This is a genomic window from Alkalibacterium putridalgicola, from assembly GCF_040959045.1.
Taxonomy (GTDB): domain Bacteria; phylum Bacillota; class Bacilli; order Lactobacillales; family Carnobacteriaceae_A; genus Alkalibacterium; species Alkalibacterium putridalgicola.
In genome coordinates this window covers 749729-865071 of sequence record NZ_CP162615.1, presented here as the reverse complement: position 1 = coordinate 865071, position 115343 = coordinate 749729, and the positions used below count along the sequence as shown (strand labels likewise).

Below are 115343 nucleotides of genomic sequence, written 5' to 3'. Positions count from 1 at the left end.
CGTCACCGACTTTGGTTCCGTCAGTCACAGCACCGTCTCCGCCTGATTCTTTATTAGCCGCGATCAGTAAGGGAATGTCACTCTTAGTCTGAAGGATCTTGTTCTGATCATAAACTTCTGATGCTTTCCCTTTATTATAACGTACGGCTGCGATGTGATACTCATCCATAACACCCGTCAAGTATTCTTCAGAACGGTCCGCGCCCATGTTTACAAACAACTGTCCGATTTTTTCATCCAAAGACATGTTTGAAATCGTCTCTTCTACCCACTTGACACCTTTATCATCCAGGTTAAATGGTTTCGCTCTCAAATCTACCACTCATATTCCTCCATTCAAAATTTGTTATCTCGGTTACTCATATACTAGTATATCAGATAACTCAGGTATAAACAAAGCTTTCTGGAGAAATTTCTGTGACTTTTTTATTCCGTCAGCCACTTCTTGATATAGGTATAAAACTCTTCCTGCTGCCCATCTCTGCCGGCCCATCCGATATAGCCATCTGGGCGGACAAGCAGCCTCTGATCCTTTTTATACCCCTTGTCTCTCGTCTGGTTCGTCCATTTTCTCATGACCCATTTGATTCCCTGCTGGTCACAGAATGCTTTCAGCTCTGGATCCAGAGGCTGAAAGGTATGCAGCTGCCAGCCCGATTCACGTATGAACTCGAACGGTTCGCTGTCCACATAAGGGAGCCTCTGTCCCGGACTTATTTCTGAGCGCTCTCCCTGACTCAGGGAACTTTTCTCGTATCCAATATATAGCTGTGATAATAGTGTATACACGCGGTCTTGGATCGGACCGAACGCATCAGCTAAGCGGGCAATGACGGGGATAAGCAGCTGGCGCGTCATCAGACTTCTGGTTTTATCTCCAACGATAAGGCTGAACAGACGGTCTGTGGTTGCCACGACAAATTTTGCGATCTCTTGCCGCTCTTCTTCATAAGTGTCCAGCAGCTCTACAGGGCCTTTTCGGTTGACTACTTCAGCCAGCTTCCAGCCTAAGTTGACCGCATCACCGATCCCCAGGTTCATTCCCTGGCCGCCGATCGGGCTGTGGATATGGGCAGCGTCCCCGGCCAGGAACAGATTATCTTTTCTAAAATGCGTGGCCGTTCTCGCATGGATCTTGTAATCCGAGAACCAGTTCATTTCAAGGATCCTGATTTTAAAGGCTGCTTCCAGTCTCGGCTTCAGACTTTCATAACTCAAATCGCCTTCTCTGGATAAGTCGGGTGGGAACATGCCGATGATCCGTGTCGTTTCTTTGTTTCGTAACGGGAAGAACAAGGCAAAATAATCTTTGATAAAGGAAAAGCTGCCGGCATCATCTTCTACGATTTTTCCATCCACTTGTGCATCCAGGACATAAAAGACCTGTTCATAAGTCTCGCCTTCGAACTCGATCCCGCTCTGTTTGCGGACCTGACTCGATGCGCCGTCACAGCCGACGACATAGTCGAACGTTTCTGTTTGATATGCGTCATTTTTCCTGATGGTCACCTCTGAGTGTTCTTTGACCTGCTTCAAGCCGACCAGTTCACTTTCCCATTCCACCGTGACCCCGAATTCATTCAGCTTATCCAGCAGGACCTGTTCATGTTCATCCTGTGGAAAGGTGACCAGATAGGAGTAAAGGCTCTGGCCCTTGCCCATGATGCCTAAGGGTAAGGAAGCGATGCGTGTGTTGTTGCTGTGAAAATGAGCAAATTCCGGTATGATCCCCTCTTGTGTCACCGTTTGAGCCAGACCATACTTCTGGTAGCTTTCCAGCACATTAGGTACCACCAGCATAGCCCGGGACGTTTCTCCTGGACCTTTAGCTTTATCGATGATCTTAAAAGGAACGTTGTGGTAAGCAAGTTCTAAAGCCAGCACCAGTCCAGTCGGTCCGGCACCAGTAATGAGTACGGGGGTTTTCGTCATTTTATCTGCTCCTTACTCTATAACTATAGACAGTCGAGGTCAGTTTTCTTTACCTTAAGTATACGTATCGCCCGTCGCTTCACCAAAACATAACCTCTTAAACAAGAAAAAACACCGGTGATCCAGATTCGGATCACCGGTGTTTTCGTATAGTAGTAGAGCTAGCCGGAATCAAACCGGCAGCCTTTTCCTTAGGAGGGAAATGCTCTATTCAATTGAGCTATAGCTCTATATTCGTTCTTTTTTATTATACTACAAGTCCTCTTCTTTGACTAACATAAATTTTTACCGGTAGACATACGATAGTCCGAGTACTCTTTTGTGGTTTTCAGGGGCTAATATTGACCTTGATCACTAATGATAATCTGGCTCTGCCAGATTTTTCCTCATTAGAAGCCCTCAGATTTAGTTCGGAAGTCGTTTCAACGGCTGAACTTCATTTTACGGCTGTTTTGTTAAGTTTAGATAGAATTTGAAACACTGAGCTTCACTTTTCAGACTTTTTGTTGAGTTCAGAAGACACTTGAGATGCTGAACTTCATTTTACGGCTGTTTTGTCAAGTTCAGATATGGTTCGGAACGCTATACTTCACTTTTCAGCCGTTTTGTTAAGTTTAGACAAAATTTGGAATGCTGTACTGCATTTAGCAGATTCATAACTGTTGTCAGACTTCACCTGTATTCATCCTCCTCCACCAGGTGCCTCAGCTGTGTCAATAATATACCAAATCCCCTTCAAATGAGGTTTGTTTTCTTAGATTTCTCTCTTTTAAATTGACTTTATCTTTCTTTACCCGTAAGATGATTAGTGGACAAAATTTTTATAAATGAGGTATATATATATATGAAAAAAACTAAAATTACTTATTCCCTGATTGGAACGATCTTCATCGCCCTGGCGGTCACGACTTTCCGTCTGGCCAGTCTGGGAACCGATCCTTATACGACCTTTAACTTAGGTTTCACTATATTATTGAATATGGAATATGGTCTCTTCCTGATGTATTCGGGTCTTCTGATGCTCATCTATGTTTTCTTTGCGAACAGAGCTCTTATCGGAATTGGAACGATTTTTAATATCTTTATCGTCGGTAACCTTTCTGATGTCTTTGTTGAATTGATCATCACTAATTTCGGTACACTGGAAAACTTGCCCATCCGTCTGTTCATATCAGCCCTGGGTATTCTTTTCTTATCGATGGGGGCCGCTTTATATATCGAAGCCAAAGAAGGGGTCGCACCGTATGATGCGATGCCGATCATCTTAGCTGAAAAAGCCGGCTTATCCTACCGTCTTTCCCGTGTCATTATCGATGTGTCCCTGACTGCCATCGGCTTTTTCTTAGGAGCAAGCTTGGGTATCAATACAGTCATTACTGCTTTCTTCCTGGGCCCCTTCATCCAGTTCTTCCGCGATATTTTCAAGAAAGATCTGGATACCAGAGAATTGAAATATTCATCAAAAAAATAAGTCAGCACAAAAGCCATTGTCCCCTATCATGTGGACAATGGCTTTTTATTATGCAGGAATAATTTGGCCTTTCTTCTGCATTTCATACATTTCTGAATAAGCGCCTCGTTCGCTGAGCAATTCGTCGTGTCTGCCGCGCTCAATGATTTGTCCTTGATCCAGGACTAAAATCTGGTCGGCATGCTGGATCGTTGACAAGCGGTGAGCGATGATAAAGGTCGTCCGTCCTTCTTTCAGGACATTCATGGCGTGCTGAATGATCTCTTCCGTTTCTGTATCGATGGATGATGTTGCTTCGTCCAGAATAAGGATTTTCGGGTTGAAGGCCAGCGCTCTTGCAAAGGAAATCAGCTGCCGCTGTCCGGAACTCAAGGTGCTGCCTTTTTCCACGACGGGTTCATCGATGCCTTTTTCAAATTTCTCCAGAAGGTCTTCTCCTCCGACATCGATAAGCGCCTGAGTGGCCGTTTCTCTTGAGATAGATGGATTGTCCATCGTGATATTGGTATAAATGGTTCCGGTAAAGAGGAACGGATCCTGGAGCACGATCCCCATATCATGACGTACAGATTGTCTTGAATAGGTTTTGGTATCCTGACCATCGATGGTAATTTTTCCGGTCTGCGGATCGTAAAAGCGGAATAAAAGGTTCATGATGGAACTTTTTCCGGATCCAGTATGACCCACGAGTGCCACTGTCTCTCCAGGTTCGGCCGTGAAGTCGATATCGGACAGGACTTCCTTGTCTTCTGTGTAACTGAAGTGAACGTTGCTGAATGCAACCCGTCCTTCAGAGACTTCAAGCGACTCAGCAGGGTTGTCTTCGGCATCCATGTCCATCAGCTCAAATACCCGGTCGCCGGCCGCAATAGCCTGCTGGACAAAGGCTATCTGCTGGATGGTCCCTTTGATTGGCTCATACAACCGGCTGACGTAATCCCCGAACAGATACAGCATCCCGACAGATATCCCCAGCACGCCGTTGATGTACTGGGTACTGAAGTAAACCATCAAGAGAAGCAGCGAGAAGCGTCTCAGAAAATCCGCGAAGGTCCACTGAAAGGCGGAATCCAATATGACGTACTTGCGCATCACGTCGTACCATTTCTCGTTGATCTCTTCGAACTCGCCCTGGATTTTTTCTTCCTGGCCGAAAGCCTGCACGATCTGCATCCCCTGGATCGACTCGTTCAGCTTGCCGTTGATGTCTGAGTTAAGGTCGCGTTCTTTCCTGTGAAAGACACGGGCGTACTTCGTATAATACTTGTTCCATAAATACATGACCGGAATCAGGATCAGTAAAGTCAGTGCCAGCCCCTGATGGAAAAAGGCGATGGCCAGATAAGCCCCGATAATATAGAAGACATTGATCAGGATCTGACCAACAGTTGCAACATAAAACTGCTGTCTTAAACTTTCGGTATCATTGGTGATCCGGGCCACGATACTCCCTGCTGGCTGCTTGTCAAAGTAATTGATCGGCAGCTCCTGAACGTGCGTATATAACTGATCACGCAGGACCTTGATGACTCCGTTGGCCGCACGCATCCGATAAATGGAAGAGACGTATCGCAGAATAACGGTCGACACCATCAGACCGAAATAAATGGCGATCAGTTCGATCAGAGTATCCGTAACGGCTTCACCTTCCTGAGCGGCAGGTGTGATGACGTTATCGATGACGCGCTGGGCAATGATCGGTGCGCCTAGATCTGTGATGGTCGATAAGATCACCAGACCGATCCCGATAGCAAAGTAGCCTTTATAATATTTCATATACATCAAAAGTCGCTTCACTGTATTCATCTGGCGTCACCCCTTCCATTCTCGTATCCCGGTCGCAGCCCTTCCGAATAATCTTCTTCGCTGGACTCGGTCGATTCTTTGATCTCCTGTTTCATGAACTGGTCATAGTACCAGCCTTTTTCTGCTATCAGTTCATCATGTGTCCCACGCTCGACGATCTTGCCGTTATCCAGTACAACGATTTCATCTGCTCCCTTGACGGCTGAAAGACGATGCGTGGATATGATCGTGGTCTTGCCTTTTCTCACATCCTGGATATTGGCGATGATATTCTGTTCGGTCATGGCATCCACAGCTGAAAGGGAATCATCCAGTATCAGTATCTCAGGATCTTTGATGAGTGCCCGCGCGATGGAGATCCGCTGTTTCTGTCCACCGGAAATGGAGACCCCTTTCTCCCCGATCATCGTATCCAGACCGCGTTCCATATTTTTTAGATCATCTTCAAAGGAAGCCAGCTGGATACTTCTTAGAATATCCTGGTCCGAAGCTTCTTCTTTGCCGAATGCGATATTGTCTCTCACACTCCGGCTGAAGAGGACGTGATCCTGCGGCACATAACCGATCAGTTGTCTGACCGACGGATCCTGATAGTCACTGTAAGATCGCTGACCCATATTGAATGTCCCGGTACCTGAAGGGAACTGGTTCAGAAGTTGACGGATAAGGGTCGTCTTGCCTGAACCGGTCTTCCCGACGATCCCTAATGTCTTCCCTTTAGGCAGAGTCAAGTCGATCGTATCCAGATTGATTGTCTCGCTCGAAGTGTATCGGAATGTGAAGTCTTTGAACTCGAAATCGTCGACTGTCAGGACGTCTACTTTTCCGGCGAAATTCAGTCCGTCTGTGGCTTGCGTGATTTCTTCCACCCGGCGCATGGAGGCACTGCCCTGTCTCAGGATCAGAATAAGCTCGGACACGGAAATGATCGGCCAGATCATCATCCCCAGATACATCTGAAAGGCAATGATGTCTCCCACCGTCAGAATGCCTTGTGACACGAGTATGGCACCATAGCTCAACGCGATCATCGTACTGATGCCTGCAAAGGCCTTGACGGTCGGTGCAAAGATAGCTGAGATCTCGCTGACCCGGTTATTCTTTTTCAGCAGGCCGCTCGTCTGATCCTTGAATTTAGAGATGAAGTCGTCTTCTTTGACATAGGCACGGATAACGCGCATGCCGTCGATCATTTCTAGAACATCGTCATTGACCGATGAGAAGGACTTTTGAGCGATTTCATAAGCTTCATCCACCTGGGCCCCTTTGACTTTGATGACATAAGCCATCGGAAGAAGCGGGAGAACCGTCGCAAAAGTCAGTGACCAGCTGACGGTGATGCCCATCATGATGACTAACGTAGCGGTAAAGCCTGTGGCACTCATCAGGACCAGCATGCCATATCCGGCGGTATCCGCCAGTGCCCTTATGTCCTGTGTGCCACGAGCCATCAAGTCTCCCGTCCGGAACTTTTCAAAATAGGGTGCCCGCATGCGCAGGAAGTGGCGCATCAAGGTACTGCGCATCTGCCGCTGCAGTTTATAGGCACCCGCGAACAGGCCGTATCCCCAGATGAAGTCCAGACCATAGGTGATAAAGACTAGAGCGGCAAATTGAAGTGAATAAATACGGAGCAGTTCGGCATTCATCTCCCCCGTGACAATCGCATCGACGAATCGGCCGATGATAAAGGGAATAATCACTGCAAAAACGTTCGACAGTGCCAGTGTGATAAACGATATGATGTACTGCCATTTGTGTTCTTTGAAGAAAAACTTTAACTTGATCAAAACGTCAAACATGGATCCATCCTCCTTTATTAAAGAAGCGCTTCTCATTGAAGGAAGTCGTCTGCTTTAATAATCCTTGATTTTAATACTCAGACAAAAAAAGACAGTCTACCCCCTTTTAGAGAATAGACTGAATCACCCGCAACGGGTTTATACGTATCGTTTGTATATCAAACTGATTCTAGTGTATCTTCCAGGAGGAGCGCACATGACTCGTTTTGTGTTCAATTGGTATAGCCGTCATTCTTAAACGGGCGTTTACTGTAATCGTCATTGGTGATCCTCCTTCCTGATATATGTATTGATTGTGAATACTCTTTTCGCTTTCAACTATACACTGAAACGTTTTCAAATACAATAACTAGTCGGACATTTTTAACATTATTTCAGAATCAGAAGTGGAATGATCTGGGCATAGTGCCCAGATCGACCCCTGTGAAGGTCATTATTAAGTAGAGGTTGAACGTTCCCGTTCAACTTCAATAGCAAGGGGCTTTTTGGTGGACGGTAAAAGTCCTTTATTGACTGATTTGGGGGCTCTTGACCGAGCCGAAACTGAAATTTGCTGATTTGAGCCAGCTGTTCACTCGTCAGCCTGATATATTGCGGGCCGACACTATATTGGACTGAATGTCGCACTCGGAGCTCACGAAATCGATGAGTGAACACTTTTTCCTGCAGGATGTCGTACTCACCGGTCCACTGCTCGATGAGTGTACAGTTTCTTGACCAATATGTCGTACTCGCGGCATACCTTACCGCTGAGCCGTCATTTTTTTGTATAGAATGTCGTGCTCGCTGCTCTCACAGTGCCCCAGTGAACACTTTTTCCTCCAGGATGTCGCACTCGCCGGTCCACTGGTCGATGGGTGAACAGTTTCTTGACCAATATGTCGTACTCGCGGCATACCTTACCGCTGAGCAGTCATTTTTTTATATAAGATGTCGTGCTTGCAACCCACCTGATCACTGAGTCGACCATTTCCGTCTGTCCCTTCCCACATAGCTGACACCTCACACCGAATGAGTCGGCTCACTCTCTCATCACAGCCCCCTAAAAAAGCTCTTTACAAAATAAAGAACCTGAATCCCTAAATGAGGCAGTCGCTCGCTCGAGTGACTGCTTCCTTTCAAGGACTCAGGCTTTTCAGTTTATCCGTTTATATAACTCGATCATTTCTTCGGCCAGATCCCGGTACGTCATGGCGTTCATCAAATGATCCTCGGCGTGGACCAGGAGTAAATTGATTTCCACGTTCTCTCCGGACGCTTCTTTAGCCAGCATATCTGATTGTACTTTGTGCGCTTGACTGATCGATTCATCTGCGCCGTCAAGCTTTTTTTGAGCGCGCTCAAAGTCATCGTCCTTAGCCGCATGGATGGCTTCCATCGCACTGCTTCGTGCATCTCCCCCGTGCATGATAAGTGTCATGACAACTTCCATGATTTCTTCTCTACGTTCAGGCATGTCTTGTCCTCCTTAAATGAATAGGCTATTCAGCTAATTTCAGTGCAGTATTCAATACCTTTTCACCATTCATTGTCCCGTAGTCACGCATATCGATGACAGAGATGACGATATTATTTTTTTCGGCCAGCTCTTCAAACTTCGGTTTCAAGTACCGCACTTGCGGCCCAAGCATCATGACATCCACGGGCTTGTCTTTCAGTTTATGTTCCGCTTCAGTTCCTGATACTGCAAAAATATGGACATCAAGATTTCTTTCTTCCGCGATTTCCTGCATATTAGTTACTAATATACTGGTGCTCATCCCTGCCGCACAGACAAGCATAATATTTTTTGCCACATCGACCACTCCCACAATGAATCATTACTTTGTATCAGACACATTTAAAGCGTTTTCTTTAGGTTAATCATACACCTCAGAACTTTTTGTGTCTAGCAAAGTGCGGTGGGAATACCTGTCTCTCGACTCAGCTCTGTTGTCTGATCTGATCCAGCACTTCATGTACATTATATGAAAGGGTCAGCCACTCGTCTAAGGCTTCTTTGTTTCCGGAAGTATCAGGATGCTGCATCACGTCCGCAAAAGCTTTGGCTTCCCATATCAAAGGATTGTCCGCAGATTTATCCAGTTCGACAGGCGTGCGTTCGCGTGTTTTGGCATCAACCAGTTCTGCCTGTTCGACCCCGGTGATGGCGTCCAGAACGAGGGTTTGATCGAGACTATATACTTCTGAAGGCACCGTCGCTGTTAAGATTTTACCGTAATGCAGGGTGACATCGAAATCAGGATAACGCAGGATCGCTGTACCAGAACCGTCAACGCCTGTCTGAACTTTCTTGGAAAAGGCATGGACAGATTCAGGTCGGCCAAACCAGCGCAGCGCAGCATAAACGGTGTAGATGCCCAGATCATTGACTGCTCCTCCGGCAAACTTCGGTGAAAAAATAGGCGGCTCTTCTCCGGCTAAAACATTGTCGTAACGGGAAGAGTATTTGGCGTAAGTCAGGGTCGCTCCGTAAATGCCTTCAAAATCCTTGATCATCTGAGTCAGCTTGACAAAATTCGGTTCAAAGATATGACGGGCCGCTTCAACAACGACGACTCCTTTTGCCTTCGCCAATTCAGTTAATTCTGTCCACTGGTCAAGAGACGTGACCATCGGTTTCTCCACGATCGCATGCTTGCCATGCTCAATGACAGCTTTTGCTTGACTGAAGTGAAGGCTGTTTGGTGACGCAACATAAACGACATCGATGTCCGGGTCACTCAGGAAGTCTTCAAAATCATCGTAAGCTGATTCAGCCTGATAACGCCCCTTGAAGATCTCCGCTTTGTCCATATGTCGGGAATAAACAGCCTGATAAGCGTATGCCTCACTCGCCTGGGCTGCTTCGATAAACTGTTCGGTGATCATGCTTGTTCCGATGGTGCCTAGTCCTAATTTTGTCATATTGAATCTCTCCTTTACTTCATTGTAAACAATCGACCTTGCAAATGAAACAGATATTCATTTCAACTGATGGTACTTTCTGACAATCAGTTCAATGTGATCGTGATGATCTCCGGACGGTTATTGATGCGGATGGGAAAAGATGAATTTCCTAACCCGCGTGAGATGATCATACGTTTAGACGGCTCTTCTTCATTATTAAAGAGCCCATAATCATATTTAGGGAACAGGCCTTGTCCGGGGGCAAAGACACCGCCGATGATCGGCAGACGAAACTGACCGGCATGGGTATGACCGCTCAATACCAGATCAGGTGTCTTGGTTTTGTCCAGCATATAATGAACAAAATATTCCGGTCTGTGTGCCAGCAGGATTTTTGGACGTCGGACCATTTCATCTGTCAGCCCGATCGGTCCAAGTATCGGCTGCGGCAAGTTGGCCTGATTCTGTCTTTCTGCCAGTCCCATCAACGTGATCCCTTCCGATGACTGTTCCGGTAAGATCACCGCTTCATCCAGGAGCAGTTTCACCTCGGCAGTTTCAAGGATGAATTTGAAATCGCTGAACGATGCACTCATGATGTCATGATTCCCTGTGACGGCATAGGTCGGCGCGATTTTAGCGCACTCTTCGGCAAAGTGGCGCAGTGGTGTATCCACAAAATCATCAAGTCCCGCCTGAACAAGATCCCCGGTAATGAAAATATAATCCGGTTCCTGTTTTTCAGTCGTATCCAGAATCGTTTCAATGAAACTCTTATTTGTTTTGGGATTCAAGTGCAGATCACTTAAATGTACGATTTTCTTTCCCTGCATCGTCTCGCCTAACTTCGGGATCGTTAAAGTGTAGTGTGAGACGTCTATCATATAATTTTGTATGTAGATATATACGAGCGCTGCTATAGCAAGCACTAAAAAAATCCAAGCCATTGTCGTTCCTCCAATATATTGATCTTTGCTGAAAAATCTAATCCTATTGTAACACAGAATGCGTCGTGTAAGCGTTCTTTATTCATCTATGTTAAACTATGACTAGTTAAACCAATTATGAGTATGGAGGGTTCACTATGCAAAACGATCCGAGTCTGCACCATGACCAGCAGAATCAGTCCGATTATTTCATCCAGGAACAAGGTGCTGAAAAAGGGGCAGAATTTGCCAATGATGCAGAAGAAAATGGTATGGAGGGTGGAGCTGAAACAGCAGGCCAGACAGAGCCAAAAGACTTTGAACCCTTCAACCTTGATGCTTTGGATAAAATGAATAAAGGAGAGGAATAAATTGTCAAACAAAGATAAAGATAAAAACAATGAACCAAGTGCAAATCTTGTGGATAGATTTGTAAGGGATGACAATACTGATGATAACCAGTTTATACACAGGCCTGGTGAGAAGGTCAATGAAACGAAGACAAACGAAGCTGAAAAAGCGGAAGATACAAAAGCTAAAGATTTCAGGAAGTTTGATGTGAATAAAGCGGAAGATTTAAAAGAAGTTAAAGATGAGGATAAGTAAATGATATAGTGGAAGAAAGCGAACCGCTATATGAAATGATAGGATAAGCGATAGTGCAGGTGATCCTGTAGCTGATCGCTTATTTTTCTTGGAAGTAGTAGAGATTTTCGAACGAGATGGAGCGGATGACTTTTCTTTCATAGAAGTCTTCCTGCATGAGTGAGACGGTTGCGGCTTTCATCTGAAAGAGGTCTCCCCATTCCATATGGTAGCGATGCAAAATCAGATCCAGTGGGCAATCGAGTTCCCCATCGGCATTTTCGATCAGTTCGTGATCTCTGACTAACAGTTCTTTTGATTCAGTTGGTGTGTCGATGACATAGACAAAACGTTTTTTCATGAGTACCCCTGCTCTCTGACAAGTTATACGACCTATAAGTATTCGTTATTTGTCCCAATTATACTAGAGATGTATGGGAGTGTCTGTGTCTAAATTAAGGCATTTGTGACGCATGCCTCCCGATTCATTACCCAATTTTTTCTTCTCACTATCATGCAAAATCCTTTGTACATACTTAATGTATCACCGTGTTAAATGATTCGGACTCTCTCATTACATCTATCAGCTTTCTCAATAAATCATGGATAAAGTGTGAACAGTTTTTATTTTTTTCAAATAGTTGGTGCTGGTCGCCAGGACATCTCCCTTCTTTCTTCCATTGATTGATCTACTAAAAATAACGCTTATCCAGATTTTCAAACAAAACTGGATAAGCGGGATAAACGGGATACACTCCAGCTTTAACGACTGTGTGTTTTTGATTTTTCTGATAAGTATAAACGAGACTAAAAAGCTGGATCGTCAGTATCGGCATCATGGCGACAAGAGCGATCATACAAAAACCGTCGATAAGCACCGATGCCCTTCATAAGTCTGAGTTACAAAACAAAGCACATCCATATCTCCCTGCATTTTAATTTTCTCCTTAATCCATGGTTCAAATATGCCCACTTTCCCTAATTTTTGCACCCTCCCCTCATATTATTCCAAGAAAGCCTTTTCTTTGTACCTAAGCGATTTTATTTCAAAATAACACTTGTAAAATAATCGGTAATAATATAGAATGAGAAACATCATTAAATTCTCATTATTTTTTAATGTGACAAAAACAAGGAGTGATATCATGGAACAAAAAAGAGAACAATGGGGATCCCGGTGGGGGTTCATCTTAGCAACGATGGGATCGGCAGTCGGTCTTGGTAATATCTGGCGCTTTTCATACGCAATGGGATCTAACGGTGGTTCAGCATTCTTAATTATTTATTTACTCAGCGTTATTCTGATAGGTTTCCCAGTTATGCTTATTGAATTCTCGATCGGTCGACGCGGCCAGGATGATGCTGTTCAGTCATTCAAGAAAATCGCGCCGAACACTTACTGGTACATTGCCGGTGGTTTGGGTGTCCTGGCAGCCTTCCTGATTTTATCTTTCTACGGTATCATCGGCGGCTGGTCCCTGCGTTACACCTTCCAGTACCTCATGGGTGGTGTAAGTGGAGATTCAGCAGAATTTTTCACTAACTTTATTGCTCAGCCGGTGTCACCTGTATTCTGGTCCTTCATATTCATGGGTATCACCGTTGCCATCGTGCTACTAGGTGTGCAAAAAGGGATCGAGAAGTCAAGCAAGTTCATGATGCCCCTTCTCAGTCTGCTGGTTATTGGTCTGGCTATTTACAGCCTGACTTTAGGTGGAACAGCTGAAGCCTTCGCTTTTATGTTCCAGCCCGAATGGTCAGCCTTTACTGATCCAAGTGTTTACATCGCTGCAATGGGACAAGCTTTCTTCACGTTAAGTTTGGGTATGGGAATCATGCTCACTTACGGCAGTTACCTGAAACCTGAAGAACGTCTGACTTCTTCAGCGGCCGTTATCATTCTTCTGGATACAGGTTTCGCTCTGGTTTCCGGTCTGATGATCTTCCCGGCTCTCTTTGCTTTCGGCTTAGATCCGACTGAGGGTGCAGGTCTTGTCTTTATCGTCCTGCCAGTTATTTTTGAAGCTTTAGGCGGTATCGGTGTCTTCGTCGGTCTGCTGTTCTTCGTTCTTCTTTCGATCGCAGCCTTGTCATCAAGTATTTCATTGCTTGAAGTATCAGTTGCCTTCCTGATGGATCGAGTGAAATTATCTCGAAAAGGCATTACTTTACTATTAGGAACGATCATCTTCTTATTAGGTATCCCTTCTTCTCTTAGTCAGGGTGCCATGGAGATCACTATCTTAGGCAGCAGCTTCCTGGACTTTATGGATCTGTTGACAGCGAATGTCCTGCTTCCATCGAGTGCTCTGCTGTCTGTCTTGTTCGTCGCCTGGACTTGGACCAAGGATGACGTGTTCAAGCACACGGATCTGGATAAAAGTTCCATGCGTAACTCTTTCTATGGTCTGTCACGTTTCTTCGCACCAGTAGCCATTACACTCGTGTTAGGCTTTGGTATTTTCAACTGGCTTTTCGTTTAAACTACTTTTGAAGTAGTATAGTCAACAAACAAGCACTTCTGTAGCGATCTCACGATCCTTACAGAAGTGTTTTTCTGTCTGATTGATTCAGACCTGGCTGTTTCATCATATGAAGACTGAAGTCCAGTCTTTCAGCATTGTCGAGGGTGCCATTCGACAGGTAGGTTCCTTGACAGTTTTTCTAAGTGTCGAAGTCAGGGTACTTCGGTAATTAGGCAAGCATAGACTGCATGTAATAGCCGAAGTTGCCTGCCATTCGACACTTACAGTTGATCGTATCGTTCCTAACTACCGAACGAGAGCTTTTTCGGTAAGTAGGTTCTCATCCTCTGCTCCAAAGTGTCGAACCAGGGTCATATTCGGTAAGTAGCTTCCTTCGTTATCCATCTAATTACCGAACCTGACGAACTTCGGTAATTAGGTGTTTATAGTTGCTGTCTAACTACCGAATGCCTTATTATCGCCTTTAAAAGTAATCCCTGTACACAAAGAAAAATCCGGTAGAGCTTAAAGGCTCCACCGGATTTTTTCATTTATCATGTTCTTTTATTGCTTATAGATTGGGTTTGTCGCTTGACGGGCTGCTTGGTTTTGAACTTTCTTTATCGATTTTCTGGTCAGCACGCTCCAGCTGTTTTCTGGCAAAGTCGCGGCCGCCGAGACCGAATGAGAGAGCGAATGCTACAGCTAACCCACCGATAATGAATAAGAAAGCAATGTTTACAATGTTAGAACCGAAGTTCAGCTGGTCTAATGCCATGAATAAGGCAAAGACGATAACAATGTATTTCACCAGTTCTCCGGCAAACGTGCTGCCTGTGGAGCTCTTAATAGCGGATGCAAGCATTTTTCCTCCAATAAATGCAAGTCCGATAATGATCGCTGCGAATAAGATGTTCGGCAAGTAAGCAATGACTGCTGAAACGATATTATTCAGCATTTCCAGGTTAAGTGCATTCAATGCTTCAACCAGGAAGAAGAGGCCGATCAACGCAGCAACTGTGTTCCCAATGATTTTAGCTAAGTCAAGGTTCATGTTTCCTGATTTATTCAGGTAAGAAGAATATTTATTGAAGCCTGTTCCTCTTAGCAAGTCAGTCAGCATATCTCCAGTAAACTTGGCTATAACCACACCAACAGCAAGAAGGATGATCGCTACCAGTATATTTGGAATAGCATTCAGGATGGAATTGAGTACTTCACTGATCGGTTCAGCGATCGTATCGATATTAAGAACATCCAATGCCATCAGGATGATCGGAATGAGGATCAGTACATAAACGGTGTTAGCCAATACTGAAGCTAGAGTCTGTTTATTATCTTTCACCTTATCTGCATCCGTATCCGCATCATTATCTGAGCCAGTGAACTTGCTCATCATTCTATCGACATTGGCTGCAACACCCAGGTTGTAGACTAAGTTCTTAACGAATTTAGCTACGTAGAAACCTAGCACAAGAATGATAAGTGCTGCTAAGATGTTAGGCAGGAATGCCAGGGCCGTATCGATCATGTTGGTCACCGGTTCGCCGATCGCCTCTAATCCAAAGGCGGCAAAGATTCCAGGTAAGAATAATACCCAAACTAAGAAATACCCCACTTTACCTAGCGCTCTCACCATCGAATTACCCTGTTCGTCTGTGTCTGCAGCACCCCATCTTGCCAGCTTGCCAGACAGTCCGGTCGCATCCAGCCCTTTGACAATGGCCTTTTTAACTAAAGTAGCCACGATCCAGGCAACGATTATCAGCAATATCCCCATCAACAACTGAGGCAAATAATTGATAAAATTCGCCAGAGCGTTTTCGAACGAATTAGCTATGTTATTCATTAATAACCTACTCCTTTTCCTATGATTTTTGTTCTTATCTGAACAGTTTAAGTATATCGCTTACTGTATACTTCAACAAATAATATGCATTGATGCAAAAAAACATCCCTGCATCTAAGCAAGGATGTCAAATCTATTATTCTTCTATATACATGTAGTGTTCCGGTTTTTCGTCTAAGTAGAAGACGCCGGCGCCTCCGATACCTAAATGGGACGCAAGCACTGCCCCGATGTCGAAAATCTGGACCGAGGCTTCAGGTAAAGCTTCCTTGACCATGGCTTCCAGTTTAAGGGCCGTTCCATAATCGTTGACATGGCTGACGGTGATCAACTGATCGGTAAAGGACCCGACCCCTTTTTTCATGTCTTTAATGAGCCGTTTATAGATCCGGTCCTGTCCACGCACCAGTTTCTTTAAATAAATGCCTGTTTCGTTCACCGACAGATACGGCTTGATGCTGAGGGCATCTCCGGCAGAACCGGCCACTTTCGGAAGGCGCCCGCCTTTGACGAGCCACATGAGATTATTCAGTGTGAAATGATACTGGATATGCTCCGTGTTCCATATCGTTTGCTGGACAACGGTATCAAAGTCCAGCTCATTCCTAACCATTTCCATAGCCTGAAGAGCCAGAAGTGCGCCGCCTCCGGATCCGCCTTTTGAATCGATGACAGCAATATTCATATCAGGATGCATCCTGCGATACTCTTCCATCACTGCCTGGGCCACTTGGTACGTCCCTGAGAACTGGCTGTATATGGTAATGTAGATCACATCGTCACCTTGTTCGCGACCTTTGTCCAGCATATCCAGTATCGTCTTCGGTGCTACCTGTGACGTCTTTGGCAGGATACCCTGCGCCATTTTTTCATGGACCTCTTCAAGTGAGATCTCCACCTGATCCAGATGATCCTTTTCATCGATGATGACGCTCAATGGCAGGAAGTCATATTCGTACGTTTCTTTCATATAATCATTCTGGTCGATCCCTGAGTCAATAACTATTCTTATCATTCGTTTTCTCCTTGGTCATACTTAATTAAGTAATTTTTTAATTTCTTCTAGAGTCACCGGTTCATCGAAATAGTGATTCCACGTCTTTTGAAGGTGTTCCATTGAGACCGTGCCATATATGGTCATCGCTTTATCTCTCCAACTTTTCAGCAGTTCGGCTTGTCTTGTCTTTTCAGAAGATGATTCGCCCGTTTCCTCATTAAGAATGGCAGTCGTCTCAGCGGACAGATCCATGCGGTCCTTGACGCTGAACAAAACTTCTTCGGGGATCAGCAGCAGGATGCTGTCTCCATCACGGGTCACGAAGAAGAACCCTTTCTCTATAAGCGGGATAAAGCCTTCGATTTCACTCAAGTCTTTGATCCGATAGGCGTTCGTCTCCAGATCAGGCAGACGCAGCAGGACATCTTCCAGAACAGGATGGTAGATCGTTTCGGCCAGCTCTGTGATTTTTTCGGTTAGGATGGCAGCGGTCTTCGTTTTATTCCAGCTTTTTCTGACAGAAACAGAATGCGTATCGGCCAGTTCCAGCAGGTCCGTTTTCTTATGACCTTTCAGTAGATCGATCAGTTCAGTCTCTTCATTTTTCCATTTGATAAACGACACATTTTCGGATGTATTTTTCATGATGACGTCCTTTCATCTAAACGTTTTTTCTGCAGTATTGGTTCCTGATCAGGCTTCGATCCAGTTAAAGTCCAAAATCTCCACTTCATAGTTTTCTTCCACTTCCTTGAGTGCCGCATCCAGTCTTTTACGGCAGAGCACGCGGTCATTCCCGACGATACCAAAACCGATCACGGCTTTATTTTGCAAGTCCATATCATCCACTTCGGCTGCGGACAAGTGATGACGATTTTCTGACCGTCTTAAAATGCTTTTTATGACACTGCGCTTCTCTTTCAATGAATAGGAATCAAAGATCAAGAGAGTAACTTCCACGCCCATCAGGACCATTTATACCGCCTCCTTGTGTAGATTAGTATTGTATTTTTCCAGTTGTTTTTCAGTAGCTTTTTCAATTATAACATATTCCATTTTGGCATAAACAGTTCACTATGTGTTCATTCTTCGGAAAATATCAGGTGAAACCTTGTTTTATATAGGACCAATACTTTAGAATAAGACTTAGTATACAAAAAAGCTGGAGGGTATTATGAATTCAATCCGTTTACTGGACTGGTCAAAAATCAAATATGTATCAAAAGGCGTCCTGGTCGGTGCTGTGACTGGAATCGTCATCAGCCTGCTACGTGCTGCTGTTGAACTGCTTTTGGAAACCACGATCGAAGTTTATCATTTTCTGAACGAACGTCCTGTCTGGATCATCGGCTGGACAGCTCTTATGCTGCTCTTTGCCTTTATCGTGGCCTTGCTTGTCAAGCATGAACCGGATATCCGCGGATCAGGTATCCAGGATATCGAGGGCCAGCTGCATGGATCGATGGATCTCAACTGGTCTTCGATCCTCTGGCGTAAATTCGTGGGCGGAACGCTGGCCATCGGTTCGGGACTGGCACTTGGTCGTGAAGGTCCGTCCATTCAACTTGGCGGTGCTTTGGGTCAGGGGATCAATCACTACCTTAAAGGAAATCGTTCTCAGCAGAGTGTTCTTATCTCGGCCGGGGCCAGTGCAGGATTGTCTGCCGCCTTTAATGCTCCCGTATCAGGCGTTTTATTCGTGTTAGAAGAAATCCACCGTAAATTTTCCGGGATCCTGCTACTCACTGCCTTTTCTGCGTCGATCACTGCTAATTTCGTGGCCTACCAGATTTTCGGTGTGGAACCGCCCATGCACTTGGGTGAAATGGTACAGTTCCCTCTTGAACATTATGGTCAACTGGCATTAATGGGCGCGACCCTGGCTGTCGGCGGCTGGATATACCAGGAAGTTCTCCTCTATATGCCAAAATTATACAGGATGCTTCCTATCCCGGCTTATTTGAATGGCTTTATTCCTTTTCTCCTGGTCATTCCAGTTGGTTTATTTTTCCCGTCAATGCTTGGGGGCGGGACAGAAGTGATCAATATGCTGAATGAAAGTTCTCTGACACTCTGGGTCCTTATCGGGATTTTTGTTTTCCGGTTTATCTTCACCCACCTCTCCTATGGATCTGGTCTTCCAGGCGGTATTTTTGTTCCAGTCTTGAGCCTGGGTGCTTTGATCGGAGCTATTTATGGTAACAGCGCCTTGATCCTGACCGGGATTGACGAAGTTTTTCTGAGAAGTTTCATTATTTATGCCATGGGCGGTTTTTTAACATCCGTGACAAAAGCGCCTTTGACCTCCGTCATGCTGATTACAGAAATGACGGGTTCTGTCACTCATCTTATGCCGCTGGCCATTGTGTGTATGAGTGCCTACATCGTAGCAGACTTCATCGGGTCAGAACCTATTTACGAGGAACTGCTTCACCGTAAGCTCGACCGTAAACCGAGTGTCTTTCAAGGGGAGGTCACAGAAATCGAAATGCATGTCGAAGTGGATACAGCACTGGACGGCATGATGGTCAAACATCTGCTTATGCCTAAAGGAGCAAACTTAATCAAGATCCGCCGTCATGACAAAGAGTTTATCCCTCATCTGGATACGATCTTTTCCCCTGGTGATGAACTTATCATCACCACCGATAGAGGATATGTTTCTGATGTTAGAACACAGCTATACAAACTGAATTAATCTTTTCTTTATAAATGTGACTATTGATTAAGTAAAAACTGAATCAATTAGTCACATTTTTTTCAGCAAATCCAGCGATTAATATGTTAAACTATAAAACAGTTAGATTATCACTTTTTTTAAGGAGACTCATATGCATTATTTATGGTTAGTTATTAAAGGTTCATTTATCGGTATTTCGAATATTATTCCAGGTGTTTCAGGCGGAACGATGGCGGTATCTTTTGGTATTTACGACGATGTCATCCACGCTTTCACACACGTCAGAAAAGAATTCAAAGCAAGCATGCATATTCTGCTGCCGCTGGTCGCAGGTGCTCTGATCGGTGTAGCCGGCTTTTCAATGATCATCGAATGGCTTTTAGCCGAACATACTTTATATACGGCTTTTGCTTTCGTCGGTCTGATCCTGGGCGGTCTGCCGATCTTATCCCAGTCGTTTAAAGAGAGCTTGTTTGAAACGAAACGAAAAGCAACGCCCGTTCACCTGGTCCTTTTTGCAGTCTTTTTCATCATCGTATCCTGGATGGGTGTGGCAGACATTTCCGGCAGCGGTCCGGAAACGATCAGCTTAGGCTTTGGTCCTCTCGTTGCTCTGTTCTTAGTGGGACTGGTATCTGCAGCAGCGATGGTCGTCCCCGGCATCAGCGGTTCTCTCCTGATGCTCATCATGGGATATTACTATGCAGTCGTTTACACCATCAACGGCTTCACATCAAACCTGGCAGCGTATAATCTCGCCGAAATGATGCCCTTCACTATTCTTCTTATGGCTTTTGCTTTAGGTATGCTGGTCGGGATCATTCTGATAAGTAAAGCGATCGACTATTTCTTCGTCAACTATCCGAGCTTCACTTACGCTTCGATCCTTGGACTTGTCATGGCTTCTCCTGTGGCCGTTATCGCGAATACGGATGCTTTGACCGATTTAACGACCGGCAATGCCCTTGTTAAACTTGTCGTTGCCCTGTTGATTACTTTAGCCTGCTACGTCTTGACGTTTGCTTTAGGCAATACAAAAGATGCCACAGAAGAGATCCCCGAAGAAACGCGTGCTTAACTTATAAACTACTCCTTTGTTTAAGTCCATAGACATTAAATAAAGGCGTAGTTTTTTTATACTTATTTTCATTTAAATAGAAAGGAAGCGTACCATGAATAACCGGATCACACAGTTAAAAGAAATGCCACCGACTGATAAACCCTACGTCATCTACTGGATGCAGGCCAGCCAACGTACCGAATATAACCATGCGCTGGAATATGCGATAAAGAAGGCGAACGAACTGAGCAAGCCGCTGCTCGTTTATTTCGGATTGACCGCTGATTTCCCTGAAGCCAACGCCAGACACTATGCTTTCATGCTCCAGGGCCTAAAGGAGGTTGAAAAGGAACTGGGTAAGCGCAATATCGCCTTCATTCTGCAGAAAACTTCTCCGGAAAAGGGTGCTCTTTCGCTTTCAGAAGAAGCGGCCTTGATGGTCGTCGACCGCGGCTACCTGCGCATCGAACGGGACTGGCGCAAAGATATAGCTGATCAGATTTCCTGTCCGCTCGTTCAGATCGAGACGAACGTCATTGTGCCTGTGGAAGTTGCTTCAGATAAAGAAGAATATGCGGCGCGCACGATACGGAGCAAGATCCACAAGCAGATTGATGTGTATACCGAACCTTTTTCAGAAAACAAAGTCGATCGGCCATCCACTGATCTGGATCTTCCCTTTGAAAAAATCGACCTGGCCGATATCCCCTCACTGCTTGATGACTTAGGCTGTGACGAGAGCGTGCCTCCCGTCGACTGGATCACTGGAGGGACTTCTAAAGCCAAAAAACGGCTGGCAGATTTTATTGAGCAAAATCTTGAAGATTACGCTGAGAAGAGAAACGAGCCGGGCCTTTCGATCACTTCTGACATGAGTCCTTACTTGCATTTCGGTCAGATATCACCGTTGTACATCTACCACCAGCTGGAAGACGTCCCTGCCTCAGAAAATAAGAAGGCCTTCATCGAGGAAGTCGTTGTGCGACGTGAACTGAGTATGAATTTTGTTTTCTATAATAATGCCTATGACACCTATGACTGCCTGCCGGACTGGGCCAGAGAAACGCTGGCCGATCATGCCGATGATGAACGCGAAACAGCCTATAGCCTTTTAGAACTCGAAACGGCGGACACGGGTGACCCCTACTGGAATGCCGCCCAGTCGGAAATGGTCAAGACCGGTAAAATGCACGGCTACATGCGTATGTATTGGGGAAAAAAGATCATCGAATGGACAAAGACACCTGAAGATGCCTTTCTAAGGGCGCTTTATCTGAACAACAAGTATCATCTCGACGGCCGGGATCCAAACAGTTTCACCGGGATCGCCTGGGTTTTCGGCAAACACGACCACGGCTGGAAAGAACGCCCCGTGTTCGGTAAAGTCCGCTATATGAATGCCAAAGGCCTTGAACGGAAGTTTGACATGTCCGCTTATCTGGAGCGTGTGGGAAAGATGGCATCGACCGATTAGCTGATCAATTGTGCTGATTTTATTATTGTGAACAAGTTGTTTGGGTATCTGCGACAGATCACCGAAACGAACTGTTGACTACCGGGTTGAATATAATGACATTTGACTCCTGTTTATGAGTTCAGCGGACATTTCATTCTCTGTTTAACTGTCAGCATCAAAAGCCGTCTGTCCTTTTATGAACTGGCCCCACTTCCCTTCTGTGCTTTATAAAAGCAGGCAAAACTTCTATCAACTTTATGATGTCAGTGTATGAAGTTGATAGAAGTTTCGTCATGTTTTATCAACCCGTTTCTATTATTTCATATGAGTTGATAGAAGATAGTCGTTCTTTTTGTAACTAAAACGTGCCTTTCGCTGGAGTTACTAAAAGAAGCCCCTCCTTTTAGTAACTCGTCATCATTTCCAAAAAATGTTGATAAAAGATCGCCCTTCTTTTATTAACTGGCGCAAAATGTTCGACATGAGTTGATACAAGTAAGGTCATTTTTTATGAACTCCTTTTCAACGGATCACTGAGTTGATGAAACTTTCCCTTGAATCCCTAAAGAACTCTTCCCTAGTTGAATCTCTGTTACAAACAATAGCCGTGGCCATTCAAATATAAAAATAAAAAATCCGGAGGGGACGTGGTTTACACATCTCCCTCTGGATTTTTTCAACTTACTTGTAATGATGAGACATACTCATCATTTGCTGCCTAGTTTCCTCTTAATTCATCTAAAGGTTGTAATTCTTCGTCGTCTCCGTCTTCTAATTCTTCTATATATTGAGTCATTATGGCAATTTCTTCTCGCTGAGCCTTAATGATGTCATCAGCCAAAGCCCGTACTTCAGGATTACTGATTTCTGCTCGTGTACTCGTTAAAATAGCTATAGAGTGATGTGGAATCATTGCTTTCATGTAACTGACATCCTGAACGGTCGTCTGGCTTCTTTCCAGATACAGCCCTAAACTGAATACGAGGACCGCCGTTCCTAAAATAGCATAATTCACTTTTTTATTCTCATACATTTTCCACATGAACAGCAGCATAATGACCGCCATCCAGGCTCCCATGAATAGTGCCATATAGAATTTGGATTCACTGTACCAGAAATGATCGATCTCAAGAATATTGAAGTACATTAAAAAGTACATCCCGACTGTTGAGGTTAATATCATAAGTCCAAAGCGTATATAATTTTTCATTTAATCATTTTCCTCTCTATATAATTTTTCTAATTTGTCACTTAAAACAGACTCTGTCTTATCGTCAAAGGCAACGAACAGGACTTTATCGATCGTGTTATCGTCCTTTGTGAGTTCATAAACCGTACGGGTGGCGATTTCACTGGCTTCTTCAATCGGATAGCCGTAAATGCCGGTACTGATGGCTGGAAAGGCGATGGACCGTATGCCATTTTCTTTAGCGACTTTGATACTGTTCCGGTAGCAGTCTTTCAGTTTTTCCGGTTCGCCGTGTTTACCGTCCCGATAAACCGGACCCACCGTATGGATGACATAATCAGCTGGCAGATCGAAGCCTCCAGTCAACTTGGCTTCGCCGGTCTCTGCTCCACCCAGCTTTCTGCATGCCTCTTTAAACTCTGGCCCGGCCGCGCGGTGAATGGCTCCGTCAACACCTCCGCCTCCCAGCAATGATTTGTTGGCGGCGTTGACGATCGCGTCGACTTCCAACCCTGTGATGTCGCCTCTAAATACTTCCCACTTCATACCTGTCCTCCTTCACTTAAGCATCATCAAACCACTTTACAATTACAGGTCAACTAAAAAGAAAGGAAATATCCTGTCTATATGATCTGTGACTATAGACCTATTCAATTTCTTTGTGACCCTCTTATCAATATGGTATACCTCAGATTAATTTCAGGCAAATAAAAAGCTTAGTCCCTATAGCAGTGTGTCTGAAGCCGGAAATCAGCATTCACACATTACTACAGGACTAAGCCATGTTAAAGGTTAATCATTTTCTGTGATATGGTCTGTGGTATCGATTTTCTTGCCAAAGATGAAGATGACAGCAACGACGGCTATCAAGGCTATCGGCAAGACAAGCATGACGGACATGCCGAATGCAGACGGAATATAGCCAAAGAGGATGGAGATCCCCGCCACAACAAGGGCATATGGCAACTGTGTTTTAACATGATCCAACAGGTTGGACCCGGCTCCCATCGATGACAGGATCGTTGTATCAGAGATCGGAGAGGAGTGATCTCCGAAAATGGCTCCGGTTAAAACGGCTCCGGCTGACATGACGACAAAGTTCGCATCCCCTGGCTGTAAAGCTGTGGCCAAAGGAATCGCGAGCGGCATCAGGATACCCATCGTTCCATAAGAGGTCCCTGTTGCAAAGGAGATGATCGCGCCGAGCAGGAAGATGACGGTCGGAAGCAGGAATGCCGGCATCGTGTCACTCAGTAAAGAGACAAGGTAATCGGCTGTTCCCAGTTCGCCCATGACACCTGAAAGTGACCAGGCAAGCAGCAGAACGACCCCTGTGATCATCAGCGTCTTCATGCCGTTGACCCAGATATCGATCCCCTTGCTGAAACTGAAGTGTCCCTGCAAAACACCCATGATCAGGGCAATGATGCTGGCGATCAGCGCAGCCTGGAACAAAACGACTGAGGCATCTGACGCACCAAAGACTTCTCTTAATGTCACGAAGGAAAAAGGCGAATTCTCGATTGTCTGGATAAGTGATGGATTATCTGAGCCTAGAATCGCTGAACGGCCATTGGTATAAAAGCCGATAAAGCTGAACAGGATAAGTGAACCGATCGGTATCAAGGCATTCCAAATCGACGGTTTTCCTTTAGCAACAACTTCCAGCTCTTCCTCATCGTTGTCCAGATGTGACCCTTTGGCAATAAGTTCATGTTTATCACGAGAACGTTCCTGTGCTTTTCTCATCGGACCGAACTCTCTAAGGGTCATGGATGTCACCAGCACAAAGACCAGCATCAAAATGTTATAGAAACGGTAGGGGATCGTCTGAAGGAAGACCCCGTAAGCATTGACATTCTGACCGATCGACTGGTAGGCATCGTTGATGAGCCCGACTTCGTAACCGATCCAGGTCGAAATCAAGGCGATCCCGGCGATCGGTGCCGCAGTCGCATCGATGACAAAGGCCAGACGTTCACGAGACAATTTCACTTTATCTGAAACGGGACGCATGATCGGTCCGACGATCAATGCATTTGCGTAGTCGTCAAAGAAAATCAGCAGACCGAGGAACCAGGTAATGACCTGCGTGCTGACGGGCCCTTGAGCTCGTTTAGCCAGACTTTCAGCAATCGCACGTGCTCCACCAGAAGACGTGATAAGGGCGATCAGTCCACCGATAACAAGGACTTGTAAAATGATCCCGGCATTCCAGGGGTCAGCCAGAGAAGACAGGAGGTAATCGACGATATCTGTAAAGCCATATAATAAACCGATAAGGATGGACGCTCCTCCTGCATACTGAATGATGACCGTCCCCGCAAAGATTCCCAGGAATAGTGACAGGACCACGTTCTTGGTGACGAAAGCCAGAATGATGGCGATGATGGGCGGGATCAAAGTTAAAGGTCCCATGGATTGTGCCAGACTGGCTTCAGCTTCTGCAGCGAATACGGGTAGCGGTATGAGCCACATAAGTCCTGCAACGGCCACCAGCGTGCTCAGTTGCTTGAAATGTTTTTGCATTGTTATTTCTCCTATCTGTCTTTTTTTATTTTGTATAGAAAAAAGCACCCAAGGGCACAATTCCTCAGATGCTTTAGATTCGCATATTCAAGGATAGTGCTCCACGCAAGCGTGACAGTCATACGCTTATTCAACGTATGCCCAGGACAAGCAAGTTGACGCTCACTTTCCTTCGGCAAAGAACCCTTTCCTGTCGTTCGCAGGCAGTCAAACCTCCGGACAGTACTCTTATTCTTTGCGCCTCTATCTTATCTTCTATTTTCAATGTCTTTTAGTTTACCTTATTTATATAAATGTTTCAAGGATGAATTTTAAGTTCTGCTTGATTATTCACTTGAAAACATCCTGGAGTGGCTCTTTAAAACGCGATGCCTCAGCCCTTTAAGCAAAGAAGCACTCAAACAGAACGTTGGCTTCTATTGGACTTTTCTGTTTTTTTCAGATGCAATGATCGGTTGGAACTGCTCATCCGTATTGTCATATCGCTCTACTTTTCCTGATCCGATATCGTAACGCCAGCCCTCTAATTCCAATCTTCCGTCAGCTATCCGTTCATTTATGAAGTCATACTCTTTCAAATGTTTCAGCTGTTCCAGAACATTCAATTCTTCCATCAGTTTAGCCTTTCCCTTATAGGGTTCGTCTGCCGCACAGGCCTCTACTTCTTCACATAACCCTTCCAAGGGCTGCAGATAATGTTGAGTATACGGCAGCTCTGATAATCCCTGTTTGCCTGAAAGAGCTGCGGCACAACCTCCACAGTTGGAGTGACCACAAACGATGATCGTTTTCACATTCAGGACTAAAACGGCATATTCGATCCCAGACAGGGTCGTTGTATCGTAGACCTCCGCATGTATTGACGGCACGCTGTTTGCAATGTTTCGCAGGACGAAGATGTCGCCCGGAGCGGCATTCAGAAGTCTTTCTGGACTCACCCGTGAATCAGAACAGCCGATAAAAAGTGTGTCGGGGTGCTGCTGTGTTTCCAGTTTCTGGTAAAGTGTTTCAAATTCTTTATATGTATGCCTCTGGAAAGACTCCAGACCTCGCTTGATTCTTTCTTTCATTTTCATTCCCTTTCGTTAATTGCTCATTAAAATACCGCGTGAAAAGAATCTTCACGCAGCTGTGAGTATACACCTTTTTGATGTGAAATGTAAGTCCCTTAAGTGGACCTGAACCGGTCAACCAGCTCAGTCAATTATTATACTCTTCATTATCCTGCTTTTGTTTCGGCGAATATGCCTCATCTATTTTTTTTCCTATCACAAAGAATGTAAGAAACAGACCGGATATAGAAGCAGCCAGACTCGCTGTGATCGAAATTGCTGCGATGATGATTTTTTTCGTTCTACTCATTTTTTAGCCTCCTATGATTTAATAGCGCAAAATCCTTATCAGAAAAATATGTACACATATTTTTTCATTTTAGCTTTTTCCTTTGTTTGATGTTTCTCCTCATATCCCTCGTACCCCTCAAGTTCCACATAAATCTGTGTGTGTCTTCTACTCTTTTATATTAACAAAAATCATAGAAAAGTACTATTTATAGAAACTGCCGGTCAGCTTCCTTTGTAGTTCCTGTAGCCTGCAGCCAGCTCAATCGTTCCTTTGTCATGAGCTTGTCGTTTTATGCCGGGACTGACAGACTCAATAGTCAGATGTCGATGGGCTTGTCATTTTTCGAATAAGGCGGCAATGTCAGCTTATATTTTTCGGTGAGCTGGTCGTATTGGAAGGAGAATGACATGCTCAAAATCTTGCCTCCGATGGGCTTGTCATTTCGCAGGAAAAATGACACGGTCGGGATTTTTTTCTTTGTGAGCTTGTCACTTTATAAAGAAAATGACTGACCCGCGTTTAATCAACACACGAGTCAGTCATTCAATCAAATGTATAAAAAAATCCAGTTTAATACGCTTTGGTCATGCCGCCGTCGACCAGCAGCTGCTGACCTGTGACATAGGTGTTGGCACCTGAGACGAGGAACGTCGCCATCTTGGCCAGTTCTGCCGGCTGACCATATCGGCCAAGCGGGATCCCTGCTTCAATGGATCCAGTGACTTCTGAAGTGGTTTTACCTTGGCGCTTGGCCCGTTGGCTATCGAGTTCCTTTAAACGATCTGTTTCGATGCGTCCGGCACCGATCGTATTGACCAGGATGCCGTCTCCCGCAAGTTCCTGGGAGAGACTTTTAGACAGCCCGAGGATGCCCATTCGAAAGACATTGGACAGGATCAGACCGTCGATCGGCTGCTTGATGGATGACGAGGCATTATTCAAAATGCGTCCCTGTGTTTCTTTCAAGTCAGGCAGGACTTCGTTGATCGTCCGGATATAGCTCATCAAGGTCAGATCAAAAGCTTTATGCCAGTCTGCATCAGTAAATGTTTCAAAGGAACCCCCTGGTGGCCCGCCGGTATTATTGACGAGAATGCTGATCGTTCCAAAGGCTTCACGTGTAGCGGCTGCCAGCTCTTTGATACTCCGGGCATCGGTCAGATCCGCGATAAAATAGGCGACCCTTCCTTTGGCATCTTTTTCGATCTCGCTTTTCGCTTGTTCAAGCGTTTCTTTCGTCCGGCTCGTCAACATCACATTGGCACCTTCTTTTGCCAGTTCATGGGCTATGGCTTTTCCAAGTCCCGAACTTGAGGCCAGAACTAACGCTGTTTTTCCTGAAAGTTCTAAATCCATCCAATCCTCTCCCTAACTTTTCAACTTGTCTGCAGCAACTATTTCTATTGATATCCTGTTCGCAGGTGACACTTTTAAAGGCTAGTCTATTTACTCGGCTTTCGTGTCTCTCTGATACGTCACGATCGGTTTTCTCGCCGCAGTCACTTCGTCCAGTCGTCTGACCGATTTAGTATACGGTGCACCCGTCACGTGTTCCGGATTTTCTTCGGCTTCTTTAGCGATCTCGATCATGGCATCAGCAAAGGCATCGAGTGTTTCCTTGGCTTCTGTTTCGGTCGGTTCGATCATCAGGCACTCTTCCACGATAAGCGGGAAGTAGACTGTTGGTGCATAAAAGCCGTAGTCCAGAAGACGCTTGGCGATGTCCAGCGTTCTGACGCCCAATTTTTTCTGACGGTTGCCGCTCAATACAAATTCATGCTTGCAGATCGATTTGAATGGCGTGTCATAATACGGTTCCAGCCTGGCTTTCAGGTAGTTGGCATGTAAAACTGCATCTTCGGATACCTGCTGCAGGCCTTCTGCCCCCATCGAGCGGATGTATGAATACGCACGGACGTTGACGCCGAAGTTACCGTAATAGCCTTTCACACGGCCGATCGATTTAGGATGATCATAGGTCAGCTTGTACGTGTCTTCGTCTTTTTCGATGCGCGGTGACGGCATAAAATCAGTCAGATAATCCACCACGCCGATCGGACCGGATCCTGGTCCACCGCCGCCGTGCGGTGTGCTGAATGATTTATGCAGGTTCAAATGCACAACGTCAAAGCCCATTTCGCCAGGCGTCGATTTACCTAAAATCGCATTGGCGTTGGCGCCGTCATAATAGAGAAGCCCACCGGCATCATGAACGATCCGGGCGATCTCAACGATATCGACTTCAAACAAGCCCAAGGTATTCGGATTGGTCAGCATCAGTCCGGCAGTGTCCGGTCCGATAGCTTCTTTCAGTGCTTCGACTCCGACGCGGCCTTCTTTGTTGGATTTGATTTCAACCACATCGAAGCCGGCCACGACTGCACTCGCCGGGTTCGTTCCGTGAGCAGAATCGGGAACCAGGATCTTCTTGCGCTGATCGCCTTCACCGTTTGCTTCATGATAGGCTTTAAAGATCAAAAGGCCCGACCATTCGCCCTGAGCCCCCGCTGCCGGCTGCAGTGAGATGGCATCCATGCCGGTCACTTCTTTCAGGTTTTCTTCCAGTCGGTACATCAGTTCCAGGGCTCCCTGAGCCGTCATTTCCGGCTGCAGGGGATGGATATTGGAAAATCCACTGTATCGTGCAATGTCTTCATTGACTTTCGGGTTGTATTTCATCGTACAGGATCCAAGTGGGTAAAAGCCGGTTTCCACACCGAAGTTTTTGTTGGATAATGCAGTATAGTGCCTCATCACCTGGAGTTCAGACAGTTCTGGGAGTTCAGCCGGTGTTTCTCTCATTAAATGAGCGGGAATGACGTCGTTTAAGTCGGTCGTTTCGATCGATGACTCAGGAAGGCTGTACCCTTGACGTCCTTTTCTGGAAATCTCAAAGACTAGATCGTTATAGGTTGTATTCATCTATTTCCCCTCCCCTGATAAAACATCGACCAGTGTATCCATTTCTTCTTTCGTCCGTTTCTCAGTGACACATAAAAGTAGTGCATTCTCCACGCCCAGATAGTCTGACACGTCGTACCCGGAAACGATACTCTGTTCCAGAAGTTTCTTGGACACCTCTTCGATCGGCTCATTGCATTTGACAACAAACTCGTTGAAGAAGGCATCATCAGACAGGATTTCCATTCCTTTGGCTTTCAGCTGGTTTTTCACGTAGTGGGCGTGACTAATATTCTGCTGTGCCATTTCCTGCAGGCCGACTTTGCCGACAGTGGACAGGAACACGGAACTGGCCAGAGCAGTCAGTGCCTGGTTTGAACTCATATTGGATGTGGCTTTTTCGCGACGGATGTGCTGTTCACGTGTCTGCAGCGTCATGACGAACCCGCGCTTGCCGTCTTCATCGGTCGTCTGTCCCACGATACGACTCGGCACTTTACGCATAAACTTCTTCTTCACGGCAAAGTAGCCGCAGTGTGGACCACCAAAACTCATCGGCAGGCCCAAAGGCTGGGTATCACCGACAACGATATCAGCGCCCAGTTTGCCTGGCGATTCAAGCAGTGCCAGCGCTAACGGATTAGCCATGACGATGAGCAAGGTTTTGGTTGCGTCACACAACTCTTTCACTGCCTTCAGATCTTCGATGGTGCCGTAAAAGTTGGGGTACTGAATAATCACGGCAGCCGTCTGCTCGCTCACCAGCTCTTTCAGTGCGTCCATATCGGTATACGTACCATCCAGGCCGGCTTCTTTCACATCGTATACCATACCGTATGCATAGGTCCCAACGACTTCCTTGGCCTGCGGATGAATCGCACCGGAATAGACGACCTCATTCCGTTTCGTCGCAGATGTGGCCAGGTTACAGGCTTCTCCAAGGGACGTGAACCCGTCATAGAGACTCGAGTTGGCGACATCCATGCCTGTGAGTTCACACATCATGGTCTGGAATTCGAAAAGAGCCTGGAGTTCCCCCTGACTGGCTTCCGGCTGATACGGGGTGTAGGCCGTCATGAATTCAGAGCGCAGGAGCACATGATTCACGACACTGGGAATATAGTGGTCATATGTACCGGCACCGATAAAATACGCATGGGTATCGGTCGTAATGTTCACATCGGCCAGTTCCTTCATATAGCGGGTCAATGCCTGTTCACTCAATGCTTCTTCCAGCTCGACGGTTTTTTCTTTTGTTGCCCGGGTGGATTCAGGAATATCTGAAAACAGTTCTTTGATCGACGATACGCCGATGGTCTCCAGCATCTCTTTGCGGTCTTCTTTAGTCGTCGGCAGGTAACGGTGTTGTTTGTCCAAACTGATCACTCCTCATGTGGTTTTTCCACATCATTCTTATTATGAAAATCTTTAACGCAGTCGGTAATAAAAAGGTAGAAAGAAAAAGGCAGTTAGAGCCTTTTCTTTCTACATGGTCATAGGTTACAGTGTTTAAAGTGTATCCAGATAATCCTGATACGCTTTTTCATCCAGAAGATCAGAGGTGTCGACGGTATTTTTGGACTGCAGTTCGATGAGCCAGCCTTCCTCATAAGGGGATTCATTCATTTTTTCCGGTTCGTCTTCCAGACTGCTGTTGACTTTAGCCACAGAACCGTCCACCGGTGCATAGATTTCAGATGTTGATTTTACAGATTCGACCGTTGCAAACTCATCTTCCACGGATAAGTCCGTCCCCACTTCAGGCAGTTCGACGAAAACGATATCCCCTAGCTGCTCGACGGCGTATTCCGTGATGCCGATACGTACATAGTCATCATTGACCAGTTCGACCCATTCGTGTTCTTTGGTGTAAAATAATTTGGCAGTATCTGTCATTATGCATTCTCCTCTATTTATAAGTTTTTAGTCTAATCAGTTCTTTAAAAAGTTTTTCTTCGTGATCGCTGCATCCACTTTGTTTTTTCGGATCTGGATCCTGACGGTGTCCCCTAGCTTGATGCCGGCTTTTTTGATGCGTATGAAGCCGATGCTCTTACCTAAGGTCGGTGACTGGGTCCCCGAGGTGACTTCGCCGATTTCTTCATCGTTTTCGTTATAGACAGGATAGCCTTCCCGAGCGATCCCTCGGCCCTTTACTTCAAAGCCGCGTAATAAGTACGTCGTGCCTGTTTCTTTCTGAGTTTCCAAAGCTTCCTGCCCGATAAAGGGTTCCGGTTTGTCCCATTTGACTGCGAAACGAAGGCCGGCTTCCAGTGGTGTCACTCTTTCAGAAAGATCGTGTCCGTAAAGCGGCATCCCTGCTTCAAGACGCAAGGTATCGCGTGCACCCAGACCACATTGCTGCAGCTGATACGCTTCGCCGGCATGTAAGAAAGCTTTCCAGAGCGTTTCTGTCTGGTCCCATTTGACATAGCATTCATACCCGTCTTCTCCAGTATAACCGGTACGGGACAACAGGACATCATCCAGACCTTCCGCCGATACATGTTGTCTGAAGTGATAGTTCTCGATGTCCAGTGCTTCTTTTCCGAAGACTTCAGCCACGATATCTTTGGCTTTGGGCCCCTGGATAGCGATCAGCCCTGTGTCTTTCGACTGGTCAGTCAACTCGATGCCTGCTTCTTTATGCTCGTTGAGCCATTGCCAGATCTTATCCGTGTTCGACGCATTCGGCGTCAGCAGATAGTCGGTCTCACTGAATTTGAAGATGATGATATCGTCTAAGATCCCACCTGTTTCATTGGTGACAAGGGTATAGACGGCCTGGTCGGTATCGATTTTTGTCACGTCATTCGTGATCAGCCGGTTCAGCCAGTCTCCCGCCTTGTCGCCTGACACTCTGATCTCTCCCATGTGCGACACATCAAAAATACCGGCGTGTTCCCGGACGGCCTGATGTTCTTCTTTTAATTTTGTAAACTGGACCGGCAATGCCCATGATCCAAAGTCGATCAGTTTGACATTGTTTTCCTGATAGTACGGATATAACGGCGTGCGCTGCAACTCAGTTTCTTCATTTGCCAAAGCTATCCCTCCATACATTTCTTCTGACAGAATGATCTTCCTTCCACACTCTGTCATTTCTTATCCATTTTAACATGATTCAGTCACTTCTGAAACTAGAAAAGGGAAAGATGAGAAACTTAAGTAAGCGCATTCATAAACCTCTAATCTTGTTCTCGTCGGATAGATAATTTGTACGGCCGCTTGCTTCTCTTTTAAGACTTTTAGGGACTTATGCTATACTTGAGGTACTAACTAAGGAGGTCACTTTTCATGGAAAAAGCAATGTCAGATTTTGTTTATTATAACCCTGTAAAAGTTTTATTCGGAAAAAATAAGATCAATGAACTGGGTGCACTTATCCCGGACGGTAAAAAGGTTCTGATCACGTACGGCGGCGGGAGTGTGAAACGCTTCGGTACACTGGACCGCGTCAAAGAAGCCCTTCACAGCCATATCGTCGGGGAGTTTGGCGGTATCGAAGCCAACCCGACTTATTCGACCTGCATGGAAGCCGTTAAACAGTTTAAAGAAGGGCGCTACGACTATCTTCTTGCTGTCGGCGGCGGTTCAGTCATCGATGGGACGAAGTTCATTGCTGCAGCCATCGCATTCGACGGCGATCCAAAAGATATTTTTGGTCAAGGCATCGGAAAAGGCCTGCCGGTCGAATCAGCCGTTCCCTTTGGTTCCGTACTGACGTTACCAGCGACGGCATCAGAAATGAACGAGACATCAGTCATTACCTTCAAAGAAGAGAAAGCGAAAATCAGTTTCAGTTCCAAGCACGTCTTCCCGGAATTTTCGATATTAGAACCCGAACTCACCTATACCCTGCCTAAGCGTCAGCTGGCCAATGGGATAACCGATGCCTTCGTCCATGTCATCGAACAGTATCTGACGTATCCGGTCAAAGGTATGGTCCAGGACGAATTTGCCGAAGGTCTGCTGCGCGTTTTGATCGAAATCGGTCCGGATGTCGTGGATGAAGACAATCACGACTACGCCCTTCGTGCCAACTACATGTGGACAGCAACGTTAGCCTTGAATCGTCTGATTTCCCGCGGCGTTCCCGGCGACTGGTCCACTCACGGCCTGGGACATGAGATCACCGTCCTGAACAACACTGACCATGCGCGCAGCCTGTCGGCGATCCTGCCTGCTGTGATGGTGGTCCGCAAACTGAAGAAGTGGGACAAACTCGTCCAGTATGCCGAAAAAGTCTGGGGCATTACAGAAGGAACCGAAGAAGCCAAGATCGATGCGGCTATACTGAAAACAGTTGCCTTCTTCAAATCCATTGATATGCCTACAAATCTTTCCGACGTCGGTGTGGAAGAAGCCGATATCGACACCCTGGTCAGACAGCTGAAAGACCACGGCAACGAAGCCATTTCCGAGCGCGGTGACCAGACACTGGATGTCTCGCGGGAAATTTACCAAAAAGCTCTGGAACTAAACTTTTAATTGATACTGACTTGAATCAATCGAAAGGAGTGATGTGTGATGAAGCAACTCAAAATGACCCGCCTTCTGTCTTCCCTTCTCGTCTCGGGTGCCCTGTTAGCCGGCTGCGGCTGGTTCGATGATCCTGATATGGACACAGAGGACCCCGATATGGAAGAAGAAACACCTTCTGACGAAAACGGAGCAGCGGACCCTGGAGCCCCTGATTCAGAGGAGGAAACAGAGGATGATGAACAAGCTGAAGTGGAACAGGATCTGACTGTCTGGTTCCCCAAGTTTGAAGATACCCTGCTGGATTACGAAGGCGAAGGCAACGAATTTGCGCCTTTCACCCGTTATCCGCAGTTTGTCAAAGATGACTCGGTCCAGATGGTCGAATCGACCGGCGGAACGGATGTCGTGACGATCTATGAGTATTCCGATGAAGAAGTCAGAGAAGTCTTCGTACGGCCGGAAACCTATTTCCGTGAAGACTTCGCCGATACCGGTCTGGAAAGTGAGCAGGATGACTTTGAGATCATTCTGCAAAAGCCTTTGGAAGAAGGCCATTCATGGGAAAGCCCCACCGGATCGACTTCTGAAATCACGGGCGTCGCTGTCGAAAAAGACCTGTCTTTTGGAAAGGTGACCGCTCTGGAAGTCACGCGCACATCGGAGAACGGCAGTGAAACGGTCGAGTATTACGCTGAAGACATCGGGCTGGTTGAACGGATCTTCAAGACTGAAGAGGGTGAAAACAATGTGATTTCCACTCTCGATACACGATCAGAAAATACGCCGGAAGAAATACCACTCACGGTCTACAGTGTTGATGACCAGGCGATGGGGCTGGACAGGACTTCGGTGACAATGGCACTCTATACCAACGAACCGGCCCGACTGGCCATGGCCGAAATCCTGAGAGGTCAGGCCCCCGACACTGAAACCGCCCAGATCATTGCGGAAAGTACAGACATCAACTTCATGTACCTGCGTCAGGATGGCGTCGTACATGTGGACTTCTCGACCGATCTGGCTGATATGAATGCCGGCTCGGGAGTTGAGTCGATGATCCTTCAGGGTATCGTCAATACCATCGGCGGCTATTATAATGTCGAAGAGGTGCTCATCACGCTGGACAATGAACCTTATGAATCCGGTCATATCGCTCTCGATGAAGGCGAGACCTTGTCCGTCGACTATTCAAATGTCAACGAGTAACTAACTAAGGCTGTGGCGCTCTTTTGTCTTTCTGACATCGGAGCGCACAGCCTTTTTATTGGGACAGCTTTGGGGACCCAAAGCCTCCTTATTGGTCTTGGGGTTTGCGTATCCCCGTGTTTGATCGATATTCGGTGAAAGTGTTCACTGGTCGATCGACTTTGGTGTGACTGCGACATTCTGTCCGCTGAAGTGTTCACTCGTTGAGCCTGGCTGCCGTGACTGCGACATTCTGACCTTCGAAGTGTTCACTCGCTGAGCCTGGCTAACCTGACTGCGACATTTCGACCTCCGAAGTGTTCACTCGTTGAGCCTGGCTGAACTGACTACGACATTTCGACCTCCGAAGTGTTCACTCGCTGATCCTGGCTGACCTGACTGCGACATTTCGACCTCCGAAGTGTTCACTCGCTGATCCTGGCTGAACTGACTGCGACATTCTGTCCCCCGAAGTGTCCACTCGCTAAGCCTGGCTGACCTGACTGCGACATTTCGGCCACGATAGTGTCTACTCAGTCTTTAGTAATCAGTGAGTAGTCCCTCCAGAAGGTCTTTTGTATTATGAAAAGAAGCTAGCACGCGGCTAGCTTCTTCTTTATTGCTTTCACCCCTTATTATTCAGTATCCGAATCATCACTTGTTTGTTTGCTGTCGTTTTTCGTCGTGGTGTCAGCAGGTTCAGTGTTTTTAGCTGGTTCTTTAGTATCCGTTTGCTGATCTAATCCTGATGCAGGCTGCTTGTTTTCCTCTTGTGTTGAGTCGTCTGCCGGTTCTTCTTCGACAGGTGTTTCTTCTGTTTGATCTTCATCTGTTTCATCTGTACCTTCTGTTGAATCGGGTACAGTTGGTTTGACATTCCCGTCATCTGTTGCGTCCGTTGGCTCTTCTTTATCAGGTGTCGTTGCTGAACCACTCGATTTGTCTTCCTCTTCAGCGGACTGATTTTTTTCTGGCTTTTTGTCAGCATCACCGTCTGAATCTTGTTTAGAAGGATCTGAATCCACAGATGGTTTTTCCGCGGAATCACTGTCTGGTTTACTTGTCTCATTTTTATCAGATGACGGGCTATTGGTTGTATTCTTTGACACATCAGTATTTTGAGAGCCCTTATCTACTTTCGGCGCTGTCCCGTCAGACTCTGATGATGATGAGGCAGTTTCCGCCGTCTCTGTCCACTCCGCTTCATCTTCTTCCGACTCTTCTTCAACATCTGAAACGTCTGTCTCTTCATCCAGCTCCGACGTTTCAAGGTCTTCTTCTAAGTCCTTATCCGCATCTTCGTCAACAGTTTCCTCTTTATCGTTGCTGTTGTCCGCTTTTTCCGGCTCATCGGTCCGGTCGTCATTCTCCTCTTCAGAAAAACCCTCTTCTTCCGCCGAATCCACAGCCTGCAATTCCTGTCGGTCAATACGATGCTGGGACCGTCCGATGCCGATCGTTACAATAATGAACAAAACGAGGACCAGTGCTGAAATGACACTTGATGCTGCTTTATTCTCTTTGATAAATGAACCTAAGGAGTGAAAACTATCAGCAAGTAACTTTTTCATAAGACGTCTCCTTTTCAACCTAGTTTAATCCAGTATAACACAGCTGCCGCAAACTGATGAGGGCTTTTCGATAAAAAGCTATATATTATATAAGATTAATCAAAAAACATCCCCTCTACTGTCATTAAACAGTAAAGGGGATGCGTCATATTCAGTCTATTCTGATTATTTGATCAGTTCATAAATGGCTTCTGCGTAGATGGCCATAGCGTTCATCAGGTCATCCACTGCCATGAATTCGTTGGCTTGGTGCATGGTGTCCACGCTGTTCGGGAACATTGCGCCGTATGCGACACCGCGTTCCATCAAGCGGCCGTATGTGCCTCCGCCGATGACCTGCTCGTGGGCATCCAAGCCTGTCTGACGGTGATACACGTCAAGCAGGGTCGTGACTAAAGGATCAGTCGCCGGTACATAATGTGGCTCTTTTCCGTTAGCTTTTGATAATGTCACGTCATAGTCTGACAGTTTAGCTTTGAACGTGTCAAATAAAGCATCTTCTGTCGTGCCTTGAGGGTAACGCATGTTCACAGTGATCTTGCCGCCTTCATTCGCCTTGAATGAGAAGACGCCAGGGTTGGAAGTCAGTTCACCCATCGTTTCATCTGTGATGTCGATGCCCAGTTTTTCACCTTCAGGATCATCGTGCAGATACAGCATCGTCAGTTCCAGGAAGGCTTTGGCATCTTTGGCAAAGTCGAAATCTGAAAGGTAACGTGCCAAGTAAGTTGCTGCATTGACACCGCTGGCTGGCTTACTTCCGTGAGCTGCTTTACCAACGAATTCTAAGGTCACTTGATCACCGTCGACACCGGCTGTTCCTGTGACAGGCAGGCCGTCCAGGAAGTCTGCCAAGCCTGACTGAAGGGCTTCCGGATTTTTGCTTTTCACGACTGCGACAGCATCTTGAGGGACCATGTTCGGACGCAGACCTGATTCAAACTGAACCAGTTCTTCTGATCCGCCGTCGACAGCACCTTTGGTTTCGATAAAGACGGTCGCATTCCCTTTTTCACCGTTGATGATCGGGAAAGTCGCGTCAGGTGAGAACCCAAAGTCCGGTTCCTGTTCTGTCTTAAGGTAATGCTTGATGCCTTTCCATTCACTTTCTTCGTCTGTTCCAATGATGAAACGGACTTTTTTAGATACGGGCAGGTCAAGCTCTTTGATCATTTTCAGTGCGTAGTAAGCTGCCACGCCGGGTCCTTTGTCGTCACTTGATCCGCGGGCATACAAACGGCCGTCTTTGATGACCGGCTCAAAGGGATCGGTTTCCCAGCCCGTTCCTGTTGGCACGACGTCGACGTGAGCTAAAACGCCCATCAGCTGATCGCCTTCACCGTATTCGATGTGGCCGGCCCAGTTGTCGACGTTCTTCGTTTCAAAGCCGTCGCGCTCGCCTAATTTAAGAAAGGCTTCCAGGGCTTCTTTTGGTCCCGGTCCTACAGGGGCATCGTCCGTGGCTTTATCGTCGTCACGTACAGAATCGATCTTCAGTAATTCAAATAAATCGTCAAAAAACGCGTCTTTGCGCTTCGCTGCTTCTGCTTTCCAGTCTATATTTTGTGTCATTTATTCGTCCTCCTTGATTGAGTATCAAAACGTACTCTCTTTTACCATTTTATCATTAATTTCATGAAACTCCAATCAATGTGTCAGCATTTTGTCGGAAGATTTCTGGTCTTTACGTTCTTTCACACGTATTTTTCTTCTTTAACAGTCGTTTTGGCGTGATTCTTTCAGGCAGAAGTACTACACTAAGGATAAGAACATTTGTCAATTTCAGGAGGGATATCACATGGAAAAAATCACTAAAGATAAAGTCAGAGCTTTTCTTCCGACCCGTGAACGCGACAGCTATAAAGGGTCCTATGGCCGGGTCCTGTTTGTGGGCGGCAACGAGAATATGGGCGGGGCGATCATCCTTGCTTCCTCTGCCGGGGTCTACAGCGGAGCCGGTCTGGTCACAGTGGCCACCCACCCTTCCAATAAAGCCGCCCTGCATGCGCGTCTGCCGGAAGCGATGTTCACGGATATGACAGATACACAGCAGCTGAAACATTACGTCGAGTCGGTGGACATGATCGTTTTGGGACCAGGTCTTGGACGAGATGAAACAGCACTTGCTGTCTTACAGACCGTCTACGAGACCGTCAAGTCTTATCAGATCCTTTTGGTGGACGGCGACGGTATCTATCTGCACGTTAATGAAACAGTGCCTGAACCTGATGCCACACTTGTCCTGACACCTCATCTCGGAGAATGGCGTACACTCACTCATCTGGCACCTGATGATCAGTACGATGATGTCAATCTGGGCTATGCCAAACAGCTGAACGCTATTGTCGTCCTTAAAAAAGCCCGTACAGAAGTCTATTGTGATGATGAAGTCTGGGAAAACACGACCGGCAATCCGTCCATGGCGACCGGCGGGATGGGCGATACTTTGGCCGGCATGATCGGCGGCTTCGTTCCTCAATTCGATACCATCAAAGAAGGCGTATTGTCAGCTGTTTATCTGCACAGCTATATCGCAGATGACCTTAGCCTGACACATTATGTGACGCTGCCGACCGCCATCATCAAAGAGATCCCTAAAGTCATGAAGGAGTTCTCGACAGATAAACACAGACGCTGGATTTAAATCATGACGAGCTGAAAAGGTACGGCCGATCGCTTCACACTATTTTCCATTGCCAGTCATCAGCAGAAACGATACAATTAAATAGTGACCAAGTTTACTGTGAAGGATGACCTCAAATGAAAAAGAAACTGTTATGGATCAGTGTATGGACCTTTATACTGGGTTTTATTCTGATGTATCTGAATTTTCAGCTCGTATATTTCCTGGGTATCGCGGCACTGTTCGTTTTCACGCTCTGGCAGATGCCCAAAGCCAGCGGTGAGTATTCTGATGAAGAATATGCCTACGAAAAGCGCAAGACGATCTGGACGATCAGCATTGCAGCCGCTTATATCTCTGCCGGCTTTCTTGCACTCATTCTGCAGACGTTCGTCTTGTAGAGACTGTCGATTTTCAAGGATAAACAATAAGACATGAACCAGTCGGGGCTTCCCTTTTTCACTAAAGGCGAGCGTCAGACGGTTCATGTCTTTTTGTATTGTATTCTGTTTAACTGTTTCTCAGCATATCGATTTCTTCATCCGTGAGGGGTCGGTAAGCGCCCAGTTCCAGTTGGGGATCCAGTTTCAGTTCCCCCATTGACAGGCGCTTCAAGAAGATCACCGTTTTGCCGACAGCCTCCATCATGCGTTTGACTTGATGGAATTTACCTTCCTGGATGATGACTTCCACGCGTGATTTGCCGGATGCTTGGTCCGTTTCCAGAATGATCAGTTCAGCCGGCATGGTCTCGAAGGATTCGTGATCGTCGGTGAGCGTGATGCCTTCTTTGAATATTTTGACATCTTCTTCCGTGACCAGTCCCTCGACTTCTGCAAAGTACTTCTTGTCTACGTGGTGTTTAGGTGAAAGCAGACGATGGGTCAGTTTTCCGTCGTTGGTCAGGACCAACAGCCCCTCTGTATCGATATCCAGCCGACCGACCGGATGCGGCTCCTGAAGACTGTCCTGTGGTTCCAGTAGATCCAGGACCGTTTCATGAACATGGTCTTCAGTCGCGCTGATGACGCCTTGAGGTTTATTCAGCATGAAGTAAACAAATTCCTGGTAGTCGATGCTTTCCCCGCCGACCGTCACGGTATCTGTTTCAGGGTCGACATGCGTTTTCGGATCGACAATGATTTCATCGTTCACTTCGACGATTTTCTTCTTCAGTAGTTTTTTCACTTCTTTGCGTGTACCTAACCCGCTGTGGGCCAGTAATTTATCTAAACGCATAATAACTCTCCTTTCGTCTCGCTCGCTTATCTGTTATCTGTCTAATTCATTCTCAGTTTACGTCTCACACTAGCAGCTTTGGCTCCGACCAGCCGATCAGCCAAACGTGTTTTCAGTGCCAGCGATCCGTATATAAGGATACCGACCACTGCAAGTACCGCCAGAGCGATCAGGGACTGTAACCGGCTGTTGTAGTCGATAAAGAAGTTCAGTCCGAATTTTGTCAGTCCAGTGCCTGCGCCCATCACTAATGAGATGAGTAAAATCAGCAGTGAACGTCTAAAGAGACGTGTGGCAGAATAATGTGTGTTTTTGTGCATGATAGTCATCATCAGGCCGCAGCTGACTAAAAAGCCGGCTATGGCTGACAAGAGCATGCCATAAGGTCCAAATAGCCAGACGAACAGTACCTGACTGATGATCTTCACGACCAGTCCCGTAAGCAGGGCTTTGATCGCCGGACGCGTCAGATTAGATGCCTGCAGGATGTTCCCGAGGACGGCATATAAAGCAACAAAAATACTCATGGCAGCCGATACCTGTGTGATGCTGGTACCCAAGTCACTGTGGCCGTAGAAGATGGCATACAGCGGCTCGGCAACGATAGCCATACCGATGGCAGCCGGGAACATGGCGAACAAAAGGAGCTGTACGGCTTTAGAAAACTGTCTTCTGACTTCATTCATATTATTTTTCGCGATCAGGTCACTGATCAACGGAACGGAAGCGATCGACAGCGCCGTACCAAATGACGTCAGCACCATGATCAGCTTGTGCGCATTCCCCTGCGTAATGCCGTATGTTTCTTCGATCATGTCCAGACTCATATCAGAAAAGGCACGCATCAGTGGACTGTAGGTCAGCTGGTCGACCATCTGGAAAACGATGATACCTGTAGCAATAATGATAAACGGGATCGATGTTTTGATGATATTGACGATCAGCTGATTGGGAGACACGGAAACTTTCCCAGCACTTTCTTCCGGTGCATAGTCAAAGGCCGTCTTCATGTGTTTGAGATTATAGGCCAGAAAGCCCAGTGAGAACACCGCGCCTACAAATGCCGCAAAGGTTGAATACGCCACGGCTGTGACGACTTCTCCACCCATCACCTGTCTGATCATATAGACGGCGCCTAAAAGGAAGATGATCCGTGTCAGCTGTTCCAGGATCTGCGAGATCGCTGAAGGGGCCATATTATTGTGGCCCTGGATAAAGCCGCGGGTCACACTCTGAGCCGGGATGATCAGCAAAGCCGGCGTGAGGGAGCGCATGATGATCACGGCTTCACTCGTACTTGACGACGGACTGGACTGGGCGATTAGAGGGGCTATGAAATACATGACCAGCGCAGACAAGACACCAGTGAATGCCATGATTTTAAGACCCTGTTTGTATATCCCTTTGGAGACTTCATACTCACCCAGAGCATTGTAATAACTGACCTGCTTTGAAATGGCAGAAGGCACACCCGCTGTGGCCAGTGCCAGGAAAAAGCCATAGGGCGTATATCCCATCTGATACAGTGCCATGGCCGCGTTCCCTGGTTCCTGACCGCCCATCCAGGCAAACCAGGGGATAACATATAATGCTCCAAGGATCCTTGACGTCATACTTCCGGCAGTCATCCATGCAGCTCCACTGACCATTCTACTATCGTGAGAGTCGTCTTTATGAACTGCCTTATTTGTTGTATCGTTATTCATTTTATTGAAACCTTCTTTCAAAGAATCCTTTTGTGTTGCGCTAAAAGGTCAAGCACTTTACTTAAACATTCAATATAGCGGATTATTATTTTATTCAGAAAAAAAGGAGCACACGGCTCCTTTTGACCTAACCCCTATTTTACTGTTTTAATCATAAGGGCGCAATCGTTTAGCGTAAAGATTCATGAAACGTTCCAGAATTGTCACTCAATCGTTATATTACCTTTCTTCTGACAACTGCTGACTGGCGAACAACTGATAAAGCGGGTGAGTTTTCAGCAGTTCATGATGCTGTCCCACGCCCGTCAACCGTCCTTCTTCGATAAAGAGGATCTTATCCGCGTCCAGGATCGTTGACAGCCGATGGGCAATGACGAAGGTCGTCCGTCCCTCCATCAGTTTATTCAAAGCCTGTGAAACGATTTTTTCAGACTGACTGTCCAGACTGGCTGTTGCTTCATCCATCATCAGTATCTTGGGATTTCTTAAGAAGGCCCGGGCGATATTGATGCGCTGACGCTGTCCGCCAGACAGTTTGATCCCGCGTTCGCCGATCTCTTCTTCGAGTTTATCCGGGAACTGTTCGATGAATGTCTTCGCATAGGCCATTTCTAGCACTTCCCACAACCGGTCTTCTGTCAAACTTTCCGGGTTCGTCAGTCCATAGCAGAGATTTTCTCTGATCGTTCCCGACATCATTGCATTTTCCTGAGACACATAGCCGATCTGACTGCGCCAGGACTGCAGACTGATCTCTTCGACCGGCATATCGCCCACACGTATCACACCGCTGTCCGGGGTATAAAACCGTTCGAGCAAGGCAAAAAGCGTCGATTTCCCGCCCCCGCTCGGTCCGGCAAAGGCGATCTTCTCACCCGGCTGTGTTTCAAACGAGATCTGCCTGATGACTTCCTTGTCTGATTCATAGGAAAAGCTCACGTTGTCAAAAGTTATCGGCAGATCGTCGATCTCTACTTCTTTGCCCTCAGCTTTCTCTTCTTCTTTTTCGTCGAGGATCTGGGCGATCCGCTCGGTGGCCCCGGCCGCTTTCTGGATTTGCATGAAGAAGTTCATGAAGGTGGTGATCGGAAAGATGACCTGGAACAGATACAGCAGGAAAGCGACCAGCTGTCCCGTCGTCATAACGCCGCGTGCTACACGGACCCCACCATAGCCGATGACGAAAACCATGACCCCCATCATCAGCGTGTACATCAAAGGCCCAATAATGGCGATGTACTTGCCCTCTTTCAGACCGATACGATACAGTTTATTAATATTCTGCTCGCCTTTATTTTTTTCGAATGTTTCTGCTGTCGAGGATTTCATCAGTCGTATCTCTGCGATCGTCTGCTGGACTTTTCCGGAAAACTGAGCGGTTTCGTCCTGCATTTCCCGGGAAACTTTAGCGATGCGTTTACCTAGAGGACGCGTAAGGATCAGCGCCAGCGGGACGGCTGTGAGCATGACCAGTGTCATCTGCCAGTCCATGACGATAAGGATGAAGAAGATGCCGATCAGCGTCAGGATCCCGTTGATGAACTGCGGGAAGAAGGATGAGATCAGGTTCTGCACGATGGACGTGTCATTCGTTAGACGGCTGACGATTTCTCCGGAGGCATACCTGTCAAAGAACGATACCGGGAGCCGGATGATTTTGTTCCAGAGAAACTCTCTCAAACCCGCCACCACATGCTGCCCGATTTTATGTAAGACATAGTTTGAAAAGCCGTTGAATAAGACTTGTACGATAAAGATACCGATGACTGCGGCGATCATCCACGGGGTAAAGAAATCAAATTCAATACCATCGATAAACTGCTGGGTGGCCAGCGGGATCATCAGCTGGGTCACTGTGGAGATGATGCTGCCAGCCAGACCAATGGCAATTAGTCCTTTGGATATGTTGGTCGACCACAAGAGACGGCTGAATTTTTTCAGGTCCTGCTTGGTCGGTGTTTTGAGTTCTCTTTTCCTGTCCATAAAAACGCTCCTCGATTCTTGCTTCATTAACTGTTTCAATGCTCTCTTTTATTTTAACGCATCCTCTGGTAGTAAGCTATTAGAAATGAAGAGGTTGAGCCGGCTGGCTCAACCTCTACCCTTATTGGTTCTTTCTTTTTCGCATTTTCCGGTGACTGCTCCAGCCTTTTTCTGGGTAAGACAGGATTTGTCGGTTGCTGTGCTGTCTTGTTGGGTATTACCGAAACTCATAGGCTACTGTAAGCCCCAGCTTTGGGAATGCTTGCTTATTCCGGGAACTCAAAGCTTATAAGCCTTGCGAGTTCCGGTTATAGACTGCTATAGCACTATCTCAAAAATCAAATGGTCCAGGAGTTGCGGTTATCAGCCGGGATAATAGGAGCCCGACCCCATTGCTTTATCCGAGTTAGGGTTATAGGCTCTTATAATAGTAACCCAGACTCTCTAGAACTAGCCAGTTGGGATTATGGCCCGTGATAACAGGAACTCGCTGCCCAGTAACCTAATGAGTTATCGTTATCAGTTCCAATAAGAGGATCTCATGTACCTGTAATCTCCTGAGTTACGGTTAAAGACGCTCCCCGGCAAAGCTTTCCTGTCGTCCCCATCAATACTAGTCCAACCCAATGACGTTTTTCATTTAAATAGGAAAAGGAATCAGCCTGAGCTGATTCCCTCTACATTAAATCCTTATAAAAAGCTTAATTCGCTACGATATTGACCAGTTTGCCCGGGACAACGATCACTTTACGGACCGTTTTCCCTTCGATAAACTCCTGGATGCGTTCATTTTCCATGGCCATCGCTTCCAGTTCTTCCTTGGCGATGGAGCTTGATACCTGTGCCTTCGCACGGACCTTGCCGTTCACCTGGAAGACTACGGTGACTTCGTCTTTGACCAGTTTGGTCTCGTCGAAAGTCGGCCAAGGTTCGTAAGAAATACTTTCCTCAGAACCTGTGACTTTAGCCCAAAGTTCTTCGCCCAAGTGCGGTGCAACAGGCGCTAAGAGCTGAATGAAGCCTTTGACATAGTCCAAAGGCAAACCTTCTGCCTTATAGGCCGCGTTCGTGAAGACCATCAGCTGTGAGATAGCCGTGTTGAACTGAAGCTCTTCATAATCTTCGGTCACTTTCTTGACAGTCTGGTGGTAAACCACTTCAAGCGACTTGTCGTTATAGGTCGTGATGCGGTCACGGAGCTTGCCGTCCTCGTCAACGAATAGACGCCAGACGCGGTCAAGGAAACGGCGCGAGCCTTCGAGTCCTTCTTCGCTCCAGGCAATCGCTGCGTCGAGCGGACCCATGAACATTTCATAGACTCTCAGCGTGTCTGCCCCAAACTTGTCGACCACATCGTCCGGATTGACGACGTTGCCTTTTGATTTCGACATCTTCTCGTTGTTCTCGCCCAGGATCATGCCCTGGTTATACAGTTTCTGGAACGGCTCTTTGGTTGGGACCAGATCCAGATCATACAGGAATTTGTGCCAGAAGCGTGCGTACAGTAGGTGCAGCACGGCATGTTCTGCTCCGCCGATATACAAGTCGACCGGCAGCCATTTCTTCAGTTTTTCAGGATCAGCCAGCATCTCCGTGTTGTGCGGGTCGATGAAGCGCAGGAAGTACCATGAGCTGCCTGCCCACTGCGGCATGGTGTTCGTGTCGCGCTTGCCTTTCATGCCAGTTTCTTCGTCCACGACATTGACCCAGTCGGTGATATTGGCCAGCGGTGATTCACCAGTGCCTGACGGCTTGATCTCCGTCGTTTTCGGCAGGATCACAGGCAGGTCTTCTTCAGGGATCGTCGTAGTCGTGCCGTCTTCCCAGTGGATCACAGGAATCGGTTCGCCCCAGTAACGCTGACGGGCAAAGAGCCAGTCTCTCAAGCGGTACGTCGTCTTGCGTTCGCCGATGTTTTTTTCTTCAAGGAATTCGATTATCTTGTCTAAAGCCTCTTCAAGTCCGAGTCCATTCAGGAAGTCAGAGTTGATGTGCTTGCCGTCGCCGACAAAAGCTTCTTTCGTGGTATCTCCGCCTTCTAATACCGGACGGATCTCCAAGTCATACTTCTGAGCGAATTCAAAGTCGCGTTCGTCATGTGCCGGTACAGCCATGATCGCACCTGTCCCGTAGGAAGCCAGCACATAGTCGGCGATCCAGATCGGCATTTCCTCGCCATTGACCGGATTGACAGCATAGGCCCCTGTGAAGACGCCTGTTTTATTTTTATTCAAGTCGGTCCGCTCAAGATCGGATTTTTTGTCTGCTTCTTTACGGTACGCATCGACCGCTTCTTTCTGGTCAGCCGATGTGATCTTGTCGACCAAGTCAGACTCAGGCGCCAAGACAGCATAAGTCGCACCGAACAGGGTGTCTGGGCGTGTCGTGAAGACGGAGAAGGATTCTTTAGAATCTTTGACGTCAAAAGTCACTTCGGCCCCTTCAGATTTGCCGATCCAGTTGCGCTGCATGTCTTTGATATGTTCAGGCCAGTCCACGTCTTCAAGATCTTCGAGCAAACGGTCGGCGTAAGCTGTGATCTTAAGCATCCACTGTTTCATCGGCTTGCGGTAGACCGGATGTCCGCCGCGTTCAGATTTCCCGTCGATGACTTCTTCATTGGCCAGGACTGTTCCAAGTGCCGGGCACCAGTTGACAGGGACTTCTGCCTGATAAGCCAGGTCGTGTTCCATCAGTTTGGTGAAGATCCACTGCGTCCATTTATAGTATTCAGGATCCGTCGTGTTGATCTCTCTTTCCCAGTCATAACTGAACCCAAGCGAGTTGATCTGACGCTTGAAGGTCTGGATATTTTTTTCTGTAAATTCTGCCGGGTCATTCCCTGTATCCAGGGCGTACTGCTCTGCGGGAAGTCCAAAGGCATCCCAGCCCATTGGATGCAGGACGTTATAGCCCTGACTGCGTTTCATGCGTGAAATGATATCTGTTGCGGTATAACCTTCCGGATGCCCCACATGCAGGCCTTGACCAGATGGGTACGGGAACATATCCAACGCATAGAAGAATTCCTTATCGTCGTCTTCCGTCGCTTTGAATGTGTTGTTTTCTTTCCAGAAATTTTGCCATTTCTTTTCGATCTCGTGATGATTAAAAGACATGTTGTTCTCTCCTTTTTTGTTTACCTCTTCTTATCCGTTGTTCGTGATCCCTCCGCCAAATAAAAAAGCCCTATGATCAGCAAAAATTCACTGAGCATAGGGCGTTAAAGTCGCGGTACCACCTATATTTGCCGCCTGCTACTTAAAGAATACCAGGCAACCTCTTTCCTTAACGCGGAAAACGTCTTTAAGTCTTTGATAGCTTAAAGCTGCATCGACTGCGGGCGAGTTCAGTTAGCGTCTCGTGTATTTTCACCAGCCATACACTCTCTAAGTCAGACGATTCACTTACTACTCCTGCAAAGCATTTAAATCTTGGTCTTATCATACCAAAGCTTCGAGACCGCCGCAACACTTATTTGACGCTAAAGTATTCTTGAAGAAGAAAGTGCATCTGATCAATGGAACAGCTGTACGCTGGCGAATATCCTTTTGATAACCCGTCAGCAAGACAAGTGAACAGAAAAAGTATCGCCACTTGTCCTGCTAATCCTATTATGAGACAAGTGAGCCCCAAAATCCTCGCCACTTATGCCGCAAATCTGAATATGGGATAAGTATGTCTCAAAATCTTCCTCACTTGTCCCGCAAACAGCTTACTGGAACAAGTGACGCTATAATAACGCGTCACTTGTTCCAAAAACCATTCAATCGATCCCAAAACAGTTGAAACCCAGCCACAAGGAACGCAGCTGGGTTTCTCACTATATTAGACCGTCAAACGCTGATCCACGAAGATCAGATCACTTTTCAGATCGTTCAGTTCTTTGAGTTCTCTGACTGACAGGTTCAGCGCCTTAGCAATATGCGACAAGGTGTCGCCCGACTTCACCGTATAGGTTTTGTCTTTTGCATCCGTTTTTGCTGACTCAGGCTTTTCATTTTCAGCAGAAGGTACGTTGACCGTCAGTTTCTGATTGACAAAGATGATGTCGCTTTTCAGCTTGTTCCATTCTTTCAGCTGGCTGACCGTCACCTTGAATTCTCTGGCGATACGGGACAGCGTGTCCCCTGCTTTGACCTGATAGGTCTTCACCTTCGTTTGTTCAGAAAGATCAGGTTTAGACGGCGTTGGTTTCACGTTATCTGTTTCCTTATCCTCTGCGTCAACGCTGGCATTTTTTTGCCCGAGCTTCAGTGTCTGTCCGACATAAATACGGTCTGCATTTTTGATGTTGTTCAGTTTCATCAGCTGGGTCAGTGAAACGCCGTAAGTACGTGCGATAACGCCGAGTGAGTCGCCGGCTTTGACTGTGACAGTTCTTGCTGCATTGTCTACGGCATCATTCTGCTGGTCATTTTTTACCGGTTCCGTCTTTTCTTCTTCGACGTGAGGGATTCCGTTGACCTTCAACTTCTGACCGACATAGATGACGTCTCGTGTCAGTCTGTTGGTTGACTTGAGTTTGGAAACGCTCGTATCAAAGCGTTTAGCAATATGGCTTAAAGTGTCGCCTGACTTCACGGTGTAGGTCGCGTCGACTGGTGCTTCTTCTTTTATAGGCTTGTCTGCCGGTTTAGACGGTTCAGGCTTGGCGTCCTCTACCGAATTGCCGGATATGCGCAGTTGCTGGTTCACGCGGATCAGATCACTGGAAAGCTTGTTCAGTTCTTTCAGCTGAGCGACCGTCATGTTGAATTCTTTAGCAATGTGACTTAAGGTGTCGCCGGCTTTTACTGTATAGATGTCTTCGTGTCCGGACGGTGTAGCCTCTTCTGATTCCGGTTTATCCTGCTTGTCTTCTTCTTTTACAGGCTGTTCACTAGAATCCATTGCCGTCTTTGGAAGTGTCAATCGCTGGCCGACATAGATCCTGTCTGAAATCATCTTGTTGGCTTCCTGAATGGCTTTCACCGTCGTCTTGTAACGCTTGGCAAGCTGGGACAGCGTATCCCCGCGGACGACTAAGACAGATGATGCATCGTCTATGTCCTCTGATTCTTTTTCATCCTGTCCACTGTCTTCGTTGACTTCATCTTCAGCATCTTCAACGGGCTTATCGTTCTCTGCCGGCACTTCTACGGTACCAGGAATTATCAGCTTCTGGTCGACATAAATAGTGTCCCCGGTGAGTTTGTTCATTGCTTTGAGCTGGGCCACGGTTATGCCAAAGCGTTTGGCGATCTGAGAAAGTGTATCGCCGCGTATGACTGTATAGCGGTTTACTACAGACTCGCTGTCCTCAGTTACTTCTTCTTCAACTGGTGTTTCAGAAGAGTCGTCTTTATCCTTATCGAGTTCTTCGTCTTCTATAGGTGCGTCTGCATTATCATCTGAATCTTCAGCATCCTCAGACGGCGTTTCCGGCGTCTCTGGTTTTACAGGTGTTTCTGGCTTTTCATCAGCATCCTGCGCTGGCACGATGAGTTCCTGACCCACGAAGATCAGATCACCGGTCAGTTTGTTCGCTGCTTTCAGCTCACGAACGGTCGTGTTGAATCTCTGTGCGATCCGACTGAGTGTATCCCCGCTGATGATCTTATAGGTCGTTACTTTTTCGTAAGGATTTTCTGGCGTTGCCGGATTTTCCGGTGTGCCGGTCTCTGCGCTGTCTTTATTCACGTCGACCTGGTCAAAGCGCGTCAGGTCGAACTGTTCGATGATCCTGTTCAGTTTAGATGCATAAGTTGGATCGGTGGCATATCTTCCCTGCAGCCATAGTGTGGCGTCTTTATAGCTCGTTGTGTTTTCGGCCCAAGTCCCTGAGTAAAAGGCAGAATTGCTTCTTAGACCCTTGCGCAGAAGATTGGCATTATCCTGGAGCGACTCTTCATAAGACGGATATTTCTTGAAGTTATCAGTGATCGTGATCCAGCCTGTATTCGGATAATACTCCTGCGTACGTTTGGCTACGGATTCGCCTTTATACGAACCCTTGATGCCGAACAAGTTATGATTTGGCGGCAGGGACAGACTGCTCTTGCCGTAACCGGACTCCAAGCTGGCCTGGGCGATCATGACAGAGGCATAGATATTCTGTTCGCTGGCCACACGCTGGGCATATCCCGAGATGTTTTTCACGAATTCCTGCGGTGTGCTCACCTTATCTAAATCATCTGGTCTGGTCGGCTGCGGAACCTTGGCCTCTTCTTTACCCGCTTCATTTATAGCCAGGACCTGACCGACCGATAAACGGTTGACGTTAGTGATGTTATTCAGTGCAGCTAATTCAGCCACTGTGGTCTGGTATTTTTGTGCGATCTTGCCCAACGTATCTCCCGACTTGACGACATAAACCAGAGCCTCTTCCTCTTCTTCAGCTGCACTTGGCGTCTCTTTTGTTTCAGATGGTTCTAGAATCTCAGTAGGTCTGACAGTTTCGACATTTTCCTCATCCTTGACTTCCTGAACCGGGTCCGTGCCATCTACTCCCTCCGGCTCATCAGTTACTGCTTCAGTTGCTTCTATGTTCTGCTCTAATAGCTCTTTATCCTCTTCTTCTGATGTGGCAGCTGTCTCAGTTATGTTAAGGACTTTTGGCTGTGCATCTTCTTCTACTGCAGTATCCAGGCCGTCAGTATCCTGATCGTCTGTCATTTCTACTGTTTCTTCAGCTTCTGTATTTGAATCATCAGTAAGACTGCGCTCAAGGAGTGCATTGAATATCGTATCCAGTTGCTCATAAGTCAGTGAATGGCTATGTAATTGCTCCAATACACTTTCTCCACCAGCCAGTTCGATCATTTTGATCAGCTGATTTTTGATGATCTCAAGTTCTTCTTTCTGTTCCTCTGTCAGTTCTGTGATCACTTCGGCCGTTTCACTGTCTGCTTTATCATCTGCTTCAGTGTCTGCTTCATCGCTTTCGGTTCTTTCGATCTGGTTGTACTGCTCATAAAGGTCTCCCAGCTTTTCCTGGTCGATATCCAGTTCTTCTGCATTCACTGCTGGACTAAATCCGCCAGAAGCGACCAGCCCGGCCAGTATCCCTGTGGATAAAGCAAAAGATTTTGTCTGCGATTTTAGATGTATTTTAGTATTAAGGGGCATGTAATGTCTTTTCATCATGTAATAATTGCTCCTCTCAAATATATATCTTGTTCTGTTCATATATTATAACGCTCTTTTTTAAAAAGAGAAATGCCTGAACTGCTTTAAATCGTTTTGTTACCATATCGTAATATAAATAGTGTTATAATCTAACTAACCATTTACTAAATATACGAGACTGTCAGCACTTTTTGCTGCTCATTCAGTACGTCTCACTAAATATACCCATAAAGGAGTTTATCTCAGTTGTTACTTTCAGCTTTAGCTTATTCGCATGCATTGATGAATCAGACCATCCAGCCCGGTGATACCGTCATCGATGCGACAGTCGGAAACGGACACGATACACATTTGCTCGCCCGGCTTGTCGAAGATACAGGAAAAGTGATCGGGTTCGACATCCAAAAACAAGCGATCGACACGACTAAAAGACGGTTGATCGAGGCTGGTTTAGACCAGCGTGTCCAGCTCCACCCTATCGGCCATGAGAATATAGTAGACATCCTTCCTCCAGCAGAAACCGTTTCACTGGTCGTCTACAACCTGGGCTATCTGCCAAAAGGGGATAAGTCGATCGTCACTACGCCCGGGTCCACATTGAGCAGTGTCAAACAGGCCTTATCCCGTCTGAAAAAGAACGGACTGGTCCTGTTGATGGTTTATTACGGTCATCAAGGCGGTGAAGAGGAAAAGAATGTCATCCTGGACTACGTTGAATCTCTTCCACAGAAAAACTATTCCGTTTTACACTATAACTTCCTTAATCAGAAAAATTCTCCACCTTTTCTCATTGCCATTGAAAAAAAATGATCCAGAACTCATAGACCTTATCGATCAATAGAGAAAGTAGATAGAGTAATGTTCTTCAGTCTATTCAAGTCCTGCACTATTCAGGCTGTATGAAGACAGTCGGTCAGATAAGTGAATGGATGAATAAAAAAGCAATCAGTCAAACTTCCCCCATATTTTAATCTAAAAGGTTTATTTAGTTGTCACTTGCGATACCTGTCTGATCATCAGTCCAAAAATAATACTAATAACACATAAAAAGGTCACCCGATGAAAAAATCGGATGACCTTTTTTCTTAAATTATTTTGATTTAACGAATGTGTTTCCTAAGTCTTTAGGTGCGACAGAACGTCCTACAACACCGACTAGAATGATGATAGTCAATAGATATGGCAGAACCTGCAGCCAGACTCCTGGAATATCTTGAATGATTGGAATATAGTTACCGATACGGGCTAAACTTTGAGCAAATCCGAAGAAGATAGCTGCTGCCATTGCTCCTAAAGGATTCCATTTACCAAAGATCATAGCCGCCATCGCGATAAATCCTTGCCCGGCAACCGTCAGGATACCGAACTCATTATGGATCGCTTGAGCTTGTATGGCACCACCGATACCGCCTAAGAAACCAGAGATCATAACGCCTGCATACTTCATCAGATATACGTTGATTCCTAATGTTTCAGCAGCATGTGGATGTTCTCCGACTGAACGCAGACGCAGGCCAAAGCGAGTCTTAAATAAAACGACCCAAGCAATAACTGCAGTCAGGATACCCAGATAAGCAGGTCCAGACGTATTCTGGAAGAAAATCGGACCGATAACTGGAATCTTTTCCAATAAGAAAATGTTAGCAAAGCCGAATGAACGTGCTAATGGACCTGTTTGAGCTGCACCATAAATGGCACGTGTCAGGAACACAGCTAAAGCTGGTGCGGCTAAGTTGATAACTGTACCGGAAACGATATGGTCAGCACGCAGGTTGATCGTTGCCACCGCGTGGATCAATGAGAATAAGATCCCGATAAGTCCACCGGCTAAAAGACCTAACCAAGGCGTCATAGCGCCAAATGTACTGTAAAACATCAAGTTGAATATAGCTGACATAAAGGCACCCATAACCATGATACCTTCCAGTCCTATGTTGACGACCCCACTACGCTCAGAGAACGTTCCACCTAAAGCAGTAAAGATCAATGGAGCGGCATATACTAATGAACTAGAAACGATCAACTGTAATAATGAAACAATATCCATGCCTATTCTCCTCCTTTTTCTGCAGTTTTATTGCTTTGCATTTTATCCAGTGCCACACGAATGATGTAGTTCGCACCGACAAAGAATATGATTGCAGCAATAACGATATCGGCCATTTCATCGGGTACGCCTGCACGGTTAGGCATGAAGCCAGCCCCGACATCAAGGACACCAAATAAAATAGAAGAGAAGAATATACCGATCGGATTACCTAACCCAAGTAAGGCAACCGCGATCCCGTTGAACCCTAAACTTGGCAGTCCACTTTGTGTAAAGAGGTTTCCAAATGTTCCTAATCCGTGAACAGCTCCACCTAAACCAGCTAAACCACCACTGATCAGCATGGACAAAATAATATTTCTTTCTGCACTCATACCGGCATAAGTCGAAGCATCTGGATTCAATCCAACCGCTCTGACTTCGAACCCGGCTGTCATCTGAGTCATGAAGACCCAGTACAAAATAACAACAATGATAGCAATGAATAGTCCCATATTGATTCTGGAACCTTGAGTCAAGTCTGTTAACCAGCCGACACTCAAACTTGCATTGTCACTGACACGGTCAGTCGTGTTACCGGTAGTCAGGACATTTCTAATAATATAGTTTGTTAAGTGCAGCGCGGTGTAGTTCAACATGATCGTAACGATAACTTCACTTGTTCCAAAGTAAGCACGTAAGGCACCGGCAATACCAGCCCAAACAGCTCCAGCAATGATAGCCGCACCGATACTTAATGTCAGCAGAATGATTCTCGGTAAATCAGGGAAACTCAAAGCTACCCATATGGCAGCGACCCAACCAGCCAGCAGTTGACCGGCGATCCCGATATTGAAGAATCCTGCTTTAAATGCAATGGCAAACCCCAAACCTGTAAATGTCAGGACTGTAGCTTGTCTCATTGCTTCACCCATGAAATAAGGACTATTGAATACACCCATCAACATCGCCTGATAGGCATCGATCGGATTATAGCCGAATAACAGCATTAGAAGTGCCCCAAAAATGAATCCTAAAAGAATGGATAAAGTAGGTATGAGTAAAGCATTAAATCTATTTTGATTCGTCGTTAGCAACAGTCTCACGCTCCTTTCCATCTTTTACAGCGTTCCCGGCTGCTCCAGCCGTTCCAGCTTTGATATCTTTATTGGCTAATTCCTGTTTCGCTTTTTCCAGCGGAACACCGGCCATCAAGAGACCCAATTCATTTTCTGATGTTTCGTCTGCATTGACGATCGCAATGATTTTTCCGTCATACATAACAGCTATGCGGTCAGATACATTCATAACTTCGTCCAATTCATAACTCATGAGTAAAACAGCTTTTCCATTATCACGTTGTTCGATCAAACGCTTATGAATGTATTCGATCGCACCGACGTCCAGCCCGCGTGTTGGTTGAGCAGCGATCAGTAAAGCAGGGTCCCTGCTGATTTCTCGCGCAATGATCGCTTTCTGCTGATTCCCACCAGAAAGTGATGCTGCTGTTGATTCTTCACTTTGTGTACGGACATCGAATTCTTTTATCAGTTTCTTAGCGTATTCTTTGATCTTGTCATGCTTCAAGAAACCATTTTTGCTGAACGGTTCCTGATAATACTGCTGAAGACTCATGTTCTCTTCCAGTTTCATCGGCAATACCAGACCGTGACGGTGTCTGTCTTCAGGGATGTGTCCCAACCCTGTTTCTGTGATCTGACGTGGTTTTTTACCCGTAATGTCATGTCCGTCCAATTTGATCGTTCCCGATTCCACTTTAGTCAACCCTGTGATGGCTTGAATAAGTTCTGACTGGCCGTTACCGTCAACACCGGCTATCCCTAAAACTTCGCCCGCTTTAACTTCAAGATCGATACCTTTGACGGCTTCCAATCCACGAGATTCTTTAACAGTCAAGTTCTTGATTTCAAGAACGGGACCTTTAGGTTTGCTGGCTTCTTTATCTACTTTAAATGAAACAGAACGTCCGACCATCATGTCAGCCAATTCCTGTTGAGACGTTTCTTTTACGTCAACAGTATTGATACTCTTACCACGACGGATAACTGTACAGCGGTCAGCAACTTTTTTGATCTCATCCAGTTTGTGCGTAATGATGATGATCGATTTGCCTTCCTCTGTCAATTTCTTCATGATGTCCATCAATTCATCGATTTCCTGAGGTGTCAGTACCCCTGTCGGTTCATCGAAAATCAGGATGTCCGCACCACGGAACAAAGTTTTAAGGATTTCAGCACGCTGCTGCATCCCTACAGTAATGTCTTCGATCCTGGCAGACGGGTCTACTGTCAAACCATACCGTTCCGATAAATCTTTTACATCTTTTTCAGCACCTTGATCGTCCATGAATCCATAACGATGTTTTTCTTTCCCTAACATGATGTTCTCAGCTACTGTGAATTTATCCACGAGCATGAAATGCTGATGCACCATACCAATTCCTAACTGATTCGCTTTTTCAGGGGAATCAATTTTTTCTTTCTTACCGTTTACATATATTTCTCCTGAAGTCGGTTCTAACAATCCAGACAATATGTTCATCAAAGTGGATTTACCCGCACCGTTTTCTCCTAAAAGGGCGTGAATCTCACCTTTTTCGACATTTAAATGAATATTATCATTCGCTTTGAATTCGCCGAATTTTTTTGTAATGCCTTTCATTTCTATGACTTTTTCTGTCTGTGCCACTACCGATCCCTCCCTATCCTCGTTATATTTTTATAACATCACACATTATTACTTATTCAAAGTATTTGTGCAAGTGATTTAATTAAATTATTAGAAAAAGCGCCAGCCAATAGACCAGCGCTTCATTATTAACTTTTAGAACTCTGAACTTTGAACTATTTAATTATTCTTGACTGTATGAGAATTCTGGAACTTCGACTTCTCCGTCGATAACAGCTTGACGAGCTTCTTGTACAGCAGTCCATGCCTCTTCAGAAAGGTTACCTTCTACCAAGTCAACGCCGCCTTCTTCTAAACCATAAGCGATCGTTTCTCCACCAGGGAATCCTTCTTCCATTGCTTGGTTAGCAGATTCCTGGATAGCCGTTCCTACTCGTTTAAGTGTTGAAGTTAGAGTAAGGTTTCCGCCATCGTACTCGCCTTCTTCTTCTTGGTCACGGTCGACACCGATTACCCATAATTGATTATCAGGATCTGATTCCATGCGGTTACGTGCTTCTGTAAAGACACCGTTACCTACAGCACCAGCTGCGTGGTAAATCACGTCTGCGCCGTTTGAGAACATACCAGCTGCGATTTGTTGACCAATACCTGCATCACCGAATGACTCTGCATACTGAACGTCTACTTCTACACTGTCATCAGCGTGAGCAACACCGGCAGTAAATCCTGTTTCGAAACGGTCGATGACTGGTCCGGCGATCCCGCCGATAAATCCGACTTTTCCTGTTTCAGTTGTTTCAGCTGCTGCAACACCGGCTAAGAAAGCTGCCTGATGGTCTGCGAATGTTAGAGATACAACGTTATCGCGGTCAGAAATATCATCAACGATACCGAAGTGCTGGTCCGGATTCTGATCGGCTACCTGGTTAACTGAATCAAGCAATAAGTATCCAATACCATAAATAATGTCATATCCATCTGTTAAAGCCTGATTCAAGTTAGGTACGAAGTCTGCTGAGTCATCAGATTGATAGTATGCGTAACCATCGCCTTCTTCTAGTCCGTTGTTTTGACCCCATTCCTGCATGCCTTCCCAGGCTGACTGGTTGAATGACCGGTCATCTACGCCACCTTCATCGGTAACCATAGCGATCGAGAAATCGACAGCTTCTGTTTCTTCTCCAGCTTCTTCACCTGAATCAGTTCCTGTTTCTTCTTCTGTTGCTGGATCCTCAGCTGGATCCGATGCATCTTCTCCTTGACAAGCTGCTAAAAGAAATGCTGATGAACCAATTGCGAGTAAACTTCTTAACTTCATTTTTGACACGGTAATTCCCCCTACTGTTTTTTTAGTTGCTTTAAGGGTCAAAGAAGTTCTATTACAGTGAATGTCTTAAGATTACCGTAATAGTTCAACTGTTAACCCTTTCATGGATATATAGTAACACTCCTGTAATAAAAATGAAAGTTAAAATTTTTTAATCTTTTTTTAACCTGCTTTTATCAATATAAACCAGCTAATTTTCATTTGCTTGTTCAGCGTTATCAGCCATCTGATCTTCCGTCACAAGGACTTCCCTCGGTTTAGATCCTTCGTGCGGCCCCACGATTCCTTTGACTTCCATTTCATCTACGATTCGCGCTGCCCGGTTGTATCCGATCCTGAAACGTCTCTGTAACAAGGAGATGCTTGCGGTCTGCATGTCGACGACCAGATCGACGGCATCGTTGTACAATTCGTCTTCAGACTCGCCTGCTTCTGTTTTCGGTTCATCTTTAGGGATCATTTCTTCAACATAATTGGCTTCCTGCTGATCTTTTACAAATTGGACGACAGCTTCCACCTCTTCATCGGAAATAAACGCCCCCTGCACACGGGTGGCTTTGTTGGCGCCCATCGGCTGGAAGAGCATATCTCCTCGGCCTAAGAGCTTTTCAGCGCCGTTACTGTCCAGGATCGTACGTGAGTCGGTCCCGCTTGATACGGCAAAGGCAATGCGCGACGGCACGTTGGCTTTGATGATCCCTGTGATAACATCCACACTCGGTCTTTGTGTGGCCAGGATCATATGGATCCCAGCAGCCCGGGCCATTTGAGCGAGTCTTATGATCGCATCTTCGACTTCATTGGAAGCAACCATCATCAAATCGGCCAGCTCGTCGACGATGACGACAATATAAGGCAGTGGCAGTAAACCTTCATCATTTTCAGCGTTCTTCTTCTTGACGTACTGATTATACCCTTCCATATTACGGGTCCCGCTGGCCGCAAACAGTTCATATCGTCGTTCCATTTCCTGAACCACTTTATGCAGCGCCTGAGCGGCTTTCTTCGGATTGGTCACGACGGGTGTCAGGAGGTGCGGAATGCCGTTGTAGACGTTCAATTCGACCATTTTCGGGTCGATCATCATCAGCTTGACTTCATTGGGCTTCGCTTTGAGTAAAAGGCTGGTGATCATGCCGTTGATCGAGACGGATTTACCCGAACCGGTCGCTCCGGCAACAAGCAAGTGAGGCATTTTCGCCAAATCAGCCATGGCTACATTCCCAGCGATATCCCGGCCTAAAGGTACTTCTAAAAGTTTTTCTTTATTATTGACTTGTCCTTCGATGGTATCTCTGAAGGAAACAGTGCTGACTTCAGAGTTCGGCACTTCGATCCCGATGACTGCCTTGCCAGGAATAGGTGCTTCCATCCGGATATCTTTGGCAGCCAGCGCTAGCGCCAAGTCATCGGCTAAGTTGACGATCTTACTGACTTTCACACCTGTAGCAGGCTGAATCTCGTATTTCGTTACAGCCGGGCCAAGATTGGCTTTGGTCACTTTCGCTTTCACACCAAAACTTTCAAACGTTTCTTCCAGTTTTTTGACGTTTTTCTGGATGATCGAATATTCATCTGACTGGTCCACAGCTTCATGTTCATCTAAAAGTGTAACAGGAGGGAGTTTATACGACTGGTTTTCTTCTTCCCCGATCTCAAATTCCACCGGACCGTCTTCTGCTGTACTTTCATCTGTCTGACCGGTTTCTTTGGCTTGTTTCGCAGACTCTTTGTTCTCCACCTGCTGCTTGTACTTGGCCTGCAGTTCCTGATAACCTTCGATTTCCAGAGCTGTCTGCTCGGATTCCTGGTTCTGGTTCTGCATGACGCTTTCTTCTCTAGGATCACCTGACTGAGTGACAACTGTCTTATCCGGTTTATTCTTCTCTTTTTTAGATTTGGACTTGCCTTTGTTGTTCTTTCTGATCTTGGCTTTTTCAGAACGCTTGGCTCTGAACTCTTTATAGCCATTCCCTATCCACATGAGGACAGCTTTGAGAGCATGTCTTATGCGGTCAAACAGCTGACGGTAAGAAAATTGGAAAAAGGTCATGATCCCAAAAAAGACGAGCGCGATGATCATCAGGTATGTCCCTACCACACTAAACAGGAAATAACTGACACTGAAGAACAATGAACCGATCATGCCTCCGCCTATATCCGTCCCGATAGTATTGGATGTGAACTGCGGCCAGAAAAAGCGCCAGGTCGCCACGACACTGTTTATGGAATCATTGATGATGGGTGCGAACCACCGTGAATGAAGAAAAACCAGCCAGGCGGTATATAAAAGTGCCCCACCTCGTGTTCTGGCTCCTTTCAGGCTTGGCCAGTCACCTTTAAGTATGAGATAGATGCCGAGTCCTAATAATATGATTGCTGAAAATGTATAGGTTTCGCCAACGAAAAATCGCAGGACATTGGTAAAGAATCGTCCCACAAAACCGAATGATCCCAAAGTCAGGATACTCATGAATGACAGGATGAATCCGATCCATTCCGGTGCGACGACGTGCTGTTTTTTCTTTGGTCTTCCTCGTTTCTTTGTACGTGCCATTTCTGTACTCCTTCCTTGATATTCTGGTTAATTATAGCATGAAATGTCTTTCCAAGGTAGGCCGGGTCTGACTCTAACTGGTTAGTGAATGCTATCTTTTGACCTAAGCCTCTATAGACAAGTAAACTGATAGTATACCAAAAATATCTATTGGACTATAAAAAGGAGGATTTATGATGGGTTCTTTATTTAAAGATTTTTTTGATCAGGGGAAAAACCGCGACTCCAGTGGTGAAGTCATTTACACGAATGATCCATTGGAAAGTTCCGGCAAACAGAAGATGCGTGCAGAAATTTCAGGACGTGTCCAAGGTGTAGGTTTCCGCTTTTCAACCAAACAATCTGCAGTTGAGTTAGGTGTCAAAGGTATTGTGCGCAATGAACCCGACGGAACTGTTTATGTGGAAGCTGTCGGGGAGCAGGATCAGTTAAATCGATTCATCGAAGCCCTTCGCAAAGGACCTTCTCCTGCTGCAGAAGTGGAGAAAGTTGTCGTGACCTATGACCAAAACATTGAAGAAAAATCAAATTTTTCACAGGCCAATTGAATTCTTTCTTCCATTAAGGTATAGTGGTGAATAGCGTGTTAGGAAACCTCACCACTAATTTAACTTAAAGGATTGAATATAATTGAAAAACCGTACAAAAAGATGGCTTTTATCAGGTGGAATGCTCTCCATCGTTTTATTTTTATCAGGGTGTATGCGAGTCGATGAAGCTGGTAATCCCACCGGTGGCATGTCACAGTTCCTCTATGATTACCTCGTCTTGCCGACACAAAACTTCATAGAGATCCTGGCAGATATCACTGGAAGTTACGGATTGGCGATCATTGCGATCACCTTTATCGTTCGAATTTTGATCCTGCCTTTATCGATCAAACAGCAGCGTACGACTATGGAACAGCAGGCAAAAATGTCCACAGTCAAGCCGGTTACTGATGAGATTCAAGCTGAAATGAAAGAAACAGACGATCCAAAAGAGAAACAGGAACTCCAGGCAGAGATGATGGAGATTTATCGAGAAAATAACGTCAATATGCTGGGTGGTCTATCTGGGTGCCTGCCGCTGCTGATTCAATTGCCGGTATTCACCGCCATGTTCCAGGCGATCCGCATGTCCGAAACCATTCAAAGCGCCACATGGCTGGGGATCAATCTTGGTGATCCAAGTATCTTCCTCGCTGCGCTGACTGGTGTTTTATATTTCATCCAGACAAAAGTCATGCAGGCGGGTATGCCCGAAGAAACGCGCAAGCAGACAGGTGCCATGATGTACATGAGTCCTGTGATGATTTTGATATTCTCGATCACTGGTCCGGCCGGGCTGACTTTATACTGGTTCGCCGGTGGATTTGTAGCGATCGGCCAGTCGCTGATCACGAACTTATACTACAAACCAAAACTGGAAAAAGAGATGGAGAAAAAGCACGGTGGCAAACCTGTGATCAAACGTAAGAAACGCAAGCGTAAAACAGTCCAAGCCACTGAAACTGATACTGAATCGAAACAGCTCAACCCTGCTCCTTCCGCAAAAAACAGACGACGCAATCAAAGTCCGTTTGAGCAGAAAGACCGCAGAAATACAGGTAAACAGAAACGCAACAAGTAAGTAGTATGATAAAAGGAGACGCCTCGGCGTCTCCTTTTTCTTTTGCTTTTAAATGGGGTGACGATGTGGCCAAGGCCACATCGTTTCCTTATTGAGATCTTTCAGGTGGTAAGCAATCGCCTGGGCGATTGCCGTCCTTTTAGGTCTTATCTTAGTCGTTGGTGTTTACTCGTCTGTTCTTCTGCTCGTGACTGCGACATTTCTCCTCCATAACTGTTCACTCATCGGTTCCTCTGCTCGTGACTGCGACATTTCGATTCCACAACTGTTCACTCATCGGTTCCTCTGCTCGTGACTGCGACATTTCACCTCCACAACTGTTCACTCATCGGTTCCTCTGCTCGTGACTGCGACATTTCACCTCCATAACTGTTCACTCATCCGCTTCTCTGCTCGCGACTGCGACATTTCACCTCCATAACTGTTCACTCATCCGCTTCTCTGCTCGCGACTGCGACATTTCGTCCGTCTAACTGTTCACTCATCCGCTTCTCTGCTCGCGACTGCGACATTTCGTGCACCTACCTGTTCACTCATCGCCTTCTCTGCTCGCGACTGCGACATTTCGTGCACCTACCTGTTCACTCATCGCCTTCTCTGCTCGCGACTGCGACATTTCGTCCGTCTAACTGTTCACTCATCCGCTTCTCTGCTCGCGACTGCGACATTTCGTGCACCTACCTGTTCACTCATCGCCTTCTCTGCTCGCGACTGCGACATTCCTCTCTCGATATGTCTAACACAGCACTAATTATCCCTCAGATCAAGAAAGATTCTGTAATAACCGTCCTATTCTTCTTTTAATCAACTTTCCATCGATCCAGTCATACACTAGTGCTGTTGTAAGTTTTGTTTCCGGGAAAAGCAAGGTAAGTTCGTCTATATGATGTAGCAGCAGTGTATCATTTTTATACTGCGCACCGCAGTCCCGACAGAATGCCTGGCGCTGGGTCAGTTTCAAGTTGAATGAATGGCAGTTACTGCAGATGAGTCCTTTTCTCATATCTTCGTAAGCATAATTTTGAGGTGTTCCTCTGTACTTTTCGCCGCTTCTGCTTTCCGACTGCAGCTTATTGACGAGCCGTATACATTCTTTTGATGACTGTGTCTGATCGTTTTTCAGTTTCTCAAAGTGTTTTTTGATTTGTGTCGGCAGGATAAACGGGTCACTCATTCTGGCATCGAATAGCGTAAAGGCTGGGTTTACAAAAATCACATAAGAGTGGATATCAACAGTTTCCGTCCACTGATTTAGTACCTGCTTCAGAACTTTCTCAGTCCGACTTAACTGGACACTCGGACAGATGAATTCCTGTCCTTTGAGTCGGCGGAAGTGTCCCGACAACTGCTGGTGTTCCCCTTCATAATTTTTCACTTCATATAGATTGAGCGTATTGCCGATAAGGATCAGGGCATCAATCTGTGCTGTCGACCCGTTGTAGGTGATTAGCCGGTCCTGCAGACATTCCCTATCCGTACCCAGATAATTCTGAATAAGCTTGTCAAAGAGTGCTTCTCCCTCAAACCCCTTTTGCAGATTGATCATATACTGCTGCTGGGCATGCGCCAAATGTGTCCGGCTGTTCAGTGATTCCAGTATTTTTAACTGATCAGATTTCTTCCTCCTCGTCGTGTTAACTATGTCCATTTTATCTCTCCTCTTCGTCTTGTTAGTCGTATCCATCGTATGTGACATGCCAATCGTGTCTATTTTGTTCGTTATAACCATTCCTACTCCTCCGTTCAACAAATTGTCTTCAGTTCCTTATATAGTAATAACTGTCCAACAAATCAGAAACTGACTTTTTTTGTCAAAAAAAACTCCGAACCCTACATAAACATGTACGACTCGGAGTTTTTCTATTATTTATTATAATCTTTATTAGTCTTCGCTGTTACTGGCTTCCGTGTTTTTCAAAGAAGTCTTTGCTTTTTTAAGTTTCGGTAATTCGATCCGGAAGATAGATCCGTGATGTAGGACACTTTCTGCCCAAATTTTCCCATGATAGCCTTCGATCAGCTGTTTAGCGATAGATAAGCCCAAGCCATTGCCGCCTTTGTGTCGACTTCTCGCTTTATCGACACGATAGAAACGGTGGAAAATTTTCTCGGTATCTTCTTCAGTCATCCCTTCACCAAAGTCCTGAACGGCGATCTGAATATTCGGACCATTGTCGGATACACTCAAATGAACCACTTTCTGATCTGTCGAATATTTCACTGCATTATCCAAGAGGATGATCAATATCTGCTCAAGATGATTACGGTAAATATTGACATAGGTTTCTTTGTGAAGGTCGTCATCCAGAATAAAAGTGAAATCAGGATGGACCAGCTTGAAGTTGTTGTAGGTCTGATTGATGAGTTCACGCACGGATGTCCGTTCATTTTTATAATGGATCTCCACCTGTTCGGCACGGGACAAGTCGAGCATCTCCTGTACCAGGCTCTTCATGCGTTCGATTTCCTGAAGCGATGCACTGAGTGACTCGTCCAGAACGACCGGATCATCTTTACCCCAGCGGTTCAGAAGTTTCATATGTCCTTCTACAACAGCCACTGGTGTGCGCAGCTCATGAGATACATCCTCCACAAACTGTTTCTGCTGTTCGATGTTCCGCTGCATCCGATCGAGCATGGCATTGTAGGCATTGGCCAGTTCTGTCAGCTCATCGTTCCCGTCTCCCACATCGATACGTTCACTGGACTCAGGATCTTTTTCAATGATATGCATGGCTTCGGTCAACCGGCGGATCGGCTGAAGGAAGGAAATGGCTATAATGTAACCGATGACCCCACTAAAGAGCAGGGCAATGACCCCCGTCAGAAGGATCGCACCTAAGACACTTCTGAACAATTCGTGATAGGACGACAAGGTGTTGATGACCTGGACGTATCCGATCCGTTCATTGTTCAAAAAGGAGTAGACGGGCGTGATGGCCGATAAAGCTTCACCATTCGGCCCTTCTTCCACCGATTCGATCTGAAGCGTTTCATTCGGTTCAAAGGCAATATCGCTATCATTGGTTTCATATAATAATTCTTCTTCAGGGTTGTAGACTCTGATCACAATACTCCCTTGACTTGCACGCAAAGGCGTACTTCGCTGATTCTGCGTCTCTTCGATAATGGGCATTTCAGGGGTCAGATACAACTCCTGCTGATCCAGGATCTCTTCAACATCCTCTTCTGTCAGATCGTAAAAGTGCTGACCGAATCGTTCTGTCAAATTCACCATGACATTCCTGACCGCCTGCTGTTCATTGTCGATCATGATCTGCTGAAAAGTGATGAACAGGATCGTAGAAAATATGGTATAAGTTAAGAATAGTGCAATCGCAGCCCCGATAGTCCACTTCCATCTCAAAGAAATACGTTTTTTCTCATTTATTCCTTTCGTATCAACGGCTGCTTGAGGTTTCACGTACGCATCACGTAGCCTGTTCCTCTGACCGTTTGAATATAACTTTCTTTTCCTGGAACATCGATCTTGTTACGCAGGTATCTGATATAGACGTCCACCACGTTGGTTTCCACCTCAGTTTCATATCCCCAGACTTTATTTAAAAGCACTTCACGCGACAAGACGACGTTCAAGTTCTCCATCAGTTCGACAAGGAGTTCGTATTCTCTTTTAGTCAGTTCAATGACTTCTTCTCCGCGTTTAACGACACGGTTTTCTTTTTCGACCGTAATGTCTCTATACGTGATGGTCGTCTGACGGCTGACGTTTTCTTCTGTTTCGATTTCGATACGACGAAGCAGTGCACGCATGCGCGCCAATAATTCTTCGATCGCGAAAGGTTTGACGACATAATCATCCGCACCATGATCGAAACCAGAAACACGGTCAATAACAGAGTCGCGGGCTGTCATCATGATGATCGGCACGTTGCTGACCTGACGGATGCGTCGGGCAACATCGATACCATTTAATTCGGGCAGCATCAAGTCGAGCAGGACGATATCCCATTCTTTATTTTCATCGACTGCCGCTTCCAGACCTGAACGACCGTCAAAACGGACTTCCGTTTCAAACCCTTCATGTGTCAATTCTAGTTCAACAAAGCGAGCTAAGTTCTTTTCATCTTCAATAATTAAAATCTTTGCCACGTTTTTCACTCCTACTGTTTTTTTATGCGTTTATGAGTTTAAATTAATGTGATTTTTCCTGACATTACGCCCTTTCAGTTTACCACAATTTTGAATAATTAGAAATGTAAGACTAATCTAATTTAAAGATTATAACAAGTTATAAAATTTATAACAAGAAAATAGTAGGTTTTCGGAATGAAAACCTACTATTATAACTTTTTTTATAAAATAACCTTAGTCTAGTCCCAGCTTTCTTCGCCTTCGTTACCATACCAGTCGAAGTGGAACGTTCCTTCTTTATCTACTCGCTGATACGTGTGAGCACCGAAGTAGTCACGCTGTGCCTGAATGATGTTTGCCGGTAAACGTTCTGAACGATAGGAATCGTAGTAGGCGATCGCTGATGAAAAGGCTGGTACAGGAACGCCTGCCTGCACTGCCAGTCCAACAAGATCTCTCACTGACTGCTGATATCTTTCAGCAATATCCATGAAATATTCATCAAGGACCAGGTTCTTAAGTTCCGGTTCACGTTCATACGCTTCCGTGATTTTTTGCAGGAAGCGCGCACGGATGATACAGCCGGCACGGAAGATTTTAGCGATTTCACCATATTCGAGGTTCCAATCATGTTCTTTAGATGCTGTCCCCATTTGGGCGAAACCTTGTGCATAACTCATGATTTTACTGAAGTATAAGGCTTCTCGCATTTTTTCGATCAGTTCTTTTTTGTCGCCATCGTAAAGTTTTGTTGCCGGTTTAGGCAGGACTTTGCTGGCTTCCACACGTTCTTCTTTCATTGCTGAAATATAACGGGCAAAGACAGATTCTGTAATCAATGGAAGTGGGATGCCCAAGTCCAAAGCACTTTGAGACGTCCATTTACCGGTCCCTTTGTTTCCGGCACGGTCCAGGATGACATCGACCATGTCTTCTCCTGTTTCAGGATCTTTTTTAGTCAGTGCATCGGCTGTGATTTCGATCAGGAAGCTATCCAGTTCGCCTTCGTTCCATTCGTTGAAGACTTCTGCCGCTTCTTCATTTGACAAGCCGACCATATTTTTCATTAAGTCATAGGATTCGGCGATCAGCTGCATGTCGCCATATTCGATACCGTTATGCACCATTTTGACGTAGTGTCCGGCGCCATTCGGTCCAATATAGGTCACGCATGGTTCACCATCGGCCGGAGCTTTTGCTGCGATTTTTTCAAGGATCGGTGATACAAGATCGTAGGCTTCTTTTTGCCCGCCCGGCATGATCGCTGGACCTTTAAGCGCGCCTTCTTCACCGCCAGATACGCCGGTACCGATGAAGTTGATGCCTGAGTCTGCCAGTTCGCTGCTGCGACGCATCGTGTCCTGATAGAATGTATTTCCACCGTCGATAAGGATATCCCCTTCATCTAAATAAGGCAGTAACTGCTGGATCACAGCATCTGTTCCTTTACCGGCTTGAACCATCAACAAAATCTTTCTTGGTTTTTCAAGAGAATTGACGAATTCTTCCAGTTCATAGGTAGCTACGACATTTTTGTCAGGGTTTTCCTCGACTACCGCTGTTGTTTTTGATGACGTACGGTTGTATAGCGACACAGAATAACCGCGGCTCTCGATATTCAAGGCCAGATTTTTCCCCATGACAGCCATTCCGATGACGCCGACTTGTTGTTTACTCATTGATCAAACTCCTCCTATTATTTCGTGCTGAATTACTTATCTCTTTTCTTACAGAGTTTACCTTTATATATTAACAAAATATGAACACTTTTGAAACTCTCAACTTGACTCTTGCATTTTAAAGCTACTTTCAGTACACTTATAGCTGAAATGAATTAAGAAAGTGGGTGCACATCCTATGGCTAACAGAAAAGAAAAAGGATCTACAGGCACAATGACACGCATCGTGATCGGTATTCTTGTTCTGACGATGGTTGTCCCAGTATTTGCTTCATTACTGAGCGTATTATAATCAACAATCACTTAAACATCCTGGAAAAAATCTCTTGTCTGCTATTCAGACAGGAGATTTTTTTGATTCCAGTCATTTCTTTTTGACACGCTCTTTTTTCTTTCCGGCTAGTTTCAGTAATTCACTTGCAGTTTCTTTAGTCAGTTGAGTCAGTTCATCTCCGGAAAGCATACGCGCGATCTCTTCCACACGGTCATTCTCCATAAGACGTTCCACACTTGTCTGCGTGCGTTCATCGTCTGTAGTCTTTTTGATGTAGAGATGCTGATCAGCCATAGCAGCGACCTGAGGCAGGTGAGTGATACACAGGACTTGTGAATGCTTGGCGACCGAATAAATTTTATCCGCGATCGCCTGAGCCACACGGCCGCTGACACCGGTATCCACCTCGTCAAAGATAATGCTCGTGATGCCTTGTGACTGCGAGAAGATCGTCTTCATGGCAAGCATCATACGCGACAGTTCTCCGCCGGATGCCACTTTACTCAGTGCTTTCAACGGTTCACCAGGGTTGGTGGAAACAAAGAACTCGATCTTATCGATTCCCTGTTCGGTCAGCACCGGTTCATCTGCTCCAGCAGCTTCAGGACCTTTGAACGCGACTTGGAATTTCACTTTTTCCATGTAAAGTTCTTTCAGCTGTTCCTGAATACTGTTTTCCAGTTCAACTGCTGTCTCTTTTCTGATGGCTGACAGTTCTTCAGCCAGTTTGCGGGCCTGAGTCTGAGCGGTTTTGATTTTTTTACTTAATCCATCCACTTGCTCTTCTCTATTTTCCAAACTCTTGAGTTCTTTATCTGACTTCTCAAAATGATCAAGTATGGCTTCCACAGAATTTCCGTATTTCCGTTTCAGCTGCTGAATAAAATTCAAGCGGGTCTCGATCTCGTTGAGCCGTTCTTCATCATACTCCAAACCGTCCAGTTCCGAATAAATATCACTGGCCGCTTCCTGGAGCTGAAAAAATGCTGTAGACAAACTATCCGATATCTGCTTGAATGACTCGTCTATGTTTTCCACAGCAGCCATTTTTTCCATAGCCTGACCGACACTGTCGAGTCCGCTGTATTCTTCTCCTTGAAGGGCCGCATAACTGGAAGATAAGGCTTCGACGATCGCCTGATGGTTCGCCAGTTTCTTCTCTTCTTCCAGCAGCTCCTCTTCTTCATTCGGATGCAGCTGGGCCGCTTCGATCTCATCGACCTGATACCTTAAGATATCCAGGCGCTGGGCCAGTTCCTGTTCGTTGAACACCCACTGGTCGCGCTCTCTAGTCAGCTGTTTAAAATCATGAAAGACATCCTGGTATTCTTTCTTCAGTTTGAGCAGCTCTTTGGGGCCAAAATAGTCGAGCAGATGACTGTGATTTTCAGTTACCATGAGCTCCTGATGTTCATTCTGTCCATGGATATCGATCAGGTGACTGCCGATTTCTTTCAGTACGGCAATGGTCACGATGCTCCCGTTGATACGGCAGACGGTCCGGCCGCTCGTGAAGATCTCACGCTGAACAAGCAGAGTATTGGCTTCATGTTCGATCTCATGTTCACTGAGCAGAGCCATAAGCTCCGCTGACGGTCTGAAACTGAATTCACCTTCCAGGACACATTTTTTTGACCCAAAGCGGACAAATTCTGTCGATCCTCTTCCTCCAGCCAGCAAGCCTACTGCATCAATGATAATGGACTTTCCTGCACCGGTTTCACCCGTCAATACAGTCATGCCCTCTTTAAAGTCTAAGAACAATTCTTCTATTATTGCAAAATTCTTGATCCGCAACGATTCTAACAAAGACAAACCTCCTAGTCTGTTAATGATTAGTTTATATAAAGGAGATGATTCTTCTCTGGAAACGTTCTGCACTTTCTTCATCCCGACAGATGACTAAGACCGTGTCGTCGCCTGAGACACAGCCGAACATTTCACTGTACTTGGCTGTCTCAATCAAAGATCCCAGTGCAAAGGCATTTCCGGGAAGCGTTCGAATTAAAACAAATTCTCTCTGGGTGTCGATGGATACAAAGGCATCTCTCATCAAGCGGGAGAGTTTCTTGGAAATATCGTAATTCATCTCAGGAGGTAGATTATACCGATAGCCGCCGTCCTGAGCCGGTACTTTCACCAGCTGCAGTTCTTTGATGTCTCTGGAAATCGTTGCCTGAGTGACTTCGATCCCACGTTCATGCAGTTTATCGACGAAATCTTCCTGCTTTCGAATTACATCCTGCTGAACGAGTTTCCTCAGCAATTGATGTCTTTCTTTCTTTTTCACTTTTTTCACTCCTATGCATGTTTGCCTCGTTGTCAGCTTCACAGGTCGTCAGTATATTTATACAGTTTATACACTCTTATTATACTTCTTTTCACCATATATGCCAACATCAACACTTTGAGAAGCTATGTTCTTTTAAACACAGTAGCTGCATAGAAAAAGCAGTTTATTAATATTATAATCGATTATATACAGTGATCAGTCAGCAAACAGCGCTTCGCTGATCACACTGTTCACATGTTCCTCTTTGCTTTGAGGTGTTTTTCCTCTTAAAACGATATGGGCCAGAAATTCTTTGTTTCCTTTCCCGCCTTTAATAGGTGAGGGAATCACTTGTTTCACTTCAAACCCCTGATCATAGAGATAATCCACACTGTCTCTGACTACATATTCGTGAACGGACCGGTCGGTGATAATGCCTTTTTCGCCGACATCCTCTTTATGTGCTTCAAACTGAGGCTTGATCAGCGCCACGACTTCGCCGCCTTCTATAAGGATCGTTTTCAGCGTCGGAAAGATTTTTTTCAGAGAAATAAACGAAACGTCGATCGTCGCAAATTCAGGTCTTCCTTTTTTGAAATCGTCGATCGTGACATGTCTGAAGTTAGTCTGTTCCATCACTTCGACGCGTTCATCGATCCGCAGTTTCCAGGCCAGCTGGTTCGTCCCGACATCCAGGGCATAGACACGATTCGCCCCCTGCTGCAGACATACATCGGTAAAACCGCCTGTCGAGGCTCCGATATCCAGAACGATCCGGCCGCTTAAGTCTATGTCGAACACTTCAAGGGCTTTTTCCAGTTTTCTGCCGCCGCGACTGACATACAACTGATCAGCTCCTTTGATATAGACGGTTGTATCTCCCGGCCATTTTTCTCCTGCTGTAAAAATCTGTTCTTCCTTTTCCGTATAGGCTTTCCCAGACATGATGAACCGCTTCGCCTTTTCCCGATTTTCGGCCCATCCCTGTGCAATAAGCAAATCATCTGCCCGTTCTTTTTTCACTTTTTCACCTCGCTGTTGAGCATTTCAATTCAATTTAAGAGACTGGATAAAGGACTCCAGCAGTTCTTTGTCAAAGTTAGATATACGGTTGTTTATCGCCTCGTTCAGTGCCAAAGCTTCATCAAGATGTTCAGCGAAAAGCTCCTGTGCACGTTCCAGTCCAAGTAAAGCCGGATAAGTGCTCTTGCCATGTTTTGCATCTGCTCCGACACGTTTACCGAGTTCTTCTTCGGTACTGCTGACATCAAGGATATCATCTCTGATTTGATAGGCAATGCCGACTTTGTCAGCTATCGTATCCAGATCGCTTAGGGTGTTCTTGTCTACTTCGGATAAGATCCCTGCCGCTCGAAAAGCGAATCGAATGAGCATACCTGTTTTTCGTGAATGGATCGAGCCCAATTCTTCGACGGTCAAGTCTTTGTTTTCACCATCCATATCTGCCTGCTGTCCCCCGACCATGCCTTCATGTCCTGATGCTTGAGCCAGTTCTCTTACCAAGGCAAGTTTGAGTTTATCGGAAAGTTCTCCCTCTGTCACAACTTCAAAAGCCTTGGTCAAAAGCGCATCGCCAGCCAGTATAGCCGTCGCTTCGGTAAACTTGATGTGACTGGTCGGCTTGCCTCTTCTCAAGTCATCGTCATCCATTGCGGGAAGGTCGTCATGTATAAGCGAATAGGTATGGATCATCTCAAGCGCTGCCGCAGCCGGGTAAGCCTGCAATACATCCTTATCAAAAGCATTGACCAGCGCGATCAGGATAAGTGGACGAAGTCGCTTGCCCCCTGCTTCCAGAGAATAGCGCATGGCTTCTTCAATTGCTGTCTGGCTTTTATCCTGAACCAGATTAGTTAAATACTTTTCAAATGATTTTTTGTAGTTTTTAGTAAACGTCTGAAAATGCATAGCCGGCTCCTTTTATGTCATTAAGTAACTGTTCAGTCTTCAAGTATTTCTTCATTCCCATTCTCATTGACCATTTTCGTTACTGTTTTTTCCGCATCTTCTACGATACTTTTACAGTAGCGACTCAATTTGATGCCTTCCTGAAACTGATCCAGTGCCTCTTCCAGAGGAACATCACCTTGTTCGAGTTTTGTCACGATCGTTTCCAGTTCTTTCATTGCTTCATCGAATGTTTTTTCTTTATCCATAAAGTTCTCCTTTTTACTCAATTTCTTTCTTCACTGTTTCTTCCACTCTCGCTTTGATGCTGCCATCCGCGACCGTGATGTCGATTTTATCCTCTGCAGTAACCTGATCCACTGATTTGACTACGCCCGCTTCATTTTGTGCAATGGCATAACCACGACTAAGGATCTTCAGCGGGGATAAATGATCCAGTGACTGTATCAGGCTATTCACATCGTTTTCCTGATTTTTTACGTAGTGTTTAGCTGCTGACATCAGCTGTTTCGTCAGTTGTTCTCTATTTTCGGCAGCCTGTCTGACCTTGGCGCCAGGGTGATAGGCTTTCAGTTCCTGATCTAAGAGCTGTACCTGGTACTTGTCTTCCTTGACCTGATCATCGACGGTCCGGATCAGCTGGTCTGTCAGCTGATCAAGGTTCTGACTGTATCCATCATACAAGCGTCTGGGCTGTCTGAAGATATACGAACGCTCCAGACGGTCGACACGTTCTTTTTCACGACGGATGATCGTCGTCATCGCCTGCGTCACCCGCTGACGGTTCTGGTCGATCCGGCCGACTTCTTCAGTCAGCACCGGTACCGCCAGTTCGGCAGCCGCTGTCGGTGTAGCAGCTCTGATATCGGCAGCTAGATCAGCCAGGGTAGTATCCGTTTCGTGTCCGACAGAAGAGATGACAGGCGTTCGTGCATTTGCGATAGCCAGCGCCACCTTTTCTTCGTTGAACGGAAAAAGGTCTTCGAAGGACCCGCCTCCACGTCCGACGATCAGGGTATCCAGGTCATAATCCTGATCTGCCTGACGGATACTTCTGACAATGGAATCTGCGGCTTTGTCTCCCTGAACGACGGCTGGGAACAAGTACAGTTCCACTATGGGAAAGCGTCTTTCGATCGTTGTCTGGATGTCTCTGATAACGGCTCCGCTCTGACTTGTGATGATGCCGATTTTTTTCGGGAACCGTTTGAGCGGCTTCTTGCGTTCGAGATCAAACCAGCCTTCTTCGGTCAGTTTCTTCTTCGTCTGTTCATACGCGGCATAAAGCTGTCCCAGTCCTTCCGGTTCGATATGGTCGACATAAAGCTGATAAGCGCCCGTCTTTTCATATACCGATAAACGGCCGACCGCTAATACACTCATGCCTTCTTCCAGATCTATCCCCAGTTTCTGCTGTTCGTTGTAAAATAGCACAGCAGACAGCTTAGCTCCCTGATCTTTGATGCTGAAGTACTGATGCCTGTTCCGGCGTTTCGGATTATAGTTCGATATTTCTCCTTTGACAAAGACACGTTCCAGATAGGGGTCCTGATCAAACTTGCGTTTAACGTAACGTGTCAGCTGAGTAACAGTTAGGTACTCCTGGTCCATACATTTTTTTCCTTCCTGGTTTTCATTTCTGTTAGTTATGTAAATAGAAAAAGAGCAGAAAAGCAGACGGTCTTCCGTCCTGCTTTTCGCCCTCTCTTACTGCTCGTCATTCATCTCAGTTCTTGAGCTCATCCATAACAAAAGCAGATAATTTGGGAACGACAGAAAAAGTGCTATCTATTGTCGGCAATACTCTGCAGGATGCCGTTGACGAACTTGCTTGACTTGTCATCATTGAATGTCTTCGTCAGTTCGATCGCTTCGTTCATGACAACACGCTTATCTACTGCCGGCTGGTAAACCAATTCATATGTCGCTAGTCTCAACAGTAATAAGTTGGTCCGCTCCAGACGGTTTATCGTCCAGTTTTTCAAATGCTTTGTAATCGTCTGATCGATATCGTCACGATGCTCTTGAACACCATTTACTAACACTCTCAGATAGGTGATGGCATCAGTCACGATTTCTTCTTTATTTTTTTTGTTTTCTATCGGTAGAACAGCAGCCATCGCTTCTTCGATCGAACGGTCGTCTTTATGCGACAGCGTACTATCAAGGGCTAATTGAATGGCTTCATCTACAGTCAGTTCTTCATGGGTAGCTAATTGGAAAAGAGACTGAAAGGCTTTTTCCCTAATTACACGCCTTACAGTGGTCACTCTTCCTCATCCTCTTCTTTGTCCAGGTCAAACAAGTCCTGGAATGATGTTTTTTCCGGTACGATATCTGCGATATGGATATTAACTTCCGCTAACGTGATATCTGTCATATGGAAGATCTGTTCACGCACTTTCTTCTGGATGGCTTGCGCGACTTCAGGTACGTTGACGCCAAACTTGAAGTAGCAGTAGATATCTACTTTCAAACCGTCTTCATCAGAAGTTAAATGCACACCTTTTTTATGGTTCGGTTTCCCGAAGGCGATTTTCATCTTTTTGGTAAATTTCCCCTGCATGGCATAGACGCCATCCACTTCGTTAGCCGCAATACCGGCAATAACTTCAAGCACTTCAGGGGCGACTTCGATTTCACCGAAAGGATTGCTCTGGTTTGTTCTCATCACTTTTTCTTCCACTGTCGTTCCTCCTTTGAAATGGTTCAGCAAACTTTTAGTTACGCGCGGGAGACGTATGTTCCTTCGGCTGTATTGATGACCAGTACATCATCTTTGTTGACAAACAAGGGAACAGTTACGACTGCGCCTGTTTCCAGTGTAGCAGGTTTTGACCCGCCGCCGGATGTATCACCACGGATACCCGGTTCAGTCTCTACGACTTTCAGCTCGACTTTGTTAGGGACTTCGACACCAATGACTTCGCTTCCGTACATCATGATGCTGACTTCCATGTTTTCTTTCATGTATTTCAGTTCTTCTTCGATGCGCTCGCCGGGGATCTCCAGCTGTTCATAAGTGTCCGTGTCCATAAAGACATGGCTGCCGTTATTATCATAAAGATACTGCATCGTTTTCGTTTCGATATGTGCTGCCTCGAATTTTTCGCCGGCTCTGAATGTTTTATCCTGTAGAGCACCGGTACGCAGATTTTTAAGTTTTGAACGGACAAACGCAGCACCTTTACCTGGTTTAACGTGCTGAAATTCCACGACACGCCAGATGCTGTCATCATATTCGATCGTTAGTCCTGTTTTTAAATCACTTGTAGATATCATTCGATTTCCTCCTAGTTACCTCTCGATCGGTATTCAAGAACCGATGAGTTTGCTTGCTTCTATTGTATCATGATTAGGTATGAAAACCTATTTTCACAGGTAATTTTTTCTATAAATTTAACTTTTTAAAGCTGGATCAGTTCTTTGGTTACCTTCATCAGATTGCGGTTACCATCTTTCGTGATGACCAGATCGTCTTCAATTCTTACCCCGCCCAATCCGGGAATATAAATTCCGGGTTCATTGGTGATCACATTGCCTTCGACCAGCGGTTGTTCGTTTCGAAAATTGATCCCTGGATTTTCGTGAACTTCCAGTCCGATGCCATGACCGGTAGAATGACCAAACGCATCACCGTAGCCTTTTTCAGTAATGTATTCTCGGGCGATCGCATCCAGTTCTTTACCTGTGATACCAGGTCTGGCCGCCTCGTTCACTTTCAGCTGGGCATCCAGAACGATCTGGTGGATCTTCTTCAGTTCTTCCCCGGGATCGCCCAAAGAAAATGTCCGTGTCATATCTGAAACATACCCTTTATAGTAGCAGCCGAAGTCTATCGTGATCATGTCGCCCTCTTCGATCTCCTTGTCACTGGCCACCCCATGAGGCATTGCAGAACGCTTGCCGCTGGCCACGATGGTGTCAAAAGAGACACTTGTCGCACCTTGTTCACGCATCAAAAAGTCAAGTTTGTTGGCGACAGCTATTTCTGTCACTCCGGGTTTAATGAAGTTTAGAATCTCTTCAAAGGCGTTCTCCGTGATCCTGATCGCCTGCTGGATCGTTTCGATTTCATCTTCATCTTTGATTTCCCGCAGAGATTCCAGCAGACCGCTGCTTGGGTTCAGTTCACATGGCAGCATGTCTCTGATCTGGTCGAATGTAGCATAGGTCACGAAATCTTTTTCAAAACTCAAAACGTCGATCTGTTCATTTTCTACGATCGTTTTCACTTCTTCATAGATCGGTCCCGTATTTTGCACAACTTCAAAGCCGATAGCCTGTTCTGCAGCCTGTTCGGTATACCGGAAATCGGTAACGAAGTATGCCTTGTCCTGCGTCATGACGCTCAGCCCCGTCGATCCGGTAAATCCGGAAGCATATCTCAAATTATATGGACTTGTTATAAGTAATGCTTCAACGTTCTGTTCTTTCATCTTGTTCTGTATTTTTTCTACACGTGACATAGTTACACCCTATTCTCTAATTTGAATTCCACTCTGTTCATATCTATATGAACACTCCTTTTTTATTATAGCAAAGTAGGGCTGAAAAATAAACGCGGGCCGGTATGTAGTATGTCCATTGTGTTGTTATTAAGAAAGAGCATTCTGTTAAGACTTATACGTCTATCTTCAGAAATGCTCTTTAGGCTGTCCAGTTTATTTTTTGAAAAATCAAACTCTTTTTCGTGATACTTATTTATACTTATTTATTACAATCCTTTTTGATAGTTATTAACAGGTACAAATCATTCGTTTCCCGTTAATGTCTCTTTTTCTTCCATCCCTCCACTCGATCCCCCTGTCCCTCCCGTACTGCTGTTTTCATCAGCCAATGGTACATCAGCTGGATCCGGATCTTCTTGAATGGTCAGTATTTCCTCCGGAGCGGGGGCCGGTTCGATGATGACCCTCTGCCGGCTCGTGTAACGATTATTCAAATGGGCTACGAGTGAATACTCTGCGTCCGACTCTTTAATGATCTCCACCTCTCCCTGACTGAAATAGAGTGTTGCTGTTTCTACCTCTTCCCATTCAAGTCTGTCTTTGAGCATTGACTCACTCACCTCGATCAGTGCTTTTGCCTCATACGCCTGACTGATCTGCTGCAACTGCATCAGCTGGTTGTAGACGACCCCTGTCACTGACAGGATCAGAAACGAGATGAACAATAGTAAGTGAAAGGTCGACAGCAGCAGACTGCCTTCTTCACTCATATATCTTTTTATCGGCATCATCCACTGTCCTTTTCATTCACACGAAACTTGGCGTTGTACTCTTCACCGTTATTAAATTCGACCTGGATCGTTAAGGCCTCTTCGAGCAATGAGAACTCGACAGCAGACACTTCCAGCAGGATCGGCTGATGACCAAGCGAGCCTACCTGCCGCCGGATGATCTGAAAATACCGCTCGTACGAGACAGTCTTTATCCGCTGATTTTCTGGATCATATATATCGAAACTTACTTTGTCCCTGCTGGCTGTGACGTTTTCACTGCCTTGGAGTTCATATTCCAGCTGATTGATAAACAGATGCCATTCGATCTGTCGTTCATCCTTTATGTGTCTCCGTGTTGTCTGGATCTGTGAAATGGCAAATGAAAACAAAAGCACACAGCTGCTTAATATACTTAGAGTGATGATGACTTCCAGTAGTGAAAAACCTTTGTCTCTCGGCATTCTCATGGATTCCACTCTGCGGTTATGAAATCGATCTCCCTGACTCGATTTTCTTCGACATAAATATGAATACTGCTGTTTGTTTCAAAGCTGTGCGCTTTTACATCACCGGATAAGAACTGACGGCTCTTCAGATCATCCTTATCGTAAAATAAAGCACTTTCGTATAAGAACCGGTTCAGTTCAACGTCAGTTTTTGTCTGCTCCCTTATCACCAGCAGCTCCATGGCAAACGGAAAGACGATCCCGATAAAAAAAGCCAGTATACTGATGCTTACGAGACTTTCAAGCATGATAAAACCGGAATCCTTCTTACTTAATGACAAACCTTCCACTCCCCATCTGAAAACTCACGGTCACTTTTCCGTGAATGGTATTGAAATTCAGTTCGTTGATGTTACCGAGATTGCCTGAACTTCGTGAAAACTGGTATTCCTTTGACGTTCCGTATAAAGAGATGGATTCAGGTAAATACAGGATATGATTGGCCGGATGATCACTGTTTTCTTTCCCCGTGACTCTGAACCGTATCAGCCGGTTGGTCGGCCGCACTTCCATGTTCGTCCAGTGATCATTGATAACAGCTTCGGTCTGGATCAGTGTGATCCCCGAACGCAGAGCTTCAAAGAACAGCTGGGTCTCCGTTTCTTTTTTCAGCTGGGCAAAGTGCATGACTGGAAAGGTCGCCAGCAGTGAAACGATCGATAAGACCAGCACAACTTCTATGAGTGTGAATCCATCATCTTTCTTAAGTGTTGCAAACATGCATTAACTCCTTAGTCAGGGTAGACTGGTTTCTGTCTTGGCTTTGACGACGCCATTAACTAAATCAAACCCGGTAATTGCTTTAGCAAGTTGTTTTTCGGTAAGATAGCCAGCTGTTTTTAAAACTTCAAACGAAGCCGGCGCTTCCTTCTTATCCATCTTGTACATATCCACCTGGGACTGGAGTACACTGGCTATGGCTTCATCTCCAGTAGTGGCGGCACTGGTCTGTCTTCCGGACAGGTTCGGAACAAAAAGCAGGAGCAGGGCTGAAATGATGAAGAGCACCAGTGACATTTCAATTAATGTAAAGCCTTCTTCCCGTTTTATCCATGCATTGGTTTGTTTCATATATTTTCCTCTTTTCCTAAAATGTCTGCAGCGCATTGAAGGTCGGCAGCAGCAAAGCCGCATAGATCGCCACGATCACAAGCGCCACGAATATAAAGATGACTGGCTGGACCCAGTTCATCACCTGTTCGATCTGTTTATCAAATTCCTCTTCGCATTCTCTGGCATACATTTCCAATTCCTGTCCCAAGTGCCCCGACTTCTCTCCCTGTCTGACCACCAAGATGACTTCTTTTTTCAAAAATGTCAGTTCCTGGAGGCTGTCATGAAAGGACTTGCCCTGCTTCATTTCCATTTCGATATATTCTCCGACTTCAGTGATCAAAGGAGACAAGGCATTCTTTTTCATGATCGTGACGACTTCCAGGAGGCTGCTGTTACCTTTGAGCAGAACTCCCCATTCATTGGAGAAAAACTGGCTCCAGTACAAAGTGAACAGCGACGACCGCGTCCATCTGGTCAGCCACTGCAGACGGTTCATCGGTGTCAGTTTTCTTCCCTTATTAATCAACAGCAGCAGGATGAGCAGAAAGACCAGGCTCCCTCCGGCCAGGATCACAGGCGCATGATAAACGCCCGCAACCACCAGACGCGTGCCGATATCCAGCTGCTCTGGCTGAAGTGCAGTCAATTCATGGATATGCGGCAGGAGGATGAACCGCATCGCCAGCAGCATGATCATGACAAAAAACAGGAGAACAACAGGATACTGCAAAAGGGCTTGCATTTTCCGCTTCTTTTCCGCCTGTTTCAGCAGCTGACTGCCCGCTTTCACTGCTGTCTGGGCAAGCTGACCATGAAAAAGGGAGAAATACAGCTGAGCACACACGACATCTGAAAAGCCGGCCTCCTTTAACGCCGCAGAAAAAAGTTCGCCGCGGCTGACTTCCTTGTGAACAACTTCGATCATCTGTCTGGAGTCGCTGTCCACGATGGTCTCCAGAAATACCAGCGCTTCCTGCAGTGAAAAACCGTCCAGAAGCAGCTGGCCGCAGCGTTTCAGAAAACGTCCCTGTCGCAATGTTTCTTTATGCGTTCGAAATATAATAGCGGTGGTAGGTTTTTTCAGTGATATAACCATTCACATACACCTTTTCCAGTAAATGATTGAAGTCCCGGCTGCCTGACTTTTTAGACAACGTTTCTCCGACAGCATTGTTCTCCAGCACAGGAACCATTTCTTCCGCCGTCATCACTTCAAACAGGGCCAGACGCTTCTTCCCTCTGTCGTGATGCGAGCAGTAGGTCTGACAGTTCGTCTCGCACAGCGGACAGTAAAGCGGCAGCAGCGTCTGAAACGCCACACCGATCAGCGTCTGTTTCAGCAAAGGCAGGCCGACGCCCAGCTCCTCCATCCTTGAGATGACGCCTCTCGCATTCTTGGCATGAATGGATGCAACTATCAGGTGTCCGGTCAGCGCGCCCCGCATCACCATCTTGGCCGTTTCTTCATCTCTGATCTCGCCGACGATGATCACATCCGGGTGATGTCTGAGGCTTGACTTCAATAAGTGCTCGTATGAAACGCCGGCTGTCTCATTAACTTGAGTTTGCAGGAAGCTGCTCTCTTCGATCTCCACCGGATCTTCGACAGTGATGACCTGCTGTTTTTCCCCCTGCATCCGGTTCTTGATCAAATGATACATCGTCGTCGTTTTACCGGAATCGACCGGCCCTGAAAAAAGCAGCAAGCCGGATTTGGCCTGCACCAGCCGCTCCAGTTTCTCCCACTCATGCTTAAAGAAGGTGCCGGGAACGAGCGTCTCCTCTTCTTTCTGCTTCAGTAGACGGATGACCAGTGATTCCTGCGACTGGTAGTTGCTGATCGTAGAGAACCGGCAGTCGATGGCTTTCTCGCTCAGCTGAAAAGTCGTGCTCCCGCTCTGAGGGCGCCGTCTCTCTCCCACATCCATATTCGATAAAAACTTGAAATAAGAGATCAGCCGCGTCCCTTCTTCCCGGTCCAGATAATACTGTTTTTCCATTTGACCATTCAGACGAAAGTATACGTCATAGTGCTTCTGTTCGGGCAAAACGTGTATATCACTCGTCCGATATGAGTCGGCCATCGTTAGCAGATGACTTGCAAAGGCTTCTGTATCCATCACATCCTCCCTTTCACTATTTTTTGTTCTACGCTATATATATTATCCAACGGTTTAAATGCTCACGAAAAAAACCTCAAATAAATGAAGAATATTTTCTCCACTCATTTGAGGCTTTGTTTCTGCTGCTGTTTTTTAGTTAGGTGACGGGTTAAACTTCAGCGTTATGATAGACTTCGCTGACATCATCATCGTCTTCAAGCGCATCGATCAGATTTTCAAAGGTTTCTTCTTTGTCTGCAGGGACAGGCACGGTCGTCTGAGGGATCATGGTCAATTCTGCCTGATCCAAAGTATAGCCCGCTTCTTTCAGCGCGTCTCTAACAGCTGTGAAGTCTGTTGCTTCTGTATAGATCTCGAATACTTCGTCACTGGTCTCCAGCTCTTCTCCGCCGGCTTCAAGGACTTCCATCAGCATCGTATCTTCATCGACATCCAGGCCTTCACGGGCGATAGCGATGTAGCCTTTACGGTCGAACATGTAGCTCACTGAGCCTTTTTCGCCTAAAGAACCGCCGTTACGGTCAAAGGCAACTCGGATGTTGGTACTTGAACGGTTCAGGTTGTCTGTCAGTGCGTGAACGAGGATAGCGATGCCGTTAGGTCCGTATCCTTCGTAAACGACTTCATCATAGTTATCGCCCTGACCCGCATCGGTCGCACGCTTGATCGCACGGTCGATATTGTCGTTAGGCATGTTGTTGGACTTAGCTTTGTCCACTGCCAGTCTAAGAGCCGCGTTCATTTCCGGATCCGCGCCGCCGTCTTTCGCTGCTTTATAGATTTCTTTAGATAATTTCTGGAATATCTTTCCGCGTTTGGCATCCTGAGCGCCTTTACGCTGCTTGATGTTGTTCCATTTTGAATGTCCTGCCATCACAATTCCTCTTTCCTGAATTTGATTTACGTTTATCCTTTGTTATTATACCAAAATTTCAAGCTATATCAACTGCCGGCAAAAAGGATGATGTCGCTTACAACACGAGCCCTAATATCGCTTTAAACTGAAGCTAGCGTTTGAAGCGAAGTTTCTGTCGTCTTCTCCCCTTTGGTTTAGCAAGCATGGCAAGCGTCAACCCAACGATCGCTCCAGCAGCATCCAGCATGACATCTTCCATAAGCGCCGTACGGTTCGGATGGAAGGACTGTCTCAGTTCGTCGAAAGAGGCATAGCCGACAGAAAGCATCAGAGCCACTAAGAACGTGAGCCACGGCTGAGCTACACGGTTTTTCAGTCCCAGAAACCAGAACAAACCCAGCAGGAAGTAGGAAACGAAATGCGCCCCTTTTCGGATGAAAAATTCGATGAAACCTATGTAACCTTGAGCGGCGATACTTACTTCGCTTCCGGCGTACATGAATGCGACCCGTTCAAAAAGTCCGCGCAGCGGTTCACTTTCCAGCCACTGATGAAGCAGCGGCTGGACGTTCTGGTCTTCATATCCCATGGACGAGCTGTAAAACAGCAGTGCCATGATAGCAAACGCAAGCAGCAGATAAACATTGTCGATCGGTCTAGCTTTTCTATTCATTTCTATACACCTCATTCAGTCAATATCTCTATTCTAACTGATGTGTCTGGATATGGAAAGAAAAAAACGATACAATAAAAGCAGTCTATTTTAAGGGGAGAGATAATCAATGACAGCATCACAGAATTGGAACATGGACAGTGTCTTTGAAGGGGGAAGTCATTCCGAGACTTTGCAAAAACGGATCAAAGAACTGGACGCGCTGATACAAGAAACGCTCACGCAGATCAGCGAATGGGAGCCTTCAGAAGATCAGCCAAAATACAGCCAGCTGGCTTCATTCTTAGAGAAGAGAGAAACCATCGGGAACGGCTTGTCAGAAGCTGGCACCTTTGCTCGCGGTCTATTTTCAGCCAACACGAAAGACCTTCAGGCGGCAAAAGTCGTGAACCAGCTCAGCACTGTGGGGAGTCAGATGAGCGAGGTTGAAACGCTCTTTATGAAAAAACTCAAGGATATTCCTAGAGACGAATGGCAAACGCTGATTTCTAAAGAACCGTTCAAGCAGAGCGCCTTTCCTTTGGAAGAAAAAAGAGAAAAAGGTCAGAAACTTCTGTCTGAAAAAGAAGAAAAAATCATCCAGAAACTGTCTCTTGACGGGTTGAACGGTTTCGGTAATATGTACCAGACCATCGTCAACAGTGTCAATGTGCCTTTTGAAGAAGACGGCAAAATCACTTACTTGTCTGCCGGACAGGCCGCAAATAAACTGACCGGCTCAGAAGATCCTGCCGTCAGAGCACGTCTTCTTAAAGACTGGGAGAACGCCTGGAAAGAGAAAGCACCGCTGTTTTCCGATACGCTCAACCACTTGGCTGGTTTCAGACTTCAGACTTATGATCTAAGAGGCGAGAAAGACTTTTTGAACCCGCCGCTTGAATACAACCGCATGAAAGAAGATACACTGAATATGATGTGGGACACGATCACTGAAAACAAGCCGAAAGTTGTCGAATTCCTTAACCGCAAGGCAGCACTTATGGGCAAAGACAAGCTGAACTGGGCGGACGTCACTGCTCCGGTTTCTGTCGGCGATTACGAACCGAAAACGTACTCGTTTGAAGATGCACAGGATTTCGTGACCACCCACTTCGGGACATTCAGTCAGGAAATGCAGGATATGGCGCAGCGGGCCTTTAATGAAGGCTGGGTCGAAGCTGAAGATAAAGAAGGCAAGCGACCGGGAGCTTACTGCTCGAACCTGCCTGAAAGCAAGCAGTCCCGTATCTTCATGACCTTCTCAGGCAGTGCAAACAATGTGTCGACCTTGGCTCACGAATTGGGGCACGCCTATCACAGCCACGTTATGCGCGACCTGCCGGCACTGAACCGCAGCTATGCTATGAACGTTGCCGAAACAGCCTCTACTTTTGCGGAAATGCTGATTTCTGATGCGACGGTTGAAGCAGCTGCTTCTGACGAAGAGAAGATCGCCCTCTTGGACAGCAAGATCTCACGTGCTGCGATCATGTTCATGAATATCCACAGCCGATTCCTTTTCGAAAAACGTTTCTACGAAGCTCGTCAGAACGGTCTTGTCAATGAAGAGGAACTGAGTACCATTATGGAAGAAGCACAGAAAGAAGCTTTCCTTGATTCGCTTGAGACGTATCATCCAACGTTCTGGGCAAGCAAGCTGCATTTTTACATCACAGGGATCTCCTTCTACAATTTCCCTTACACCTTCGGCTTCCTGTTCAGTCTGGGGATCTATTCCAAAGCCAAGCGGGAAGGCCAGTCGTTCTCAGAAGATTACCGCAGTCTCTTGAGAGATACGGCCAGCATGACGACAGAAGAGCTTGCTGAAAAGCACTTGGCAGTCGACTTGACTCAACCGGATTTCTGGCAGTCAGCGATCGATGAGATCTTAGCGGATATCGACGACTACCTTGCATTGACTGCAGACCGCGTTTAATATTGAACCCTTTAATTAAATCGCTTGAAAAGGAGCAGCCCACTCTCTCAGAGTGATGGCTGCTCCTTTTGGCTTTATCTAAGCGTTGATTTACTGAATAAAGGCTGATTGAGCTCACCCAGTGTACAGCTTTAGCCCAGTACTGTCTATCGGACCGGCATTGGACGTGCTGAACAGTCGTTGTTACCTGAATAAGCTCAATGTGGCCTTCATTGAGTTTGCCAGGTTTAAAATGGGCTTGGGTACGTCTAATGTACCCATCATTGAACGCACCCGCAGCTCCTATGTATTTGGGTACGTCTTATTTCTTCATCATTGACACTGCTCAGACTGATTTTGCGCTCAGCACACCGAATACATACGTCATTGGCAGTACTCGCCCGTGAATTGATTTGAGCACGTCCAATGTGCCCTCTATTCGCACGGCTCACATCATTTCTGATCTGAGTACGTCTATTGAAAGCCGCATTCGACGTACTCAGCTTAAGTATTAGTAGGGCTATACTTAATCAAAAATCCGCACCTTTTATTGCTTTTCGGCTCTTCCGTATAGTCGATTCTCGTCAGCGGACGAGAATCTTCCTTCTTTCTTTAAAATACAAAAAAGCCCTGGTGCCAAAACATCTCAGTTTTGGCATCAGCGCTTTCCCTATAATTATGTTATTCTAGTATCTTCCGTATCCGACGAAACGACGTCCCCAGTAGTTGGAGTTGACTTGAGTATACGCAACACCTGTGCTTGTCTGGGCACCAATGAACTGGCCGTTGCCGACGTAGATACCGACGTGACTGACACGCGAGCCGTTTTCAGAGAAGAAAACCAGGTCCCCCGGACGCGGGTTAGACACTTTCTGAGCCGAAGCATACTGACCGGCGGCTGAACGCGGCAGGTTTACACCGGCTTGTCTGAATACGTAGCTTGTAAAGCCTGAACAGTCAAAAGCATTCGTCGTTGATCCGCCATATAGATAAGGTGTACCTAATACGCCGTTGGCATAGGAACTGATCTGTCCCCAAGTCACGCCACCGCTCGATGGTGCCGGGGTCGGTTTCAGATCAGGTTTCGGCTTGCTTGTTTCCTTGGCAGGCTGTTCAGCTTGATTTGATGAAGAGGCTTCCTGACTGCTGGCAGGTGCTTCTTGACTAGTCGTTTCCGTTGCTGATTCAGTTGATGAAGACTGGGCCACACTGACAGAAGCTGTCTCGTTTGAATCACTTGTTTGAGAGGATGAAATAGAAACTTCTGCCTCTGCTTCTGCACGTCTTCTCTCTTCTGCTTCCCTTGCAGCCTGGGCTGCTTCTTCTCTTGCAGCAACAAGCTCGACCACAGCTTTTTCAGCTTCCGCTTTTTCAGATAAGAAACGTTCACGGTCTGCTTCAGCTGTAGCTCTTTCTGAAGCGAGCTGAGCCACTAAAACTTCTTTTTCCAGACGCTGCTGCTCGAGTTCTTCAGAAATTCCTTCAAGCTCTGCAGCCAAGGCATTCTGCTGAACGATCGTCTCTTCAGTCTCTTCCTGCTTCTCGATGACTGCCTGCTGATCTCTGATCTGCGCTTCTACCAGTTTGCGGTTAGAGCCGACGAGATTAGATACGACATCGATACGGCCAAAGACATCTGTCAGCGATTCGGCATCCAAGATAAATTCGATGTAATTGGCGGTCTGACCGTCAACATGTATTTTTCTCGCCTGATTCTCAAGCTGCTCGCTGCGTTTTTCAATGATCACTTCAAGTTCGGCAACTTCTGCCTGCAAGGCTTCCATTTTTTCGTGCGCTGCTTCCAGACGGGCAACCGCTTCGTTGATACGCTCTTCATTGGCTTCTATATCATTATTGATCGTATTTAATTCCGCTTCGGTATTTTGAACGTCAACTTGTAAAGAATTGATCGTACCTTCCAAGTTATGTACCTTGTTTTCAGTTTCTTCGATCTTGTTCAGGTTTTCCTGGATCGCTTCATCATACTCGTTCGCAAAAACTTCTGATGTGAGAGATAGTGAACTCAACAACAACGTACTGGTCAGTGCTGATACAATTAATTACTTTTTCAACGGACATTCCCTCCAAATATGGGTGAGTTAAATTTTTTGCAAAAAATATATATTCGCTAATCACCGAACATGTTCTATCGGCTAACTATGGCTTAGTATACCACTCGTGCATAATAAGTTGGTTGCATTCATATTTCACTTCTGTTTCACTTGTACATCTTTCACAAGTCAGACGGTAACCAATACTTGCAATTTAAGGCTTTTGGGCCTATACTTTTTAATGATTACACTTATTATTTACACGTATTCAAGGAGGAATTATTCATGAGTGACTACCGCGTATTACTTTATTACAAATATGTACACATCGACGATCCTGAAAAATTTAGAGATGAACATATGGCGCTGTGCCAGGATATCGGATTGAAAGGCCGTATACTTGTGTCAGAAGAAGGGTTGAACGGGACCTGTTCCGGTACGGTCGAACAGACCGACCGCTATATGGAAGCTGTACGTTCCGATGAGCGCTTCAGTGACATTTTTTTCAAGATCGACGAAGCCGACGAACATGCCTTCAAGAAACTGCACGTGCGCTATCGTCAGGAAATCGTATCTTTGAAGCTGGGTGAAGAAAACCACGATGCCAGTGAGCTGACCGGTAAGTTCTTAGATCCTGTCGAGTGGAAAGAAGCGCTCGAAGATGAAAACACGATCGTTCTAGATGCCCGCAACGATTACGAGTATGACTTGGGGCACTTCAGAGGCGCGATCCGTCCCGATATTCGTTCATTCAGAGAACTGCCTGAGTGGATCAAGGAAAACAAAGAGAAATTCATGGACAAGCGGGTCGTCACCTACTGCACGGGCGGTATCCGCTGCGAAAAACTGACAGGCTGGCTCATCAAAGAAGGCTTTGAAGATGTCGGACAGCTTCACGGCGGTATCCATCATTACGGGACCGATCCAGAAACGCAAGGTGAAAAATGGGACGGAAAAATGTATGTCTTTGACGAACGCATCAGCGTAGACATCAATAAAGTCGACAAGAAAGTCATTGCCAGAGACTGGTTCGACGGCGAGCCGTGCGAACGCTATGTCAACTGTGCCAATCCTGAATGCAATCGTCAGGTCATCATGTCAGAAGAAAACGAACACAAATATCTCAGAGGCTGTTCACACAAGTGCCGCGTTCATCCGCGCAACCGCTACATCCAAGAACATCAGCTCAGCCAAGAAGAAGTAGTACAGCGTCTTCAAGCTATCGGTGAAAGCCTTCCGGAGAAAGTATAAGATTAGATCCCCCTCTGCGAATCATCTTTGCAGAGGGACTTTCTATCCTTATAGCGGCTTAACAATTTCGTCACAATATCGAATTAGTTGCGTGAATACCCCGCCTTGCGTTTTAATTTCCTTCTAGTTTTGCTATAATATAGCAAGTCATATTACTATATATACTAAATAAGGAGCCTATAATGAAACGATCTGAAAATGAAGAACAAAAACAATCGGAAGAAACCAAAGAAACCGAACAGTCATCGCGCTTCGAATCCGTTGTCTATTACTTCGATATCTTTTACCGTGTCGTTAAAGCTTTAGTCATTTTACTCATAATCATCCTTCTTGTGGCCGGCTCTTTAGGAGCAGGTACGGCGGTCGGATATTTTGCCTCCCTCGTTCACGGATCAGAAATACCTGAGCGCGAGGAAATGTTGACGCAGATCCAAGATTATACACGTAAATCGAGCATGTATTATGCAGATGAGAGTTTGATCAGTGATGTCCGTTCTGACCTGCTGCGTACGCCTATTCCTTTGGATAATGTCTCAGACCTTTTGATCAACGCTGTGGTTTCGACAGAAGACGAATACTTCTTCGAACATGAAGGCGTGGTACCGAAAGCGGTCGCTCGTGCTCTAGTTCAGGAACTTTCAGATTCCGGAGCTACCACCGGCGGATCGACACTGACCCAGCAGCTGATCAAGCAGCAGATCCTATCTCCGGAAGTCACGCATGAACGAAAAGCCAACGAAATCCTGCTTGCTTACCACCTGGAGAATGAGATCGACAAAGATCAGATCCTGGAAGCTTATCTGAACGTGTCCCCTTTTGGACGTAACAATAAAGGACAGAACATTGCCGGAGTCGAAGAAGCTGCACAAGGTATATTCGGTGTCTCAGCAAGCGACGTATCGCTTCCGCAAGCCGCCTTCATAGCCGGGCTGCCCCAGCGTCCGATCGTCTTCACTCCTTACACAAATTACGGACAGATCAAGGAAAGCCATGACTTAAGTATTTCACGGCAGCATGAAGTTTTGTTCCGTATGTACCGTGAAGGTCATATCACCGAAGCAGAATATGAAGAAGCACGTGCCTACGATATCACTCAGGACTTCATCAATCAGGAAAACATCGACTATGATGATAATTCCTACGTGTATGACATTGCCCTTGAACGGTCACTGGAAATACTTTCCGAAAAATTCATGAAGGACGACGAAGTCACGGATGAAATGCTTGAGGAAAATCCTGAGCTAGTCAACGAATATAATGAACGCGCTAAGTACGCAATAGAAAATGAGGGCTACAAAGTCTACACCACGATCGACAAAGAGATCCATGATACCCTGGAACGCGTGACTGCCGAATATAAAGACCAGCTGGGTGCGCCGCGTTACTACACGTATGAAGATGACGACGGTGAAACACATGAGGTCGAAGTCCCCATCAATACAGCTGGAGCGATGATCGACAACCAGACAGGACGCGTCATCGGATTCATCGGCGGTGCCGATTACAATGTCGAACAATTCAACACAGCATTCAACGGCACCCGTAGTCCGGGATCTGTCATCAAACCCTTAGCTGTCTATGGTCCTGCCATCGAAGAAAATATCATTACGCCGGCTACGATCGTTCCGGATACTTATTTTGAGGTTCCTACTTGGGATGATACAATAGGTGATTTTACAGGACACCCAGTAACGAATGCGACGCGTACAACAAATGAATGGATGACAGCCAGACAGGCGATCACCGTTTCTCAGAACATTCCTGCATCAAAAATATACATGGAACTGAAAGACAACCGCACGTCAGAACAATACATCCGCCGCATGGGGATCGATGAAGACATGATGCCAAGCAGCGAGTTTGACAACCCTTCGACTGCCTTGGGAGGATTGAGTAAAGGTATACCGGCCGTTGATCTGATCAGTGCCTTCTCTACCATGGGAAACAACGGGGTCCACGCTGAGCCATATATTATTGAACGCATCGAAAACAGCAACGGAGAGGCCGTTTACGAACATGAAGCAAAGGAAACGCGCGTCTGGGGAGAAGACACCAATTACCTGATCCTCGACATGCTGAGAGGCGTCCACACCGAAGGTACTGCCCGCGGGACTATGGATAACCTGCCATTCGAGGCTGACTGGATATCGAAAACCGGTACGACACAGGACCGTAAAGACATCTGGTATGCTGCCAGCACACCACGTATCAGTTTCGGTACCTGGATTGGCTATGGTAACGACAATTTCCGCTTGGGCGATGACTTCGGTATCCACCCAAGTCGACGCAACCGAAACTTCTGGGCTACACTTATGAATGCTGTATACGAAGTGAATCCGGATATCTTTGGTGTTGGGGAACAGTTCCCTATGCCATCCAGTGTGACATCCGAATCCGTCATACGTGCGACAGGCATGAAGTCAGGAACAATTGAAACGCCTGGCGGAAGCACCTTTAATTACTCTGGACCGACGCATACAGAAATATTCAAGGAAAGCAACGTCCCTGGCCCTACGGTTTATGACTTTGCTATCGGCGCCACGGATGAGGAATTAGCTGAATTCTGGGGAGACAGACGTCCGTCTAATGAACCTGATGAAGACGAAGACGACACTTCCGATAATGAAGGATCCAGTGACGATAATGAATCTGAAGAGGAAACAGAATCAGAACCTGAAGAAAATAATGAATCTGATTCAGAGCCTGAAGAAGAACCAGAACCCGAACCTGAGCCTGAACCTGAAGAAGAACCGGAACCCGAGCCTGAACCTGAGCCTGAGCCGGAACCCGAGCCTGAACCTGAGCCTGAGCCGGAACCCGAAGAGGAAGAAGCACCGGAAGGCAATGATGACTCTGATGAAGGCAATGACGATTCAGAAGAATCTGGAGAATAAGATACAAGAAGTTAAAGAGACTGGGGATTTGATCCCCCAGTCTCTTTTTTTGCATCCACTTCATTGTCTCGTCAATCTCTATCTATCCCTTACAAAGCGAAAAGGCTGAGGATTCTTTCTCCCCAGCCTTTTCCTCTTTTATTTTCTTACTTAGTTGTACCTTTCGAACCGATCGTGTACGGTAGCGTGATCGTCTTCTCATCGGTCTCTTCTTTGTTCATCAGCTTCGTCAGTAGACGCATGGCAACTGCACCGATATCGTAAAGCGGCTGCTCGACTGTAGTCAGTCTTGGTCTTGACATGGCTGTCAGTTTGGAGTTGTTCGATGTGATGATCTCAAAGTCTTCAGGAACGCTTACGCCGCGGTCAAGTGCCGCATTCAAGATACCTAAAGCCAGTTCATCGTCTGCAACAACAGCTGCCGTAGCCCCAGCTTTATTCAGCTGTTCATAAACGGCTTCCCCTACTTTATATGTGTACTCGGACTGCAGGACCAAATCTTCGTCGTAAGTCAGTGAGGCATTTTCCAAGGCCTTCTTGTACCCGTTCAAGCGGTAAATGCCGTTGATCGGTTCTTCGTGACTTTCTGAAATGAATGCCACTTTCTTATGTCCGTTGTTGATGAGCATCGTTGTTGCTTCTTCGGTAGCTTTTTCATAGTCTATATTGACACTGCCCACCTGTTCATCCGGATCGACTGTTCCAGCCAGAACGACCGGTGTGCGTGAACGTGAAAATTCAGCACGCAGTTCATCAGTGATCTTGTTACCCATAAAGATAACACCATCAACCTGCTTGGCAAGAAGCGTATTCAATACCTGCACTTCCTTTTCTTCATTTTTATCTGAGTTGGCCAAGATGATATTGTACTTGTACATCGTCGCAATGTCGTCGATTCCGCGAGCAAGTGATGAGAAATAAAGGTTGGTTACATCAGGGATGATGACCCCTACTGTCGTTGTCTTCTTGCTGGCTAGTCCGCGTGCCACTGCATTTGGTCGATAGTCCAGACGGTCGATGACTTCTAAAACTTTCTTTCTAGTCGTTGGTTTAACATTCGGGTTGCCGTTGACAACACGTGAAACGGTCGCCATTGAAACGCCTGCTTCACGGGCAACATCATAAATCGTAATTGTTTGTTTGTCCATAATAAACTCCTTCTAAGAGATTTTGATTTTTGTGAGCGCATTCTTCTTTATCAAGAATAACAGAGTCCGCTTCCAAATTCAATTATAAGATTCAATTTTCATGAAATTTTCTAATTTGTTTTCAGAAAAGGCTTTCTTGTGCTATACTATGGCTATTTTTTCTGATAAACTTAATCTAAATCACAGAAAAGAAGGGGTATTCATGACACTTATAAACACACTGCAGCAGACGATGCAGAAAGAAACGATCGATTTTCTTTATTTTGATGAACCGCTGACCGTCGCTTATTTAACTGGCTTCGAAAGTGAACCGCATGAACGGGTCGTGGCTGTTTTAGTCTTCAAAGACAAAGTCTGGATGATCGTACCGGAACTTGAAAAGCAGTCCGCTAAAGCGGCAGCCGATTGCGACTTTATCCTTTCATATCAGGATGAAGTTTCTCCCTGGTCCTTACTAAAGGATGCCCTCCAGAACGAGGCTGATACGATAAAACGAGTCGGTGTCGACGAAGATTCTCTCGTTGTCTCACGCTACCATGCTTTGAATGACGTATTTAAGGAAGCCTCTTTCACGAACGCTACGCCTCTCATTCAGAATCTGCGCGTGATCAAGCAGCCTGAGGAAATTTCGATTATGAAAGAAGCCGGAGAACTGGCTGACAAAGCACTGGAGATCGGCATGGCTTCCTTGAAGACGGGGATAGCCGAGGAAGAAGTCGTTGCCTTGATCGAATACGAGATAAAAAAATACGGCGTCGAGAAAATGAGTTTCCCCACAATGGTCCTGTTCGGTGATCATGCAGCCAGTCCGCACGGTGCCCCCGGAAGTCGGAAGCTCCAGCCGAACGACTGGGTCCTCTTTGACTTAGGTGTCGTCTACAATGGCTATACGAGTGATATGACTCGCACCGTGGTTTACGGCAAAGCAGACGAAGAGAAAAAAGCAATCTACAAAGTGGTCAAAGAGGCTCAGGAAAAGGCGCAGAGCTTTATCAAGCCCGGCGTCCTAGCTGGCGATATCGATAGAACGGCCCGCCGGCACATTGAAGAAGCAGGCTACGGCGACTATTTCACCCACCGTTTAGGTCACGGACTCGGCCGTTCAGTCCACGAATATCCGAATATCGCGCCTGGGGTCGAACTTGAGATCCGAGAAAACATGTGCTTCTCAATCGAACCTGGTGTATATATCGACGGTTACTTGGGTGTTCGTGTAGAAGACTGTATTTATGTCACATCAGAAGGTGCTCGTCCCTTTACCCATACAACAAAAGAGCTGATCGAACTGCCTGTTAAAAACTAAAAATAGTCTGCCGAAAGAGTAATGTCTCCTTTGGCAGGCTATTTTATTACTTTTTATTTATGAAAATAAAGTCTTTTTTATCGAGCTCTCTTTTATCAGAAGACGACATGACGGTCAGTGTCCCGTCTGACTCAAGTATAATGGCAGAAATTTTATCAAACGATACATAACCGGCTTTTCTTATCGCCTGTTTCAATTCGCTTCGGTCTACCCGCTCTCTCCTCATCGCCTTCTCCTGAAAAGTATCCGCGTAGTAGAGCAGCGTCGGTTCCGATTTTATCATCGACCCGACTGATTTGAACCGGATGGACAGCCAGGTGGCTACATGCTGCAAGGTCACCAGCATGATGAATGTGAGGATCCCGTTCCAAAATGAATCTTTATAGTTCACAATGGTCGTCGCTAAAACAGAGCCGAGTGCAACGGTCACGATAAAATCAAAAGCATTCATCTTGGATAATGTTCTTTTTCCTGAAGCGCGTAAAACAAGAACGATCGAAATAAAGCTGACCGTACTTATCGTTATGAGCTTTATTGCATCAATCAAACTGATCGTCATCTGAATCCTTCTTTCTCTTTTTGCTTTCCTTGTCCAGGTCTTCTAGCGTATCAAGATCGTTCTTTTTACTTTTCTCTTTGTGCAGAACAGATATCGTTCCGTCTGTTTCAAGGATCACTGCCCCTACCTCTTCCACTCTGCCTATTCCCTGTTCACGCATGGCCTGCAGGACTTCCGATTTGGGTATCCGTTCCTTTTTAAGTATCGATTCGTAATACTTTCCCTCATAGAAAAGCAGGGTCGGCTTTGCTTTAAGCAAGGTATCAAAAAAAGCATACCTCGCAGACAGAAGACTTGAAAAAAACTGAAAAAGCAGCAGGAGGAAGATAACGTAGATCCCCTTCATGAGGCGGTCTTCATAATTCATCAGCATATTGCCGAAAACAGCACCCAGTGAAACAGTAATGATAAAGTCAAAAGTATTCATTTTCAGAAGTGTGCGTTTACCAGATAAGCGGAGCAGGAACAGGACGATGATATAACTGATAAAAGCTATTATTAAAAGTTCTTCCATCTGCTTAATGTCCATTCTCTCAGCCCTTTCCATTGGTTTCCTACACTAATTAGTTCTTTTTATGTACGAAAAAGGATGCGATCTTGACCGCACCCTTCATCCTTTCTTTTCTAACTGATTTTTATTTGTTCCCAGGATTAAAGTAAGTGGCATCTGTTTTATTGTCTTCTGATTCATTGTCGGAAGAAACAGTGGAGTCTGCCTGGGCATCGGCACTTACAGCACGCGATGTGGTGTCTGGTGCTGTCGGATCATTCTTTTTAGACGAATCGTTTTCCTTGTTCATCTTACCTTTGACTTTTTCAGCTGTTTCTTTGGCTTCTTTCTTGATTTTCTCCAGATTTTCGCCAGCTTTATCCATGTTTTCGTCAGCCTGGTTCGTTAGCTGTTCATAACTTTCTGAAGCATCCTTCTTGTACCCTTCGCTTTTCTTGGCAACAGAATCTTTCAGCTCCAAACCTTTATCTTTAGCTTTGTTCACATAATCCTTCGCCTGGTCTTTCGTCTTCACGGTACGGTCTTTGATGTCACCGCGAACTTCTTTTCCTGATTTTGGCGCCAGCAGCAGTGCAGTCAATCCGGCAACTGCAGCTCCTACGAACGTTCCAAGTACGAACCCTTTGACTTCATATACTTTACCTATTTTTCTCATAAACATAATGTTAAATCTCTCCTTTTTTTATTCGATAAATGAGTGATTTACTGTTTTTTTCTATCTCTGCTCATGGTCGAGCCGACTTTTTTGGCGATACCGATCGATGCACCGCGTTTTGAAGCACTGGCTAAATGAGAGCTCAGATTGCGTGTCGAATTGTTCAGACTTGATACCGACTCGCCTAGATCTCCAACTGCTTTGAACAGCGGATCAGTCAAGCCAAGTTTGCCATTAACATCATCCAATGTGACATTCGACTTATTAAGCAGTCCTTCTACCTCAATAAGCAGTAGATCTGCATCCTTCGTGATCGTACTTAGACTCTTGTTCGCTTCCTCCACTGTGGTATTCAGTTCGGAAACCATTTTTGCCACCTTGAACAGGACGTAAACCAGACCTAATACCAGTACGGCAAAAGCGATTGCTGCAATCAAAGCTGCTATTTCTCCACCTGTCATATTTATCCCTCTTTCTTATATTCTGTATGAATTAAGGTTACCACTTAAGTCGATTTAAATGCAACTGAGATGAATTGGAACACGGATTAAATTGTATCTTCCAAAAAAAATGTTAAAATAATAGAAGATCGATCATAAAGAGTTGAACGGAAAGGAGCCTATATGGATCAGACGCCAGAAACTATAGAAGATGTCGATGAGCAGGTTAATCTGTTCATCGAAAAATGGCAGGCGATAGAGTGGCAGGAAATCGCCTGGTCAGTCCTGCTTGTCATCCTGCAGATCATAGCAGCAATCATTGTCTTCTTTATCTTGAGACGCATTGGACGCTATGTTATCGAAAAAATCTTTACCCGCTATATAAAGGAGAAGCATACGGTCCCCAACCGATTGAACACCCTGCATAAATTAAGTAAAAACATTTTCAACGCCGTTCTTTTATTCTTTCTCGTCTATGTGATTTTGGAGCTGATCGGGATTCCCGTCGGGACACTGCTCGCCAGTGCCGGGGTCATCGGTTTGGCCTTGTCCTTAGGCGCGCAAGGTTTCGTAGCCGATATCGTAAATGGTTTCATGATCCTGCTCGAAAAACAGATTGATGTAGGTGATGTGGTGGAAATCAGCGGTCTGACAGGCACAGTGGAAGACGTGAATTTGAAGACGACGCAGGTGAAAGACTTTGACGGGACGCTGCATTTCATCCCTAACCGGGAGATCACGATAATCAGCAACCGGTCACGCGCTGACATGCGGGTACTTATTCAGATACGACTTTATCCGTCTACTGACCTCCAGAAAGTACGAAGGGTGATGGAACAGGTGAATAAAGAAGCCGTGCCTGAATATGACGAAATCACGCTGGCACCGACTGAGGTTTCTTTTGTCCCCGTCGGCCCAGGACAGCTGGCTGTGCAAGTCATTATGTACACCAAAGCCGGTACACAATATGGCATGCGTAATGTTTTTTATGAAAAATATGTTGACGCCTTGACTAAAGCCGGCGTCGATCTGCCTAATGTCACGCTGGAAATGCCCAACCCATAGCCTGATATTCGCTGTTCAATATGTGATAATTTAAAAAACCGGGCCGAACAGCTTAAATGCTGTTCGGCCCGGTTTATCTTTTCACTGCGCAACGGTTTCTTTTTCTTTTACTATATATCTTTTCTCAAATTCATGGGCGATGCGGTTCGTGCCTTTAAGTATTTCGCTGCGTGTAATGATCCCTTTGAAATAGCCTCGACTGTCAACGACGGTGATGAACGCATTGTCAACCAGCATGTGGAGAACATCTTCCAGTTCAAAATCTTCCAGTACGCAGGGGTATTCTCTATCCATGACTTCCCCGACTTCGATTTCTCCCAGTTTTTCAAAATGGACATCCTGAATATCCATGATCGTCTGCATGATCGTCGGCATCGAGATGAGTCCGCGCATCTTTGACTCCTCATCTAAAACCGGCACGACAGCATATTTGTCCGTCGTCAGCAGCAGCAGAGCGTGATCGAGTCTGTTCTTGACTCCAACGACCGCTACCTGCTCAGCTGGCTTGACCAAAGACGTTTCGCTGTCGATCAGCAGCTTTTTTACCTTTTCGCTTATCATTTCTTCACTCCTTGCAACCGTTATCCTCACCTCTATTGTACCGTTATTCTGTCTGAAAGCCAAAACAAAGCCACCATTTTAGAGAACATTCTTAGATAACTTTTGAACATTCTTATCAGGCGCTTTCAATGTAATGGTTAAGACCTTTTAAAAAATGAGAAAACAATGAGGATACCGGCCTTTAGCCAGCAAGTGATACACGCGTTGTCAAGTCGTGCTGGATATTATGATCCTGGTCGTAAAACGTCAATTCTGCTGAAGTCAGATCATCATCCAGCTTCATCACTAAGTAAGTGCCCTGGGCTCTGTTTCTTGGCTGAGCAATACTTCCCGGATTAATGAACACGACTCCTTCTTCTATTTCCACTTTAGGAATGTGCGTGTGTCCATAAAAAACCACGTTCACATCTTCTGCTCTGGCTTCTTTGATCAGTCTGTCGTAAGACCGCTTGACACTGTGCTTATGTCCATGAACAAGCAGATAACGAAAACCTTCGATGTATTCCGTCCGGCTCAGCTTGAACTTATTCGTGATATCCATATTGCCAAGGACCGTTTTGTAATGCTGCCACAGCGGATGATCCTCCAGTAATTCTGAATCACCGCAATGGACCCATTCGTCTGTGTCTTCCTGATGGATCGTGTAGATTTCTTCCATAAAGTAGGTGTTCCCATGATTGTCACTGACCACGACGATTTTCATCCTGCAACTTCCTTTCCTTTAGTTGTTAAGCCAGTCGTCCAGATGCTGTTCCAGCTTTTTCAAAGCATCTGCCCGGTGGCTGATCTGGTTTTTTTCAGCCTGTGAACATTCTGCCAGCGTTCTTCCTTTTTCCGGCAGATAAAACAGCGGGTCATAGCCAAACCCGTTTTCTCCGCGCGGGACACCGGCGATCTCGCCATCCAGTCTGCCTTCAATGACTAACGATTTTTTATCTGGATGTGCAAGAGCAAGCGAACAGTGAAAATGTGCCTGTCGCTGATTCTCATTGTAATCAGCCAGTTCGTTCAATAATTTGGCATTGTTCTTGGCGTCATTCTTCTCTTCCCCGGCATAGCGCGCCGAATAGACTCCGGGCTGGCCATGAAGGGCATCGACGACCAAGCCGGAATCGTCTGCCAAAACAAGCGTATCCAGTTTTTCTGCAATGGTCTCTGCTTTCAGCAAGGCATTTTCATTAAAGGTCGTCCCTGTTTCTTCCACATCTTCGATATTTGGGAAATCCAGCAGCGTGACGATTTGATATCCTTTTTTATTGAATAAAGCTTCGAACTCCTTTGCTTTGCCTTCATTTCTCGTTGCAATGACGATCGTTTTATTTTTAGACATCTGCTTCTCTCAACCTTTCTAGTTCCACACTTCCTATATCGAGCTGATCCGTTTCCAGCCAATTCTCCACGATAGTCCGGAACATCTTCTCAGGCCCAGTCGTATAGATGCGGATCGTTCTCTGACCGGTCCCTTCATACTGCAGTCCCTTTTCCTTTAAGACACGTTCCACTTCATAAGAGGTCAGCGCACCAGAATCGATCAAGTCGATATCTTTGCCCAAAGTCTCCTGAATAAAGGGTGCAAGCAGCGGAAAATGCGTACAGCCTAAAATGACTGTATCCATTTCTTGTGTTTTAAATCCAGCGAGCTTTGTCTCAACAAGCTGTTTAGCTCTTTGCGATTCATAGTCATTTTCTTCGACGATATCCACAAATTCTGGACAAGCCAGGCTCTTCACCTTGACATCCCGGTCTTTTTCTACAAGAGAGTGTTCGTAGAATCCCGATTCGACCGTACTTACCGTTGCCAGGACCCCGATTTCTTTAGACGCCGATGTCTTGACGGCGGCTCTGCTTCCTGGCCCGACGACACCAATAACAGGGATATCCACCTTGCTTCTCACAATATCTAAAGCATGAGCGGTAGCCGTATTGCATGCGATCACGATCATTTTGACCTGCTGATCCAGTAGAAACTGAACAAGTTCAAGAGTATAGGTAATGATCTCTTCTTTTGTACGATTCCCGTACGGGCATCGTTTCGTATCTCCGATATAAACAAATGACTCGCCAGGAAGCCGGTCTTTCACGGCCTTAAGAACGGTCAAGCCGCCTACGCCTGAGTCAAGTAATCCGATTGGTTTATTCAACATTTTTATACAACCCTATCTAAGTGACTTTCTCTTATTTAAACTATCGCGCTCATTCATACAAAATAGCAGGATACTATAGAAACCTTATTGAAAAAAAGGTAAAATAAATAAGTATGATTTTTGTCTCCTCTTCCATTATAAAGAATCTTCTGGAAAAGTGAAAGACAAAACGCGTAGACACGATCAACGAAAACAAGAGGTGAAACGATGAACGTTGAAAACCGACACATATCCGAAATAGACAGTCTCACTCTCTTAAGAGATGCGCTTTTACCTAACCTGCTTAAAGAAGATGAAGAAGATATTCTTTACTGGGCCGGAAAGGAACTGGCTCGTTCGTATCGCTTTGACTCCCTCAAAGATCTAATGCAGCAGACTGAAACTTTCTTTGCAGGTGAACTGATTCAGACTAAATCAGCCAAAAAGACTCTTCACTTCGACTGGACAGGCCCGCTCATCACGCATCGTCTGACCGAACAAGCAGCGCCTACTTTTTCGCTGGAAGCCGGCTTTCTGGCAGAAGGTTTACAGCAGCTGAGTGGAAACTATACAGAAGCAACTTATTCAATCTATCAAAAAAAACATCTGGTGACCTTCCTGCTGCAGTCCGACGCTCATGTTTTTCTGGACGACTAAAAACAGACCCATGCCCCTGCCTTCTGCGATCACAGCAGTAGACAGCGCATGGGTTTTTATCTATTAAATGTCATCCAGCATGGCTTTGACACCGTAGCGCGCACTTTTCGCCACCATCTCCACACTGCTGTTTCCAAAGTGTACACCGGAAGCCAGCTGGCCATAGACTCTAAGAGCCGGCTGTTTCTCGCCATTTGTGTCCACGGCACACATCGACGGGTAGTCGATCAGAACGCCGCCGTAGCGGTAAGGCTTGAGTATTTCGTCTTCTACGAGCTGCCTGACGACGGGCTGCTGGAGGTGGCTGTTTTTCAACAGATCCATCTGCTGGCCTGTGCCGTTTACGATATACTCAAAGACCTGATCATCATAGTCTCCAAGCTCCACCTTGAACCCCTGCTTTTCTTTGGTTATTGCCTGGATGTTTTTGAAAAGCTTTACCCGACCTTCCGTTATATCTTCGATCAGCAGCCGGGCTGTTTTTTGAGGAATCGGTGCTTTGAAAAAGGACCACTGCTGTCCGTAGCCTTTCAGGAATTCATCCCTTTCATCATCTGAAAGAGCGTTCCAGAGCAGCGCATAGCAGTCTCTCATTTTCCGAATAATGGCCTGGAATTTCCCCAGTTCTTCTAAATGCTTCAAGTCCCGCTGCATTCCTTCGACCGTGCCTTTTCCCAAGTGCTCCCAAACCCAGGGCAGATCGATGCCATGATCTTCAGTTTCCTTTTGGAACCACTCCCTGATTTGCTCAAGGGATACAGTATCCTCATGCCTTTCTATAAGATGCTTGATGCTTTCCTGGCAGATATAATGCGTCTCGATTTCTGGTTCATGCCCCCTTACCGATGAAAAACGTCCTTCCAGCGACAGAAAACTTAAGGAAGCTTTTGGGTGCGTTTTTTTCATATACAGATAGGTGTCGATTGCCGTCAGCCCCGTCCCTAGGATGCCGATACGCAAAGGCTGATCTGGGAAGTCAAGCTTCTTGATTGCAGGGTAAGGATTGTAAATGTAATTTTCCAAACCTTTCAGTGCATACGGATCCTGATAGGCTAGATGACCTACTGAAAGGTGCACACTGTCGACTATTTTCTCTGACTGGTCCGTAACGATGTTAAACTGACCCTTTTTGATCGGTCTAACTGCCGTCACTTTTTCACGGATCACCGTAACATTCAGTTTATCGATCAGGCTGAGCGTCTCTTCATAAAGGTATTCGCCGAACAAAGTCCGCGGCAGATGACTATTGTATAGATCAGTCAGCTGCCTCTTGGCTTTCATCCATTTGAGAAAGTGGTGCGGATCGTCCAAGTCGATACTCATAGTTTCCGTATACTGATTAATGAGCAGCGCTTCATCATCCGGCTGATACGGAAAGCCCGTCCCGAATCCTTCAGTTTCAGAAAAGACCGTGATGTTCAGCTCACCTTTCATCTTCTCTGTCATCTGTTTATCGATTTCTTTCAATATACTGATGCCTGCAACTCCCAGGCCGATGATCCCGATTTCCATGCGTCACTCCTCCAGCTTGTTATTCTTCTTGTTCAATCATACCAGAATCTTTTTTCCAGATAAATATTTTGGCTGTTTTAAGCTATCCATCTGCAAAGTCTAGTCACCCGCTGGATTGAATGGCACTTATAGACGCTTCTTAGTCAAAAAAGGCGTGTATAGCTACCACTGACAGTCCTTAATGCCTTGAGAAGTTCATATACCTTGCCTGTTATGCCTGGTCAGAGCCATTTTTCCAGCGGGCAGTCAGTGTAAAGGGGCTGTACCGACCGCTCAGTTTCTCTCTGGTTTTGAGTGGCCACCAGAATGAAGGCGTACTGACTGCTCACTTGAAATCTTTTCCGGACTAGTCATTAAACTCCTGATTTACGTTATTCTCAGCTCCTCCAAACATTTGGGTGGTCATTACCCTTACGTTTTAGGACCCACTCAACAGTGATGCCTTACTGAGCTGTCAAAAGTAGCCTATAGTCTCAATATAAGCAAAGCAAAAGCCAGATTCGTCCTCTTTTCTTTAAACGGAGAAGCAAACCCAATCACGTTTCGTTCTTTTTCAGGATGAACATTCGCGCAGGCTTGCGCGAATGCTTCGACTCTTAATCAATTAGTCAAAATAAAAGAAGTGATTCATCTTTGCTAAAAGAAAAATCACTTCTGATCTATAAATTCACATTTAAGGGTATGCTATTCAGCGTGCGTTCTTCGTCCTCCCGCACTTCTACAAACCGAATTTCTCTTGCATCCCATGACATCAAGTCATTGAATGAATAATTGTTTTTTCTCAGGACCACATCCAGGGGACAATCGATTTCATCATCCGCATTATGCAGGACGTCACGATCCTCAACTTCCAGTTCCACGGTCCTGTCTTTACATTCGATCAAGTACCTGTATTGAATCGCTGGTGTCAATACAGACTGATTTTCTTCACTATGAGACATTACATCACTCTCCAAGTAAGTTAAAAAATATGCGACGATTCAATTTTTCCACGGGATATCTGTAACAATTTGAACTACAAATTGCGAGGATTCCCATCTTAATTAACACTATTTTATATCACGTATAGATAAAAGTATAGGCTATCACCGAATATTACTGATAATAAATGACGAACTGTCATAGATTAGACACATTACAAAGTAAGTTTAAATAATATACTAACTTGTCCTTAAGCACATAAAAACATACTAAGATTAGTAGGTAAAGACCACGACGGTGGTTTTTACCTACTATTTTTCTTTTATAGAGGTATAGTAAGGGTGAAAGGAAGCTCGACCGAAGCCTCAGGGACTATGAGTCCGAATCAAAAACTGAGCTCCCTCACTGTCATTTCTAAATCAGGTTTAAGTATGTGGGACCATGAGTCCGAGTATAGGAAATAAGACACGAAATGAAGCAGTGATGGTCTTTCAATACAAAAGAAAGCGAGGAATAAAATGACTTATGTACTAGCTTTAGATATTTCTATGGGAAAAAGTTATGCTGTCATCTATGAAGATGACACGTGCTTGTGGGAAGATTCTATTACTCATACAAAAACTGGTTTCTCTTATCTCCTAGCGGAGATTATGAATTTACCTAGCATTCCAGAAGTAGTTTTTGAATCTACAGGGATATATTCCAGACCTTTAGAAACCTTCTGCCAGAACAATCAGTTGCCGTATATACTATTGAATCCATTACAGGCAAAGAAACAGCTGGAAGAGGCCACGTTGAGAAGTTGGAAAACTGATAAGCAAGATGCTCACCAACTTGCTCGAAGTCACTGGCGAAACAAACGAAAACCAAAGTTGATTCAGATCGATACTTATCTGGTCTTGCGAGAGTTGTCGCGCTTTTACCAAGAGGTTGAAGCAGACATTAAACGTAACCGAATGTATCTTCATAATTGCCTTCAACTCACATTTCCAGAGTTAGAACACTTCTTTTCCAACCGACTCACTCCCTACGCTTTAACGTTAATAGGATTATATCCACACCCTGATTTGGTATTAGAATCAACACCGACTAAAATCAAGAATCGATTAATGAAAACAACTCGAAAGAAAATATCTGAAAACCGAGCGCGTAAGAAAGCTGAAGAGTTAGTATCTTATGCCAAAGATTCTTACCCGGCAACGCAAGTTGACAGTGTTCATTGTCAAAGAGCAGCGTATTATGCTGAGAAACTTCAAGATCTTCTCCAACAAAAAGATGATCTTCGAATTCAGCTCATTGAAAAAGCACATCAACTGGAAGAGTTTACTCTCTACGCAACGATTCCAGGGATAGGCGAGTTAACATCTGCCTTATTAATTGGTGAATTAGGTGATATCCGTCGTTTCGAAACATCTAATCAGCTGAATGCTTTTGTGGGTATTGATATCCGTCGATATCAATCAGGAAAATATATTGGTAAGGATCACATCAATAAGCGAGGAAACCCGAAGGGGAGGAAAATACTTTACTTTACAGTGCGAAACATGATTCGCCAACAACGATCAGCGCCCAATCACATCGTTGATTATTATTACAAATTAAAAAGGCAACCCACCCCCAAGAAGGATAAGGTTGCCACAGTCGCCTGTATGAACAAGCTCCTGAAATGTATGCATTCCATGGTAAGGAACCATACCTCGTACGCCTACGCGCACCCGGTCTCTAAGACCAATAATATACCTGTAGTATAGCATGAACCTCCTAAGAAAAAAATAAAAAGGCTGAGGTTTATTTAGTATGCGCTTTTGTCTGAATTCAGAACTACTCTTTTGAAAAAGACATTATTTTATAATCTTTTACCTTGACTAAACGTAGGAAAGAGGCTGGGACAAAAGTCCCAGCCTCTTTTTCGGTGTGCGCCCGGCATGGGCGACAACTTGGTGGTGAAAGTCCACTACAGACTTGGCAGTAGGAACTGTTAGCGAAAGACAAGGGTGTCCGCCGTGAGGCGGAATCTGAAGGAAGTCGGACGCAAATGCTTGCACTGACGAACAGAAACTTCATACCAAGGCTTAATAGAACGGATGAGCTTGCATCACAAAGTGAAGTCCGATACTGCCCGAATTCTATTGAGTAAATGAAGCAGTGACGTGAGCAGAAGGTTGTCGTTCTTACCCGGGGAGGTCTCGTCAGCGCTTAGTAGTAACAACGAATGGCGAGAAGTCAGCCGAGGTCATAGTAGGGAAAATGTACCGAAGGACCGAACAATATCAATACTTTGAAGATTGGAGGTTAGGCATTATGACAAACGCAGAAAACGACCCACGGGTTGGCAAACTACAAAGGGATAAGCTGGAAGCGAAAGAGTATGTAGATGTGCGGAGTAATCGCCTAGGTGAATGTAAAGACAAGTATGGTGAGTCTCTCATGAGGCTCGTTGTAAGTGAGAAGAATCTATTTGAAGCGGCTAAAATTGTTAAACGCAATAAAGGAGCTGCTGGAGTAGATGGTATGACAGTTAATGAGATAGAATCACATATCATGGAAATGAGTCCGTATTTAAAAAAGAAACTGTTAGACGGCACCTATAAACCACAACCGGTCAGACGGGTGGAAATTCCCAAAGCGAATGGGGGTATCCGAAAACTGGGCATTCCAGTGGTACGGGACCGAGTGGTCCAGCAAGCCATCAGGCAAGTGATAGAACCTATCATTGATAAACATTTCCTCCCACACAGTCATGGGTTCCGTAAAGGGAAAAGCAATCATACAGCTCTGAAAGAGTGTGTCGACTATTATCAGCAAGGCTACAAAGTGGCCGTCGATTGTGACCTGAAACAGTGCTTTGACACACTCAATCATGATAAGCTGATGTACTATCTCGAACAGTATATACAGGACAAAATGATTCTGAAAATTATCCGTAAGTTCTTACAGAGCGGTGTCATAGATCTGTCTGGCGAATTCGTAGAAAGTAACACAGGCGCACCACAAGGTGGCGTGATTTCGCCCCTACTCAGTAACGTATACTTACATGAACTGGATAAAGAAATGAAGCAGAGAGGACATCGTTTCGTTCGGTTCGCTGATGACTTCGTCATCTTTGTGAAGTCAAAACGAGCCGGTGAACGTGTGCTCCAAAGCATCACTCGCTTCATTGAAAAAGACCTGAAACTAACTGTCAACCAAGAGAAAAGTAAAGTGGGTTCACCAACGCGTTTAAAGTTCTTGGGTTGTCTGATAACCACAGTGAATGGGGTCTGTCGCTACAGACCTTCGAACGAAGCCAAAGCGAAATTCATTCGCACCTTGAAACGCTTGACCAAACGTAAGCGAGCAGGGAAGTTTGATGAGATTGTCAAAGAGATAAACAGCCGAACAAGAGGCTGGATAAATTATTTTGGCACAGGCTTCATCAAAACCTTCGTAACTAAAGTGGAGCAATGGCTCCATCACCGAATCAGGCAGCTAATTTTAAAGAGATGGAAAAATCCACGTACTAAGATTAGCAGATTAATGCGCTTAGGTCTAGATATAGATAGTGCCAAACGCATAGGCTATTCCAGAAAGAAATACTGGAGACTGTCAAAAACACCTGAAGTTCATTGGGTGCTTACAACGAAAAGACTCTACCGGTGGAACGTAGTTTCACTACGAGACCTGGCAGAGTCTGCTTACTTAAGATATTGAACCGCCGTATACGGAACCGTACGTACGGTGGTGTGAGAGGACGATAAATGAATTAATCATTTATCTCCTACTCGATTGTACAATAAAGGACGTTGGTGAGAGAGAATCTCACTAACGTCCTTTTGTTTATATTAGAAAACAAGTGAGTTCTCCTGTAGAATAATAGTCGACGAAAACATCACCTAAGGAGGAACCCACTTGCCTACTTCAAATAATATGCGAAACGTTCTAGATATTCAAGATAAACATCTCACTTTTTCCGATGATTGCGTCACCAAAGGTGACTTTAAGGGTAAGAAATGTAAGTTCATTGACTGCACATTGTCCTATGTACCTAAAGAATGTGCGCACTGCGAGGCGCCCAATGTAGGGTTTAGTATTTATAAAAATGGAACTCAGACCTCTCGGGTAACCTTTCCCATGGCGGGGATCTTGCCTACATACTTGCGTATCAGAAAACAGCGTTTTATGTGCAAGCGCTGTGGTAAAAGTTTTACTGCTCAGACCCCCGTCGTTGAACGTAACTGCTTCATCTCGAACTACATAAAAGCACAAATCTTGACTCAATCCGGTGAAACCCGATCGGTAAAAGATATAGCCAAGCACACCAATGTCTCAGAAGCGAGTGTTCAGCGTGTCCTTACATCAGAAGGTGAATGTTACCGTCCGCATTATCATTCACTACCAGAAAACTTGTCTTTTGACGAATTTAAATACGCCAGCGGGCGCATGGCTTTTGAATACATTGATGCAGAAACGGGCGATATTTTGGATATCTTACCAGCTAAAGACAGTCGTTATGTCACTCAACATTTCTTGTCTCGATACAGCCTCAAGCAAAGAAGCGAAGTGAACACCATAACGATAGACATGAACGCCAGTTATATGAGCTTCATACCCACGCTATTTCCTAACGCTCATATTATCATTGATCGTTTCCACATCATCCAACTTATTAATCGCTCAATGAATAAAACACGGGTGACAATAATGAACCAACTGAACAACTCAAATGGCGAAGATCAGAAAAAGTATCGACGGTTAAAACGCTACTGGAAAAAGTTACTTAAGAAAGAAAAAAATATCACTTATACGACCTATACCTTCTACCGCCTGTTCGGTCAACGAACTGAAGCAGCCATTCTATCGGAAATACTTACCTATGATCCAACGTTAAAGGCCACCTACGATTTGTATCAGTCTATCATTGCGGCCGTTGAAGCGAACGACTTTGAACGATTGTCGGCTATACTGAATCATCCTTGTTCACCGGATGTGTCCCCTCAGATGAAGACAAGCCTGCGGACGTTGAGAAAACATCTAAGTGCGATACGCCATACCTTTATTTATCCGTACAACAACGGACGGATCGAGGGCATCAATAATAAAATAAAGGTCCTGAACCGAGTAGCCTACGGCTACCGCAACTTTGCCAATTACAAGAATAGAATCATATTGCACTTCAAGCTTAATCAACAAATAGAACAGGAATCTGTCAAAAAAAATGAAGAGCACACATCAGCTGCCTAGGTAGCTGAGATGTACTCTCCGATAACTTAAAAATATTTAACTATTATTCTTCACCAACGTTAGTTGACGTAGAACCTCTTTTTCGCTTCCGAATTTTTTCGTAAACGTGCTCCAAAAAGCAGACCCGCCGTCCACTTCACGAACAATGCTCGATAATCTACGATTATCTTGCGCTTATTCGCTCCAGTGATACGGGTCTAAACGCTTTTTGTCCCACTCTCTCATATTTGACTTTTTTATTTGTGGCTTTCCAGTTTAGATAGGATCTGTTCTTTGCTGTGGTAACCGATCAGCTTGTCTACGACTTCGCCGTCTTTAGTTACTAGCAATGTTGGGATACTCATGATACCGAATTTGCTTGGTGTCGCCTGATTTGCGTCGACATCCATTTTGAAGTAGTTGACGCTGCCGTCAGACTCTTCATTTAATTCGTCGATAACAGGTGACTGCATACGGCAAGGTCCGCACCATGTTGCCCAGAAGTCTGTTAATGCTACGCCTGATCCAGTTTCTTGATCGAAGTTTTTATCTGTTAATTCTCTAACCATTATAAATTCCTCCTATATATTGACTTACTTATTAAAAGTAAGTTGCTCATTCCATTTATTAGTATAGCAAATTCTTATATTATTGTCTACCGTTGTGATTGTTTTTATTTAAAGGTCACGATCGTTGCACCGCTGCCGCCCTGGTTTGCCGGTGCATCACTGTATGATTTGACCTGCGAATGTTTTTTCAGATACTGGTGAACGCCTTTTCTGACTGCTCCGGTACCCATGCCGTGGATGATCGTGACTTTCGGGTAGTTCGCCAGTAACGCCTGATCCAGGTACTGATCGACTTTGTTCACAGCCTCCTCCACACGTTCGCCTCTGACATCTATCTCAGTGGACACTCCGGCGCTGGATGAACGTTTGACCGACACACGCTGCTTCGGTTCGTTTTCCGGCGCGACTTGTAACAGATCCGATTCATGAAGTTTCATCTTCAGCATACCCATTTGGACGACCCAGTGCTTATTATCCGCCTTGTCAATGACCGTTCCTTTTTGACCAAAGGACTGGACTTCGACACTGTCGCCGACTTTCAGCGTTTTTTTATTCTTCTGCTTATTGAGCACTTTATTTTTCTTCAGACTTTCTTCTTCTGCCTTCAAATTGGATAAGCGGGTCTGTGCATCAATGAATTCATGTTCTTTAAGCGGTTCATTCATATGACCTTCAAGCTGTTTCTGTCTCAAATCTTTTATGATGGCTTCCGCTTCCTGTTTCTTCTTCTCTAAATAGCTGTTCGCTTCTTTCTCCGCTTTTTTACGCAGACGTTCTTTTTCTTCCTGATAGGCATCATATTCAGCTTTAAGTTCTCTATGGAGCCGCTGAGCATCTCTCAATTCTTCAGTAGCTTTACCGGCTTCCGTTTCAGCCTGTCTGCGTTTGCCTTCCAGATCTTCGATCATCTGATCGACACTTTGGCTTTCGCCGCTCATCAGCTGCCTGGCTGAGTCAATGATCATTGAATCAAGGCCCAAACGTCTGGCGATCTCAAAGGCATTACTTCTTCCCGGGATACCGATCAGGAGACGATACGTCGGACTAAGTGTATCGACGTTGAACTCCATGCTGGCGTTGATCGTTTCCACCCGGTTATAGCCGTAAGCCTTGAGTTCGGGATAATGCGAGGTAATCATCACATAGCTGCCGCTCTGGGCGATTGCATCCAGGATGGCAATGGCCAAGGCTGCACCTTCTTGAGGATCTGTTCCTGCACCCAGTTCATCTAATAGGATAAGACTTTTATCATCCATCCGTTTCAGGATATTGACGATCGTTGTCAAATGAGACGAGAAGGTCGACAAGCTCTGCTCAATGGACTGTTCATCACCGATATCGGCAAAGACACTTGAAAATATACCCATCGTACTGTCTTCTTCAGCAGGGATGAACAAGCCGGACTGACCCATCAGCTGGAGCAGACCGAGGGTTTTCAGAGCCACTGTTTTCCCACCGGTATTCGGCCCTGTCACGATCATCGTTTTATATTCTTCACCGATGATGATATCGTTCGGGACCACCTCATCTTCAGCAAGGAGTGGATGACGAGCCTGATACAGCTCAACATGGTTTTCAGTACTCACTCTCGGCTTGACAGCCTTGATCGCTTTGGCAAACCGTCCTTTAGCCTGAATCACATCCAAGTCGACCAGCATTTTGAGATGCTCTTCCAGTTCTTCCCTGAAAGGTTCTATCTCAACGGTCAGTTCTGCCAGGATACGGTCCACTTCATGTTTGGCTTCCACCTGATACTGACGCAGCCGGTTGTTTAGATCGACGACACTCTGTGGTTCAATGAACAGGGTCTGCCCTGTGGAACTCTGGTCATGGACCACACCGCCAAAGGTCGAACGGTTCTCTGCCTTGACCGGGATAACGTATCGGTCGTTGCGCATCGTGATCAGCGCATCAGTCAGAAACCGCGCCTGAGAACCTCTAACAATACTTTCCAGTTTCTGACGGGCCCGTCCTTCCGTCTGTTTGATGCCGTCCCTTAACCCTTTTAGTTTAGAACTTGCATCATCAAGCACATAACCGCCTTCGTCTACGACCGAAAATATCTTTTTTTCCAGAGCATTGAAGGTCTGCAGTTTGTTGATTTTATCATAAAGCCTGTTTAAAGGGATGTCCTCTTCTTCTGCTTTCCTGAAAAAGGTTTTTATTTCCCGAAGGGTTCTCAGCATTCGCCCGATCTGAGCGACCTCTGTTCCGTTCAATGTCCCTTGTACACGCACACGTTTCAAGTGGGGACGGATGTCTTCAAAGGCAGCGAGCGGCATGCCGCCTCTCAACCGCATAAGGAGTGAGGCATCTTCGGTTTCTTCCAGCTGTTCCAGGATGTAGTCTTTATCATTAGTCGGACGGATGGTACGGGCTTTTTCCTTACCCAGTTTTGATACAGTGTGTTCACTTAATTTCATGATTACTTTTTCATATTCCAGTGTTTTAAATGATGATCGAAATGTTTCAGTCATGCTTTCTCTCCTTAAATGATCGGATAGCTCTTTCCATTTTAGTCTGTAAGTCTACAAAAAAGTTGATTGAAAGGCATCATACTGATGTTTTCTTCCAACCAACTCTCCTTCATTTATCTATTGATTACTCTTCTATTCCCTGTTCGACCCACCAGTCATAAACCTGCTGTGATAATTCAGGGGTATCTGTGACGATTTCTCTGGCAAGCATACTGGACTCGAACTGCTCTTGAATTATGGCCATCGGCATCATTGAAAACACAAAGAGAATTAAGAAAATCCCTATGTAATGAACAATGAAACTTAACACAGCTCCACCTATCGCATTTACTGTGCGCATGACAGGTAAATCAGCCAGGGCCTGGAACAAACCGCCAATGACCCGTGTGATCAGCCAGCCTGCAAACAGGAGGACTACAAAAGAGACCCCATTATAGAATGGGCTGTCCAGTTCGAACAATAAGTCCATGCCATATAATACAAATGGATTAGCTGAAGAGGATGAAGGTGTTGGATACGGAATGAACATTTCGGCATACTCACTGAGCAATTGATAATAGTTCAATGCCAGCCAGAATGAAACGGCATATCCGATCGTCAGGACCAGCTGCAGGATCAGTCCCCTTCGTGCTCCGCTATAAAGTGATAATAATAATATAAAGATTATGATTCCTGTTAACAGCATACTTTTCTCCTTGTTCGCTGCAGTTAGTTTTCCTTGTTCTGTTCCAACTGCTCATATTTTTCTTTCCATTCATTCAATTCATTTCGCATGGCCAATTGATCGGATACTGCATTGATCGCAAGCAAGATGGCTCGTTTCTCTTTATCCAACCCCTTGGTCATTTCTTTCAGTTGGGTTAATTGTTCGTCCACAGTTTCTGCCACAACGCGCATGTGCTTTTCAGGCTTGGAACCAACAATCGTGTATGTTTCTCCATCTATGGTTGCTTTAAATCTTCGCTTCCCTTCGGACATGACACAGCCCCCTCGCTTCTCAAATTCTTTATTATAATAACACGAATGCGTTAAAAGTGCATTAGTTACAAGGCTTTTTATACAATTTTATTGGAATATTCAAAGGTTTATGAATTAAAAGTGAGACTGATAAAAGTGTACGGACCCGTGTTCGACAGTTAGGTTTAACCAATTAAAATCTAAGTACCGAAGTTTGACTGATTCGGTACTTTAGAAGAGACCTCTTTATCCTACTAGCCGAATTTCACGTGTGTTCGACACTTTGAAAACAGGATTATACTTCTAATTGCCGAACAAGGAGGTTTTCGACAATTAGCAGCGCCTGCCTTGGATTTACTTACCGAACTATGGGAAACTTCGGTACTTTCCGGCTCGGATACTTTTTCTAATTACCGAAGTTCTCATTCTTCGACAGCTACGTTATGAAATCTTATTCCATAGTGTCGAACCTTCTCGGCTACCAGTCATTCAACGTGATATCAGACGATGAAAAAGAGACTGGACGCTTACACCCCAGTCTCTCTACGTATTCATAATATTATTATATTAGCGGATCTCTGCATCCAGTTTTTCAACTAAAGCTGCTTTCAGCTGTTCAAAGTCGCTTGTGACTTCTTCCTCTTTCAGGGTCGCTTCAGGATTCTGATAGGCCAGACTATAAGCCATCGATTTCTTGCCCTGTTCGATATTTTCCCCTTGATACAAGTCAAAGAGTCGGATAGATTTCAGCCACTTGCCACCCTGTGCTTTCATGACAGAAAGAACGGTGTCATGGAGGACCGTCTCGTCTACAACAAAGGCCACATCTCTGGATGTTCCCGGATATTTCGGGATCGATGAATAGATCAGCGGCTCTTTTTCTGTATCGAGCAAGGCATCCATATCGATTTCAAACAAGTAGGTCTCTTTAAGATCCCGTTCGTCTGCCAGCTGAGGATGCAGCTGACCGATCACACCAACGACCTGGTCCTGCCATCTGATTTCGGCTGTACGTCCCGGGTGAAGTTCTGAGTAGGCTTTAGACGGTTCATAACTGATCTCCTCAGCGACACCGATGACATCAAACCATTCTTCCAGTATACCTTTGACTGCATAAAAATCAACGGACTGTTCACTTTCCTGCCAGTTTGTCTCGATACGGGAACCCGTCAAGGCCCCGGCTACATGTGTCACTTCGTCTGGCAGTTTGCTGTCAGAAACTGGGTAAAACACGCGCCCGATTTCGTAGAAACCGACATGTCTGTTCTGACGAGCCACGTTATACTGAATATTATCCAATAAGCCACTTAAAAGACTCTTGCGCAGTGCCTGATGTTCTTCACTCATCGGCCAGTCCAGTTTCACAGGTTCCCCTTCAGCACGAGAAAAGGCATTGGCTTTTTCGTTTGTCGTCAAAGCATAGCTGATGGCCTGGGATAAGCCGGCCCCTTCCATGAAATGACGGGTATCGCGGACACGCTGTTGTTTATGGGACAGCTCGCCAGGAACAGATTCACTGTGAGGCAGGGTTGCCGGAAGACGGTTATAGCCATGCAGGCGGGCTACTTCTTCAATAATATCTGCTTCGATCTCGATATCCCAGCGTCTTGGCGGTACAGTGACCGTTAATGAGTTTGTGGCAGTTTCTGTTTCAAATCCCAGTCGATGCATTAAATGAACAACTTCATCCATGACCAGCTCAGTGCCCAGTGCCTGGTTGATTCTATCAAGCGTAATGGTCACCTTTTTATTCTCCGGCTGGATCGCTTCAACACGGGCAACGCCGCTGATGACTTGACCGTTCCCAAGATCGGCAATCAGTTGTGCCGCATGATCCAAGGCTGTTTCTATAGCTGCGGTATTCAGGCCTCTTTCAAAACGGGCACTTGACTCGCTTCTCAGATTCAGTGCCTGCGCTGTTTTTCTGATGACACTGGATTCAAACAAGGCAGACTCCAGGGCGATCGTTTTGGTCTCACTTGTTACATGCGTATTTTCGCCACCCATGACACCTGCTAACGCGACAGGTTTTTCTCCATTGGTGATCACAAGGTTCCCCGGATTCAGACGTCTCTCCTGTCCGTCTAAAGTGACCAGCTGTTCATCCTGTTCAGCTCTTCTGACACGGATCGATTTGGAATCAAGCGCATCATAGTCAAAGGCATGCAGCGGTTGACCGTATTCCAGCATGATATAGTTGGTTACGTCTACGACCGCATCGATCGGGCGGATGCCAGCGTTCATCAATTTACGCTGCAGCCACATCGGACTTTCCTGTACTGTGACGTCTTTAATCACGCGCATTTTATAGACAGGCACATCCTTTTTGTCATCCACAGCTACACTGATATAGTCGTCGATGTTTTCAGATTCATCTTCAGACACAGTCACATCCGGGAAGGACGGTTGCTGTGACAAGATAGCTGCCACCTCATAGCCCACGCCGCGCATGCTCAAAGCATCGGCACGGTTCGGTGTGATATCAAGCTCGATGAAGGCATCATCCAAACCTATATAGGGCAGGGCGCTGTGACCTGTTTTGGCATCATACGGAAGCACATAGATACCATCTTCTGCTTTTTTAGGAACGACGGCGTCAGAAAAACCTAATTCCTGAAGGCTGCAGATCATCCCGTTGGATTCCACTCCGCGCAGTTTACTTTTCTTGATCTTCAATCCGTTAGGCAGTCTGGCCCCCGGCAAAGCAACGATCACTTTCTGACCGGCTTTAACATTCGGCGCTCCGCAGACGATCTGCTTTGACTCATCCTGATCGACATCCACAGTTGTGACGTTCAGATGATCAGATCCTTCCATCGCTTCGGCTGTCAGGACTTCTCCGACGACGAGGTTATCTAAAGTCAGAGACGGTAACGTTACGTCGTCCACTTCGATACCTGTCAAGGTGATCTGGTCTGCCAGTTCGACCGGCGATATGTCGTTCAAATCTAAATATTCACTTAACCACTTCACTGATACTCTCATGCTCTTCTACCCTTTCCTCTTGAATTGTTCCAGGAACCGCTGATCGTTGAGATAAAAATTACGGATATCATCCACGCCGTATTTCAGCATGGCGATACGGTCAGGCCCGAGCCCGAAAGCAAAGCCGCCGTATTTCTTGGAATCAACACCGGACATTTCCAGTACATGCGGATGCGTCATGCCGGCACCCAGGATCTCGATCCAGCCGGTCTGTTTACAGACGTTACAGCCTTTACCGCCGCATTTGAAGCAGGAAACATCCACTTCAACAGACGGTTCTGTGAACGGGAAATAACTCGGACGGAGACGGATCTCTCTTTCTTCGCCGAACATCTTTTTAGCCAGCAATTCCAGCGTGCCTTTCAAGTCAGCCATCGTGATGTTCTCATCGATGACCATTCCTTCGATCTGATGGAACTGGTGTGAGTGCGTCGCGTCGTCTGTATCACGTCGATACACTTTTCCTGGACTGATCATTTTTAGTGGGCCAGTTGAAAAATCATGCTGTTCCAGGGTACGTGCCTGGATCGGCGATGTATGCGTACGTAAAAGGACGTCTGATGTGATATAAAACGTATCCTGCATATCACGTGCCGGATGGTTCTGCGGCAGGTTGACACGTTCAAAGTTATAGTAGTCCGTTTCGACTTCTGTGCCTTCGATGACCTGGTAGCCCATGCCTAAGAACAGATCTTCGATTTCTTCCATGATCTGAGTCAGTACATGGGTCTGACCCGTTGTGACCTGTTTTCCTGGAAGTGTTACATCGATGGCCTCCTCAGCCAGCTTTTTCTCCAGCGCAGCTTTTTCAAGAGTTTCTCTTTTCTCTGACAGGAGGGCAGTGATTTCGTCCCGGACTTCATTGGCTTTTTTACCCAAGACCGGGCGCTGTTCTGGCGTAAGATTTTTCATCCCTTTAAGGACGCTTGTGACTTCACCCTTTTTACCTAAATACTTGACGCGCAAGT

General features: G+C 45.8%; 100 protein-coding genes, 1 tRNA gene, 1 pseudogene and 1 riboswitch (2 of these 103 running past the window's edge). Of the genes and pseudogenes, 24 read left to right on the top strand and 78 right to left on the bottom strand.

What is annotated here, in order from left to right; genetic code table 11:
- The 3 genes from AB4027_RS04280 to AB4027_RS04270 all read right to left on the bottom strand — a co-directional run.
- On the bottom strand, positions 1-322 hold the 5' end (the start) of the coding sequence (locus AB4027_RS04280; RefSeq protein ID WP_368646108.1) for a glycoside hydrolase family 3 protein. The gene continues 1475 nt to the left of window position 1, outside the view; the window shows 322 of its 1797 coding nt (coding positions 1-322); the start codon lies at positions 320-322; its stop codon lies beyond the left edge, outside the window.
- Between the two features lie 104 nt (positions 323-426).
- On the bottom strand, positions 427-1932 hold the full coding sequence (locus AB4027_RS04275; RefSeq protein ID WP_368646107.1) for an FAD-dependent monooxygenase: 1506 nt from the start codon (positions 1930-1932) through the stop codon (positions 427-429).
- A 156-nt stretch (positions 1933-2088) separates the two neighbouring features.
- Positions 2089-2162 (bottom strand) — tRNA-Arg (locus AB4027_RS04270).
- 614 nt (positions 2163-2776) lie between these two features.
- Between AB4027_RS04270 and AB4027_RS04265 the strand changes: the two genes are divergently transcribed.
- Complete coding sequence (locus tag AB4027_RS04265; protein ID WP_368646106.1) at positions 2777-3403, top strand: YitT family protein; 627 nt, start codon at positions 2777-2779, stop codon at positions 3401-3403.
- Between the two features lie 48 nt (positions 3404-3451).
- Here the strand turns inward: AB4027_RS04265 and AB4027_RS04260 are convergent, their stop codons facing one another.
- The 6 genes from AB4027_RS04260 to AB4027_RS04235 form a co-directional block, all read right to left on the bottom strand.
- Positions 3452-5209: an ABC transporter ATP-binding protein gene (locus AB4027_RS04260; RefSeq protein WP_091486177.1), complete on the bottom strand. Its 1758-nt coding sequence runs from the start codon at positions 5207-5209 to the stop codon at positions 3452-3454.
- Positions 5206-7011 (bottom strand): ABC transporter ATP-binding protein, encoded by a 1806-nt coding sequence (locus AB4027_RS04255; protein ID WP_368646105.1) that lies wholly within the window; start codon positions 7009-7011, stop codon positions 5206-5208. The genes AB4027_RS04260 and AB4027_RS04255 overlap by 4 nt, the downstream gene beginning before the upstream one ends.
- Before the next feature lie 1135 nt (positions 7012-8146).
- Positions 8147-8467 carry a PTS lactose/cellobiose transporter subunit IIA gene (locus AB4027_RS04250; protein ID WP_368646104.1) on the bottom strand — a complete coding sequence of 107 codons (321 nt, stop codon included), beginning with the start codon at positions 8465-8467 and terminating at the stop codon, positions 8147-8149.
- A gap of 25 nt (positions 8468-8492) precedes the next feature.
- Positions 8493-8792: a PTS sugar transporter subunit IIB gene (locus tag AB4027_RS04245; protein ID WP_091490005.1), complete on the bottom strand. Its 300-nt coding sequence runs from the start codon at positions 8790-8792 to the stop codon at positions 8493-8495.
- 142 nt (positions 8793-8934) lie between these two features.
- Positions 8935-9918 carry a Gfo/Idh/MocA family protein gene (locus AB4027_RS04240; protein ID WP_368646103.1) on the bottom strand — a complete coding sequence of 328 codons (984 nt, stop codon included), beginning with the start codon at positions 9916-9918 and terminating at the stop codon, positions 8935-8937.
- Between the two features lie 86 nt (positions 9919-10004).
- Positions 10005-10847: a metallophosphoesterase gene (locus tag AB4027_RS04235; protein ID WP_368646102.1), complete on the bottom strand. Its 843-nt coding sequence runs from the start codon at positions 10845-10847 to the stop codon at positions 10005-10007.
- A gap of 137 nt (positions 10848-10984) precedes the next feature.
- Between AB4027_RS04235 and AB4027_RS04230 the strand changes: the two genes are divergently transcribed.
- Together AB4027_RS04230 and AB4027_RS04225 are read left to right on the top strand one after the other, a co-directional pair.
- The gene (locus AB4027_RS04230) at positions 10985-11197 is read left to right on the top strand and encodes a hypothetical protein (protein ID WP_091489996.1); all 213 of its coding nucleotides are present in this window, start codon (positions 10985-10987) and stop codon (positions 11195-11197) included.
- Position 11198: 1 nt separating this feature from the next.
- Complete coding sequence (locus tag AB4027_RS04225; protein WP_091489993.1) at positions 11199-11432, top strand: hypothetical protein; 234 nt, start codon at positions 11199-11201, stop codon at positions 11430-11432.
- Positions 11433-11511: 79 nt separating this feature from the next.
- Here the strand turns inward: AB4027_RS04225 and AB4027_RS04220 are convergent, their stop codons facing one another.
- Both AB4027_RS04220 and AB4027_RS04215 read right to left on the bottom strand, forming a co-directional pair.
- Positions 11512-11772, bottom strand: coding sequence for a hypothetical protein (locus tag AB4027_RS04220; RefSeq protein ID WP_368646101.1), 261 nt, complete (start codon positions 11770-11772; stop codon positions 11512-11514).
- A 331-nt stretch (positions 11773-12103) separates the two neighbouring features.
- Positions 12104-12289, bottom strand: coding sequence for a hypothetical protein (locus tag AB4027_RS04215; RefSeq protein ID WP_368646100.1), 186 nt, complete (start codon positions 12287-12289; stop codon positions 12104-12106).
- A 267-nt stretch (positions 12290-12556) separates the two neighbouring features.
- Here AB4027_RS04215 and AB4027_RS04210 point away from each other — a divergent pair, with 267 nt between their 5' ends.
- On the top strand, positions 12557-13894 hold the full coding sequence (locus tag AB4027_RS04210) for a sodium-dependent transporter (protein WP_091489985.1): 1338 nt from the start codon (positions 12557-12559) through the stop codon (positions 13892-13894).
- Between the two features lie 553 nt (positions 13895-14447).
- On the opposite strand, the gene AB4027_RS04205 is transcribed toward AB4027_RS04210, so the two are convergent.
- The 4 genes from AB4027_RS04205 to AB4027_RS04190 form a co-directional block, all read right to left on the bottom strand.
- Positions 14448-15725 carry a mechanosensitive ion channel gene (locus AB4027_RS04205; protein WP_368646099.1) on the bottom strand — a complete coding sequence of 426 codons (1278 nt, stop codon included), beginning with the start codon at positions 15723-15725 and terminating at the stop codon, positions 14448-14450.
- A gap of 136 nt (positions 15726-15861) precedes the next feature.
- Positions 15862-16740, bottom strand: a complete 879-nt coding sequence (locus tag AB4027_RS04200) for a DegV family protein (RefSeq protein ID WP_368646098.1) — start codon at positions 16738-16740, stop codon at positions 15862-15864.
- 21 nt (positions 16741-16761) lie between these two features.
- Positions 16762-17367 (bottom strand): hypothetical protein, encoded by a 606-nt coding sequence (locus AB4027_RS04195; RefSeq protein ID WP_368646097.1) that lies wholly within the window; start codon positions 17365-17367, stop codon positions 16762-16764.
- Positions 17368-17415: 48 nt separating this feature from the next.
- Complete coding sequence (locus AB4027_RS04190; protein WP_368646096.1) at positions 17416-17697, bottom strand: DUF503 domain-containing protein; 282 nt, start codon at positions 17695-17697, stop codon at positions 17416-17418.
- A 199-nt stretch (positions 17698-17896) separates the two neighbouring features.
- Between AB4027_RS04190 and AB4027_RS04185 the strand changes: the two genes are divergently transcribed.
- The 3 genes from AB4027_RS04185 (at position 17897) to AB4027_RS04175 (ending at position 21936) form a co-directional block, all read left to right on the top strand.
- Positions 17897-19420, top strand: a complete 1524-nt coding sequence (locus tag AB4027_RS04185; RefSeq protein ID WP_368646095.1) for a ClC family H(+)/Cl(-) exchange transporter — start codon at positions 17897-17899, stop codon at positions 19418-19420.
- Between the two features lie 133 nt (positions 19421-19553).
- The gene (locus AB4027_RS04180; RefSeq protein WP_368646094.1) at positions 19554-20480 is read left to right on the top strand and encodes a DUF368 domain-containing protein; all 927 of its coding nucleotides are present in this window, start codon (positions 19554-19556) and stop codon (positions 20478-20480) included.
- A 94-nt stretch (positions 20481-20574) separates the two neighbouring features.
- Positions 20575-21936 (top strand): deoxyribodipyrimidine photo-lyase, encoded by a 1362-nt coding sequence (locus AB4027_RS04175; protein ID WP_368646093.1) that lies wholly within the window; start codon positions 20575-20577, stop codon positions 21934-21936.
- 700 nt (positions 21937-22636) lie between these two features.
- On the opposite strand, the gene AB4027_RS04170 is transcribed toward AB4027_RS04175, so the two are convergent.
- From AB4027_RS04170 to gcvT, 10 genes are all read right to left on the bottom strand, one after another.
- On the bottom strand, positions 22637-23128 hold the full coding sequence (locus AB4027_RS04170) for a DUF305 domain-containing protein (protein ID WP_368646092.1): 492 nt from the start codon (positions 23126-23128) through the stop codon (positions 22637-22639).
- Positions 23129-23653 (bottom strand): O-acetyl-ADP-ribose deacetylase, encoded by a 525-nt coding sequence (locus tag AB4027_RS04165; RefSeq protein ID WP_368646091.1) that lies wholly within the window; start codon positions 23651-23653, stop codon positions 23129-23131. It lies immediately after the preceding gene.
- Between the two features lie 246 nt (positions 23654-23899).
- A complete protein-coding gene (locus AB4027_RS04160) occupies positions 23900-25636 on the bottom strand; it encodes a Na+/H+ antiporter NhaC family protein (protein ID WP_368646090.1) in 1737 nt (578 codons plus the stop codon).
- Between the two features lie 86 nt (positions 25637-25722).
- Positions 25723-25890, bottom strand: a riboswitch (Lysine riboswitch).
- A 162-nt stretch (positions 25891-26052) separates the two neighbouring features.
- Positions 26053-26706: a carbonic anhydrase gene (locus tag AB4027_RS04155; protein WP_368646089.1), complete on the bottom strand. Its 654-nt coding sequence runs from the start codon at positions 26704-26706 to the stop codon at positions 26053-26055.
- A gap of 130 nt (positions 26707-26836) precedes the next feature.
- Positions 26837-26998 (bottom strand): hypothetical protein, encoded by a 162-nt coding sequence (locus tag AB4027_RS04150; RefSeq protein WP_177165563.1) that lies wholly within the window; start codon positions 26996-26998, stop codon positions 26837-26839.
- Positions 26999-27550: 552 nt separating this feature from the next.
- Positions 27551-28336 (bottom strand): SDR family oxidoreductase, encoded by a 786-nt coding sequence (locus AB4027_RS04145; RefSeq protein ID WP_368646088.1) that lies wholly within the window; start codon positions 28334-28336, stop codon positions 27551-27553.
- A gap of 90 nt (positions 28337-28426) precedes the next feature.
- Positions 28427-29902: an aminomethyl-transferring glycine dehydrogenase subunit GcvPB gene (gene gcvPB / locus AB4027_RS04140; RefSeq protein ID WP_368646087.1), complete on the bottom strand. Its 1476-nt coding sequence runs from the start codon at positions 29900-29902 to the stop codon at positions 28427-28429.
- Positions 29903-31258, bottom strand: a complete 1356-nt coding sequence (gcvPA, locus tag AB4027_RS04135) for an aminomethyl-transferring glycine dehydrogenase subunit GcvPA (RefSeq protein ID WP_368646086.1) — start codon at positions 31256-31258, stop codon at positions 29903-29905.
- A gap of 132 nt (positions 31259-31390) precedes the next feature.
- On the bottom strand, positions 31391-31777 hold the full coding sequence (gene gcvH / locus AB4027_RS04130; protein ID WP_368646085.1) for a glycine cleavage system protein GcvH: 387 nt from the start codon (positions 31775-31777) through the stop codon (positions 31391-31393).
- Positions 31778-31813: 36 nt separating this feature from the next.
- Complete coding sequence (gene gcvT, locus AB4027_RS04125) at positions 31814-32926, bottom strand: glycine cleavage system aminomethyltransferase GcvT (protein ID WP_368646084.1); 1113 nt, start codon at positions 32924-32926, stop codon at positions 31814-31816.
- 252 nt (positions 32927-33178) lie between these two features.
- Between gcvT and AB4027_RS04120 the strand changes: the two genes are divergently transcribed.
- The gene (locus AB4027_RS04120) at positions 33179-34372 is read left to right on the top strand and encodes an iron-containing alcohol dehydrogenase (RefSeq protein WP_091490088.1); all 1194 of its coding nucleotides are present in this window, start codon (positions 33179-33181) and stop codon (positions 34370-34372) included.
- A 39-nt stretch (positions 34373-34411) separates the two neighbouring features.
- The gene (locus AB4027_RS04115; protein WP_368646083.1) at positions 34412-35572 is read left to right on the top strand and encodes a GerMN domain-containing protein; all 1161 of its coding nucleotides are present in this window, start codon (positions 34412-34414) and stop codon (positions 35570-35572) included.
- Between the two features lie 614 nt (positions 35573-36186).
- Here AB4027_RS04115 and AB4027_RS04110 read toward each other — a convergent pair.
- Together AB4027_RS04110 and pepV are read right to left on the bottom strand one after the other, a co-directional pair.
- Complete coding sequence (locus AB4027_RS04110) at positions 36187-37122, bottom strand: hypothetical protein (protein WP_368646082.1); 936 nt, start codon at positions 37120-37122, stop codon at positions 36187-36189.
- Positions 37123-37287: 165 nt separating this feature from the next.
- Positions 37288-38694 (bottom strand): dipeptidase PepV, encoded by a 1407-nt coding sequence (gene pepV, locus AB4027_RS04105; protein ID WP_368646081.1) that lies wholly within the window; start codon positions 38692-38694, stop codon positions 37288-37290.
- Between the two features lie 226 nt (positions 38695-38920).
- Between pepV and AB4027_RS04100 the strand changes: the two genes are divergently transcribed.
- Both AB4027_RS04100 and AB4027_RS04095 read left to right on the top strand, forming a co-directional pair.
- On the top strand, positions 38921-39766 hold the full coding sequence (locus tag AB4027_RS04100; protein ID WP_368646080.1) for an NAD(P)H-hydrate dehydratase: 846 nt from the start codon (positions 38921-38923) through the stop codon (positions 39764-39766).
- A 116-nt stretch (positions 39767-39882) separates the two neighbouring features.
- Positions 39883-40146: a hypothetical protein gene (locus tag AB4027_RS04095; protein ID WP_091487367.1), complete on the top strand. Its 264-nt coding sequence runs from the start codon at positions 39883-39885 to the stop codon at positions 40144-40146.
- Between the two features lie 109 nt (positions 40147-40255).
- Here AB4027_RS04095 and AB4027_RS04090 read toward each other — a convergent pair whose 3' ends face one another.
- The 5 genes from AB4027_RS04090 to AB4027_RS04070 form a co-directional block, all read right to left on the bottom strand.
- Positions 40256-40984: a pseudouridine synthase gene (locus AB4027_RS04090; protein WP_368646079.1), complete on the bottom strand. Its 729-nt coding sequence runs from the start codon at positions 40982-40984 to the stop codon at positions 40256-40258.
- Positions 40985-41025: 41 nt separating this feature from the next.
- Positions 41026-42690, bottom strand: a complete 1665-nt coding sequence (locus AB4027_RS04085; protein ID WP_368646078.1) for a polysaccharide biosynthesis C-terminal domain-containing protein — start codon at positions 42688-42690, stop codon at positions 41026-41028.
- Positions 42691-42909: 219 nt separating this feature from the next.
- A complete protein-coding gene (locus AB4027_RS04080) occupies positions 42910-44673 on the bottom strand; it encodes an ABC transporter ATP-binding protein (RefSeq protein WP_368646077.1) in 1764 nt (587 codons plus the stop codon).
- A gap of 701 nt (positions 44674-45374) precedes the next feature.
- Entirely contained in the window at positions 45375-47792 is a 2418-nt protein-coding gene (leuS, locus tag AB4027_RS04075) for a leucine--tRNA ligase (protein WP_368646076.1), read from the bottom strand.
- A gap of 709 nt (positions 47793-48501) precedes the next feature.
- Complete coding sequence (locus AB4027_RS04070; protein WP_368646075.1) at positions 48502-51801, bottom strand: LysM peptidoglycan-binding domain-containing protein; 3300 nt, start codon at positions 51799-51801, stop codon at positions 48502-48504.
- 228 nt (positions 51802-52029) lie between these two features.
- On the opposite strand from AB4027_RS04070, the gene AB4027_RS04065 reads away from it, so the two are divergent.
- A complete protein-coding gene (locus AB4027_RS04065; RefSeq protein WP_368646074.1) occupies positions 52030-52593 on the top strand; it encodes a class I SAM-dependent methyltransferase in 564 nt (187 codons plus the stop codon).
- Positions 52594-52873: 280 nt separating this feature from the next.
- Here AB4027_RS04065 and AB4027_RS04060 read toward each other — a convergent pair whose 3' ends face one another.
- The 5 genes from AB4027_RS04060 to AB4027_RS04040 form a co-directional block, all read right to left on the bottom strand.
- Positions 52874-53830 carry an ABC transporter permease gene (locus AB4027_RS04060; protein WP_091487379.1) on the bottom strand — a complete coding sequence of 319 codons (957 nt, stop codon included), beginning with the start codon at positions 53828-53830 and terminating at the stop codon, positions 52874-52876.
- A gap of 2 nt (positions 53831-53832) precedes the next feature.
- Positions 53833-54927, bottom strand: a complete 1095-nt coding sequence (locus AB4027_RS04055) for an ABC transporter permease (RefSeq protein ID WP_091487380.1) — start codon at positions 54925-54927, stop codon at positions 53833-53835.
- Entirely contained in the window at positions 54884-56491 is a 1608-nt protein-coding gene (locus AB4027_RS04050) for an ABC transporter ATP-binding protein (RefSeq protein ID WP_091487474.1), read from the bottom strand. Before AB4027_RS04050 ends, AB4027_RS04055 begins: the two co-directional genes overlap by 44 nt.
- Positions 56492-56681: 190 nt before the next feature.
- Entirely contained in the window at positions 56682-57779 is a 1098-nt protein-coding gene (locus AB4027_RS04045; protein ID WP_368646401.1) for a BMP family protein, read from the bottom strand.
- 199 nt (positions 57780-57978) lie between these two features.
- Entirely contained in the window at positions 57979-60345 is a 2367-nt protein-coding gene (locus AB4027_RS04040) for a DNA translocase FtsK (protein ID WP_368646073.1), read from the bottom strand.
- Positions 60346-60521: 176 nt separating this feature from the next.
- On the opposite strand from AB4027_RS04040, the gene AB4027_RS04035 reads away from it, so the two are divergent.
- Positions 60522-60893: an acylphosphatase gene (locus AB4027_RS04035; RefSeq protein ID WP_368646072.1), complete on the top strand. Its 372-nt coding sequence runs from the start codon at positions 60522-60524 to the stop codon at positions 60891-60893.
- An 82-nt stretch (positions 60894-60975) separates the two neighbouring features.
- Positions 60976-61956 carry a membrane protein insertase YidC gene (gene yidC, locus AB4027_RS04030; RefSeq protein WP_368646071.1) on the top strand — a complete coding sequence of 327 codons (981 nt, stop codon included), beginning with the start codon at positions 60976-60978 and terminating at the stop codon, positions 61954-61956.
- Positions 61957-62719: 763 nt separating this feature from the next.
- Here the strand turns inward: yidC and AB4027_RS04025 are convergent.
- The 4 genes from AB4027_RS04025 to gndA form a co-directional block, all read right to left on the bottom strand.
- A complete protein-coding gene (locus AB4027_RS04025) occupies positions 62720-63685 on the bottom strand; it encodes a nuclease-related domain-containing protein (protein ID WP_368646070.1) in 966 nt (321 codons plus the stop codon).
- A gap of 153 nt (positions 63686-63838) precedes the next feature.
- Positions 63839-65380, bottom strand: a complete 1542-nt coding sequence (locus AB4027_RS04020) for an ATP-binding protein (protein ID WP_368646069.1) — start codon at positions 65378-65380, stop codon at positions 63839-63841.
- The gene (locus AB4027_RS04015) at positions 65377-66069 is read right to left on the bottom strand and encodes a response regulator transcription factor (protein WP_091487388.1); all 693 of its coding nucleotides are present in this window, start codon (positions 66067-66069) and stop codon (positions 65377-65379) included. Before AB4027_RS04015 ends, AB4027_RS04020 begins: the two co-directional genes overlap by 4 nt.
- A 221-nt stretch (positions 66070-66290) precedes the next feature.
- Positions 66291-67730 (bottom strand): NADP-dependent phosphogluconate dehydrogenase, encoded by a 1440-nt coding sequence (gene gndA, locus AB4027_RS04010; RefSeq protein WP_368646068.1) that lies wholly within the window; start codon positions 67728-67730, stop codon positions 66291-66293.
- Positions 67731-67908: 178 nt separating this feature from the next.
- Between gndA and AB4027_RS04005 the strand changes: the two genes are divergently transcribed.
- Complete coding sequence (locus AB4027_RS04005; protein WP_281282298.1) at positions 67909-68022, top strand: SpoIIIAC/SpoIIIAD family protein; 114 nt, start codon at positions 67909-67911, stop codon at positions 68020-68022.
- A gap of 72 nt (positions 68023-68094) precedes the next feature.
- Here AB4027_RS04005 and recN read toward each other — a convergent pair whose 3' ends face one another.
- The 19 genes from recN to AB4027_RS03910 form a co-directional block, all read right to left on the bottom strand.
- Positions 68095-69813: a DNA repair protein RecN gene (gene recN / locus AB4027_RS04000; RefSeq protein WP_368646067.1), complete on the bottom strand. Its 1719-nt coding sequence runs from the start codon at positions 69811-69813 to the stop codon at positions 68095-68097.
- A 31-nt stretch (positions 69814-69844) separates the two neighbouring features.
- Positions 69845-70294, bottom strand: a complete 450-nt coding sequence (gene argR, locus AB4027_RS03995; RefSeq protein ID WP_091487392.1) for an arginine repressor — start codon at positions 70292-70294, stop codon at positions 69845-69847.
- A gap of 198 nt (positions 70295-70492) precedes the next feature.
- Entirely contained in the window at positions 70493-71299 is an 807-nt protein-coding gene (locus tag AB4027_RS03990) for a TlyA family RNA methyltransferase (RefSeq protein WP_368646066.1), read from the bottom strand.
- Between the two features lie 24 nt (positions 71300-71323).
- Complete coding sequence (locus AB4027_RS03985) at positions 71324-72205, bottom strand: polyprenyl synthetase family protein (RefSeq protein WP_368646065.1); 882 nt, start codon at positions 72203-72205, stop codon at positions 71324-71326.
- A gap of 32 nt (positions 72206-72237) precedes the next feature.
- A complete protein-coding gene (locus AB4027_RS03980; protein ID WP_091487397.1) occupies positions 72238-72453 on the bottom strand; it encodes an exodeoxyribonuclease VII small subunit in 216 nt (71 codons plus the stop codon).
- A 13-nt stretch (positions 72454-72466) separates the two neighbouring features.
- Positions 72467-73816 (bottom strand): exodeoxyribonuclease VII large subunit, encoded by a 1350-nt coding sequence (gene xseA / locus AB4027_RS03975; RefSeq protein WP_368646064.1) that lies wholly within the window; start codon positions 73814-73816, stop codon positions 72467-72469.
- Between the two features lie 173 nt (positions 73817-73989).
- Positions 73990-74475 (bottom strand): transcription antitermination factor NusB, encoded by a 486-nt coding sequence (gene nusB / locus AB4027_RS03970; RefSeq protein ID WP_091487400.1) that lies wholly within the window; start codon positions 74473-74475, stop codon positions 73990-73992.
- Positions 74472-74876, bottom strand: a complete 405-nt coding sequence (locus tag AB4027_RS03965) for an Asp23/Gls24 family envelope stress response protein (protein WP_368646400.1) — start codon at positions 74874-74876, stop codon at positions 74472-74474. Before AB4027_RS03965 ends, nusB begins: the two co-directional genes overlap by 4 nt.
- Before the next feature lie 53 nt (positions 74877-74929).
- Entirely contained in the window at positions 74930-75487 is a 558-nt protein-coding gene (gene efp, locus AB4027_RS03960; protein ID WP_091487402.1) for an elongation factor P, read from the bottom strand.
- A gap of 125 nt (positions 75488-75612) precedes the next feature.
- Positions 75613-76674 carry a M24 family metallopeptidase gene (locus AB4027_RS03955; RefSeq protein WP_368646063.1) on the bottom strand — a complete coding sequence of 354 codons (1062 nt, stop codon included), beginning with the start codon at positions 76672-76674 and terminating at the stop codon, positions 75613-75615.
- A 284-nt stretch (positions 76675-76958) separates the two neighbouring features.
- The gene (locus tag AB4027_RS03950) at positions 76959-77444 is read right to left on the bottom strand and encodes a hypothetical protein (RefSeq protein ID WP_368646062.1); all 486 of its coding nucleotides are present in this window, start codon (positions 77442-77444) and stop codon (positions 76959-76961) included.
- Positions 77444-77890 (bottom strand): competence type IV pilus minor pilin ComGF, encoded by a 447-nt coding sequence (comGF, locus tag AB4027_RS03945; RefSeq protein ID WP_368646061.1) that lies wholly within the window; start codon positions 77888-77890, stop codon positions 77444-77446. The genes AB4027_RS03950 and comGF overlap by 1 nt, the downstream gene beginning before the upstream one ends.
- Positions 77891-77892: 2 nt before the next feature.
- Positions 77893-78216 carry a hypothetical protein gene (locus tag AB4027_RS03940; RefSeq protein WP_368646060.1) on the bottom strand — a complete coding sequence of 108 codons (324 nt, stop codon included), beginning with the start codon at positions 78214-78216 and terminating at the stop codon, positions 77893-77895.
- The gene (gene comGD, locus AB4027_RS03935) at positions 78203-78655 is read right to left on the bottom strand and encodes a competence type IV pilus minor pilin ComGD (protein WP_368646059.1); all 453 of its coding nucleotides are present in this window, start codon (positions 78653-78655) and stop codon (positions 78203-78205) included. The genes AB4027_RS03940 and comGD overlap by 14 nt, the downstream gene beginning before the upstream one ends.
- Before the next feature lie 15 nt (positions 78656-78670).
- The gene (comGC, locus tag AB4027_RS03930; RefSeq protein WP_368646058.1) at positions 78671-79006 is read right to left on the bottom strand and encodes a competence type IV pilus major pilin ComGC; all 336 of its coding nucleotides are present in this window, start codon (positions 79004-79006) and stop codon (positions 78671-78673) included.
- A 16-nt stretch (positions 79007-79022) separates the two neighbouring features.
- Positions 79023-80087 carry a competence type IV pilus assembly protein ComGB gene (gene comGB, locus AB4027_RS03925; protein WP_368646057.1) on the bottom strand — a complete coding sequence of 355 codons (1065 nt, stop codon included), beginning with the start codon at positions 80085-80087 and terminating at the stop codon, positions 79023-79025.
- Positions 80035-81111: a competence type IV pilus ATPase ComGA gene (comGA, locus tag AB4027_RS03920; RefSeq protein ID WP_368646056.1), complete on the bottom strand. Its 1077-nt coding sequence runs from the start codon at positions 81109-81111 to the stop codon at positions 80035-80037. The genes comGB and comGA overlap by 53 nt, the downstream gene beginning before the upstream one ends.
- 151 nt (positions 81112-81262) lie before the next feature.
- Positions 81263-81988 carry a YebC/PmpR family DNA-binding transcriptional regulator gene (locus AB4027_RS03915; protein ID WP_368646055.1) on the bottom strand — a complete coding sequence of 242 codons (726 nt, stop codon included), beginning with the start codon at positions 81986-81988 and terminating at the stop codon, positions 81263-81265.
- A 133-nt stretch (positions 81989-82121) separates the two neighbouring features.
- The gene (locus AB4027_RS03910) at positions 82122-82643 is read right to left on the bottom strand and encodes a VanZ family protein (protein WP_368646054.1); all 522 of its coding nucleotides are present in this window, start codon (positions 82641-82643) and stop codon (positions 82122-82124) included.
- Between the two features lie 109 nt (positions 82644-82752).
- Here AB4027_RS03910 and AB4027_RS03905 point away from each other — a divergent pair, with 109 nt between their 5' ends.
- On the top strand, positions 82753-84558 hold the full coding sequence (locus AB4027_RS03905; protein ID WP_368646053.1) for a M3 family oligoendopeptidase: 1806 nt from the start codon (positions 82753-82755) through the stop codon (positions 84556-84558).
- A gap of 665 nt (positions 84559-85223) precedes the next feature.
- Here AB4027_RS03905 and AB4027_RS03900 read toward each other — a convergent pair.
- Positions 85224-86564 (bottom strand): NlpC/P60 family protein, encoded by a 1341-nt coding sequence (locus AB4027_RS03900; RefSeq protein ID WP_368646052.1) that lies wholly within the window; start codon positions 86562-86564, stop codon positions 85224-85226.
- A gap of 309 nt (positions 86565-86873) precedes the next feature.
- Between AB4027_RS03900 and AB4027_RS03895 the strand changes: the two genes are divergently transcribed.
- The gene (locus tag AB4027_RS03895) at positions 86874-87839 is read left to right on the top strand and encodes a rhodanese-related sulfurtransferase (protein ID WP_368646051.1); all 966 of its coding nucleotides are present in this window, start codon (positions 86874-86876) and stop codon (positions 87837-87839) included.
- Between the two features lie 182 nt (positions 87840-88021).
- Positions 88022-90733, top strand: a complete 2712-nt coding sequence (locus tag AB4027_RS03890) for a transglycosylase domain-containing protein (RefSeq protein WP_368646050.1) — start codon at positions 88022-88024, stop codon at positions 90731-90733.
- A 146-nt stretch (positions 90734-90879) separates the two neighbouring features.
- Here AB4027_RS03890 and ccpA read toward each other — a convergent pair whose 3' ends face one another.
- The gene (ccpA, locus tag AB4027_RS03885) at positions 90880-91881 is read right to left on the bottom strand and encodes a catabolite control protein A (RefSeq protein ID WP_368646049.1); all 1002 of its coding nucleotides are present in this window, start codon (positions 91879-91881) and stop codon (positions 90880-90882) included.
- A gap of 202 nt (positions 91882-92083) precedes the next feature.
- Between ccpA and AB4027_RS03880 the strand changes: the two genes are divergently transcribed.
- Positions 92084-93184: a M24 family metallopeptidase gene (locus tag AB4027_RS03880; RefSeq protein WP_368646048.1), complete on the top strand. Its 1101-nt coding sequence runs from the start codon at positions 92084-92086 to the stop codon at positions 93182-93184.
- A gap of 46 nt (positions 93185-93230) precedes the next feature.
- Here the strand turns inward: AB4027_RS03880 and AB4027_RS03875 are convergent, their stop codons facing one another.
- The 4 genes from AB4027_RS03875 to AB4027_RS03860 form a co-directional block, all read right to left on the bottom strand.
- On the bottom strand, positions 93231-93743 hold the full coding sequence (locus AB4027_RS03875) for a DUF421 domain-containing protein (protein WP_368646047.1): 513 nt from the start codon (positions 93741-93743) through the stop codon (positions 93231-93233).
- The gene (locus AB4027_RS03870) at positions 93724-94272 is read right to left on the bottom strand and encodes a DUF421 domain-containing protein (protein ID WP_368646046.1); all 549 of its coding nucleotides are present in this window, start codon (positions 94270-94272) and stop codon (positions 93724-93726) included. The genes AB4027_RS03875 and AB4027_RS03870 overlap by 20 nt, the downstream gene beginning before the upstream one ends.
- 106 nt (positions 94273-94378) lie before the next feature.
- A complete protein-coding gene (locus AB4027_RS03865) occupies positions 94379-94915 on the bottom strand; it encodes a YtxH domain-containing protein (RefSeq protein ID WP_368646045.1) in 537 nt (178 codons plus the stop codon).
- Positions 94916-94956: 41 nt separating this feature from the next.
- The gene (locus AB4027_RS03860) at positions 94957-95370 is read right to left on the bottom strand and encodes a DUF948 domain-containing protein (protein ID WP_368646044.1); all 414 of its coding nucleotides are present in this window, start codon (positions 95368-95370) and stop codon (positions 94957-94959) included.
- Between the two features lie 162 nt (positions 95371-95532).
- Here AB4027_RS03860 and AB4027_RS03855 point away from each other — a divergent pair, with 162 nt between their 5' ends.
- Positions 95533-96414, top strand: a complete 882-nt coding sequence (locus tag AB4027_RS03855; protein ID WP_368646043.1) for a mechanosensitive ion channel family protein — start codon at positions 95533-95535, stop codon at positions 96412-96414.
- A gap of 81 nt (positions 96415-96495) precedes the next feature.
- On the opposite strand, the gene cbpB is transcribed toward AB4027_RS03855, so the two are convergent.
- The 4 genes and pseudogenes from cbpB to racE form a co-directional block, all read right to left on the bottom strand.
- Positions 96496-96975, bottom strand: a complete 480-nt coding sequence (gene cbpB / locus AB4027_RS03850; RefSeq protein WP_368646042.1) for a cyclic-di-AMP-binding protein CbpB — start codon at positions 96973-96975, stop codon at positions 96496-96498.
- A 181-nt stretch (positions 96976-97156) separates the two neighbouring features.
- The gene (locus AB4027_RS03845) at positions 97157-97678 is read right to left on the bottom strand and encodes a metallophosphoesterase family protein (protein WP_368646041.1); all 522 of its coding nucleotides are present in this window, start codon (positions 97676-97678) and stop codon (positions 97157-97159) included.
- An 18-nt stretch (positions 97679-97696) separates the two neighbouring features.
- A pseudogene (locus tag AB4027_RS03840) lies at positions 97697-98308 on the bottom strand (XTP/dITP diphosphatase); the annotation flags it as partial.
- Positions 98298-99119, bottom strand: coding sequence for a glutamate racemase (gene racE / locus AB4027_RS03835; RefSeq protein WP_368646040.1), 822 nt, complete (start codon positions 99117-99119; stop codon positions 98298-98300). The gene racE and the pseudogene AB4027_RS03840, both read right to left, overlap by 11 nt.
- A gap of 207 nt (positions 99120-99326) precedes the next feature.
- On the opposite strand from racE, the gene AB4027_RS03830 reads away from it, so the two are divergent.
- A complete protein-coding gene (locus AB4027_RS03830) occupies positions 99327-99755 on the top strand; it encodes a DUF2507 domain-containing protein (RefSeq protein ID WP_368646039.1) in 429 nt (142 codons plus the stop codon).
- A 63-nt stretch (positions 99756-99818) separates the two neighbouring features.
- Here AB4027_RS03830 and AB4027_RS03825 read toward each other — a convergent pair whose 3' ends face one another.
- Both AB4027_RS03825 and AB4027_RS03820 read right to left on the bottom strand, forming a co-directional pair.
- Positions 99819-101267, bottom strand: a complete 1449-nt coding sequence (locus AB4027_RS03825) for an FAD/NAD(P)-binding protein (protein WP_368646038.1) — start codon at positions 101265-101267, stop codon at positions 99819-99821.
- 659 nt (positions 101268-101926) lie between these two features.
- Positions 101927-102208, bottom strand: a complete 282-nt coding sequence (locus AB4027_RS03820) for a hypothetical protein (RefSeq protein WP_368646037.1) — start codon at positions 102206-102208, stop codon at positions 101927-101929.
- Between the two features lie 498 nt (positions 102209-102706).
- Here AB4027_RS03820 and AB4027_RS03815 point away from each other — a divergent pair, with 498 nt between their 5' ends.
- From AB4027_RS03815 to AB4027_RS03805, 3 genes are all read left to right on the top strand, one after another.
- Positions 102707-103939 carry an IS110 family transposase gene (locus tag AB4027_RS03815; RefSeq protein WP_368646036.1) on the top strand — a complete coding sequence of 411 codons (1233 nt, stop codon included), beginning with the start codon at positions 102707-102709 and terminating at the stop codon, positions 103937-103939.
- Positions 103940-104489: 550 nt separating this feature from the next.
- A complete protein-coding gene (ltrA, locus tag AB4027_RS03810) occupies positions 104490-105878 on the top strand; it encodes a group II intron reverse transcriptase/maturase (RefSeq protein ID WP_368645238.1) in 1389 nt (462 codons plus the stop codon).
- Between the two features lie 216 nt (positions 105879-106094).
- A complete protein-coding gene (locus AB4027_RS03805) occupies positions 106095-107408 on the top strand; it encodes an ISL3 family transposase (RefSeq protein WP_368646399.1) in 1314 nt (437 codons plus the stop codon).
- A 236-nt stretch (positions 107409-107644) separates the two neighbouring features.
- Here the strand turns inward: AB4027_RS03805 and trxA are convergent, their stop codons facing one another.
- The 6 genes from trxA to pheS form a co-directional block, all read right to left on the bottom strand.
- The gene (trxA, locus tag AB4027_RS03800) at positions 107645-107956 is read right to left on the bottom strand and encodes a thioredoxin (RefSeq protein ID WP_368646035.1); all 312 of its coding nucleotides are present in this window, start codon (positions 107954-107956) and stop codon (positions 107645-107647) included.
- A gap of 104 nt (positions 107957-108060) precedes the next feature.
- A complete protein-coding gene (locus tag AB4027_RS03795) occupies positions 108061-110433 on the bottom strand; it encodes an endonuclease MutS2 (protein WP_368646034.1) in 2373 nt (790 codons plus the stop codon).
- Positions 110434-110557: 124 nt separating this feature from the next.
- The gene (locus tag AB4027_RS03790) at positions 110558-111118 is read right to left on the bottom strand and encodes a CvpA family protein (RefSeq protein WP_368646033.1); all 561 of its coding nucleotides are present in this window, start codon (positions 111116-111118) and stop codon (positions 110558-110560) included.
- Positions 111119-111141: 23 nt separating this feature from the next.
- A complete protein-coding gene (locus AB4027_RS03785; RefSeq protein ID WP_091487454.1) occupies positions 111142-111411 on the bottom strand; it encodes a cell division protein ZapA in 270 nt (89 codons plus the stop codon).
- Between the two features lie 546 nt (positions 111412-111957).
- Complete coding sequence (pheT, locus tag AB4027_RS03780) at positions 111958-114375, bottom strand: phenylalanine--tRNA ligase subunit beta (RefSeq protein WP_368646032.1); 2418 nt, start codon at positions 114373-114375, stop codon at positions 111958-111960.
- Between the two features lie 6 nt (positions 114376-114381).
- Positions 114382-115343: the 3' portion of a phenylalanine--tRNA ligase subunit alpha gene (gene pheS / locus AB4027_RS03775; RefSeq protein WP_368646031.1), read on the bottom strand. The gene runs 85 nt beyond the window's last position; only the last 962 of its 1047 coding nucleotides appear in the window; its start codon lies off the right edge, out of view — the gene reads right to left on this strand; the stop codon is at positions 114382-114384.

What these genes read in the sequence shown, in the direction of transcription:
- AB4027_RS04275 (WP_368646107.1), bottom strand. Translation starts at nt 1,932, where the DNA reads ATGACGAAAACCCCCGTACTCATTACTGGTGCCGGACCGACTGGACTG.
- AB4027_RS04265 (WP_368646106.1), top strand. Translation starts at nt 2,777, where the DNA reads ATGAAAAAAACTAAAATTACTTATTCCCTGATTGGAACGATCTTCATC.
- AB4027_RS04260 (WP_091486177.1), bottom strand. Translation starts at nt 5,209, where the DNA reads ATGAATACAGTGAAGCGACTTTTGATGTATATGAAATATTATAAAGGC.
- AB4027_RS04255 (WP_368646105.1), bottom strand. Translation starts at nt 7,011, where the DNA reads ATGTTTGACGTTTTGATCAAGTTAAAGTTTTTCTTCAAAGAACACAAA.
- AB4027_RS04250 (WP_368646104.1), bottom strand. Translation starts at nt 8,467, where the DNA reads ATGCCTGAACGTAGAGAAGAAATCATGGAAGTTGTCATGACACTTATC.
- AB4027_RS04245 (WP_091490005.1), bottom strand. Translation starts at nt 8,792, where the DNA reads ATGCTTGTCTGTGCGGCAGGGATGAGCACCAGTATATTAGTAACTAAT.
- AB4027_RS04240 (WP_368646103.1), bottom strand. Translation starts at nt 9,918, where the DNA reads ATGACAAAATTAGGACTAGGCACCATCGGAACAAGCATGATCACCGAA.
- AB4027_RS04235 (WP_368646102.1), bottom strand. Translation starts at nt 10,847, where the DNA reads ATGGCTTGGATTTTTTTAGTGCTTGCTATAGCAGCGCTCGTATATATC.
- AB4027_RS04230 (WP_091489996.1), top strand. Translation starts at nt 10,985, where the DNA reads ATGCAAAACGATCCGAGTCTGCACCATGACCAGCAGAATCAGTCCGAT.
- AB4027_RS04220 (WP_368646101.1), bottom strand. Translation starts at nt 11,772, where the DNA reads ATGAAAAAACGTTTTGTCTATGTCATCGACACACCAACTGAATCAAAA.
- AB4027_RS04210 (WP_091489985.1), top strand. Translation starts at nt 12,557, where the DNA reads ATGGAACAAAAAAGAGAACAATGGGGATCCCGGTGGGGGTTCATCTTA.
- AB4027_RS04205 (WP_368646099.1), bottom strand. Translation starts at nt 15,725, where the DNA reads ATGAATAACATAGCTAATTCGTTCGAAAACGCTCTGGCGAATTTTATC.
- AB4027_RS04200 (WP_368646098.1), bottom strand. Translation starts at nt 16,740, where the DNA reads ATGATAAGAATAGTTATTGACTCAGGGATCGACCAGAATGATTATATG.
- AB4027_RS04195 (WP_368646097.1), bottom strand. Translation starts at nt 17,367, where the DNA reads ATGAAAAATACATCCGAAAATGTGTCGTTTATCAAATGGAAAAATGAA.
- AB4027_RS04190 (WP_368646096.1), bottom strand. Translation starts at nt 17,697, where the DNA reads ATGGTCCTGATGGGCGTGGAAGTTACTCTCTTGATCTTTGATTCCTAT.
- AB4027_RS04185 (WP_368646095.1), top strand. Translation starts at nt 17,897, where the DNA reads ATGAATTCAATCCGTTTACTGGACTGGTCAAAAATCAAATATGTATCA.
- AB4027_RS04180 (WP_368646094.1), top strand. Translation starts at nt 19,554, where the DNA reads ATGCATTATTTATGGTTAGTTATTAAAGGTTCATTTATCGGTATTTCG.
- AB4027_RS04175 (WP_368646093.1), top strand. Translation starts at nt 20,575, where the DNA reads ATGAATAACCGGATCACACAGTTAAAAGAAATGCCACCGACTGATAAA.
- AB4027_RS04170 (WP_368646092.1), bottom strand. Translation starts at nt 23,128, where the DNA reads ATGAAAAATTATATACGCTTTGGACTTATGATATTAACCTCAACAGTC.
- AB4027_RS04165 (WP_368646091.1), bottom strand. Translation starts at nt 23,653, where the DNA reads ATGAAGTGGGAAGTATTTAGAGGCGACATCACAGGGTTGGAAGTCGAC.
- AB4027_RS04160 (WP_368646090.1), bottom strand. Translation starts at nt 25,636, where the DNA reads ATGCAAAAACATTTCAAGCAACTGAGCACGCTGGTGGCCGTTGCAGGA.
- AB4027_RS04155 (WP_368646089.1), bottom strand. Translation starts at nt 26,706, where the DNA reads ATGAAAGAAAGAATCAAGCGAGGTCTGGAGTCTTTCCAGAGGCATACA.
- AB4027_RS04150 (WP_177165563.1), bottom strand. Translation starts at nt 26,998, where the DNA reads ATGAGTAGAACGAAAAAAATCATCATCGCAGCAATTTCGATCACAGCG.
- AB4027_RS04145 (WP_368646088.1), bottom strand. Translation starts at nt 28,336, where the DNA reads ATGGATTTAGAACTTTCAGGAAAAACAGCGTTAGTTCTGGCCTCAAGT.
- gcvPB (WP_368646087.1), bottom strand. Translation starts at nt 29,902, where the DNA reads ATGAATACAACCTATAACGATCTAGTCTTTGAGATTTCCAGAAAAGGA.
- gcvH (WP_368646085.1), bottom strand. Translation starts at nt 31,777, where the DNA reads ATGACAGATACTGCCAAATTATTTTACACCAAAGAACACGAATGGGTC.
- AB4027_RS04120 (WP_091490088.1), top strand. Translation starts at nt 33,179, where the DNA reads ATGGAAAAAGCAATGTCAGATTTTGTTTATTATAACCCTGTAAAAGTT.
- AB4027_RS04115 (WP_368646083.1), top strand. Translation starts at nt 34,412, where the DNA reads ATGAAGCAACTCAAAATGACCCGCCTTCTGTCTTCCCTTCTCGTCTCG.
- AB4027_RS04110 (WP_368646082.1), bottom strand. Translation starts at nt 37,122, where the DNA reads ATGAAAAAGTTACTTGCTGATAGTTTTCACTCCTTAGGTTCATTTATC.
- pepV (WP_368646081.1), bottom strand. Translation starts at nt 38,694, where the DNA reads ATGACACAAAATATAGACTGGAAAGCAGAAGCAGCGAAGCGCAAAGAC.
- AB4027_RS04100 (WP_368646080.1), top strand. Translation starts at nt 38,921, where the DNA reads ATGGAAAAAATCACTAAAGATAAAGTCAGAGCTTTTCTTCCGACCCGT.
- AB4027_RS04095 (WP_091487367.1), top strand. Translation starts at nt 39,883, where the DNA reads ATGAAAAAGAAACTGTTATGGATCAGTGTATGGACCTTTATACTGGGT.
- AB4027_RS04090 (WP_368646079.1), bottom strand. Translation starts at nt 40,984, where the DNA reads ATGCGTTTAGATAAATTACTGGCCCACAGCGGGTTAGGTACACGCAAA.
- AB4027_RS04085 (WP_368646078.1), bottom strand. Translation starts at nt 42,690, where the DNA reads ATGAATAACGATACAACAAATAAGGCAGTTCATAAAGACGACTCTCAC.
- AB4027_RS04080 (WP_368646077.1), bottom strand. Translation starts at nt 44,673, where the DNA reads ATGGACAGGAAAAGAGAACTCAAAACACCGACCAAGCAGGACCTGAAA.
- leuS (WP_368646076.1), bottom strand. Translation starts at nt 47,792, where the DNA reads ATGTCTTTTAATCATCACGAGATCGAAAAGAAATGGCAAAATTTCTGG.
- AB4027_RS04070 (WP_368646075.1), bottom strand. Translation starts at nt 51,801, where the DNA reads ATGATGAAAAGACATTACATGCCCCTTAATACTAAAATACATCTAAAA.
- AB4027_RS04060 (WP_091487379.1), bottom strand. Translation starts at nt 53,830, where the DNA reads ATGGATATTGTTTCATTATTACAGTTGATCGTTTCTAGTTCATTAGTA.
- AB4027_RS04055 (WP_091487380.1), bottom strand. Translation starts at nt 54,927, where the DNA reads ATGGAAAGGAGCGTGAGACTGTTGCTAACGACGAATCAAAATAGATTT.
- AB4027_RS04050 (WP_091487474.1), bottom strand. Translation starts at nt 56,491, where the DNA reads ATGAAAGGCATTACAAAAAAATTCGGCGAATTCAAAGCGAATGATAAT.
- AB4027_RS04045 (WP_368646401.1), bottom strand. Translation starts at nt 57,779, where the DNA reads ATGAAGTTAAGAAGTTTACTCGCAATTGGTTCATCAGCATTTCTTTTA.
- AB4027_RS04040 (WP_368646073.1), bottom strand. Translation starts at nt 60,345, where the DNA reads ATGGCACGTACAAAGAAACGAGGAAGACCAAAGAAAAAACAGCACGTC.
- AB4027_RS04035 (WP_368646072.1), top strand. Translation starts at nt 60,522, where the DNA reads ATGGGTTCTTTATTTAAAGATTTTTTTGATCAGGGGAAAAACCGCGAC.
- AB4027_RS04025 (WP_368646070.1), bottom strand. Translation starts at nt 63,685, where the DNA reads ATGGTTATAACGAACAAAATAGACACGATTGGCATGTCACATACGATG.
- gndA (WP_368646068.1), bottom strand. Translation starts at nt 67,730, where the DNA reads ATGAGTAAACAACAAGTCGGCGTCATCGGAATGGCTGTCATGGGGAAA.
- AB4027_RS04005 (WP_281282298.1), top strand. Translation starts at nt 67,909, where the DNA reads ATGGCTAACAGAAAAGAAAAAGGATCTACAGGCACAATGACACGCATC.
- AB4027_RS03985 (WP_368646065.1), bottom strand. Translation starts at nt 72,205, where the DNA reads ATGCATTTTCAGACGTTTACTAAAAACTACAAAAAATCATTTGAAAAG.
- AB4027_RS03980 (WP_091487397.1), bottom strand. Translation starts at nt 72,453, where the DNA reads ATGGATAAAGAAAAAACATTCGATGAAGCAATGAAAGAACTGGAAACG.
- xseA (WP_368646064.1), bottom strand. Translation starts at nt 73,816, where the DNA reads ATGGACCAGGAGTACCTAACTGTTACTCAGCTGACACGTTACGTTAAA.
- AB4027_RS03965 (WP_368646400.1), bottom strand. Translation starts at nt 74,876, where the DNA reads ATGAGAACAAACCAGAGCAATCCTTTCGGTGAAATCGAAGTCGCCCCT.
- efp (WP_091487402.1), bottom strand. Translation starts at nt 75,487, where the DNA reads ATGATATCTACAAGTGATTTAAAAACAGGACTAACGATCGAATATGAT.
- AB4027_RS03955 (WP_368646063.1), bottom strand. Translation starts at nt 76,674, where the DNA reads ATGTCACGTGTAGAAAAAATACAGAACAAGATGAAAGAACAGAACGTT.
- AB4027_RS03950 (WP_368646062.1), bottom strand. Translation starts at nt 77,444, where the DNA reads ATGCCGATAAAAAGATATATGAGTGAAGAAGGCAGTCTGCTGCTGTCG.
- comGF (WP_368646061.1), bottom strand. Translation starts at nt 77,890, where the DNA reads ATGCCGAGAGACAAAGGTTTTTCACTACTGGAAGTCATCATCACTCTA.
- comGD (WP_368646059.1), bottom strand. Translation starts at nt 78,655, where the DNA reads ATGTTTGCAACACTTAAGAAAGATGATGGATTCACACTCATAGAAGTT.
- comGC (WP_368646058.1), bottom strand. Translation starts at nt 79,006, where the DNA reads ATGAAACAAACCAATGCATGGATAAAACGGGAAGAAGGCTTTACATTA.
- comGB (WP_368646057.1), bottom strand. Translation starts at nt 80,087, where the DNA reads ATGGTTATATCACTGAAAAAACCTACCACCGCTATTATATTTCGAACG.
- comGA (WP_368646056.1), bottom strand. Translation starts at nt 81,111, where the DNA reads ATGGATACAGAAGCCTTTGCAAGTCATCTGCTAACGATGGCCGACTCA.
- AB4027_RS03915 (WP_368646055.1), bottom strand. Translation starts at nt 81,988, where the DNA reads ATGGCAGGACATTCAAAATGGAACAACATCAAGCAGCGTAAAGGCGCT.
- AB4027_RS03910 (WP_368646054.1), bottom strand. Translation starts at nt 82,643, where the DNA reads ATGAATAGAAAAGCTAGACCGATCGACAATGTTTATCTGCTGCTTGCG.
- AB4027_RS03905 (WP_368646053.1), top strand. Translation starts at nt 82,753, where the DNA reads ATGACAGCATCACAGAATTGGAACATGGACAGTGTCTTTGAAGGGGGA.
- AB4027_RS03895 (WP_368646051.1), top strand. Translation starts at nt 86,874, where the DNA reads ATGAGTGACTACCGCGTATTACTTTATTACAAATATGTACACATCGAC.
- AB4027_RS03890 (WP_368646050.1), top strand. Translation starts at nt 88,022, where the DNA reads ATGAAACGATCTGAAAATGAAGAACAAAAACAATCGGAAGAAACCAAA.
- ccpA (WP_368646049.1), bottom strand. Translation starts at nt 91,881, where the DNA reads ATGGACAAACAAACAATTACGATTTATGATGTTGCCCGTGAAGCAGGC.
- AB4027_RS03880 (WP_368646048.1), top strand. Translation starts at nt 92,084, where the DNA reads ATGACACTTATAAACACACTGCAGCAGACGATGCAGAAAGAAACGATC.
- AB4027_RS03875 (WP_368646047.1), bottom strand. Translation starts at nt 93,743, where the DNA reads ATGACGATCAGTTTGATTGATGCAATAAAGCTCATAACGATAAGTACG.
- AB4027_RS03870 (WP_368646046.1), bottom strand. Translation starts at nt 94,272, where the DNA reads ATGGACATTAAGCAGATGGAAGAACTTTTAATAATAGCTTTTATCAGT.
- AB4027_RS03865 (WP_368646045.1), bottom strand. Translation starts at nt 94,915, where the DNA reads ATGTTTATGAGAAAAATAGGTAAAGTATATGAAGTCAAAGGGTTCGTA.
- AB4027_RS03860 (WP_368646044.1), bottom strand. Translation starts at nt 95,370, where the DNA reads ATGACAGGTGGAGAAATAGCAGCTTTGATTGCAGCAATCGCTTTTGCC.
- AB4027_RS03855 (WP_368646043.1), top strand. Translation starts at nt 95,533, where the DNA reads ATGGATCAGACGCCAGAAACTATAGAAGATGTCGATGAGCAGGTTAAT.
- cbpB (WP_368646042.1), bottom strand. Translation starts at nt 96,975, where the DNA reads ATGATAAGCGAAAAGGTAAAAAAGCTGCTGATCGACAGCGAAACGTCT.
- AB4027_RS03845 (WP_368646041.1), bottom strand. Translation starts at nt 97,678, where the DNA reads ATGAAAATCGTCGTGGTCAGTGACAATCATGGGAACACCTACTTTATG.
- racE (WP_368646040.1), bottom strand. Translation starts at nt 99,119, where the DNA reads ATGTTGAATAAACCAATCGGATTACTTGACTCAGGCGTAGGCGGCTTG.
- AB4027_RS03830 (WP_368646039.1), top strand. Translation starts at nt 99,327, where the DNA reads ATGAACGTTGAAAACCGACACATATCCGAAATAGACAGTCTCACTCTC.
- AB4027_RS03825 (WP_368646038.1), bottom strand. Translation starts at nt 101,267, where the DNA reads ATGGAAATCGGGATCATCGGCCTGGGAGTTGCAGGCATCAGTATATTG.
- AB4027_RS03820 (WP_368646037.1), bottom strand. Translation starts at nt 102,208, where the DNA reads ATGTCTCATAGTGAAGAAAATCAGTCTGTATTGACACCAGCGATTCAA.
- AB4027_RS03815 (WP_368646036.1), top strand. Translation starts at nt 102,707, where the DNA reads ATGACTTATGTACTAGCTTTAGATATTTCTATGGGAAAAAGTTATGCT.
- ltrA (WP_368645238.1), top strand. Translation starts at nt 104,490, where the DNA reads ATGACAAACGCAGAAAACGACCCACGGGTTGGCAAACTACAAAGGGAT.
- AB4027_RS03805 (WP_368646399.1), top strand. Translation starts at nt 106,095, where the DNA reads ATGCGAAACGTTCTAGATATTCAAGATAAACATCTCACTTTTTCCGAT.
- trxA (WP_368646035.1), bottom strand. Translation starts at nt 107,956, where the DNA reads ATGGTTAGAGAATTAACAGATAAAAACTTCGATCAAGAAACTGGATCA.
- AB4027_RS03795 (WP_368646034.1), bottom strand. Translation starts at nt 110,433, where the DNA reads ATGACTGAAACATTTCGATCATCATTTAAAACACTGGAATATGAAAAA.
- AB4027_RS03790 (WP_368646033.1), bottom strand. Translation starts at nt 111,118, where the DNA reads ATGCTGTTAACAGGAATCATAATCTTTATATTATTATTATCACTTTAT.
- AB4027_RS03785 (WP_091487454.1), bottom strand. Translation starts at nt 111,411, where the DNA reads ATGTCCGAAGGGAAGCGAAGATTTAAAGCAACCATAGATGGAGAAACA.
- pheT (WP_368646032.1), bottom strand. Translation starts at nt 114,375, where the DNA reads ATGAGAGTATCAGTGAAGTGGTTAAGTGAATATTTAGATTTGAACGAC.